Origin of the sequence: Caulobacter sp. Root343 (assembly GCF_001425745.1) — a bacterium.
Classification (GTDB): domain Bacteria; phylum Pseudomonadota; class Alphaproteobacteria; order Caulobacterales; family Caulobacteraceae; genus Caulobacter.
In genome coordinates, this window is sequence record NZ_LMDF01000006.1 from 115344 (window position 1) to 226200 (window position 110857).

The following is a 110857-nucleotide window of genomic DNA, read 5'->3' on the forward strand; positions in this document are numbered from 1 at the left end:
CTGGCCGACTATCCCAACCAGCCGAAGGGCTGGATGAGCTATGGCCACGCGCTGAAGACGGTGGGCCGTCAGGCCGACAGCGTCGCGGCCTATCGCAAGGCCCTCGACCTCGCGCCGACCCTGGGCGAGGTCTGGTGGAGCCTGGCCAACCTCAAGACCGTCAGGTTCACCGACGCGGACCTCGCCGCCATGACCACCGCGCTGGACGCTCCGGACCTGTCCGACGACGACCGCCTGCATCTGCGCTACGCCCTGGGCAAGGCGCATGAGGACGCCGAGCTCTGGGACGCGGCGTTCGAGCACTATGCGGCGGGCGCGGCGATCCGCCGGAAGCAGCTGGACTACGATCCGGAAGAGAACGCCTCCGACACCGCCCGCACCAAGGCGGTGTTCACGCCGGCCCTGCTGGCCGCGCGGGCGGGGCAGGGCTGCCCGGCTCCGGACCCGATTTTCATCGTCGGCCTGCCGCGCTCGGGCTCGACCCTGGTCGAGCAGATCCTGGCCAGCCACTCGATGGTCGAGGGCACCATGGAGCTGCCCGACCTGATCGTCATGGCCCGGCGCCTGGGTGGCAAGACCGCCACCCGCGCCGAGTCGACCTATCCGGAATCGCTGGCCGAGCTGTCCGCTGAGGACGTGAAGGCCCTGGGCGAGGAGTTCCTGGAGCGCACGCGCATCCAGCGGAAATCGGGCAAGCCGTTCTTCATCGACAAGATGCCCAACAACTTCGCCCACGCCGGCCTGATCCACCTGATCCTGCCCAACGCCAAGATCATCGACGCTCGCCGCCATCCGCTGGGCTGCTGCTTTTCGGGCTTCAAGCAGCACTTCGCCCGCGGGCAGGGGTTCAGCTACGACCTGACCGACATCGGCCGCTACTATGCCGACTACGTCGCGCTGATGGCCCATTTCGACACGGTGCTGCCGGGCCGGGTGCACCGGGTGATCTACGAGGCGATGATCGCCGATCCGGAACGCGAGATCCGGGCCCTGCTGGACCACTGCGGCCTGCCGTTCGAGCCGGCCTGCCTGTCGCCGCACGAGAACGACCGCGCCGTGCGCACCGCCAGTTCCGAACAAGTCCGCCGCCCGATCTTCAAGGACGCGGTCGAGCACTGGCAGAAATTCGAATCACATCTAGACCCGCTCAAGCAGGCATTGGGTCCTGTGTTGGACGCTTATCCGGACGCGCCCGTTATTTGACCAACTGCTCCGGACCTTGCCATTTCTGCAACACTCACAGGAATTGGCGGCAAACCGAAAATTCAACCTTGCCGGGACGTTAGGCGCAGGCCGAACATCGTTCCATCAGAACGGTAAGGGGAGCGACTGTATGTCGTCGGGATCAGTTCGACTGAAGAAGGCCGGCGTCTGCTCCGCCGCCCTGTTGGCTTCCACCATGTTCACCAGCGTCGCCTACGCCCAAGCGCAGGCGAACCAGAACACCGCCCTCGAAGAGGTGGTGGTCACGGCCCAGAAGCGCAGTGAAAATCTGCAGGACGTGCCGGTCAGCATCCAGGCGCTGGGCGGCGAGAAGCTGGAACAGCTGCAGGTCAGCGCGTTCGTCGACTATGTGAAATACCTGCCCAGCGTCTCGTTCACGACCTCGGGCCCGGGTTTTGGCCAGGTCTATATGCGCGGCGTGGCCAGCGGCGGCGACGGCAACCACTCCGGTTCGCTGCCCAGCGTCGGCGTCTATCTGGACGAACAGCCGGTCACCACCATCCAGGGCGCGCTGGACATCCACGTCTACGACGTCGCTCGGGTCGAGGCTCTGGCCGGTCCGCAAGGCACGCTGTACGGCGCCAGCTCCCAGGCCGGCACGTTGCGGATCATCACCAACAAGCCCTCGACCGCCGGCTACGCGGCCGGCGTCGACCTGGAGCTGAACCAGGTCGACCACGGCGGGACCGGCCACACGCTGGAAGGCTTCGTCAACATCCCGCTGTCCGACAAGATCGCCGTCCGCATGGTCGGCTGGGACGTGCGCGATGCCGGCTATATCGACAACGTGGCGGGCTCGCGCACCTATAACCGCGGCGACACCGACCCGACCAACGACTACACGATCTACAACAAGGCCCGGGTCCGCGACGACTACAACACCGTCTACACGCAAGGCGGCCGCGCGGCCCTGCGGATCGAGCTGGACGACAACTGGGTGATCACGCCCACGGTCATGGGTCAGGTGCAGAAGTCCGGCGGCCTGTTCGCCTTCGACCCCAAGGTCGGCGACCTGAAGGTCACCCACTTCTATCCGGAAAGCTCGAAGGACAAGTGGGTCCAGGCGGCGATGACCATCGAGGGCCAGGTGGCCAATCTCGACGTCACCTATTCGGGCTCGTACCTGAAGCGCAACGACGTCACCAACCAGGACTACACCGACTACTCGTACTTCTACGATCAGGTCGGCTACGGCTTCTACTGGACCGACAACGCCGGCAACCTGGTCAATCCCTCGCAGTACATCCAGGGCAAGGACCGCTACCGCAAGGAAAGCCACGAGATCCGCATCGCCTCGCCGCAGGACCAGCGGTTCCGGTTCGTGGTCGGCGGCTTCTACCAGAAGCAGAAGCACGGCATCTTCCAGAACTACAAGATCGACGGCCTGGGCAGCGACCTGTCGGTGCCCGGCTATACGGGCACGGTCTGGCTGACCAAGCAGAACCGCGTCGACCGCGACAAGGCCGTGTTCGGCCAGGCCGAGTTCGACATCACCGACAAGCTGATGCTGACCGCCGGCATCCGCTTCTTCAAGGCCCACAACACCCTGGTCGGCTTCTACGGCTATGGCGCGGGCTACGGCTCGACCGGCGAGAAGGCCTGTTTCAAGGGACCGGTGGTGGCGGGCTCGCCCTGCACCAACCTCGACAAGGGCGTGACCGACAAGGGCAACTCGCCGAAGGTGACGCTGACCTACAAGATCGACGGCGACAAGCTGATCTACGCCACCTACTCCAAGGGCTTCCGGCCCGGCGGCATCAACCGCCGCAGCACCCTGCCGCCCTACCACGCCGACTATCTGAAGAACTACGAGGCCGGCTGGAAGACCACCTGGCTCGACAACAGCTTCCGCTGGAACGGCGCGGTGTTCATGGAGGACTGGTCGGGCTTCCAGTTCTCGATCCTGGGCGCCAACGGCCTGACCGAGATCAAGAACGCCAACGAGGCCCGCATCAAGGGCGTCGAAAGCGACGTCACCTGGGTCCCGATCCACGGCCTGACGTTCAACGCCTCGGCCGCCTATACCGACGCCAAGCTGACCGCCAACTATTGCGGCTTCACCGACGCGGCGGGCAATCCGGTCACGACCTGCGCGACGCCGCAGGCGCCGGACGGCACCGTCCTGCCCATCACCCCGAAGTTCAAGGCCAACCTGACGGCGCGCTACGACTTCAGCTGGGGCGACTGGGACAGCTACGTGCAGGGTTCGGTCGTCGGCCAGACCAGCAACTGGACCGACCTGCGGATCGTCGAGCGCGGGATCATCGGCAAGCAGAAGGGCTACCAGACCACCGACATCTCGACCGGGATGAGCAAGGATGGCCTGTCGCTGTCGCTCTACATGAAGAACGTGTTCGACAAGCGGGCCAGCCTGAACCGCTACGCCGAATGCGCCGAGAGCGTCTGCGGAACCCAGTACTACATCGTCCCGAACCAGCCCCGCACGCTCGGGATCAGGCTCGGGAAGAACTTCTAGGTTTCGAGTTCGAGAGAGAGGGGCGGTCCGGTCGGGCCGCCCTTTTTCTTTTCCTTTCCCCCGACCTCCCCGGCGAACGCCGGGGTCCAGATTCATCCGGAGCGCCAGACGTTGATGCGCCTTTCCGCCGAGTCCGGACTTGCTCGCCTTCGGGGTTCGATCTGGGCCCCGGCTTTCGCCGGGGAGGTCGGACTTTGATATGAGTTCCAAGCTGAAAACCTCCAGCTCCAGACCCCTCGGCGTATGGATGTGCGCGGCGCTGGTCGTGGGCAACATGATCGGCTCGGGCGTCTTCATGCTGCCCGCCTCGCTGGCGCCCTACGGCTGGAACGCGGTGATCGCCTGGCTGCTGACCATCGGCGGGGCCCTGTGCCTGGCCTATGTGTTCGCCCGCCTGGCCCAGGCCTTTCCGCGCGCCGGCGGGCCGTTCGCCTATACCGAGGAGGCGTTCGGCCGCGTGGCCGGCTTCATGGTCGCCTGGGCCTACTGGATCTCGGTCTGGGTCTCCAACGCCGCCCTGGCCATCGCGGCGGTCAGCTATTTCAGCGTCTTCGCGCCCGCGCTGGCCAAGACCCAGGGCCTGGCCGCCCTGCTGACCGTGGCGGTCGTCTGGATCGCCACCGCCATCAACTGCGCCGGCGCCCGCACCGCCGGCTGGACCCAGGTGGTGACCACCGTCCTGAAGCTGGTCCCGTTGGTCGCCGTCGCCGGCCTGGCCGCCAGCGTGCTGCTGCACAAGGGCCCGGCGGCCGTCATGCCGTTCCACACCTCGGCCCTGTCGGGAAGCGCGATCACCGCCGCCGCGGCCCTGACCTTGTGGGCGCTGCTGGGCGTGGAGACCGCGACCATCCCGGCCGACAAGGTCGTCGACCCGGTTCGCACCATCCCGCGCGCTACCCTGGCCGGCACCGCCTTCGCCGGCCTCATCTACCTGCTGGTCTCGTCGGGCGTGCTGCTGCTGACGCCCGCCTCGGTGCTGACCGGTTCGAACGCGCCGTTCGTCGACTTCGTGGCCTTCCACGCCCGCGGCGACTTCAGCCTGGTCCTGGCCGCCTTCGCCGCGATCAGCGCCCTGGGCGCCCTGAACGGCTGGGTGCTGATCCAGGGCGAGATGCCCGCCGCCATGGCCCGCGAGGGCGTGTTCCCCGCCTGGTTCGGAAAGCTGTCGGCCAACGGCGCGCCGGTCCGCGCCCAGCTGGTCTCCAGCGGACTGGTGACCGTCCTGGTGCTGATGAACTACGCCAAGTCGCTGGCCGACACCTTCACCTTCATGGCCCTGCTGGCCACGGCCGCGACCCTGTTCGCCTATCTGTTCTGCTCGCTGGCGGTGCTGCGCCTGCAGGCCCAGGGCCGCATGGATCGCTCGAAGGCCCTCAGCGTCGTCGCCGCGATCGGCGCGGCCTATTCGATCTGGACCTTCTACGGCGCGGGCTGGTCGGTGACCTTCTGGGGCGTCGTGCTGATGGTCGCCGGCGCGCCTGTCTATCTGCTGGTGAGGAAGATCGCCCGCGCCGACAGGATCTGATCAGGTGAAGAACCGCACATCCAAACTTGGCCCGGCTCATGCATTGTGCATCGCAGCGCAATTTGATTGTGCGATAGCGAAACAACTGTCATGTCAGCGTGGTTAGTCTCACGTTGAGTACGTCCAAGGAGGTCGCCATGACCGAGAATCACTACTACGTCCGCCCGGTCTCCGGCGTGTGGCATGTGACCTGGAACGACTCGGCCGAGCTGATCGGCTGCTATTCCTCGCAGCACGAGGCCGAGGCCCTGGCGCAGTTGCTCGCGCGCCACATGCGCGAGCAAGGTCGCAAGGGCCAGGTCCATGTGTTCGAACCCGAGGTCAGAACGCCTTCTTGGGGCCGCAATCGTGCGGCTCACCAGGCGGCGGCGTAGAGTTTTGCGAATCGAGCGCGGCGGTCGTCGCGCTCTCCCCTAGGGGGCGTCCGGTCTTCTCGGCGAAAGCCGGTTTGAAGCGCTGGGGTGGTGGGATTGGCGCTGCAACGACAGCGCGCCCCCGCGTCATCTTTCCAGGCTACGCTGGGAAGACCGGAGTTTCCTCAATCAGACGTCAGGGCAGCCAGCCCTCCAGCGCGCGGGCGATGATCCGCGTCGCCTCGTCCGGGCCGAAGGTCGCCGGATCCAGGCACAGTTCCAGCCATAGTCCGTCCACGGTCGCTGTCAGGGCGATGGCGGCCAGGCGCGTGTCGCGCGCGCCGGCGGCGGCCAGCAAGGTCTCGAGCCGGGCGCGAAACGCGGCATAGGACGCCGCGTGGATCGCCGCGATGCGTGGTTTGGTCTTGACCAGGCTCCAGAACCCGATCCAGGCGGCCAGCAAGCGCGGGTCCAGCACCGGCGGCGCGAAGCTGGCGGTCAGATAGGCCAGCAGGCGCTCGCGCGGGTCGGCGCCGACGGTCTCGACCGCCGCATCCAGCGCCGTGTCGATCCGCTGGCCAACGGCCTCGTAGGCGGCGGTGATCAGCTCGTCGACCCCCTCGAAATAGTGGCGCAGGAGGCCCGGCGAGACGCCGGCTTCGGCGCAGATGGCCCGCACCGAGGTCCCCGCCACGCCCTCGCGGGCCAGCACGGTCTCGGCGGCGGCCACCAGGGTCTGGCGGCGAACGTCGGGGGCTTCGCGGGTGAAGGCGGCGCGGGTCATCGGGCCGAGTTTCGAGCAAAACAAACCGTGTCATCCCGGAAGCGCGTAGCGCTGTCCGGGACCCAGGGGCCGGCGCAGTGCGGTTGCCCCTGGGTCCCGGCTCTCCGCTTCGCTGCGGCCGGGATGACACCGGGAGTTCGCGGAGGAAAGCCAGTCACCACCCCTCCGGCGCTCGCTCCAGCCGGCTCTCGGGGATCAGCGCCCGCATCTTGCGGCCGAAGCTCCTCAACGAAACCTCGCTGGTCGCCAGCGGGCCGGCCGTGAAGGTTCGCGAGGCCATGCCCTGCTGGACGCGGGCGACCAGCTCGGTGTCCTCGGCGTTGACCTGGCGGTTGATGCGCCAGTTCAGATACCGCGCCGCCTTCATCTCGCGCCGGTCGTCGGGCAGGGCGTAGGCGATCTCGCGGATCATGGTCCTGGTCGCCGAGACCGGGATGAACTGCATGAAGTCCACCTGGTCCGGATAGATGTCGAAGGCGAAGTTCGGCCACAGCTTGAAATAGGTCCACAGCCGCTTGCGATCGTCCGGCAGGTGCGGGACGTCGGGCAGCAGATCCTGGTACAGGCGCTCGGAGGGGCTCATCGACGGCTCGTCGATCAGATGGCCCCACATCTTGTCGACGAAGGTCTTGGCCTCGACGCCATAGCCCTTGCCAAACAGCCGGGTCAGGCCCGGATGGGCGATCGGGATGTGCAGGCCGTCCGAATAGTTGTCGCTGATGTTCTTCCAGTTGACCTCGCGCGGCCGCAGGGCGACGCGGCCGAACGGCTGCAGGTCCTCGAAGCGGTAGTGGGCGACCTCGTCCTCATAGGGGGCCATCATGGTCGCGACTGACGGGCCTTCGCCCTCGATCCGCACGAAGACGAAGCCGCGCCAGAGTTCGGTCTCGACCTTGGCCAGGCCCTGCTCGTGCATCTGAAGGGCCGGGTAGTCGTCGCGCATCGGCACGCCGATCAGCCGGCCGTCCAGGTCGTAGGTCCAGGCATGGTAGGGGCAGACGATCCGGCCGCAGTGGCCCACGGGTCCGTCCAGCAGCCGCGCGCCGCGATGGCGGCAGACATTGGCGAAGGCCCGCGCCCCGCCGTCCTTGCCGCGCACCACCACCAGGCTCTCGCCGACGAAGTCGAAGGTGTGGAAGTCGCCGGGCTTGGGGATGTCGTTCAGATGGCAGACGATCTGCCACGAGGGCCGGAAGATCTTGTCCCGTTCCTCGCGGAAGAAGCGCTCGGAGCCGTAGATCCAGCCGGGCAGGCCCCAGTCGGCTTGGGGGTCTTCGTTGGAGATCATGGTCACTGACTTGCCCCCTCCGCGCCTGCGGCGCTCCTCCCCCGAAGGGGGAAGAAGGGCGCCCTTCCGCCCCCTCTGGGGGCGGACGGCCGCGTAGCGGCCAGGTGGGGGCAAGTGCCGAGCATGATCACCGCCCCACCACCGACAGCTTCACCGCCGTCGCGAAGTCCTTGTCCCGCAGGATCTCGCGCGCGGCGTTGCGGCCCGGATTGCCCGAGACCCCGCCGCCGGGGTGCGTGCCCGCGCCGCACATGTACAGGCCCTTGATCGGCGCGCGGTGACTGGCGTTGCCGAGGAACGGCCGGGCGGCCCACAGCTGATCCAGCGACATGTGGCCATGCATGATGTCGCCGCCGATCAGGCCGAACTTCCGCTCCAGGTCCAGTGGCGACAGGATCATCCGGCCCAGCACCGAGGCCTTGAAATTGGGGGCCCACCGGTCGACCGTGGCGATGATCAGGTCGGCGGCCGCCTCGCGCGCGTCGTCCCAAGAAGCGCCGTTCGGCAGGGTGGGCGCGAACTGCTGGCAGAACAGGCTGGCCACGTGCTGCCCGGGCGGGGCGAGGGAGGTGTCGATGGTCGAGGGGATCAGGATCTCGACGATCGGCGCGGTGCTGATGCCGCCCGCCTTGGCGTCGCGATAGGCCGCGTCCATGTAGTCCAGGCTGGGGGCGATCACGACGCCGCTCTGGTGGTGCTCGGCCAGCGCCTTGCCGGGCAGGCAGGTGAAGTCCGGCAGCTCGGACAGGGCGACGTTCATCCGGAAGGTGCCCGAGCCGTTCTTGTAGCCGTCGACCCGCTTGCGGAAGTCGGCGGTCAGGGCCGAGGGCGGCACCAGTTTGCGATAGAGCAGGGCGGGATTGACGTTGGCGCTGACGATCGGGGCCATGACCTGGCGGCCGTCGACCAGCTGCACGCCCACAGCCTTGGCGCCCCCAGGGGCGTTTTCGACGTGGACGCCCTCGACCGGCGCGTTCAGCAGGATCTCGACCCCCGCCGCCTCGCAGGCCTTGGCCATGGCCTGGGTGATCGAGCCCATGCCGCCCACCGCGTGGCCCCAGGCGCCCTTCTTGCCGTTCACCTCGCCGAAGGTGTGGTGCAGCAGCACGTAGGCCGAGCCGGGCGTGTCGGGGCTGGCGAAGTTGCCGACCACGGCGTCGAAGCCGAACGCGGCCTTGACCGGGTCGCTCTCGAACCAGCCGTCCAGCACGTCGCGGGCGCTCTTGGTGAACAGGTCCAGCAGGTCGCGCTTGCGCTCGCGCGACAGCATGGCCAGCCGCCCGCCCTGGCGCAGGGCCCGCAGCAGGCCGGGCAGGCCGTCGCCCAGGTTGGGCGGCGTCTCCTGCGCCAGGTCGCGCAGCACGTCGCCGATCTCGTCCAGCATGGCGTAATAGGCCGGCAGCACCTCGGCGTCGCGGCGGCTGAACTTGCGGAACGCCTCCTGGGTGCGCTCCAGGCCGCCGCCCAGCTTGATGTACTTGTCGTCCGACAGCGGCAGGAAGTTGGAGATCGGCCGCTCCAGGAAGGTCAGGCCGTAATCGCGCAGCCCCATGTCGGCGATGACCTTGGGATTGAGCAGGCTGACCGTGTAGCTGGCCACGGAGTTGCGGAAGCCGGGATGGAACTCCTCGGTCACCGCCGCTCCGCCGACCACGCCGCGCGCCTCGCAGACCGTGACCTTCAGCCCGGCCTTGGCCAGGTAGAAGGCGCAGACCAGTCCGTTGTGCCCCCCGCCGATGATCACCGCGTCGCGGGTTTGGGTGGTGGCCATGGTCGCTCTCCCCAGCGTGTGGGGAGAGTGTTGCTGTACGATCGTATAATAGGCAAGGGGTGGCCTACTTCGAATAGCCTGTCATCCCGGCCGTAGCGAAGCGGAGAGCCGGGACCGCCACGAACTCGGCGCTTGTTGCGGTCCCGGCTCGGCGCGCTTCGCGCTTGGCCGGGATGACAGATTAGATTTGATCAGGCCGCCTGAACGCTTGGCCGCTGCTCCACGCGCCCACGCCAGGCCGCCAGCGCCGTGCAGTCGCCCGGCACGGGGATCTCGGCGTAGCCAGCGAAGACCAGGCCCTCCAGCACGGTGATGTCGGCCATCGAGAACTGGTCGCCGGCCACATAGGGCTGGTCGCGCAGCACGCCGTCGAAATAGCGCATGCCGGCCTCGGCCTTCACCCGCCGGCGACGGCCGAAGTCCTCGCGGCCGGCCCAGTCGGGCGACTTGTGGGCTTGCAGCTGCGGACCCAGGCCGGGGGTAGCGTGATGGAAGTAGTCGCCGATCGGGTCGATCAGCTCGGACTCGGCCCGCTTCTGCATCATGTGGATCACCGCCTTCTCGCGCGGCGTCTTGCCCGTCAGCACCGGATTTCCGTCGAGGTTGTCGACATATTCGGTGATGGCCGTGCACTCGGAGATGAACAGGCCGTCCTCCAGCTCCAGCACCGGCACCGTGCCGGTCGGGTTCTTGGCCAGGAAGGCCGGGTCCTTGTGCTCGGCGCCGGGCAGGTCGACGTTCACGAACTGGACCTGGTCGGTCAGGCCCTTCTCGGCCAGGGCGATGCGTACGCGCAGCGGGTTCGGAAAGCCGGGGACGTCGTGGATCTTCATGGTCTGCTCCATCAATCTATCTACCAGTAGATAGGTAGTGGGCCGACGTAAGGGCTTTCGCCGGGCGGAGTCAATGTCTATCTACTGGTAGGTAGTCAGGAGCGCCGATGAACACGCACGATACGCGGCAGACGATCATGGACACCGCTCGGGCCATGGTTCAGGCCAAGGGCTACAACGCCCTCAGCTTCCGCGAGGTGGCCAAGGACGTCGGCATCAAGAGCGCCAGCATCCACTACTATTTCCCGACCAAGGGCGATCTGGGCGCGGCCCTGGCCCGGCGCTACACCGAGGACGCGGTCGGCTATTTCGAGCACCTGCTGACGCGCGGCGACGACGTCGAGACCACCTTCCACGCCTATGCCGACGTGTTCCGCGCCGCCCTGCGCGACGACAACCGCATGTGCCTGTACGGGATCATGGCCGCCGAATACGCGGACCTGCCGCCCGAGGTCCGGGTGGCGGTCGACGCGTTCAGCGCCGCCAATGTCGACTGGCTGAGCCGGCTGCTGGCGCCCCGCCATCCCGAGCTGGACGAGACGGCTCTGCGTGCGCGCGCCCTGGCCGTCTTCGCCGCCATCGAGGGCGCCCAGCTGGTGGCGCGGGGACGCGGCGACATCGCGGTGTTCGACCAGATGCTGGCGGCGTACAGCGCCGCGGGGCTGACGCCGTAGAGGCGAAAACCCATACCACCAACAAATTTCCCGCCTTCCTCGCCCTTGTGGCGAGGACCCATGGCGCGGCTAGGCTCGGAGATAGTCAGCGCTCCTCGCGGGCGTGGTCGCGCACGGGTCCGGCGCCGCGCAAGCGGAACCCTGGGCCCTAGGCACAAGGCCTAGGGAGGCAGGTGAAGAAGGCTTGGAAGGGGCTCACCCCGCCTCCGTCTTCCCGCGCGCCGTCAGCCAGTACATCACCGGCGTCGCCACCCGGCTCAACAGGGTGCTGGTCACCAGGCCGCCGATGATGGCGATGGCCAGGGGCGAGTAGAGGCCCGAGTGCTCGATCGCCAGGGGCAGCAGCCCGCCGATCGCGGTCACGCTCGTCAGCAGCACCGGAAGGAAGCGGACTTCGCCGGCCTTCTCGATGGCGTCGTGCAGGTTCATGCCTTCGCGGCGCAGTTGCTCGGTGAAGTCGACCAGCAGGATCGAGTTCTTGATCTCGATGCCGATCAGGGCGACCACGCCGATCGTCGCGGTGAACGACAGCGAGTTGCCGGTCAGGGCCAGGGCCAGCACCGCGCCGAACACCCCGAACGGGATGATGCCGGCCACCACCAGGGCCGTCTTGAACTTCTGGAACTCAAGAACCAGCACCGCCAGGATGCCGAACACCGCCACCAGCACCGCCGCGCCCAGGCCTGCGAAGCTCTCCGACGCCGCCTCGGCCTCGCCGCCCAGCGACAGGCGATAGCCAGGGGGCAGGGGCAGATCCCGGGCCAGCCGCGCCACCACCTCCCGGGTCACGCCCGACGCCAGGAAGCCGGTGCGGACATAGGAACTGATGGTCACCGTCCGCTCGCGGTCGAAGCGGTCGATGCGCGAGGGACTGGACTTCAGCCTCGGCGTGGCGATGGCGTCCAGCGGCGCGGCCAGGCCGTCGGCGGTCGGGACATAGACGCCCTTCAGGGCCGACAGCGGATTGCGCGGCGCCCCATCGACCTGCTCGGTCGGCAGCCGCACCTTGACCGCGTAGTCGTCGCCGTCCGGGTCGCGGAAGCGGGCGGTTTCTTCACCGGACAAGGCCAGGCGGGCGATGCGGCGCGGCGCGCCGGCCGGGACGCCCAGGGCGGCCGCCTTGGCCTCGTCGACGCCGAGGTCCAGGTCGGTGCGGTCCAGACGCACGGGATTGGTGACGTCGCGCGTCCCCGGCGTGGCCTTCAGGATCGCCTCGGTCCGCGCCGAGAGCGCCTTCAGCACGTCGAGGTTCTGGCCCGTCAGGCGCACGGCGATCGGCGCGTCGATCGGCGGGCCGTTCTCGAAGATCAGCACGCTGATCCGCGCGCCCGGAAAACTGGCGAAGTCCTTGCGCAGCCGGTCCAGCACCACCTCGCTCTTGCCCGGCTCCCAGCGTTTCAGGCTGACGAACACCTCGGCGAAGGTCGTCGAACTCTCGCGCTGGGTGCGGTTGTAGAAGATCTGCGGATTGCCGCGCCCCAGATTGGCGGCCTGCCAGGCGACGTCGGGTTCGGCCTTCAGTCGGCGCTCGACATAGCGCAGCACCCGGTCGGTGCGGGCCAGGGACGAGCCGTCCGGGGTCTCGACGCGGATCAGGAACTGCGGCGTCTCGGCGGCCGGGAACAGGCTGGAGCCGATCAGCTTCACCAGCGGCAGGGTGGTCAGGCACAGGGCCAGCAGGATCGCCAGGGTGAGCCACGGCCGCGCCAGGGCCCGGTGCAGGACGGGTCGGTAGAAGCGGTGGATGCCGTCATTGACCGCCCGCAGCAGGATGTTGCCCTCGGGGTCGGAATGCTTGTCCAGCACCCGGCTGGCCAGGAACGGGATGATGGTCATCGAGACCAGCAGCGAGGCGGCGATGGTGCACAGCACCGTCACCGGCAGCGACTTGATATAGGCCCCCGAGCCGGCCGGCAGGGCCATCAGCGGCAGGAAGGCCAGCATCAGGGTCGCGGTGCAGCCCAGCACCGCCAGGCTGATCTGGCGCGTGCCGTTGATGGCCGCCTCGACCCGGTCCTCACCTTCGCGCACCCGGCGGGCGATGTTCTCGGTGATGACGATGCTGTCGTCGACCAGCAGGCCCAGGGCCAGCACGAAGCCGGCGATCGACAGCTGGTTCAGGGTGAAGCCGAACGCCTGCAGCAGGGTCAGGCCGATCAGCAGGCTGAGCGGGATCGAGACCATAACCACCAGGCCCGCGCGAGGGCCCAGCGGCAGCAAGGTGATCAGCACCAGCGCCAGAGCGATGCCGAAGTCGCGGAACAGATTGTTCAGCCGGTGCTTGACGTTCTCGGCCTGGACGAAGCCGCGCTGCAGCTTCACGCCGGCCGGCAGGGTCCTCTCGTAGTCGTCCAGCACCGCCTGCGCGGCCTTGGTGATCCTGGCCACGTCCTGGCCGTCCTTCTGGGTCACGGTGACGAACACCGCCCGCTGGCCGTTGAAGCGGGTCAGGTGCGGGGGCTCGGCCTGGGCCCAGGCCACCGTGGCGACGTCGCGCACGCGGGTGACCTGGCCGCCGACCGCGCGCACCGGCGTGTCGGCCACGGTCGCCAGGTCGTGGAAGGCCCCGCCGGACTTGACGTTGAAGCGCCGCTCTCCGGCTTGGACCGCGCCGATCGGCGCTTCGGCGCCGGCCGACTTCAGCGCGTCGGCGACGGCGGTGGCGGGCAGTTTCAGGGCCGACAGGCGGGCCAGATCGAGGGTGACCTGAACCTGCGACGGCGGCGCGCCCCAGTACTTGGCCTCGCGCACGCCGGGCACGCGGTCCAGCCGCTCGCGCAACCGGTCGGCGGTCTTTTCCAGCCGGCGCATCGGCAAGATGTCGGAGGTCAGGGCGACCTGGACGATGGCGACTTCCGAGGTCCGCACCCGTTGGATGTCGAGCAAGGTGAGCCCGGCCGGCAGGTTGCCGCGGATGGCGTTCACCTCGCGGACCACCTGGTCGTACTTGCGCTCGGCGTCGACGTCCCAGGTGAAGTGGACACGGATCGTGGCCGCGCCGTCCGAGCTGGTCGACTCGACCTTGTCGATGTTGTCGAGGCCGTCGACCGCGTCCTCGATCGGATCGACGACCAGTTGCTCGATCTCCGACGGTTCGGCGCCCGGCAGGACGGCGCGGATGATCACGATCGGCGTCGGGAAGTGCGGGTCCTCGGACCGCGGCACGGTGTTCAGCGCGTTGATCCCCAGCATCACCAGCAGCCCGAAGGCCACGAGGGTGAACTGCCAGCGGCGAACGGCGAAGGTCGCGAGGTCGAACGTCACGGCCTAGCGATCCAGACGGGTGGGATCGATGACCCGCACGGCCTCGCCGTCGGCGACGAAGCCGGCGCCGGCGGTGATCACCTGGGTCCCGTCGGCCAAGCCGGCGACCAGGGCGTCGTCGCCGTCGAAGCCGCCGAAGATCACCGGCGTGCGCCGGGCCTTGCCGCGCTCGAACCGGAAGACGAAGGCGCGCTGGCCATTGGCCTCCAGCACCGCCTCGGCGGGGATGCGCGTGTAGGCCGTGGCCGCGCCGGGCGCGGCGCGGACCGCCAGGCTGGCATGGGCGATCTGGCCGCTGCGCAGGGCGGGCGGCGGCGCGGACAGCTCGATCTCGACCGCGATCGCGCCGGTGCGGGTGTCGGCCGCCTCGCCGACGCGAGTGACGCGGCCAGGGAGGGCCTGATCGCCGAAGTCCTCGACCCTGACCTGGGCCGTGTCGCCCACGCGAACGCGAGCGGCGTCGCGGGCCGCGAGCGGCAGGCGCAGGACCAGCGGGCTCCCGAGGTCGGCGACCCGCGCCACCACCTGGCCCGCGGCCACCACCTCGCCCGCCTGGGCGCGGCGTTCCAGCACCACGCCCGACACCGGCGAGACCAGGCTGGCCCAGCGACGGTCGAAGCGAGCCGAGTCATAGGCGGCCTGGGCGGCCTTCAGCGCGCTCGCCCGGTCGTCGAGGCGCTGGCGGCTGACATAGCCCTTGTCGAACAGGGTCCTGTCGCGCTCGACGTCGCGGCGCGCGCGCTCCAGGTCGGCGGCGGTCTGTTGCTGGCGCGCGTCGACGCCGGCCGGATCGATGGCGGCGATGGCCTGGCCGGCCCGAATGCTGTCGCCGGCCTCGACCCGCATGGCGGTCAGGACACCGGGGATACGGAACGACAGCGCCATCTCGCGCCGGCGCTCCAGCGTCCCCGCCCCGCCGACCGAACCGGCCGCGTCGGGCGCGGCGACGCGGGCGGCCTCGACCGGCGTCGGGGCGACCGGATCGTCCGCCTTGGGCTTGGCGTTACAGGCGCTGAGCGCCGCCGCGACCAGCAGCACCACTGAGGGGAGGGTCGGCGTCCGCCACATAGGCTGTTCCAAATCGATCAGTGATAAGTTATCAGTGATTGGCGACGCTGGCTTGTCAAGCTCCGACGGTGATGCTCAAGGACGTTCGATGAAGTCTCCCGCCCTCCGAGTCCCGAAAAGCCGTTCCCCGCGTAAACCCAAGGGCCAGGGCGCCGAGCGCCGCGAGGAGATCCTCGACGCGGCCCAGGGCCTGTTCGCCCAGAAGGGCGTCCATGCGGTCTCGACCCGCCAGATCGCCGAGATCGCCGGCATCTCGCAGCCGGCCCTCTACGCCTATTTCGCCACCAAGGACGACATCGCCGCCGAGCTGTGCGTGCGGGCCTTCGCGATCCTGGCCGAACGGATGGCCGCCGCGCGGGTCGGCTACACCCCGACGCCGGAGAATTTCGAGCGCTGCCTGCGGGTCTATATCGACTTCGGCCTGGACCATCCGGACGCCTATCGCGTGGCCTTCATGCTGGAGAAGAGCGTCGACGGCAGCTTCCTGGAGAAGACTGGCGGCCGGCCGATGATCGCCGGCAAGGAGGTGTTCGCGGTGTTTGTCGAGATGGTCGGCGAGCTGCACGCGCGCGGCCTGATGGCCGGCGACGACGTGATGGCAGCCACCCAGTCGCTGTGGGCCGGCCTGCACGGCCTGGTCTCGCTGCTGATCGCCCGGCCGGAGTTCCCCTGGATCGATCGCGAGCCGCTGATCGCCACCCACGTGGCCATGCTGCGCAGAGGGGCGTTGAAGTAGAGCGCCCATTGAAGTCGGGGGAGGGCGCCTCTAGATGACGCCCTCGTTTCTTCGGGAAGGATCCCCCATGGCCAAGCTCCTGCCGCTCCAATCGTTCAGCCTGCAGGAGACCGACGACGGCTACCGCCTGCTGGTCTCGGCCATCGGCGGCGAGTCGCTGTATGTCTCGATCACCGCCGACCAGATGGACGACATCATCGACAGCCTCGAGAACGCCATGGGCGGCGAAGGTGAGGGCGAAGAGGGCGAGGACGACGTCGAGTACTAGGGGCGCTTGGCCATCCCTTTCCATCCGACCTTCCCGGCGAAAGCCGGGATCCAGATCCCATGGCGTTTGGGCTGACGGGAAGGGCGCCGAGCTCGTGGAGCCCACTTCAGCACTCTTCCAGCTGGGCCCCGGCTTTCGCCGGGGAAGTCGGCGTTGGATCAGGACGCTTGTAGCTCCCCCAACGCCCGCAGCCCCCTGACCAGCGTCCCCCGCTTCCCCGCCGCGCCCAGCGAGATCCGCAGGCCTTCGCCAACAGTCCCCGGCGCCCGGAACGCCTCGGCCGCGACCAGGGCCAAACCTCGCTCCCGCGCCGCCGCGCCGGCCACCGCGTCCGGCAGCCAGACGTGCAGGGTCTCGGCCCCGCCGACCGCGGTGGGCAACCATTCGGCGGCCAGCGCGCGGCGCGCGACGGCTTCCTCCCGCACCCCCGCCAGCACCCGCCCCGCCAGGCCCTCGCGGATCCAACTGGTGACCACGGCCGCCATCAAGGGCGCGGGCATCTGGGCGATGGCGTGCAGGGTCGCCGCCAGCCCCTCGGCCTGTCCGGGCGGCGCGACGACATAGGCCAGGCGCAGGCCCGGCGAGAGCGCCTTGGCGGTGGTGGCGACGTGGAACACGCCCTCCGGCCACAGGCTGGCCAGGGCGGGCAGGGGCGCGGCCGGCAGCAGGCCATAGGCGTCGTCCTCGACAATCGTCACACCGGCCGCGCGGGCGATGTCGACGACCGCCCGGCGCCGCGCCAGGTCCATGGTCGCGGCCGTCGGGTTCTGGAAGGTCGGGGTGCAGCAGATCAGGCGCGGCCGGTGCTCGGCGACCCGTTGCGCCAGGGCTTCCAACTCCAGCCCCTGGTCGTCCAGCGGGCAGGCCACGACCCTCAGTCCACGCCGGGCGGCGGTGGCCAGCAGGCCCGGATAGGCGAAGGCCTCGGCCAGGATCGTATCGCCCGGCCGTGTCAAATGATCGAGCAGGGCCGACAGCGCCGTCTGGGCGCCGCTGGCGACGATCACCCGCTCGGGATCGACCTCGCCCAGCACCGGCGCCAGCCAGGCCGCGCCCGCCGTCCGCTGGGCCAGCGAGCCGGCGCCGGGGTGGTAGGCCAGCAGGATCGCCGGGTCGGTGCGGGCCAGGATCGCCCCCGTCGTCTCGCGCAGCAAGGCCGCCAGGTTCAGGCCCGCCGGCGGCGGGGGCAGGTTCATCGACAGGTCGACCAGTCCCGCCTCATCCTCGTTCGTCCGTGAACGGACGAAGGTGCCGCGCCCGGTGGTTCCTTCGATCAGCCCCCGCTCGCGGGCCAGGGCGTAGGCGCGGGTGACGGTGGTCAGGTCGACGCCGAGCCGCCGCGCGACCTCGCGCTGGGCCGGGATCTGGTCGCCGGCTTGCAGCTCTCCCTCGGCCGCCGCGTTCTCAAGAGCCTGGGCGATCCGGCGATAGGCGGGGCCGTCCAGAGCCTCGAAACGGCGCAGCCAGGCGGCGGCGGGATTCGGCGATCCCTTAGTTGTCGTCACGATACGAGATCCATACATTATCGACAGAATGTATGGATCTATTTGGCGATTGTAGGAAGGGGGCTTCGATGCCCGACCATGAACCGATTTATGACTCCCCGACGCCGATCGAGGCCGGCCTGAAGTGCCGCTGCCCCCGCTGTGGCGAGGGCAAGCTGTTCCAGGGCTTCCTGAGGCTGGCGCCGAAGTGCGACCGCTGCGGCCTGGACTTCTCGTTCGCCGACCCGGCCGACGGCCCGGCCTTTTTCGTGATGAGCGGCGTCGGCATCGTCATCATCGCCATTTTCGCCTGGGTGGAGGTCGCTTTTCACCCGCCGCTCTGGGTGCATTTCGCGACGGTATTTCCGGCCCTGATCCTCGGCTGCCTGGGAACCCTGAGACCGGTCAAGGCGTGGCTGGTCGCCGCCCAGTACATCAACAAGGCCGAGGAAGGCCGCTTCGAAAGCCTGGGGCGGCATGATTATGATCCGAGGAGGATGTAGGCCGTAAAAACTGTCATCCCGGCCAAGCGCGCAGCGCGCCGAGCCGGGACCGCCGGAAGCTCCGAGCCTGTTGCGGTCCCGGCTCTCCGCTACGCTACGGCCGGGATGACAGTTTAAGCTGCCTAAACCCCCAGGCTACCCGCCACCTGCCGCGTCGCCGCGTTCAGCCGGTTCCAGACATTGATCGCCGAGATGCTGATCAGCAGGCCGGCCAGGGCCTTGTCGTCATAGTGCTTGGCGGCCTCGTTCCAGACGTCGTCCGGCACCGGGTCGGACTTGTCGGCGACGCGGGTCACGGCCTCGGCCAGGGCCAGGGCGGCGCGCTCGGCCTCGGTGAAGTAGGGGGTGTCGCGCCAGCCGGCGACGGTGGCCAGGCGCTCGGGGCTCTCGCCCGACTTGGCCGCGGCGCGGGCGTGCATTTCCAGGCAGACGCCGCAGCCGTTGATCTGGCTGACGCGCAGGTGCAGCAGCTCGTGCAGGGTCTCGGGCACGCCCTCGACGTGGGCGGCCTTGCTCAGGGCGATCAGGGCCTTCATGGCGTCGGGCAGCACGAAGGCGGGCTGGGTCATACGGGCTTGCATGGGAGAATCTCCGTAGGTTTGTTGCGTCTCGACGCCCGTCGCCGGTCACATCCGGCGGTTTGCGTTCGTCGAAGGTGTGACGAAGCCCGACGGAGCGATGTGACCGATGCCGCCAAAAAATCCTGAGAAAAATTATCTGGCCGACAAGTTCGAGGCCGATCGGAGCCGCCTGCGGGGCGTGGCCTATCGCATGCTGGGCTCTCTGCCCGAGGCCGAGGACGCCGTGCAGGAGGCCTGGCTGCGGCTTAGCCGCGCCGACACCAGCGGCGTCGACAACCTGTCGGCCTGGCTGACCACCGTGACCTCGCGCGTGTGCCTGGACATGCTGCGCTCCAAGAAGTCGCGCCGTGAGGACGCCCTGCTGGAGGGCGGACCCGAACCGTCGGTCAGCGGCGAGGAGGCCATCGAGCGCGAGACGATCCTGGCCGACTCGGTGGGCCTGGCCCTGCTGGTGGTACTGCAGGCCCTGAGCCCCGCCGAGCGCATCGCCTTCGTGCTGCACGACCTGTTCGACATGCCGTTCGACGAGATCGCCCCGATCGTCGAGCGCACGCCCGACGCCGCCCGCCAGCTGGCCAGCCGGGCCCGTCGCCGAGTGCGCGGCGGCGAAGCGCCGCTGGACGCCGCCCAGACCGCCAAGAAGAGCGTGGTCGACGCCTTCCTGACCGCCTCGCGGACCGGCGACATGCAGGGACTGCTGGCGGTGCTGGATCCGAACGTGGTGGTCCGCGCCGACGTGTTCGCCGGCGGCGGCCAGACCCGCGAACTGCGCGGGCGCGAGAAGGTGGCGGCCTACTACGACGGTCTCGCCCAGACCGCCCGCACGGCGCTGGTCGATGGCGAGATCGGCGCGGTCGTGGCCCCGCGCGGCAAGCTCTACCTGGTGCTGGACATCAAGGTCGAGAACGGCAAGGTCGTCGAGATCACCGCCGTGGGCGATCCCGAACGGCTGGCGACGCTGGAGCTGGGCGTCACCGACCTCTGACGCGGACCTTTGGCGCGAAACTTCCGAGATGCTCGCTTCGCGCGTATACTGCGCGGAGCGAGGCGCTCAGGAGACGGGCGATGCCGGACGCGCGATCGATCACGACTCCGCCGCCGGACTGGGTCGACCGGTTCGGCGGCAAGCTCGTGCTGGTGCTGCTGGACAACAAGTACACGCCGTCGATCAAGCAGGGGCGTAGCCTCTGGGGGCTGCACGACACGCTGACCTACACGCCCAGCGACGCGGCCCACACGATCACCGCGCCCAAGGGCTTCGTCACCGACCTGGCCTCCATCCCCCGCTGGGGCTGGATCGTGCTGCCGCCGGACGGTCCCTGGGTGAAGGGCGCGGTGATTCACGACTTCCTCTACGCCACCCGCGGCACGGGGGTCTGGAAGACCCACCCGTCCGGCAATTCGCGCCCCCAGCCCTACAGCCGCGCCGAAGCCGACTGGATCCTGCGCGACGCCTTGAAGAACCGGGGCGTCGACGTCGTGCGCCGCAACATCATCTGGCTGGCGGTGCGGATCGGCGGGTCCGGCGGCTGGGGCAAGGACGACTCGCGCCAGAAGCGGGCGACGCCGGCCGACGAGGCCTATGTCACGGAATAGGGGGGCACGGCGTCAACGTGCGGCGTGACGAAGCCTCCATTCGTCGCCTTCCTGGGCCTTGTGCCCAGGACCCATGCCAGCGGCGGACGCGGACCTTCACAGCTCTCCAACAGCGGAACGACCGTGAACTCTGTCCAACTCGGCTGAAGCTGAACGCTGGGTCCTGGGCACAAGGCCCAGGAAGGCAGGGAATTTAGGTCTATTTTGAAGCCCGATCTGGCTAGCCGCTACTTCAGCAGCAACTGCCCCCGCCGGTGCAGCTCGTCCTTGATCTTGCCGGCCGCCATGCCCAGCAGGCCGGGCAGCGAGAGGTCGAGGCGGGCGTGGTCGTCCAGCACCTGGACGACGCCGGTGATCGTCTGGCCCATGGCCACGGCCGAGAAGTTCAGCACGTCGCCGGCCCAGCTTTGCGAGAAGCGGCTGGCGTCGCCGCCGGGGATCTGGCCGGCCAGCTGCGCCAGGCCGCCTTCCAGCCGGCGCTTGGCTTCGGCCGCGCCCAGCTGGTGGGGGATGTTGATGCTGACGGTCTTGGCCATGGCGATCCTCGATAAGCGTACCGGCGAAACGCGGCCGGTGTTCGTCCGGTTCTATACGTCCGAATCTGGCGCATGGCACGGCCAAGGTCATCTTCATCAGATGAGCCTCCTTCACACACAGGGCCCGCCATGACCGATCTCGCCATGCCCCAACCGTTCACCGCCGCGCGCCGCTCTTCTCGCTTCGTGCGTCCGGGCCGTCCCGGCGGCGTGCTCGGCGCGATCCACTATGCCGGCGTGCTGCTGGTCTGGCTGGCCCTGTTCGTCGTCGATCGTCCGCTGGCCCTGAAGGTGATGGCCGAACGCCGCGCCGATTCGCCGATCCCCCGGCATTGGGGTTGGTAGTCTTGGGGGGCTGGTGATCTAGTCCGAACGGCGCCATCCCTTCGCGGATGTCGATCGCCGTTTCCGTCCGCCCGGTCTCGCATCCGCTGAAGGCCCCGTTCCGCATCTCGCGCGGAGTCAAGACGACCGCCGACGTGGTCGAGGTGATCGCCACCGCCGACGGCCATGTCGGGCGCGGCGAGAGCGTGCCCTACGGCCGCTACGGCGAGACGGTCGACAGCGTGCTGGCCCAGCTTGTGCCGTTGCTGGCCTCCGGTGACGTGGACGCCGCGTACGGGGCCCTGCCGCCGGGCGCGGCCCGCAACGCGCTCGACCTCGCCCTCTGGGATCTGCGCGCCAAGCGCACGGGGGTCAGCGTCGCCGACGCCGCGGGCCTGCCGGTTCCGCCCGCCCTGGTCACCGCCGTGACGGTCAGCCTCGACACGCCCGAGGCCATGGGCCTAGCCGCCCGCGCGGTCGCCGACGCGCCGCTGATCAAGGTCAAGCTGTCGGCCGACGACCCCGCCGCCCGCCTGCGCGCCGTGGCCGCCGCCGCCCCGAACTCCCGCTTCATCGTCGATCCGAACGAGGGCTGGACCTTCGCGATCCTCAAGGACCTGAAGCCGCTGTTGGCCGACCTGCCGATCGCCCTGGTCGAACAGCCGCTGCCGGCCGACGCCGATCATGGCCTCGACGGCTGGGATCCGCCGTTCACGGTCTGCGCCGACGAGTCCGTCCATGTCGGCGGCGACCTGGCGGCCCTGCGCGGCCGCTACCAGGCGGTGAACCTGAAGCTGGACAAGACCGGCGGCCTGACCGAGGCGGTGTCGATGCTGCGGGCGGCGCGGAGCCTGGGCTTCCAGCTGATGACCGGTTGCATGGTCGCCTCGTCCCTGGGCGTCGCCCCGGCCCTGCACCTGGCGGGGGCCTGCGACTATGCCGACCTCGACGGGCCCTGGTGGCTGGCCGTGGATCATCCCGGCGGCCTGCGGGTCGAGCGCGGCCGGATCACGCCGCCGAAGCCGGGATTCTGGGGTGACGGGGTGGAGACGCAGGGGCTGTGGCTGGGCTGAGCCTTCCTCCCCCTCTGGGGGAGGGGGACCGCCGAATGGCGGTGGAGGGGCCCTGGGCGAGGGCCAACGTACGACCGCTTCGCGGACCCCCTCCGTCTCGACGCGTATTCGCATCGATCCACCTCCCCCTAATGGGGAGGAGGGGGCTTTCTCTAAGCCCCCAGCTTCTCGATCAGCGCCATCGCCGCCGAGGGATTCCTCACCTTGGCTCCGGCGATGAAGTAAGCGAACACGTCGCCGCGTTCGGCCCATTTCCGCGCCTGCTTGACCACCCCGTCCAGCTCGTCCGAGGTCATGCCGGTCGGTTCGTCCGGCTTGCTGGACATCAGGCGGGCATAGGTGAAGTCGGCGGTCGGCTGGTCGATGCAGGGCCAGGTCGGCTCCTCGTCGTCGACGGCGTAGACGATGGCCGCGCCGTATTTGGCGGCCAGGTCGTAGAATTCCTGGCAGGCGAAGGTCGGGCTGCGGACTTCCAGCGCGTGGCGCAGCGGCAGGCCCTTCAGCTCCTTTGGCAGTAACTTTAGGAAACCCTCGAAATCAGCCGGATCGAACTTCTTGGTCGCCATGAACTGCCAGTTGATGGGCCCGAGCTTCGGACCCAGCTCTTCCATGCCCTGGGACAGGAATTTCTCGAGCGAGTCGTTGTTCTCGGACAGCACCCGGCGGTTGGTGCAGAAGCGGCTGGCCTTGACCGCGAACACGAAGTCGTCCGGCGTCTCGTCGCGCCACTTCTGCCAGCTGTTGGGCTTGAAGGTCGAATAGTAGGTGCCGTTGATCTCGATGCTGGTCAGCTTGGACGAGGCGTATTTCAGCTCGTCCTTCTGCTTCAGGTCATCGGGATAGAAGGCCCCGCGCCAAGGCTCGAAGGTCCAGCCGCCGATACCCGTCCGGATCACGCCCTTGGCCATGTTTGTTCCCTTCCTGTTCACGGCGCGCACCCTAGCATTTGGCGCGCGATCGGCAAGGCCGCATCAGGCCGCGAGCGGCTGGCCGAAGGTGATCCAGAAGCGGTTCAGGTCGCGGATGATGAACTCGCGCATGCCGTACTCGGTGTCGTGCGGGGGCTCGAACACCTCGACCCGGTCCTTCAAGGTTTCGAACAGGGCGTCCAGGCCGTCGTCGACGGTCAGATAGAGGTCGACCTCGCGCCGATGGGCGTCCGAGGCCTTGCCGCCGGCGTTGAACATCACCGCCCCGTCGCCCAGCGTCAGCCGCGCCCAGCGCCAGGCGCCGTCCAGATTGTGGAAGCCGGTCAGCACGAAGCCGAGGTCGCGATACCAGTCCGACGCGGCCCGCACGTCAGGCACGTGGATCATCGGGGTGATGGAGCCGGGCATGGGCGAGTCCTCCGGAGGGGAGCGTAGCGCGCCCGGCTGGACTTAGGCTAGCGCCCCCCACCTGACCCGCTGCGCGGGTCGTCCGCCCCCAAAGGCGGGCGGAAGGAGATCACCTTCTTCCCCCTCCGGGGGAGGAGCGCCGCAGGCGCGGAGGGGGCAAGTCCTCAGCACTCCACCCTGTTCACCGACAGCCCCACCGCCAGACCGCCCATCGAAGTCTCCTTGTAGATCTCGTTCATGTCCTCGCCGGTGCGCTTCATGGTGGCGATGACCTTGTCCAGCGACACCGAGTGCTGGCCGTCGCCTAGCAGGGCCAGCCGCGCGGCGTCGATGGCCTTGATGGCGCCCATGGCGTTGCGCTCGATGCAGGGGATCTGGACCAGGCCGCCGATCGGGTCGCAGGTGAGGCCGAGGTTGTGCTCCATGCCGATCTCGGCGGCGTTCTCGATCTGGGCGTTTGTGCCGCCCAGCGCCGCCGCCAGGCCGGCCGCCGCCATCGAGCAGGCTACGCCCACCTCGCCCTGGCAGCCGACCTCGGCTCCGCTGATCGAGGCGTTCCTCTTGTAGAGCGCGCCGATCGCCGCGGCGGTCAGCAGGAAGACGCGGACCTGCTCGGGCGTCCCCTTGTGGAAGCGCACGAAGAACCGCAGCACGGCCGGCACCAGGCCCGCGGCGCCATTGGTCGGGGCGGTGACGACGCGGCCGCCGGCGGCGTTCTCCTCGTTGACCGCCATGGCCCACAGGTTGACGAAGTCCATGGCCGCCAGCGGGTCGCTCATCTGGCGCTCCATCCGGCCCAGGATGGTCTGGTGGATCTGGCGAGCGCGGCGCTTGACGGTCAGGCCGCCGGGCAGCACGCCCTCCTGGCGCATGCCGCGATCAATGCAGGCCTCCATGGCCCCGAAGATGCGGTCGAGGCCGGCGTTCATCTCGCCCTCGCTCATCCGGGCCAGCTCGTTGGCGGCCATCACCTCGGCGATGGTCAGGCCCGCCTCGGCGGCGCGTTGCAGCAGGTCGTCGCCGCTCTCGAACGGGAACGGGATGGCCGGACCCTCTTCCGGCGGCGCATTGCTGACCATCTCGCGCTCGTCGCGGACGAAGCCGCCGCCGATCGAGAAATAGGTGCGTTCGGCCAGGATGACGCCAGCGGCGTCAAAGGCCGAAAAGGTGAGCCCGTTCGGGTGCTGCGGCAGCCGCTCGTGGCCCAGCCAGACGATGTCGGTGGCCGCGTCGAAGGCGATGGCGTGGTCGCCGCCCAGGTTCAAGGACTGGGTGGCCTGGACCTCCAGCAGGGCGGCCTCGCCGGCGTCTGGATCCAGGTCGGCCGGCACGAAGCCCATCAGGCCCAGGACCACCGCCCGGTCGGTGGCGTGGCCGCGTCCGGTCAGGGCCAGGGAGGCGTAGAGCTTGATCTCGACCCGGGCGACAGCGGGCAGCTTGCAGGCCTCGCGCAGCCGGCCGACGAACAGCCCGGCGGCCGTCATCGGCCCCATGGTGTGGCTGCTCGACGGGCCGACGCCGAGTTTGAACAGGTCGAAGACGGAGGCGGTCATGGGGTGTTTCGCAAACTCAACGTGTCATCCCGGGCGGAGCGCAGCGGAGACCCGGGACCGCTGGAAGCGCCGGCGCTTGCGGCGGTCCCGGCTCGGCGCGCTGCGCGCTTGGCCGGGATGACAGTTTCAAAGGATTACTTCCGCTGCGCCGACGTCTTGTCGCGCAGGGCCTTGAACTCGGACCCCGCCTGCCATTTCGGCCAGACGCGGGAGTTGGCCAGGTCGGCGCCGATCTCATAGACCAGGCCTAGGTCCATGGCCTGGCCGCTGAGGTCCCAGTCGGCCCGCCATTCGTCGGCCGGCTGGTGGTAGCGGTTGTCGGTATAGTCGGCCTCGGCCTTCTCGCCGGCTTCCTTGCCGCCCTTGTAGAGGTCGTTGCCCGAGCCGATCGAGATGGCCGGCACGCCGCGCTTGGCGAACGGGAAGTGGTCCGAGCGGTAGAAGTGGCCGGCCTGGGGCGCGGGGTCGGGCGTGAAGTAGCGGCCGTGCAGCTTGGCCTTGGCGACCAGCATGTCCTGCAGGTCGACCTTGCCGTCGCCCGAGGTGCCGACGTCCTTGGCCGGACCGGCCGCCGACAAGGCGTCGATATTGATGTCGCCGACCGTGGTCGCCAGCGGGAACAGCGGGTTGGCGCCGTAATATTCCGAACCCAGCAGGCCCTTTTCCTCGGCGGTCACCGCCAGGAACAGGATCGAGCGCTGCGGCGCGGGGCGGCTCTTGAAGGCGCGGGCCAGCTCAAGAATCCCGGCGATGCCGTCGGCGTTGTCGACGGCGCCGTTGTAGATCTTGTCGCCGCGCGCGTCGGGCGCCCCGACCCCCAGGTGGTCCCAGTGGCCGCTGTAGATGACGGTCTCGTTCGGATACTTGGTCCCGACGATGCGGCCGGCGATGTTCTTGGAGACGATCGTCTCGTGCTTGACCTTGTAGTCGGCCGAGAAGGTCGCGCCAGGCAGCGCCACCGGCTTGAAGTCGCGGCTCTGGGCCTGCGTCTTCAGGGCGTCGAAGTCGAGGCCGGCCTTCTTGAACAGCGCGACAGCGGTGTCGCGCTGGATCCACGCCTCCAGCGACGGATGCTGCTTGGCCGGCGCCTTGCGGACGATGTCGAACATCACGTTGGTGTTGGAGTTCTTGACCGTGTTCCAGCCGTACGAGGCCGGGGCCGTCTCGTGGACGATCAGCACGCCGGCGGCGCCCAGGCGGGCGGCCTCCTCGTACTTGTAGGTCCAGCGGCCGTAATAGGTCATGGCCTTGCCGCCGAAGTCACCGGAGCCCGTCTCGAAGTCCGGGTCGTTGATCAGCACGACCAGGATCTTGCCCTTCACGTCCAGGCTCTTGAAGTCGTCCCAGTTCCGCTCGGGCGCCTTGACGCCGTAGCCGACGAACACGATCGGCGCGTCCTTGATCGAGACGGCGTCGACATTGGTCATGGCGGCGCGAACGGCGATCTGCTCGCCTTGGGTCCAGGTCTGCCTGTCGCCGCCGACCGTGACGCCGGCGCTGACCGGGCCGGTGATCTCGAACTTGCCCAGCGGCACGTTCTGGGTCCAGGCGCGCTTGCCGTCCTTCTGGAGGTCGCCGGCGGGGGTCAGGCCGATGGCCTTCATCTGGTCGACGATGTAGCCGACGGCCTTCTTCTCGCCCGCGGTGGCGGGGCCGCGACCCTCGAATTCGTCGGACGACAGCACCTTGATGTGGGCCGACAGCTTGGCGGGGTCGATCTTGGGCGCATCCGCTGCCTGCGCCAGCATGGGCGCGGCGAGAAGGGCGGTGGCGAGCAGCAGGCGTTTCATCGAGAGCCCTCTAGAAGGGGAAATCTTGTCGTTGGCGCGGAACGTAGCGGGGGTTTTGGAGGGCCGCCAGCGCTACTTGCCCCCACCTGACCCGCTTCGCGGGTCGTCCGCCCCCGGAGGGGGCGGAAGGCGCGCGCTCCTTCTTCCCCCTCCGGGGGAGGAGCGCGCCAGCGCGGAGGGGGCAAGTCAGCCGCTCACCCGCCGTCCATCCACCGCCCACCGCTCCAGCCGCTCGCCGTCCCAGACGTGCAGGGCGTCGTAGAGGTTGATGGTCGGGTCGCAGTGGCCCGGCTGCAGCCAGACGAGGTCGCCGACGCGGGGCGCGTCGGCTGGGGTTTCTCGAGCAAAATCGGCGTCGGCGGCGGCCACGGCCTTGTCGAAGCCAAGCGGATCGCGACCGGCGGCCTTCAGCACGTCCAAGGTGGCGGGGTGGGCGATCATGCCGTGCTCGTCGCCCATCGGCCGCCAGAGCGAGCCCGGCGCGGCGCCGCCGACCACCCGGGCCGGCGGGCCGTCCATCGACATCGCCTTGAAACCGGCGTCGACGACGACGTGGCTCTTGTGGCGGGCCGAGACGACGGTCGCGGCCACGAACAGCGCCGGCTCGAACGGCCAGTCGCCGCCGCCGGGCGCGCCGCAGGCGTCGTACTCGACGTCCATCACCGCGTAGGAGCCGGCTTGCAGTTCGGTGAACACCCCCGAGGCCAGGTCGAAGGCGTGGGTGCCGGTGCCGCCGCCGGTGACGACGGGCGGGGCCAGGCCGGCGGCGGTCAGTTCGGCGACCAGGGCCTTCAGCGTGGCGAAGGCGGCCTCGTCGGCGCTCCGGCGCAGCGCGCCATCGTTCAGGTGTTGCAGGTGGCCGAGATAGGCTTGGATCCCGGCGAAGCGCAGGCTCGGCGAGGCGTCGGCGGCGCGGGCCAGCTTCAGCGCCTCATGCGGATAGACGCCCGTGCGGTGGGTGCCGAGGTCGAGGTCGACCACCAGGTCCAGCACGACCCCGGCCGCCACGGCTGCGTCCGACAGCCGGTCGATCTGGCCCTCGTCGTCGGCGACCGCGCCGACCTTGGCGCCGGTTCGGGCGAGCGCGGCGAGGCGGGCCGCGCCCCAGGGCGGGGCGGGGGCGGTGACCAGCACGTCCTGGATCCCGCCGGCGACATAGGCCTCGGCCTCGCCGACCGTCTGGCAGCACAGCCCGACCGCGCCGCGCTCGACGATCAGCCGGCCCAGGGTGGAGCACTTGTGGGTCTTGCCGTGGGCGCGGAGACGGACGGCGGCGGCGTCGCACAGGGCCTGCATGTGGTCGATGTTGCGCTCAAGCGCGGCGCGGTCGACGACGAGGATCGGGGTCTGGGGGAGGGCGGCGGCGGGCGGCAGGTTCATCGGATATCCCCCTCGTGAGAAACTGTCATCCCGGACAAGCGCGAAGCGCGCCGATCCGGGACCGCCGGAAGCTCGGCGTTTCCTGCGGTCCCGGGTCTTCGCTTCGCTACGCCCGGGATGACAGGATTTTTCGAACGCTAGATCTCACCCGCCAGCACCCGGGCGAACAACCCCGGATCCACATTGCCTCCCGACAGCACGATCGCCGCCGTCCTGCCCTTCAGGTCGATCTTCCCTGTCAAAGCCGCCGTCAGCGCCACGCAGCCGCCCGGCTCGACGACCAGCTTGAGCACCGAGAACGCGTAGCGCATCGCCTCGGCCACCTCGGCGTCGGTCACCGCCACGACGCCCGACAGGTTCCGCTGATTGATCGGCCAGGTCAGCTCGCCGGGGATCGGGGTCAGCAGGGCGTCGCAGATCGAGCGGGCGTCCTGGTCGATCGTCTCGCGCTGGCCGCTCTCCAGCGAGCGGCGGGTCTCGTCGAAGCCGGCGGGCTCGGCGCCCCAGACCTCCGTGGACGGAGAAAGGCCTTTCACGGCCGTCGAGGTCCCGGCGATCAGGCCGCCGCCGCCGACCGGCGACAGCACGCGGTCAAGGGTCACGCCCAGCGCCTTGGCCTGCTCGACGATCTCGATCCCCAGCGTGCCCTGGCCAGCGATGATGTGCGGATCGTCGTACGAGGGCACGACCACGCAGCCGCGCTCGGCGGCGATCTGGTCGGCGATGGCGACACGGTCCTCGGTGAAGCGGTCGTAGAAGCGGATCTCGGCTCCGAAACCCTTGGTCCCCTCGACCTTCACGGCCGGCGAGTCCGACGGCATGACGATCAGGGCCGGCAGGCCCAGCAGCTTGGCGGCCAGGGCCACGCCCTGGGCGTGGTTGCCGGACGAGAAGGCCACGACGCCGCGGGTCTTTTCTTCGTCGCTCAGTTGGCTGAGGCGGTTATAGGCGCCGCGGAACTTGAAGGCCCCCGCCCGCTGCAGGGTCTCGGGCTTGAGGAAGACCCGTCCGCCCAGCCGTTCGTTCAGCGCCGGGCTCTCGATCAGCGGCGTCTCGACGGCCAGGCCCTTCAGGCGTCCGGCGGCGGCTTGGATGTCGGCGAGGGCGATGGTCATGGGGGAGATCTAGGGGCTGCGGCAGCGCTTTTGAAGCATTCCGCGGCGATCAGGGCGAAACCGTTCAAAGGGCGGTGTCCGAAACCCTTTCCGACCCTCGCTGTTCGAGCCATATAGACCTTGGGCTCATGCTGTTCAGGACGACTCGATGAAGACCGCCATGCTCGCCGCCGCGGCCGCGACCCTGATTGGGGGCGCCGCGCTGGGGTTCGCCGCGCCCGCCTTGGCCGGAGAGGCCTTTGTCGGGGTCTACAAGCACGACGTGACCTTCATCGGCGACGCGGTCGGCCTGGGCGCCGCCGGGCGCGAGGACGGGGCCGACATCCATCTCGGCTATCGCACCAGCCGGATCGAGAGCCTGCGCTGGCTGGGCAAGCCGCAGGTCCACACCATGGTGTCGATCAACACCAAGAACACCTCGAACTTCGTGGCCGCCGGTTTCGACTGGAAGATCGAGCTGGGTCAGCCGGGCGGCTTCTATTTCCGGCCTGGGATCGGCCTGGCCTATACCGACGGCAAGGCCGGCCTGCCGCCCGCCAACGCCCCGGGCCTGACCCAGGCCGAGCGCGACCGCCGCACCTATCTCTACTACCACCGCATCGATTTCGGCTCGAAGGTGCTGTTCGAGCCGGAGCTGGCCCTGGGCTACCAAGTCAGCGACAAGGTATCGGTGGAACTCAGCTACACCCACCTCTCGAACGGCCAGATCTTCCACCAAGGGAAGAACCAGGGGCTTGACGACGCGGGGGTCCGGCTGGTTTACGCCTTCTGACTTCGCGATGAGCCGATTTGACGGTTCTCGCGGCGCCGCCCACAACTGACTAAACGTCCGCTGCCGAGTCCTGTCGAAGGGCCGCGTGACGTCACCGGGCAGGTGACAAGGCATATCTCTACCATGGCCAATGTGACCGTCGTCGGCGCCCAGTGGGGCGATGAAGGCAAGGGCAAGATCGTCGACTGGCTCAGCAACCGGGCCGATGTCGTCGTGCGCTTCCAGGGCGGCCACAACGCCGGCCATACGCTGGTGGTGGACGGCAAGGTCTACAAGCTGGCCCTGCTGCCGTCTGGGGTAGTTCAAGGTAAGTTGTCGGTGATCGGCAACGGCGTCGTCGTCGACCCCTGGCACCTGCTGGGCGAGATCGACAAGATCGCCGAGCAGGGCGTGGCCATCACCCCGGACCTGCTGATCCTGGCCGACAACGCCTGCCTGATCCTGCCGCTGCACAAGGACCTGGACCAGGCCCGCGAGGCCGCCTCGACCCAGAAGATCGGCACCACCGGCCGCGGCATCGGCCCGGCCTACGAGGACAAGGTCGGCCGCCGCGCCATCCGCGTCGCCGACCTGGCCGACCCGGAAGCCCTGGGCCCCAAGATCGAACGTCTGCTCAGCCACCACGGCGCCCTGCGTCGCGGCTTGAACCTGCCGGAAGCGAACGCCCAGGAACTGTTCGACGCCCTGATGGACCTGGCGCCGCGCATCCTGCCCTACGCCCAGCCGGCGTGGCGGGTGCTGGACCAGGCCCACAAGGCCGGCCGCAAGATCCTGTTCGAGGGCGCGCAAGGCGCGCTGCTGGACGTCGACCACGGCACCTATCCGTTCGTGACTTCGTCCAACACGGTGGCGGGCCAAGCCTCTGCCGGCTCGGGCATGGGCCCGTCGGCGACCGGCTTCGTGCTGGGCATCGTCAAGGCCTACACCACCCGCGTGGGCGAGGGCCCGTTCCCGGCCGAGCTGTTCGACGATGTGGGCAAGCACCTCTCGACCGTCGGCCGCGAGGTCGGGGTCAACACCGGCCGGGCCCGCCGCTGCGGCTGGTTCGACTCGGTGCTGGTGCGCCAGTCGGTGGCCATCAACGGCATCCACGGCGTGGCCCTGACCAAGCTGGACGTGCTGGACGGGCTGAAGACCCTGAAGATCTGCGTCGGCTACAAGATCGGCGACAAGGTGGTCGATTACCTGCCGGCCGGCCTGCGCGACCAGGCCGCCGCCACGCCGGTCTACGAAGAGATCGAAGGCTGGACCGAAAGCACGGCCGGCGCCCGCTCGTTCAAGGACCTCAATGCCAACGCCATCAAGTACGTGCGCCGCGTCGAGGAGCTGATCGGCGCCCCGGTGGCCCTGCTGTCCACCAGCCCCGAGCGCGACGACACCATCCTCATGCGCGACCCCTTCCAGGGATAAGCGCTGCAATAAGTGCGACCGACCGTCGCACGGTAAACGCTTGGTGAACTATGTCAGGCCTAGCCTCCCGCGACTTTCGTGTTGCGGGAGGAGCGCTTTTGGCACTCCGGGACTTCCTCGAAGACGGGCTGGAAGGCGCGACACTCATCATGAGCCGTCGCAGCCGGGTAGCGCGCGTTCTCATCACCGTGCTGGTGGGCGGACTGGTGGCCTTCCACTTCGGGGCCAAGCCGGCGCTGGCGTGGGGCGGGGTGAACCTCGTCCTGGAAGGGTGGCTGGTCTATCTGCAGATGACCTTCAAGCCGCGGGCCGAAGGGCGGACCAATCCGTTCGTTCGCCTGGGCCCGCCGGCGGCCTTCACCCTCGCCTGGTCGGTGATGGCGGGCCTGTCCGCCGTGCACGGCCCGATGGCGATGAAGTTCGCGGCCCTGGTCATCCTGTTCGGCCTGATCGTCGAGGGCCTGAAATACGCCACCGTCAGCCGGTCGGCGATGCTGTCGATCCTGCCCGGTCCGTTCCTGGCCCTGATCCTGGTGCCGATGCTGGGGCCGAAGTTCACCGTCCTGGACAAGGCCGTGGCCCTGGTCGTGCTGGCCGGGCTGGCCGGCTACGCCATCGACGCCGTGCGCCTGATGCGCGGCGCGGCCAGGGCGCTGGAGCGAGCCCAGGCCGAGGCCCTGGAGGCCAGCCGCGCCAAGTCGGCCTTCCTGGCGATGATGAGCCACGAGCTGCGCACGCCGATGAACGGGGTGCTGGGCCTGGCCCACGCCATGCGCGGCACGGCGCTGGACCCGCGCCAGGCCGAGTATCTCGAGATGATCGAGCAGTCGAGCCACGGCCTGATGACCATCCTCAACGACATCCTGGACCTGTCCAAGATCGAGGCCGGCAAGCTGGAGCTGGAGGTCGCGCCGTTCGACATCCGCAAGCTGGCCGCCCAGATCCGCCTGGTGTGGAGCGAGACGGCCAGGCTGAAGGGCTTGGAACTGGTGCTCGACATCGATCCGGACACGCCCGCCTGGCTGTCCGGCGACGCGGCGCGGGTGCGGCAGATCCTGATGAACCTGGTCTCCAACGCCCTGAAGTTCACCGAAGCCGGCCGCGTCACCGTGCGGATCGCCTCGGCGGCGGGCGACGCCGGCGACGGGATCGTCGTGGCCGTCTCCGACACCGGAATCGGCCTGAGCGACGAGCAGCGCGCGCGGCTCTTCACCCCCTTCGCCCAGGGCGACCGCACCATCGCGCGCCGGTTCGGCGGCACCGGCCTGGGCCTGGCGATCTGCCGGCAACTGGTCGAGATGATGGACGGCGAGATCGGCGTCGAGAGCGTCGCGGGCCAAGGCTCGACCTTCGCCGCCCACCTCCCCCTGCCGGCGGCGCGGGCTCTGAGCGACTTCTCGGGGCCGGTCGCGGCGCTGGACCTGGCGGGCGCGCGGGTGCTGGTGGTCGACGACAACGTGGTCAACCAGACCGTGGCGCGCGCCATACTGGAGGCCGTCGGCGTCTCGGTGGCCACGGTCGGCGACGGCTACGCGGCCCTGGCCCGCCTGCGAGTCGAGGACTTCGACGTCGTGCTGATGGACGTCCACATGCCCGAGATGGACGGGGTCGAGGCGGTGCGCCGGATCCGCGCGGGCGAGGGCGGGCGGGTCGACCTCCCGGTCGTGGCCCTGACCGCCGACGCCATGGTCGGCGACGCCGAACGCCTGCTGGCCCAAGGCTTCGACGACGCCCATCCCAAGCCGATCCAGCCGGCGGGCCTGCTGGCCACGGTGGCGGGGCTGCGGACCCCCGTGACCCGCGCGCGGGCGGCGGCTTAGCGGCCTCTTCATCTTTCCTCCCCCTCTGGGGGAGGGGGCGAACGCCGGTGGAGGGGCCCTGTGAGATGGGCCAATGCACCACCGCTTCGCGGACCCCCTCCGTCTCGCCGCGTATTCGCGCCGATCCACCTCCCCCTAATGGGGAGGAGAGCCGAAAACCCGGCTCCGCGCGCCCGGGCCGCGCCACCCAGTCAGCGTTTGTTAGCAGGCGGCGGCGTATGACGGTGCGTCTCAAGTCCGGGGGTTCCGTGTCCGCACTCGCGCGTCGTCGCAGGCTCAAGCCTGTCAACAAGGCCGACCGCGTGATGCGCAGCCTGCGCGCCCTGGAGCGCACGGCCTCGACCAGCCGCGTGCTGAACCTGATCGCCATCGAGGCCGAGAGCGCCCATCGGCCCGAATACGCCGAAGCCCCGCTGTTCAGGAACAAGATCCTGAACACGGCTCTGATCATCAAGCACCGCCTGCGCAACGACGACATCTACCTGTTCGACGAGGCGCGGCCGACCGCGACCAAGATCATCATCCCGTTCGACCGCCAGGACCTCGGCCTCGGCGGCCAGTCGGTGTTCGTGGGTCAGCGCGGCTGGACCGACGTGCTGGTCGAGGCCTGCAACGCCTCGGGCGACATGCACCGCGACCTGTCGGTCCTGCGGATGATCGACACCCTGCCGTCGCTGGACCCGTTCTTGCTGCGCGAGCACCTGCGCCGCCACGGCCTGTCCGTGGCCAGCTGCTACTTCGCCCTGTCGCCGGCGGACTACGAGGCCATGCAGGGTTTCGTGACCATGGAGATCACCAAGCTGATCGAGCTGGCCTATCGCGACATCGGCGGCATCGGCCGGGCCCATGCCGCGCGGCTGGTCGAGGCCCTGCTGGCCACCGACGTCGACGAGCGCCTGGAGCCGTTGCGCGAGACCCTGGTCATGGAGGGCGACAGCTTCAAGGAGGGCGTCTTCAGCTGGAAGGGCTTCCTCTACTACAAATGGGTGCTGACCACGCTGTGGCCCAAGCTGACCGACGTCGCCAACGAGATCGGCCGCATCGCCGTCACCGGCCAGCGCGACGCCGAGACCGGCCGCTATCTGGAGGAGGCTCGCCGGCGCCTGCAGGGCGGGGTGATGGTCGAGCGCACCGCGATCCTGCGCACCCTGAGGATCTATGACGACGCGTTCGACAACCTGGTCGACAACGGTCGGCCCCAGGCCTTCCGCGACTTCCTGCTGCGCGCGCCCGAACTGTTCCTGAGCCTGGGCGAGCGGGTCGGGGTGATCTCGCACATCTCCAGCTTCTGGCGCTATCGCTTCCCCGAGGGCGAGACCCTGACGGCCCACATCGACGAGGCCGTCGACATCTTCATGGACTTCGAGACCGGGCTGTCCGTGCCGCTGATCGGCTAGGGGCAAAACACGCTGTCATCCCGGAAGCCTCGAAGAGGCTATCCGGGACCGCCGGAAGCGCTGAGCTTGTGGCGGTCCCGGCTCTCCGCTGCGCTGCGGCCGGGATGACAATCGAGGGGATTGGCGGGAGGAGCTTGAACCCAACCGCCCCCTGACAAACTGACGCGGTTAACGCTCAAAGATTATCAAGCGGATTTTTACATTCTAAGGTTAGTCATCGGGATCTAGTTTCGAGGAGCCTCGCTTCCGTGTTCGACGGGAACGCCCGCACAATCCAGCGTATCGCCGCTAAGATGCAGCGAGTCATGGTCGTGGACCCGAACCCCGCGACCGGGCGACTGCTGGCTGAACACATGCGTCCGCTGGGCGGCGTGCAGATCTTCGCCGCGCCGTCGGCCGAGAAGGGCTACGCCATGGCCCGGGCCACCGATCCGCAGCTGATCTTCGTCGAGCACGCCCAGAACGGCGTCGACGGCCTGGCCTTCACCCGCAAGATCCGCCGCAGCGACCTGGTCTGCCGCGAGGCGCCGATCATCATGTGCACCGCCGAGGCCACGGCCGAGGCGATCTTCGGCGCGCGCGACGCCGGGGTGCACGAGTTCATGCGCAAGCCCTTCACGATCAAGGACCTGGAGCGCCGTCTCGAGGCCGTGACCCTGAAGCCGCGCGACTGGATCGAGGCCGTGGCCTATGTCGGCCCCGACCGCCGCCGGTTCAACTCGGCCGACTACAAGGGCCCGCGCAAGCGTAAGGCCGACGCCGCCGGCTCGCCCGCCGCGCGCCTTTCGCAGGCCTTGCGCATCGTCAAGTCGGCCGCCCAGGCGCTGGACATCGATCCGGCCCAGGCCCGCCGCGCGCTGGTGGCCCAGGCCGTGGAGCTGAAGAAGGTGGGGGAAGCCGTCAAGGATCCGCGCCTGCTCGAGGCGGCCGCGGCGCTGGAGACCTGCATGGGCGCCGACCTGGCCGGCTCCGGCGGCCGCGCCGAACTGGTCAAGCGCATCGACGCCCTGATGGGCTTCATGACCGAGGACACGGGCCGCGCGGCCTAGGGCTGATCGGCATTCATTCGAGGCAGGTACAAAATCCACCGCCTTCCTGGGCCCTGTGCCCAGGACCCATGTTCGAGGCAGGTATGGACTCTTTGGGTTCGCACCGCTGAAAGACCGTGAACTCAGCCTCAAGTCTGTTGAATCTGAACCCTGGGTCCTGGGCACAAGGCCCAGGAAGGCGGGTGAATTAAACTCGCGGTGAATGTCGATCGGCTCCAGATCCTCCAGCCTCCGTCATCGAACCGACGTAAAAGCTACACCCTAGCGTCGCCCGATCGTCGCGGACCGGCAACACGCCGAGGCTACCAGCCCCTTCGAACCAGATCGCGCATGGGCGCGGCGAAGCGTTCGGGGGTTTCTCATGCAAGGCATCAACAAGGCGGCGCTGCTGCGTCGCGTGAGCGCCGTGGCGCTGGTCTCGATGGCAATGGCCGGTCCGGCTCTGGCCGCCGACCTGCGCGGCCGCGTGGTCGACGCGGGCGGCGCGCCGCTGCCGGGCGCCTCGGTCGCGGTGGGCGGTCGCAGCGCGGTGGCCGGTCCCGACGGCCGCTTCGACCTGAGCGGCTTGCCCGCCGGCGCCGCCGAGGTCCAGGTGCGCTATGTCGGCTACGGCGCCACGACCACGCCGGTCGCCTTGTCCGACAGCGAGACGGCCGAGGTGGTCGTCACCCTGACGCCGCCGGACGCGATCGCCGAGATCGTCGTCACCGGCCAGCGCGCCGCCGAGCGCCGCGCTCTGCAGACCAAGAAGGTGGCCAACAACTTCGTCGAGGCCCTCTACGCCAACGACGTGGGCAAGCTGCCCGACCAGAACGTGGCCGAGGCCGTGCGCCGCCTGCCGGGCGTCACCGTCGCCAACGACCAGGGCGAAGGCCGCTATGTGATCATCCGCGGCGTCGATCCGCGCTACGCCAACGTCACCGTCAACGGCCAGACGGCCGCCGCGCCCGAGCCCGACAACCGCCAGGTCAAGCTGGACGACATCCCCTCGTCGCTGATCGGCCAGGTGTCGGTGATCAAGAGCCTGACGCCGGACCTGGACGCCGCCGCCATCGCCGGCCAGGTGGACATCATCACCCTGTCGGCCTTCGATCGCCACGGGACCTTCGGCAGCGCCCGCGCCGCCTACGGCCAGTTCGACCTCAACGACAAACATCCCTACGAGGGCGACCTGACCCTGGGCGGCACGTTCGGCGCCGACAAGACGTTCGGCGCGGTGCTGTCGGCCAACTATTCCAAGCGTCCGGTCGAGTCGCAGAACGTCGCCGGGGCCTCGTGGACCACGGCCGGCGGCAATCCGATCCCGGCCGACTTCGACCAGCGCGACTACAACCTGACCCGCGAGCGCACGGGCTTCGTCGGCAATTTCGACTGGCGTCCGTCGGACGCGGTGCAGCTGTACCTGCGCACCCAATACTCGAAGTTCACCGACCACGAGACGCGCGACCGCTTCCGCCTGCCGATCTCGGGCACGATCACGCCGACGGACGCCACGTCGGGCGCCTTCGCCAAGGCCACGGGCACGCGCTACGTCCGCCGCCGCGACGAGAACGACAACACCAAGACCGTCTCGACCGGCGGCAAGTTCGACGTCGGCCCGGGCAAGCTCTCGATCGACGCCGCCTGGAGCCGGGCCGAGAAGACCGACCCGCTGCGCAGCGAGTTCCAGTTCGCCAGCGGCAAGACCCTGACCGGGACCTACGACACCTCCGATGTCCTGTTCCGCGTCACGCCCGGCGCCAGCGCGCTGGATCCGGCCCAGTATGTCTTCAAGAGCGTCAACTACGACCACCGCGAAGCGGTCGAGACCCTCAAGCAGGCTCGCGCCGACTACACCCTGCCGCTGGACGCCGTGGGCGAGGGCTCGTCGCTGAAGTTCGGGGTCAAGCTGCAGGACCGCGACAAGACCAACGACCGCCAGTACGTGACCTACGATCCGGGCGCGCTGGCCTTCACCCTGGCCGCCCTGAACCCGCCCAGCCTGGCCTCGACCTATGACGGCCGCTACGTGTTCGGCCCCAAGGTCGACTACACGGCCGCCCAGGCCTATGTCACCGCCAACCCGACGACCTTGAAGCTGAACGCCGCCAAGTCGCTCAGCACCGACCTGCTCAGCGACTACAGCGTCTCGGAAAAGATCTGGGCCGGCTACGCCATGGCCACCCTGAAGCTGGGCCGCGTCACCCTGGTCCCCGGCGTCCGCGTCGAGAGCACCGACGGCGACTACAGCGCCAAGACCTTCAACAACGCCACGTCCACGCGCGGCGCCGATGTGACGGGCTCGAACAAGTACACCCACTGGTTCCCCAGCCTGAACGCCAAGATGGACGTCAACGACCGCCTGGTGCTGCGGGCGGCGGCGACCACGGCGATCGGCCGTCCGGACTATGTGCAGCTGGCCCCGGCCATCACCGTCGACGCCACGGCCAACACCGTGACGACGGGCAATCCGGACCTGAAGCCGCTGACCTCGACCAATTTGGACGCCGGCGTCGAATACTACCTGCCGGGCCAGGGCCTGCTGTCGGCCTCGCTGTTCTTCAAGGACATCCGCGACCCGATCTTCAGCCGCAGCCTGCTGAACCAGACCGGGACCTATGGCGGCGTCGCCCTGACCGGCGCGGCGGTCACCACCCCGCTGAACGCCAGCAAGGCCTATGTGGCCGGCCTCGAGCTGAACGTGCAGTCGCAGCTGACCTTCCTGCCCGGCGCGCTGGACGGCTTCGGCGTCGGGGTGAACCTGGCGCTGATCGACTCGTCCATCAAAGGCGTGCCCGGACGGCCGGAAAACCTGCCGCTGGTCCAGCAGTCCAAGACCGTCGGCACCGCCCAGCTGTTCTACGAGAAGCACGGCCTGACGGCCCGGGTGGCCTATTCGTACCGGTCGAAGTTCCTCTACACCCTGGGCGCGGACGCCAATTCGGACGTCTATTGGGACAAGCACGGCCAGGTCGACGCCCGCGTCGCCTACGCCTTTGGCGACAAGGCCCACAGCGCCACGATCTTCGTCGAGGGCTCGAACCTCAACGACGAACCCTGGCGCACCTTCGTCGGCCAGGCCAACCACCTGGGCGAGAACGAGCGCTATGGGCGGACGTTCAGGACCGGGGTTCAGCTGAGCTTCTAGGATTGGAGTTCTCCTCCCCCTCTGGGGGAGGGGGACCGGCGAACGCCGGTGGAGGGGCCCTGTGACTTGGCCAACGCAATACCGCTTCGCGGACCCCCTCCGTCTCGATGCGTATTCGCATCGATCCACCTCCCCCTAATGGGGAGGAGAGATCATCGCGTCTCTTTCCTCCCCCTCTGGGGGAGGGGGACCGGCGAACGCCGGTGGAGGGGCCCTGTGAATTGGCCAACGCAACACCGCTTCGCGGACCCCCTCCGTCTCGCTGCGTATTCGCATCGATCCACCTCCCCTAATGGGGAGGAGAGACTACCGCTGCCCCGCCGGCCGCTGCAGCCAATGGCGCAGCGCGCCGTTGACCGGACCGGGCGCCTCCATCGGCGTCATGTGGCCGGCGTTGGGGATGACCACCAGGTGCGAGCAGCCGATCGCCCAGGCCATCTCGCGATGACCGGGGGCGGGGGTGATCTGGTCGTTCTCGCCGCAGATGATGACCAGCGGCACGCGCAGGGCTTTCAGCGCGGCTTCGCCGTCCTCGCGCTCCAGGCTGTTCTGGCGCAGGAACACCTCGCGGCCCAGGCGCTGGGTCATGTCGACGATGCGGCCGGTCAGGTCGGCGTCGTCCAGGCGCGAGGCGTCGACATAGGACTTCATGATCGCCTGACCGATCCCCAGGAACGTCCCGCCCTTGGCGGCGGCCTTGTTCAGCGCCTTGCGCTGGGCGGCGCGCTCGGGCGTGTCGACGCGGATCGAGGTGTCCAGCAGGGCCAGGCGCTCGATCCGCTCCGGTGCGATCCGGGCGATCTCCTGGGCCACGTAGCCGCCCATCGAGAACCCGGCCACGGCGAAGGTCGGCTCGGCCTGGGCCAGGACGCTCTGCGCCATCTCGTGGAGGGTGGCATAGGGCGTGAGGTCGGGAACCCAGCAGCGGGCGACGTCGGCCAGGCCGCTGATCTGGTCGCGCCACAGCTCGGCGTCGTTCAGCAGGCCAGGGAGCAGGATCAGCTGGGGGAGGGGGGCGGTCATCTGGGCCTTATAGCCTAGATCCTCCCCCGCGCCGCGGGGGAGGTGGCCCAGAGGGCCGGAGGGGGCCAGCTCGGCCTAAGCCGCATTAGCCCCCTCAGTCGCTTCGCGACAGCTCCCCCGCTCGCGGGGGAGCATCTGGCAGTCCTAAGCCTCGACCATGTTCTTGGCGATCGCCGCCTCGCGCATGGTCTTTTGCAGCTTCTCGAACGCCCGGACCTCGATCTGGCGCACGCGTTCGCGGCTGACGCCGTACTGGGCGGCCAGTTCTTCCAGGGTGGTCGGGTCGTCCTTCAGGCGGCGCTCGGTCAGGATGTGACGCTCGCGGTCGGTCAGTTCGACCATCGCTTCTTCCAGAAGCGACATCCGCAGCGACTTTTCCTCGTTCTCGGCGACCACGGTCTCTTGCGACACCTGCTCTTCGTCGGCCAGCCAGTCCTGCCACTCGCTCTCGCTGTCCGAACGCAGCGGCGCGTTCAGCGAGGCGTCGGGGCCCGACAGGCGGCGGTTCATCGAGATGACCTCGCTGTCCAGCACGCCCAGCTTGGTGGCGATGGCGCTGACCTGTTCAGGGCGCAGATCGCCGTCCTGGAAGGCCTCGATCTGGCTCTTGGCCTTGCGCAGGTTGAAGAACAGCTTCTTCTGCGCGGCGGTCGTGCCCATCTTCACCAGCGACCACGAGCGCAGGATGTATTCCTGGATCGAGGCGCGGATCCACCACATGGCGTAGGTCGCCAGGCGGAAGCCCTTGTCGGGCTCGAACTTCTTGACGGCCTGCATCAGGCCGACATTGCCTTCCGAGATCACTTCGCCGATCGGCAGGCCATAGCCGCGATAGCCCATGGCGATCTTGGCCACGAGGCGCAGGTGGCTGGTGACCATCTTGTGGGCGGCTTCGCTGTCCTGATGCTCTTTCCACCGCTGGGCGAGCATGAACTCCTCGTCCTTGGGCAGCATCGGGAACTTGCGGATTTCGGTCAGGTATCGCGACAAGCCGCCGTCCGGCGACATTACCGATAGAGAATTCACGGCCATCTTACTCATATCCCCTTGCGTGCGGATCCGCTCGCCGTTCGCGCGCGATCATCCCCCACACGGAGGACTAGATAGTTCGCGGAGCGGCTGTTGGAAGGGTGGTAACGCATTTGTAATGTCCGAGTTCACGGCTTGGGTATTGCACGAATGCGGCGTCACTTTGCTCCGGCCCGCGACTGGGCCAATCTGCGCTGGACATAGAGGGGAGTCGCTGATGATCCGTTTCGTGCTTCGCGTCCTGATCGCCGCCGCCGGCCTGTGGCTGGCCGCCCGCATCGTGCCCGGCGTCACCGCCGACGGCTGGACCACCCTGCTCATCGCCGGCTTCCTGCTGGGGATCGTCAACGCCATCGTCCGGCCGGTGGTGACCATCCTGACCTTCCCGCTGACCCTCCTCACCCTGGGCCTGTTCCTGCTGGTGGTGAACGCGGCGATGATCGGCCTGGTGGCCTGGTTCCTCGACGGCCTGGCGGTCAGCGGTCTGTGGGCCGGGGTGCAGGCGGCGATCGTGACGGGGATCGTCAGCTGGCTCGGCCACCTGTTGCTGGGCGACGCGCGGAAGGTCGAGCGGGAATAGGAGGGTGGCGTTCGAGGCGGAACGCCAACCACGGTAAACGCCTCCGCAAACACTGTGACGCCGCCGTGAAGTTTTCGCGAAATGAACCGTCGCAAGCGGCGCCATTAGCGGGTCGTTAGGCGCGAAATGGTCCCTGCCTCCCGCGAGTGGAGGCGTTGTTATGTTCACCCTGCGGGATACCGTTTCTTCCCTGACCCCGGCGCGTCAGGACGATCTCGGCAAGGCCCTTTACGAGCGGTTCCGCGAGGAGCCCGACACCCTGATCATCCCGGTGCTGGACGGCGAGGATCGCCCGATCGGCATCGTCGAGCGCAACGCCTTCTTCCTGCGGATGGCGGCCGAGTACGGTCGAGCCCTCTACGCCAACCGCCCGATCTCGACCCTGATGGACCGCGAGCCGCTGGTCGTCGACGCCGACGCCGAGCTGGCCGAGTTCACCACCGACAGCCTGTCGTACCGCGCCTCTGACCTGCTGCGCGGCTTCATCGTCACCGAGAACGAGCGCTATCTGGGCGTCGGCACGGTGCTGGGCCTGCTGCAGGCGACGAACGAGACCAACCGTCGGGGCGTGGCCCAGATCGCCCGCCTGGCCCACTACGACCCGCTGACCGACCTGCCTAACCGTGTGTTGTTCCAGAAGCACCTGGCCGAGGCCCTGGCCCGGCGGGCGCGCAAGGGCGATCAGCTGGCCGTCCACTTCATCGACCTGGACCGCTTCAAGACCGTCAACGACACCTTGGGCCACCCGTTGGGGGACGCCTTGCTGCGCGAAGCCGCCGAGCGCCTGCGGAGCTGCGTGCGCGAGGGCGACACCGTGGCTCGGCTGGGCGGCGACGAGTTCGCGGTGGTGCAAACCGGCCTGTCGGACATGGGCGGCGCCACGCGCTTGGCAGGCCGCGTCGTCGAGGCCATGGCCGCGCCGTTCGACCTGCAGGGCCACCAGGTGGTGATCGGCGCCAGCGTCGGCGTCGCCGCCGCGCCCTCGGACGGCGAGGACGCCGACGAGCTGCTGAAAAAGGCCGACATGGCCCTCTACCGCGCCAAGGCCGACGGACGCGGGGCCTTTCACTTCTTCGAACGGGCCATGGACGAACAGCTGCAGGCCCGCCGCGCCTTGGAGCTGGACCTGCGCCGCGCCCTGCAGGCCGGCGAGTTCGAGCTGTTCTACCAGCCGCTCTACAATCTGGGCGACGAGCGGGTGACGGGCTGCGAGGCCCTGCTGCGCTGGCGCCATCCGGACCGGGGCATGGTCTCGCCGGCCGACTTCATCCCCCTGGCCGAGGAGATTGGCCTGATCGTGCCGCTGGGCGAGTGGGTGTTGCGCGCCGCCTGCGCCGAGGCGGCCAAGTGGCCCGACTACGTGCGTCTGGCGGTGAACCTGTCGCCGGCCCAGTTCCGCGACCGGGGCCTGGTGCGCACCGTGGTCTCGGCCCTGGCCACGTCGGGCCTCCCGGCTCAGCGCCTGGAGCTGGAGATCACCGAGTCGGTGTTGCTGCAGGACAGCGCGGCCAACATGACCATGCTGCACGACCTGAAAGCCCTGGGCGTGCGGATCTCGATGGACGACTTCGGCACGGGCTACAGCTCGCTGAGCTATCTGCGCAGCTTCCCGTTCGACAAGATCAAGATCGACCAGACCTTCGTCCGCGACATCCTCGACGACAGCGACGCCATGGCGATCATCAAGGCCGTGCTGGACCTGGGGGCCAGCATGGGCATCGTCACCACGGCCGAGGGCGTCGAGACCTTGGAGCAGCTCAACGCCCTGCGCGGCCAGGGCTGCGCCGAGATCCAGGGCTACTTCATCAGCCGGCCCGCGCCGGCGAGCGAGATCGCCCGGCTGCTCGGGATCACGGAGAGTTCGGCGGCGGAGGCGGCGGCGCCCATAGTCACCTTCTCCCAGAGGGAGAAGGGGGGACCCGCGCCGCAGGCGTGGGCGGATGAGGGGTTACAACGGTTGGGGTCCTAACCCCTCACCCTCCCATCGCTCACGATGGGCCCCGCCCTCTCCCTCTGGGAGAGGGGCTACGAAATGCGCCCCAGCGCCGCGCCCAGGTCCTCGACCATCTCCGGTGTCGTCGCCCATGAGCACATGAAGCGCACCGCGCCGTCCAGGAACCGGTAGACGAACCAGCCCTCGCCGCGCAGGCGCTCCAGGGTGGGTTCGTCCATCTCGACGAAGACGCCGTTGGCCTCGACGGGATGCTTGATCGGGAAAGGCATCAGGTCCGCCAGCTTGCGGGCCATGGCGTTGGCGTGGGCGGCGCGAGACGCCCACGGTCCGGTCCCGCCGTCCTCGCCCAGCAGGCCCAGCCAAGGAGCTGCCAGGAAGCGGCCCTTGGAGATCAGCTGGCCGGCGTGCTTGAGGCGGGCGTCCAGGCGGCGGGCATGGTCTGGGTTCAGGAACACCACCGCCTCGGTCGGGGTCGAGCCGGCCTTGGTCCCGCCCATGACGAGGATGTCGACGCCCAGTCCGGCCACGCTCTTCAGGTCGAAGCCGGCGGCCACGGCGTTGGCCAGGCGGGCGCCGTCCAGATGGACGCCGCAGCCCCTGGCCTTCACCGGCCCGATCAGGGCGCGCAGCTGGTCTTCCGAATAGACGGTGCCGTACTCGGTGGCGGTGGTCAGCGACAGGGCGGCGGCGGGCTGGTTGTACGAGACCTCCGGCCGGGCCAGGGCCGCCTCGAGGTTCGGAAGCGCGATCTTGCCCGAGGCGCCGCCTAGGCCGATCAGGCCTACGCCCTGGCCGAAAAAGCCGGGCGCGCCGGTCTCGTCGGTGCAGATGTGGGCGTGCTCGTGGGCCAGCACAGCCTCGTGCGGCTGGGCCAGCAGGGTCAGGGCGAAGGCGTTGGCGGCGGTGCCCGAGGCGGTGAACCGCACCTGCGCGTCGGCGTCCAGCAGGGCGCGGATGCGGTCGGCGGCCGCGCGGCTGACGTGGTCGGTCCCATAGCCCGAGGCCGCGCCGGCGTTGGCGGCGACCAGGGCCTCCATCACCTCGGGCATGGCGCCCGCCACGTTGTCGGAAGCAAAGTCGTATCGAGCCACGGGGCGGGCGCTCTGGGTCATCTAGCTCGGCGGCGGTTGAGGCGGATTTTGCGGGAAGGCTGGCAGGCCCGGATCGATCCGATGCCACGGCTGGGCCTCGCTGGTCCAGATGTGGATGTTCGGCGACAGGGCCGAGGGATCGTCCATGCTGCCCAGCTTGACCGGATAGAGCGGCCCTGCGGGGTCCGAGATCAGTGGCGTGCCGCAGTCAGCGCAGAAGATGCGGTCGAGATCCTGGCCGCTGCCGCCGGGGCTGGTGTAGCGCTTGGGCTCGCCCTTGGTGAAGACCAAGCCGGCCTTGGGCGTCAGGGCCACATAGTTGGGACCGCCGCCGGTGCCGTACTGGCATTGGCGGCAATGGCAGACGCCGACGGCGACCAGCGGCGCGGTGATTTCATAGCGCACGGCGCCGCACGCGCAGCCGCCCTCGATCTTGCTCATGGTTTCGCTCCCTGGGGTTGATCGCGCCATCCTGCACGAACGGCGCGGCGAGGGAAGTCAGGCCGCAACCGCGAACCGCGCCCGCAACTTGGGCCACAGCATGTTGACGGCCAGACCGGTCAGCACCAGGGCCGCGGCGATCAGCTTCCAGGCCGGCAGGCCCTCGCCCAGCAGCAGGGCCGAGGCGCCCATGCCGAACACCGGCACCAGCAGGGCCATCGGCGTCACCGTGGCGGCCGGGTGGCGGGCCAGCAGCCAGCCCCAGGCGGCGTAGCCGAACATCGTGTTGCCCACCGCCTGCCAGGCGACGGCGGCCCAGGTCAGGGCGTCGGCGCCGGTCACGCCCTTGACGATGGCCGGCCAGCCTTCCAGCCACAGCGACATCAGGAACAGCGGCGGGATCGAGAACATACTGGCCCAGACCACGTAGCCCAGCATGTTCACCGCCCCGGCCTGGCGCGCCACGATGTTGCCGCCCGACCAGCTGAGCGCCGCCAGCAGGATCAGCAGCACGCCCAGGGGCGTGGCCGAGCCGCCGCCGTGCGCGGCGATCAGCACGATGCCCGAGGCGGCCAGCAGCAGGGCGGCGATCTGGAAGCCCTGGACCCGCTCCTTGCTGATCCACATGGCCATGCCGATGGTGAAGAACACCTGGGTCTGCACGACCAGCGAGGCCAGGCCCGGCGAGATGTGGCCCTTCATGGCCACGAACAGCAGGCCGAACTGCCCCGCCCCGATCAGCACGCCATAGGCCGCGAGGTTCGACCAGGGGACCGCCGGCCGCTTCACGAAGAAGGCCGTCGGAATCAGCACCAGGCAAAAGCGCAGGGTGGCGAACAGCAGCGGCGGCAGGTGGTCGAGACCGATGCGGATGACCACGAAATTGGTGCCCCACACCGCCACCACGGCCAGGGCCAGCAGGAAGTGGCGCAAGGGCAGGGGGGCGTGGGTCATGGCCGTTCCAATCGCAAGCTGGACTGGTTGTGGGAATTGGACCCATGCCCCCGGCGTCGCAATGGAAACATTGTCTCGGTGACAATGCGGTCACGCTAGCGCGGCGGCCCGATCCCCAGGCCCTTCACCAGCGTCGAGAGCGCCAGCGCCCTCAGCTTGGCGGGATCGATGGTCGGGCCCAGCTTGTCGCTCAGCTGCAGCATCAGCATGCCGTGCAGCACCGACCAGAACAGGTGGCCGATCAGCTCGGCGTCGCCCTGCATTCCGCCGGCCTGGATCATCGCCTCGACGTGGACGGTCATGGTGCGCCGGGCGCGCGCCGCGGCGGCGGTCAGCTCGGGATAGTCCTTCTCGGTCGGCTGGCTGAGATCGAACATCAGCTTGTAGGCGTGCGGCTCGCTCAGGGCGAAGGCGATATAGGCCTCGCCGGCGGCGCGGGACTTGTCCAAGGGGCCGCCGGGGCGCGCCATGGCCGCCTCGATGGTGTCGGCGAAGCGGGCGAAGGCGGCGGCGCGGACGGCGGCCAGGATGGCGTCCTTGTCCTTGAAGTAGCGGTAGGGGGTCATCGGACTGACGCCCAGAGCCTGGGCCAGCTCGCGCATGGTCACCGCCTCTATGCCCCGCTCGGCGAACAGGCCCTCGGCGGCGACGCACAGCCGGCGGCGGAAGTCTTCGACGTCTTCAGGCGACAGGACGCGGGGCAAGAGGGAATCCGGATTGACTCGACCCTTCGCTTACAACATAAATTTACACTGTAAACAATAACCGATGGGAGGACCGGCCATGGACGGTGAAGCGCGTATCAATCCGTTTCTCAGCGGCAATTTCGCCCCGGTGCGCAGCGAGGACGACTTCGACCTGACGGTCGAGGGGACGCTGCCGGCGGGTCTGAACGGCACGCTCTACCGCAACGGCCCCAACCCGCAGTTCGACCCGCGCGACGGCAACTATCACTGGTTCGTCGGCGACGGCATGCTGCACGCCTTCACGGTGGCGGACGGCAAGGTGAGCTATCGCAACCGCTGGGTCCGCACCAACAAGTGGCGGCTGGAGAACACCGCCGGCCAGGCCCTGTTCGGCAGCTGGGGCAATCCGATGACCACCGACCCCTCGGTGCTGGGCGTGGTCAGCGACGGCGTGGCCAACACCAACATCATCCGGCACGGCGGCCATCTGCTGGCGCTGGAGGAGGCCCACGCCCCGTTCGAGCTGACCGGTCCCGACCTCGGCACGATCGGCGCCTACGACCTGGGCGGCAAGGTCACGGCCCATCCCAAGACCTGCCCGATCACCGGCGAGCTGGTGTTCTTCGCCTATGCCGACGACCCGATGCCGCTGTCGAACAAGATCAGCTGGGGCGTCGCCGACGCGGACGGCCGCTTGCTGAAGCGCGAGACCTTCGAAGCTCCATACTGCTCGATGATCCACGACTTCATCGTCACCGAGCACTACGTTGTCATCCCTGTCCTGCCGCTGACCGGCAGCCTGGAGCGGGCGATGGGCGGCAAGCCGGTGTTCGCCTGGGAGCCTGACAAGGGCGGTCATCTGGCGGTGATCCCGCGCGACGCGGGCGTCGCCGGCCTGCGCTGGATCGAGATCCCGGCCTGCTACGTCTTCCATGTGATGAACGCCTTCGAGCGGCCCAAAGGGGGACATACCGCCGTCGTCGCCGACGTCATGCGCTACGCGGCCGCCCCGCTGTTCCCCAACGCCGACGGGACCCGGGGAGAGAACGCCGCCGCCTATCTGACACGCTGGACCATCGACCTCGCGGCCGGAACGGTGACCGAGGCCGAACTGGACGACACGGCCGGCGAGTTCCCGCGCTTCGACGAGCGCTTCGCCGGCATGCCTTATCGCCACGGCTGGTTCGTGGGCCAGAGCCTGAAGCCCGGCGACTTCCGCTCCAATCTCGTCGCGCATGTCGATCTGGTCGAGGGGACCCGGAAGACCTGGACCGTCCCGGCCGGCGACGCGCTTTCCGAAGCGGTCTTCACCCACGCCGGCGAGGGCGCGGCCGAGGGGCAGGGCTGGCTGACGGCGGTGATCTACCGCGCCGCCGAGGGGGTGTCGGAGTTCGTGGTGTTCGACGCCCAGGATGTCGAGCAGGGACCGATCGCCAGCGCCAAGCTGCCCCGACGCGTGCCGTTCGGGTTTCATGGTCAGTGGGTGGCGGCTTGAATCCGTAAAACTGTCATCCCGGCCAAGCGCGCAGCGCGCCGAGCCGGGACCGCCACAGGCTCCGAGCTTCCGGCGGCCCCGGCTCTACGCTTCGCTACGGCCGGGATGACAGATCAAGCGATTAAAACAACCGTTTGACTTCCCGCACGGCTAACCGCCTACTCCGCGCGATCAAGATGGAGCCGGCCATGCCCTGGGATTTCCTCGTCGCCAAGTCCGACCTGCGCCGCACCGAATTCCGCGAGACCACGCCGCCACCGCTGAACGACGGCCAGGTCCGGCTGGCCATCGAGAGTTTCGCCCTGACCGCCAACAACATCACCTACGCCGTGTTCGGCGAGGCGATGAAGTACTGGGACTTCTTCCCGGCCCCCGACGGTTTCGGCCGCGTGCCGGTCTGGGGCCACGCACGGGTCGAGGCCTCGGCCCATCCCGAGATCGCGGTCGGCCAGCGCTTCTACGGCTATTGGCCGATGTCGACCCACCTGACCGTGCAGGCCAAGGCCGGCAGGACCGGCTTCACCGACGTCTCGGCCCACCGCCAGCATCTGGCGGTGGTCTACAACCAGTATCAGGCGGTCGGCGCCACGGATGCCCTGGAAGCGCACCGGGCGCTGCTGCAGCCGCTGTTCATCACCTCGTTCCTGATCGACGACCAGTTCGACGAGCACGGCTTCTACGGCGCCAGGAGCGTGATCCTGTCCAGCGCCTCGTCCAAGACGGCCATCGCCCTGGCGGCGCTGCTGAAGACGCGCGGCGGGGTGAAGGTGGTCGGCCTGACGTCGCCCCGGAACAGGGCGTTCGTCGAGGGGCTGGGGTTCTACGACCAGGTGGTTCTGTACGACGACCTGGCCTCGGCGCTGATCGAGGGACCGGCGGCGTTCGTCGACTTCGCTGGCGACGCGGCGGTGCTGGGCGCGGTGCATGGCCGGTTCGGCGACGACCTGGCCGCCTCGATCCTGGTCGGCGGCACCCACTGGGAAGCGCCGCGCGAGGGCGGAGCGCTGCCGGGACCGAAGCCCGTGTTCTTCTTCGCGCCGGACCGCCGGGCCAAGCGCCTGAAGGACTGGGCGCCGGGCGAGTTCGAGACCCGCTACGGCGCGGCCTGGTCGGGCTTCGTGGCCGACGCGCCAAGGTGGCTGACGGTCGGGCGCGGCGAGGGGCAAGCGGCGATCCAGGCGGCGTACCTGGCGCAGGTGGACGGCGGGACGTCGCCGGAGGCGGGGGTGGTTCTCTATCCTCCCCATTAGGGGGAGGTGGCTCGATGCGAATACGCATCGAGACGGAGGGGGTCCGCGAAGCGGTGGTGCGTCCGCTACCTCACAGGGCCCCTCCACCGGCGTTCGCCGGTCCCCCTCCCCCCGAGGGGGAGGAGAGAAAAACGGCCTAAGCCGCCACCCGTCCCTCATCCGCCAGGCTCACCCCCAGCCGCTCGCGCAGCGCCGAGGCCCCATCCGCCGTCAGCCGCACGGCGCGGCCCTTGGCCTCCAGGGCCAGCCAGCCGCGCGCGGTCATCGCTTCCAACAGCTTGACGCCCAGCGGCCCGGCCAGGTGGTGGCGGCGTTCGGTCCAGTCCAGGCATTGGCGGGCGACGCCGCGCGGCGAGCGCAGGCTGTCGACCCGCACGCCGAGATCCTCGAACCAGGCCCGGCCGCCTGGCGTCACCTCATAGAGCTTGTCGGCCGCCGGCCGGATCAGGTCGCGATCGACCAGGGCCTCGCAGACCCGCACGCCCAGCCGTCCCGCCAGGTGGCCGTAGCAGCAACGGGCGTCGCGCAGGGCGCGGGCCTTGGGCGAGCGGGGGATCTCCAGCGAACGCACGGGCGTGGCCAGCACCGCCAAGGCCTCGATGGCGTGGGCGACCTCGGCGCTGGCCAGGCGGTAGTAGCGGTGGCGGCCCTCGCGCTCGACCGCCAGCAGGCCGCCGTCGACCAGCTTGGCCAGGTGATTGCTGGCCGCCTGGGCCGTGACCCCGGCGGCCCAGGCCAGGGCGCTGGCGGGTTGGGCGCGGCCGTCCTGCAGGGCCTGCAGCATGGCGGCGCGGGTCGGGTCGCCGATCAGGGCGGCGGGGGTGGCGATATTGGCGTCCATGCTCCACATCCTAGCCCAAGGGCCGGTCGAATGGTTCATCGGCGCGTGTAGCATCCGGGCGGCGGATCGAGGCATCACCCGCGGCATGAGCACCACCACCTCTCCCTCTCGCCTGCCGTGGATCACGGCCGCCGCCAGCTTCGGCTTCTTCGTCACCCAGTTGGACGTGACCATCGTCAACGTGGCGCTGGACGCCATTGGCGGGGCGTTCCACGCTCCGACCGCCCAGCTGCAATGGGTGGTCGACGCCTATATCCTGGCGCTGGCGGCCATGCTGCTGTCGGCGGGCGCGATCGGCGACCGCGTCGGGCCGCGCCGAGCGTTCGTGGCGGGGCTGGTGCTGTTCGGCGTGACCTCGGCGGCCTGCGGCTTCGCGGCGAGCCCGTCGGCCCTGATCCTGGCGCGGGTGGCGCAGGGCGCGGCCGGAGCGCTGCTGATCCCGCCGTCCTTGGCCCTGATCGCCCACGCCGCGGACGGTGACGACAGGAAGCGCGCCTCGGCGGTCGGCTGGTGGACGGCGGCCGGCGGGGTGTCGATCGCACTCGGCCCGGTGTTGGGCGGCCTGCTGGTCGAAAGCCTGGGCTGGCGCTGGGTGTTCTTCGTCAACCTGCCGGTCTGCGCGCTCGGCGCGGCCTTGACCCTGATGGTGGTTCCGCCGACCCCGCCCAAGCCGAAGATCCCGTTCGACATCCCCGGACAGATCGTGGCCGTGGCGGCGGTCTCGCTGCTGGTCGGTGGGCTGATCGAGGGCGGGCATCGGGGTTGGGGCGGGGCGCCGCTGGCGGCCTTGGTGGCGGGCCTCTTCCTGGCCGCCGCGTTCGTGCTGTTCGAGCGGCGAGCCGAGCACCCGGCCATGCCGCTGAGCGTCTTTCGCAAGCGACCGGCCTGGACGGCGGTCGTGGTCGGCTCGGTCCTGAACTTCGCCTATTACGGGCTGATCTTCGTGCTGGGCCTCTACATGCTGCGGGCCCTGCATTGGAGCCCGTCCCGTGCTGGCTTGGCCTTCCTGCCGCTGACGGCGACCTTCATCGTCTCGAACCTGCTCAGCGGCGGTCTGGTCGCCCGGTTCGGCGCGCGAGCCGTGACGGCCGGCGGGGTGCTGGTCGCCGCCGGCGGCTACGCCCTGACGGCGCGCCTGGGGGCGGGGAGCACGCTGGCGGACATGCTGCCCGGCTTCGCGGTGATCCCCCTCGGCATGGGCGTGGCGATCCCCGCCCTGACCAGCGGCCTGCTGGCCAGCGTCGATCGCCACGAGGCCGGCGCGGCCTCCGGAACCCTCAACGCCTGCCGCCAGGTCGGCGGCGCGGCCGGGGTGGCGATCTTCGGCGCGCTGGCGGCGGCCGACGTGGTGACGGGGCTGCGGGTGTCGGCGCTCAGCGCGGCGGCGCTGCTGGCGGGCGCGGCGATCGGCCTCCTGCTCCCCTCGCGCGAGAAGGCCGCGCGTCCGGCGGTCGCCGACGCTCGAAAGCGGAGGTAAGACAGGGCCGGAGCAGAGTGCGGCGAAGGGCGACCCATGGCGATGATCACCGATCCCGATGACTTCTTCACCAAGGGCTGCGGCCGGTGCGCCCGGTTCGCGACGGCGGACTGCTCGACCAGGCCGTGGATCGACGGGTTGAATGATCTGCGCCGGATCTGCCTGGACTTGGGCTTGGAGGAAACGGTGAAATGGGCCCATCCCTGCTACATGCACGCCGGGCGCAATATCGCGCTCTTCGGGGCGTTTCGGAGCGATTTCCGGCTCAGCTTCATGAACCCAGGTCTGCTGGTCGACAGCGAGGGCGTGCTGGAGCCGCAGGGCCCGAATAGTCAAACGCCGGGCATGATCCGCTTCACCGCCACGCGCCAGGTGGGCGAGATGCAAGCGGTGATCCGGGCCTATCTGCGGCAGTTGATGGACCACGCCGAAGCGGGGACCAAGCCCGCGAAGATCGACCGCGAGATCGACATGCCGGACGAACTGATCGAGGCCCTGGACGCGGACCCCGAACTGGCCGAGGCCTTCCATGGGCTGACGCCGGGACGTCAGAAGAGCTACCTGTTCGCTCTGAACCAGGCCAAGCAGTCGGCGACCCGGGTGGCGCGGATCGAGAAGTTCCGCGGCAAGATCATCGCGGGCAAGGGCGCTCTGGAGCGATAGACGGACCCGAACAGCGGACCCTCGAAGCCATCAAGGAGAGAGAAGAGATGACGCTGGAGTACATCAACCCATCCGATCTGCCGACCCCGACGACCTATACCCAGGTCGTTGTCGCCAGGGGGACCAGGCTCATCTTCGTGGCGGGTCAGGAACCGGAAGCTCGTCGGCCCCGGTGATCTGGCGGCTCAGGCGCGCCAGGTGTTCACCAATCTCGGGCGAGCCCTCGCGGCGGCCGGCGCCGGTCCCGAACACGTGGCGAGGATCACGATCTACGTCGTCGGCTACGACCGCGACCGTCACCTGGCGGTCATCGAGGACGCGCGAGTCGCGCTGTTCGGCGATCACAGGCCCGCCGACGTCGTCGTCGGGGTCGCCGGCCTTTCTCCTGGCTATCTGATCGAGGTCGATGCGTTCGCGGTCGTGGACGGGTAGGGCGCGACACCCAGAATCCCGCTCTCATAGAGAGAGGGAGGGGCCCGCCGCGAAGCGGTGGGAGGGTGAGTGGTTTCACCGCTAGCCGGAAAAATCCCGAGCCTTCCATTGGGGCATCTCAAAAAGTGAACCCAGGCTTGAACCGTCGCCGCCGCCGCCGCTTCACCGGAGCTTCGTTCGGAAAGGGTGTAACCACTCACCCTCCCACGCCTGCGGCGTGGGCCCCTCCCTCTCTCTAAGAGAGAGGGATTCTGGAACGTCCGCCCAGGGTCGAAAGCGGCCCCAAGGGCCGGAGCGGAAACGAAAACGCCCGCCCTGGTCTCCCCGGGCGGGCGCTTCCAATTCAGGGCTTAGCCAAGCCTCACACCAGCGAGCCGTGGCACTGCTTGAACTTCTTGCCCGAGCCGCAGGGGCAGGGGCTGTTGCGGTTGGTGCGGTCCCAGCCGTCCGGCAGGGCGGCGACCGGCAGGGCCTCGCGCTGCTGGGGCGACAGGCCGTCGGGAATGGCGCCGGCCACGGCGGCGTTCTCGCCGGTCAGCGGGTCCAGGTGGACCTCGACCAGGCCTTCCGGCGTGTGCGGGACTTCCGGCTCGGCATAGGCGATCTCGACCGTCATCAGCCAGCGGGTGGTGTTGGTGCGCAGGTCGCCCAGCAGCTTCTCGAACAGCGAGAAGGCCTCGGTCTTGTACTCGTTCAGCGGATCGCGCTGGCCGTAGCCGCGCAGGCCGATGACGTTGCGCAGGTGGTCCAGGTGCATCAGGTGCTCGCGCCACTGCAGATCGATCATCTGCAGCAGGAAGTTCTTCTCGACCGAGCGCATCTGCTCGGGCGTGATGATCTCCTCGCGCTGGGCGGCGTAGTCGTCGGCCGCCTTGGTCAGGCGATCGCGGATCTCCTCGTCGGCGATGCCTTCCTCGGCCGCCCACGTCTCGATCGGCAGGTCCAGGCCCAAGATCGACTGGACGCGTTCCTTCAGGCCGTCGATGTCCCACTGCTCGGCATAGGCCTTGGGCGGCAGGTGGCGGGCGATCAGGTCGTCGATCGTGTCGTGACGCATCTCGGCGATAATTTCCGAGAGGTCGTCGCTTTCCATGAACTCCTGGCGCTGCTCGAACACGGCCTTGCGCTGATCGTTGACGACGTCGTCGTACTTCAGGAGGTTCTTGCGGATTTCGTAGTTGCGCTGCTCGACGCGCTTCTGGGCCGTGGCGATGGCGTTGTTCAGCCACTTGTGGGTGATCGCCTCGCCTTCCTGGACGCCGAAGGTGCGCATGATCGCGTCCAGGCGCTCGCCGGCGAAGATGCGGAGGAGATCGTCCTCGCACGACAGGAAGAACTTCGAACGGCCCGGGTCGCCCTGACGGCCGGTGCGGCCGCGCAGCTGGTTGTCGATGCGGCGGCTTTCGTGGCGCTCGGTGCCCAGCACGAACAGGCCGCCGGCCGAGAGGGCCTTTTCCTTGGCGCCGGCGATCTCGGCCTCGATGCGCGTGCGCTCCTCGGCCTCGTCCTCGGGGGTGATCTCGAGGCCCATGCCCTTTTGCTGCTGACGCCAGGTCAGCATGCGCATGTCGATATTGCCGCCCAGCTGGATGTCGGTGCCGCGGCCGGCCATGTTGGTGGCGATGGTCACCGCGCCCGGCACGCCGGCGTCGGCGACGATCAGGGCTTCCTGTTCGTGGAAGCGGGCGTTCAGCACCTGGTGCGGGATGCCCTTCTGCTTCTTGCCTTCGTTCTCGAAGGCGTAGCTGGACAGCAGCTTGGACAGTTCTTCCGACTTCTCGATCGAGACGGTGCCGACCAGGATCGGCTGGCCGCGCACGTGGCATTCGGAGATCTGCTTGAGGATGGCCTCGTTCTTCTCGCGCTCGGTGCGATAGACCTCGTCGTCGTCGTCGATGCGCTGGACCGGCCGGTTGGTCGGGATTTCCGAGACGCTCATCTTGTAGATGTCGTCGAATTCCTGGGCTTCCGTCGAAGCCGTGCCGGTCATGCCCGACAGCTTGTTGTAGAGGCGGAAGTAGTTCTGGATGGTCACCGAGGCCAGGGTCTGGTTCTCGGGCTGGACGTCGGCGCCTTCCTTGGCCTCGATGGCCTGGTGCAGGCCTTCCGACAGGCGGCGACCGGTCATCATGCGGCCGGTGAACTCATCGATCAGGATCACCTCGCTGTCCTTGACGATGTAGTCCTTGTCGCGCGTGTACAGGATGTTGGCCCGCAGGGCCTGGTTGACGTGGTGCACCACCGAGACGTTGGCCGCGTCGTAGAGGCCGGCCGAGTCCTCGGCCAGGTGGCCGCCCGACATCAGGATCTCTTCGATCCGCTCCTGGCCATCCTCGGTCAGGATGACCTGCTTCTGCTTCTCGTCGTGGTCGTACATCGACTTGTCGACGATCAGCTGCTTCACCAGCACGTCGATGGTCTTGTAGAACTCGCTGCGGTCTTCGGTCGGGCCCGAGATGATCAGCGGGGTGCGGGCTTCGTCGATCAGGATCGAGTCGACCTCGTCGACGATCGCGAAGTTGTGGCCGCGCTGGACCATCTCCTCGACGCTGTAGACGAGGTTGTCGCGCAGATAGTCGAAGCCGAACTCGTTGTTGGTGCCGTAGGTGATGTCGCTGCGGTACGCGCGCTGACGCTCGCCTTGGGAGAGGCCGTTGACGATGACGCCGTAGCTCAGGCCCAGGAAGGTGTAGATCTGGCCCATCCAGTCGGCGTCGCGGCGGGCCAGGTAGTCGTTGACGGTGATGACGTGGACGCCCTTGCCTTCCAGGGCGTTCAGATAGGTCGGCAGGGTGGCGACCAGGGTCTTGCCTTCACCCGTGCGCATTTCCGAGATGCCCGAGAAGTGCAACACCATGCCGCCGACCATCTGGACGTCGAAGTGGCGCATGCCCAGCACGCGCTTGCCGGCCTCGCGCACCACGGCGAAGGCTTCGTGCAGAAGGTCGTCGAGGGTTTCGCCCTTTTCCAGTCGCGCCTTGAACTCGGCGGTCTTGCCCTTCAGGGCGTCGTCGGAGAGCGCCGCGTACTCAGCTTCGTAGGCGTTGATCTTGGCCACCCGCGCGGCCAAGGTCTTGACCTTGCGTTCGTTGGAAGAGCCGAAGAGCTTTTTGGCGAAACCAAGCATGAAGAGGGGATCCGGTAGGACGGTTTGACGAGGAGGCCGGCGCTAAGGCTGTGGGGCCTCGACTACGGTAGATGAAGCCGCGACGGATCATCGGAAAATTCCGACGCCCGTGCGGCCGGAGACTTAAGCACCGGTCATCTTGGTGTCAACGCGAAGACCCCTCGCGGAATAAGGCTTAAGTCCCGGTTGCGGACGCGCGGACACAGGTTTCGCAAGCTTCGCCGACGGCGTGGCGCATGGCCTTTTCTTCGAACGGCGTGTACCGAAACTGGGCCGGTCGCGCCCGGCCAGGGTGGTCTCGCTCCGGTCCGGGCGGCGCGGCGGCTCCTTTCGCGGCGTGAAGCCGTTTCCACTCGGCGATAAACCGCGCTAGAGCGCTTCGTAGCAAAGCCGGAGACCTTGGCCTTGAAGACACTCGAGACCTTTCGCGCCCTGGGCGTGATCAGCGCTGTCGCCTTCGCCCTTCTGTTGGCCGCGTGCGGCCAGAACAAGGTCGCCGAGAAACCGCCGGAGCCGGGCGACACCGCCGTGGCCCGCGTCAACGGCCAGGTGATCTGGGCGTCCGACGTCAAGCGCGAGGCCGTGGCCCAGGGTCTGATCAGCGAGGGCGAACCGCTGGACGTCTCCAGCGAGGTCTTCCGCCAGCGCCTCGACGAGGTCATCGACCAGAAGCTGCTGGCCTCCGAGGCCACCAAGCGCAAGCTGGACAAGGAGCCGGTGGCCCAGCGCCGCCTGGCCGCCGCCCGGGAGCGCATCCTGGGAGACATGCTGGTCGAGGGCGTGGTCGAGAAGGCGGTCACCGAGGACGCCATCCGCAAGCTCTACGCCGAGCAGCAGAAGCTTTCGAAGCGCTCGGAGGAGATCCGCGCCCGCCAGATCATCGTCGGGACCCAGGCCGAGGCCGAGAGCGTCAAGAAGCTGCTGGCCTCCGGCGCGTCGTTCGACGCCCTGGCCATGGAGCGCTCGACCGACCAGGCGACCCGCTTCAACGGCGGCGACCTGGGCTATTTCACCCTGGACGTGATGCCCGAGCCCTATGGCGTGGCTCTGAAGGACGCCCAGAAGGGCGCCCTCGTGGGCCCGTTCTCGGCCGAAGGCGGCTGGGTCATCGTCAAGGTCGAGGACAAGCGCACCGAGGAGCCCATCACCCTGGAGGCCGCCCGGCCGCAGATCGTGCGCTTCCTGACCTATGACCAGGTGCGCGACATCCTCGAGAAGCTGCGCGGCTCGGCCAAGGTCGAGATGCTGATCGGCAAGACCCAGGACGCCGCCGGCGCGGCCGCCCAGGAGCCGGCCTCGGCCCCGCCGGAACCGCCGGCCGCCGCGCCCGCCTCGGCGCCGCCTCCCGCCCAACCCGCCAAGAAGTAAGAGCGGCTCATGACCAAGACTCCCAAAGCTTCCGGCAAGAAGGCGGCCGCGAAGGCTCCCGAGACCGCGTCCAATCCGGTCGCGCCCAATCCGGTTGAGCGCGCCGGCGCCGCCATCGAGCGCGCCCTGGTCGACCCGCTGACCTCGGCCCTGAAGCGCGCCGGCCTGCGCCGCGCCCAGAAGTCAGCGGGCGAGGACGTTTCCGCCTCGGCCAAGCCCGCCGCGACCGGCGCGGGCAAGCCGGGCCTGGCCATCTCGCCCCTGGCCGTGCCGTTTCCGCTGATCCCGCCGATCCGTGGCGTCGAGATCGCCACCGGCCGCGCCGGCTTCTACAAGCACGAGCGCGAGGACCTGCTGCTGATGCGCTTCGCCGAGGGCACCTCGGCGGCCGGCGTCTTCACCCGCCACGGCGTGGGCTCGGCCCCGGTCGACTGGTGCAAGCGCCAGCTGGCCGCCAGCGGCGGGGCGGACGTGCGGGCCCTGGTGGTCAACGCCGGCTGCGCCAACAGCTTCACCGGCAAGCCGGGCGCCGATGCGGTCCGCCGCGTGGCCACGGCCGTGGGCAAGCGCCTGGACTGCCGCCAGCGCGACGTGATGATGGCCTCGACCGGCGTCATCGGCGTGATCCTGGACGACAGCAAGATCACCGCCCGCCTGCCCGAGGTGGAAAGCCGCCTGACCGCCGACGCCTGGGCCCAGGCCGGTCGGGCGATCATGACCACCGACACCTTCCCCAAGGGCGCCTACGCCACGGCCGTCATCGACGGCGTGGAAGTGAAGATCGCCGGCATCGCCAAGGGCTCGGGCATGATCGCGCCCGACATGGCGACCATGCTGGCCTTCGTGGCCACCGACGCGGCCATCGCCCCGGCCGCCTTGCAGACCCTGGTCAGCCTCTATACCCGCACGACCTTCAACTGCGTGACCGTGGACGGCGATCGCTCGACCAACGACACCCTGCTGCTGTTCGCCACCGGCCAGTCGGGCGCGCCGCGGATCAGCCGGCCCGGCGACAAGCGCCTGGCCGATTTCCGTGACAAGCTGGAACACGTGCTGCTGGACCTGGCCCTGCAGCTGGTGCGCGACGGCGAGGGCGCGACCAAGTTCGTCAAGATCACCGTCAACGGCGCCGAAAGCCCGGCCAGCGCCCGCAAGATCGCCCGCACCATCGCCGAGAGCCCGCTGGTCAAGACCGCCTTCGCCGGCGAGGACGCCAACTGGGGCCGCATCGTCATGGCCGTGGGCCGCGCCGACGAGCCGGTCGCCCGCGAGCGCATCAGCGTCAAGTTCGGCGACCTCTACGCGGCCCGCGACGGCCTGGTCTCGCCCGAATACGACGAGGCCAAGATGAGCGCCTACGTCAAGAACCAGGAATTCGAGGTCAGCGTCGACGTCGGCGTCGGCAAGGGCTCGGCCACGGTCTGGACCTGCGACCTGACCAAGCAGTACGTGGCGATCAACGGGGATTACCGCTCATAGTCGGAGGAAACCCGATGGCGCCGATGTTCAAACCCTTCACGCGGTACCTGCAGTTTCAGGGGCGAGCGACGCGGGCGGAGTTCTGGCAGTTTTATCTGCTCTACTTCCTGGTCGCGACAGTAGGAGTGGTGGTCGGGCGTATGCTTGATTTCACGACCGGTGATGCCAACAGCAGGATCGGCATCGCGGTCTACGCGCTGATCTGGCTTGTCTTCATGCCTCCGATCATCGCTGTCACCGTTCGTCGGCTACACGATTGCGACCGCAGTGGCTGGTGGCTTTTCTTGGCCTTCGTGCCTTTTGGCATCCTGGTGCTGATCGCGCTGTTCTATGTGCGGGAAGGCACCCGTGGCCCCAACCGGTTTGGTCCCGACGAAAAGGCCCAGCCGGTGGACACCGTCTTCTCCTAACCCTCCTGAAGGACCGATCGCGCCATGGCCGACCCCACCCCCGACCAGGAAGCCGCCGTCCTGGCCGAGCTCGCCGCCGCCTGCCGCGCGGAGGGCTATATCGTCGAGGCGATCGACCGGGGCCTGGAGGTCTCGGGCGAGGACGAGGAGGAGGGCGCCTTCTATCTGCTGCCCGACCACGGCTGGCTGCAGGTGCGCTGCCTGGTGATGGCCCCCGAGGACCTGGCCGAGGCCCGCGACCTGACGGCCCTGTTCGAGACCATCGCCCACGCCCAGTTCCGCCTGATCGGCTGCCGCTTCGGTTATGACGCCGAGTCCGGTCTCTGGCTGGTCGAGGACCTCTATCCGGGCTTCGAAGCCGCGCGCGTGCCGGCGGTGCTGGAGCAGCTGACCTTCGTCTGGGACGCGCTGGAGGATCTGTTCCTGGCGGCCCTGGCGGGGACGGTCCCGGGCGAGGACGCCTTCGACGCCGCGTTCGACCTGGAAGCGGCGACCCCGCCGAACTAAACTCGCGCGACCCCTTGCCGCGCAAGGGGAACCGCTTGTCCGGCCTGTCGTTCCTGAGCGGTGTTCACCTGGGTGGAGGGCGTTGTGATGTCTGTGAAGCGATCCGTGATGATGGGCGCCTTGGCGGCCCTGTTGATGGCCTCCGGCGCGCACGCCCAGATGAAGCCGCCGTCCAAGCCGGACGAGCCCGGCGGCCGCTGGGGCGAGGCCAAGAAGAAGGCCGTGGACATCGGCAGCCAGCCCGCCCGCGACGTCGGCATGTCCAAGCGTGAGATCCCGCCGATCCTGGAGAAGGCCTTCAACGACCCCTACAGCCTCAAGGGGCTGAAATCCTGCAAGGCCCTGGCCGGCGAGATCACCGACCTGAACGGGGTGCTGGGCGCCGACTACGTGGTCGGCAACGAATATACCGAGAACCGCGCCGGCAAGCTGGCCGAGGCCGGCGGCAAGACCATCATCAACAGCATCATCCCGTTCCGGGGCCTGGTTCGCGAAGTGACCGGCGCGGCGCCCGCCGACCGCCACATGAACGCCGTGGTCGACGCCGGCCTGGCGCGGCGGGGCTTCCTGCGCGGCGTGCACCTGCGGCAGGGCTGCAAGACGAAGTTCTGAGGATGGTCGGGAGGCCTACGGGCCTCCCTGACGCGACGTGAGGCTAGCGCTAGCTGACATTCAGCTGGGGTAGGTCCAAAACCACTGCCTTCCTGGGCCTTGTGCCCAGGACCCATGTTCGAGGCCGGTGTGGACTCTTTGGGCTCGCGCGGCCGAAAGACCGTGAACTCAGCTACACTTCCATGAAGCGGAACCCTGGGTCCTGGGCACAAGGCCCAGGAAGGCGGGTAAATTCAGGCTGCGGCGAATATCGGTTGGCGCTAGCGCTTGGTCGCCGTCGCCAGCGCCGAGACCCCACCGGGGTTCAGCCGGCGCACGTCGGCGATCGGACAATGCCGCGCGCCGGCCGCCGTCCGGGCGACCATCTCGGCGCTGTCGCCCGAGCAGATCAGGTCGCTGCCGTCATGGGCCCGCACGCTGATCTTCTGGGCGTCGTTCAGGCCGTCGCAGTCCTTGGTCATCCGCAGGCGATAGATCCCGCCCACGTTCGTCTGGACGTACAGCGTCTTGTCGCCCGAGCGGTTGGCCCCGGTGATGAACCGCCCGTCAAAGCAGCGCATGGCTTTGTCGCCGGGGCGGTCGTTGGAATAGGCCTGATCCTGGGCGGCGAAGTCGAAGCGCTGGCCCTCCTGGGCCATGACCGGGGCCGAGCTCAGCGCCAGGGCCGCGCCGAGAACGATAAGAACAGGCTTCATGGTCTCACCTCGTGGTTGTTCAGAGCAGCGATCCGGGTTGGGCGACAACCTCTACGGTAAAGAAACGCACGAAGCGTCCGGCCTGGCAAGCGGTGGATGGCGGCTTGCCTCATTCAAGGCAATCGCGTTCACATCCCTCGCATAACAGTGTCTGGGGACGCCAACTTGACGGAAGCCTTGATCGTTCGCGGGTTGAGCAAGACGTTCGCCAAGCCCGCGGTGTCCGACCTCGACCTGACGGTCCATGCCGGCGAGCTCTACGCCCTGCTGGGACCCAACGGCGCGGGCAAGACCACTACCCTGCGCATGGTCGCCGGCCTGACCCAGCCCGACAAGGGCGAGGTGGCGATCTTCGGCGTCGACGCCCGCCAGGATCCGGCGGCGGCCAAGGCCCTGGTGGCCTGGGCCCCGGACGAGGCGATGATCTACGACAAGCTGACGCCGCTGGAATATCTGGAGTTCGTCGCCGGCCTCTGGAGCATCGAGCCCAAGGCCGCCAAGGCCAAGGCCGAAGCGCTGCTCTCCACCCTGGGCCTGGCCGACGAGGCGCGGCGGCGGTGCGAGGGCTTCTCGCGCGGCATGAAGCAGAAGGTCGCCTTGGCCGGGGCGCTGATCCACGATCCCAAGCTCTTGATCCTGGACGAGCCGCTGACCGGCCTGGACGCCGCCGCCGCCCGCCTGGTCAAGGACATGCTGCAGGCTAGGGTCGACGCGGGCGGCACGGTGATCCTGACCACCCACATCCTGGAGGTGGCCGAGCGCATGGCCGACCGCATCGGCATCATCGCCGGCGGCCGGCTGCTGGCCGAGGGCACGCTGGATGAGCTGCGAGGCAAGGCGGGGGAGACCAGCGGCCAGACGTTGGAAGACGTCTTCCTGCAGCTGACGACCGAGTCCCATCCCGTGGCGGCGGCCCCAATGGGCGTCACGTCGTGAGCCTGCCGTTCAAGCCGGCCACCACGCCCTGGCTGCTGAGTCACGAGCTGCGCCTGGCCTGGCGCGGCTTCAAGGCCGGCCGCCGGTCCAGCGGGCCGGGCGCGGTGATCGCCTTCGTGCTCGTCGGCTGCATGATCCTGATCGGCGGCGTCTTCATGGCGTTCGGCCTGCGGGGCGTCGCCGTGCCGGTGAACCCGCTGTCGGTGATGATCGCCGACCTGGCGCTGGCGGTGATCGTCACCCTGATGCTGTCGACCACCCTGGCGGCCTCGGCCGACGCCCTCTACGAGCGGGGCGACCTGGACCTGCTGTTCTCCTCGCCGCTGGCGCCGCGCAAGGTGCTGTTCGTGCGCGCCCTGGGCCTGGCGGTCAACGCCGGCCTCTGGTTCCTGATCCCGGCCGTGCTGCTGCTGACCCCGTCGATCGTGCTGGGCCACCCGGCCTGGCTGGGCGTCTATGTGACCCTGGCCGCCCTGGCCCTGGCTGCGTCTGGTGTCGGCCTGCTGTTAGCCATGGCCCTGTTCGCCCTGATCGGTCCCCGCCGCACCCGCACCGTCGCCCAGGTCATGGCGGCCCTGATCGGCGCGGCCTTCTTCCTGGCCAGCCAGTACCGCAACCTGATGGGCGGCCAGGCTAGCGAGAGCCTGTTCGCGCGCATCGCCCTGGACGCCCGCGACGGCCGCATCAAACTCCCGCCGTTCGCCGACCTGCCGCTGCGCGCCGCCCTGGGCGAGCCCTTGCCGCTGCTGGTGCTGGTCGCGGTGGGGACGGGGATCTTCCTGTTCGCCGCCCAGACCCTGGGCCGCCGCTTCGCCGACGCCGCCGCCGCCACCCAAGGGGCCGAGACCCGCAAGGGCGCCAAGGGACCGACCAAGGCCTTCGCGGCCGGCGCCTTCCAGGCCACGGTCCGCAAGGAGCTGCGGCTGATCAGCCGTGACGCGGCCCTGCTGTCGCAGGTGCTGCTGCGGGTGCTGTACATGGTCCCGCTGGCCCTGGTGCTGGCCCGCAGCGCCTCGCACCTGCCGGCCTGGGCCCTGGCCGCGCCGGCGGCTGCCGTGACCTTCCTGGCCGGCCAGGTCGCCGGCAGCCTGGCCTGGATCACCGTCTCGGCCGAGGACACGCCCGACCTGCTGGCGATCTCGCCGACGCCGATGGCGGTGCTGAACCGCGCCAAGCTGACGGCGGCGCTGGTCCCGGTGGCCGTGCTGCTGGCGGTCCCGATCGCGGCGCTGGCCTGGTCGGCGCCACTGGCCGGCCTGTGGACCGCGATTGGCGCCGCCCTGACCGCCCTGAGCGCCGGGCTGATCAATGTCTGGCGGCAGAAGCCGGGCAAGCGCGCCGACTTCCGGCGCCGGCGCGGCGGCTCGTTCTTCGCGGCCCTGGCCGAGATTCTGATCGCCGCCCTGATCGGCGGGGCGACGGCCCTGGCGGTGGCGGGCCAACTGATCTGGGCGGTGATGCCGCTGATCGTCGCCGGCGCGCTGATGATGGCCCTGCGAAGGACGGACGAGCAGATCGCGGCGGCGCTCAGGGCGGCGGCGGTGAGCGCGAATTAGGGGCGGGTAGCGCCCCTCAAGCCTCCAGCAGCGCCCGGATCCGGCACACCACCCCTTCCGGCAGGAACTCGATCGTCGCCGAGCCGGACAGTTCCGCCGCCAGGCCGCGTTCGATCAGGCGCGAGCCGAAACCTCGGGCCGTGGGCGGCTGGACCGGCGGGCCGCCGGTTTCGGTCCAGACCAGGTCCAGCCGCGCCGCGTCGGGTTCGGGGCAGTGGTCCCAGGCAATGCGAATGCGGCCGTCGGGAGTCGACAGGGCCCCGTATTTCACCGCGTTGGTGGCCAGCTCGTGCAGGGCCATCGACAGCGACAGCGCCGTCTTGGGCGACAGGCGGATGGCCGGGCCGGAGAGCTCGAACCGCGCGTGGCCGCCGTGCAGCTCGGCCACCCGGGCGGTGACGTCGTGCAGCTCGGCGCCTTCCCAGTTCTCGCGGGTCAGCAGGTCGTGGGCCTCGGCCAGGGCGACGATGCGGCTGGAGAACGCCTCCTGGGCCTGGTCCAGCGCGCGGGCGCCATTGAAGCTCTGGGCGGCGATGGCCTGGATGGTGGCCAGGCTGTTCTTGACGCGGTGGTTCAGTTCGTTGACCAGCAGCCGCAGGTGCAGCTCGGCCCGTTTGCGGTCGGTGATGTTGACCACAGCCCCGACGAAGCGGTGCGGCTTGTCGTCGGCGCCGAAGAACACCTTGCCCTTCACGTTTACCCAGCGCTCGACGTGGTCGTCGCGGCCGATGCTGCGGAACTCGATGGTGTAGTCGGCGCGCACGGCCGGATCCAAGGCTTGCTGCATGGCGTCGCGGACCTTGGCCTCGTCGCTGGGATGGACCCGGGCGATGAACGATTCGACGGTGAGGGACTCGTCGGGCTTGATGCCGAACATGGCGTAGCAGCGCTCCGACCAGGCCAGCTCGCCGGTGTCGAGATTGAGGTCCCAGGTGCCGACGTCGGCCGCGTCGATGGCCAGGCGCAGGGTCTCTTCCTGGCGCAGCAGCCGTTCGACCGCCTCGCGGCGCTCGGTGACGTCCGAGACCACCCCGACGAAGCGGATCACGCGGTCGCCGTCGAAGAAGGCCCGGCCGAACACCTCGACCCAGCGCAGGGCCCCGTCGCCGCCGCGATGGATGCGGTATTCGAGATTGATCATGCCCGGGCCCGCCGGGTCCATCGCCGCCGCCACCGCGGCTTGGACCTTCGGCAGATCGTCGGGATGCAGCAGCCGCTCGAAGGTCTCCTGCGACGACGCCTCGTCCGCCGTCAGGCCGAAGATGCTGCGCGCTCGCGCGTCCCAGTACCGCTGGTTCAGATAGGGCTTGTGGTCCCAACGGCCCATGCCGGCGGCCTGGGCGGCGAGGTCCAGGTCTATGCGCACCGCCGCCAGTTCGGACTCGACCCGCTTGCGCTCGGTGATGTCGACGATGACGCCGGTGTTGCGGGCCGGCTGGCCGTCGGCGTCCAGATAGGCGCGGCCGCGGGTGAAGACCCAGCGCACCGAGCCGTCGGCCTGGACCAGGCGGTATTCCTCCGAGAAGTCGCCGCCTTCGCTGGCGGCCTTCAAGGCGACGTCGCGGACGCGGTCGCGGTCGTCGGGATGGACGGCGGGGGTGAAGCTGTCGGCGGGCAGGCCGGCCGAGGCGAACTCGGGCGAGACGTTGTGCAGCTCGGCGTAGCGGGCGTCGGCATAGACCTTGTTGGCCTTGATGTCCCACTCCCAGGCCCCGACCCCGGCGACCTCGCGGGCCAGGGCGTAGCGTTCCTGGGCGCTGCGCAAGGTCTTCTCGGCCTGGATGGTGCGAGAGATCTCGACCGCGGTGATCAGCACCCCGCCGATCCCGTTGGCCGCCGTCGTGTCGGGCACCGGGCTGTAGCTGACGGTGAAATAGCCCTTTTCCGGGACCCCGTTCCGGGTCACCCACAGCGGCAGCTTCTCGAACGCGAAGCCGCCGCTGGCGCCGCTGAGGATGTCCTCGTGCAGCGAGCGGATCGAGGCCTCGAAGTCGGGGGCGGTGTCCTTGAGCAGCACGCCCAGCGCTTGGGGATGGTGCACGTCGAGCGCCGGGGCGTAGGCGTCGTTGTAGATCAGGACCAGCTCGGGTCCCCAGCGCAGCGCCATCGGGAAGTTGGTGGCCAGGATCATGTCGGTGGCCAGGCGCAGGGCGGGCGACCAGGACTCGATCGGGCCCAGCGGCGTCGCCGACCAGTCGAACGCCCGCACGCGCTCGGCCATCTCGCCGCCGGCGACGCGAGTCAGTACAGGCGTGGCGCGGTGCTTGCCGTCGCCCATCGCATTGGTCCCCCATCCGATCATCGGACCGGCCCAGGTCATGGTGAACCCATAGACCAAGCGGACACAAGCTGCGCTGTAACGAAAGGACGCACCTAAACGAACGGGGCGACTTTCGCCGCCCCGTTTTTACAACCTATTGTAATCGTGTCTGTTTATTCGATCGGCGACCAGCGCTTCTCGGGCGCCGCGGCGTCGCGCTTCGGGCCTCGGAAATCGTTCCGGGCGCCGCCGGGCTTTTGACCCTGGCCGGCGCCGCGACCTTGACGTTGCGGGCCCTTGCCCTGGGCCGACTGCCCGCCGGCCGAGCGACCACCGCCGCCACCGCCGCCGCCATTGCCGCCGCCGCCATTGCGATTGCGGCCGCGATTGCGGCGCAGCTCGGACGGGACGTTGTTGCGCGGATCGGCCGCGCGCGGATCGACGTACTTCTCGGCCGGGACCAGCTTGTCGGCGACGGCGGCCGCGGCGGCCAGCTGCTTGTCGTTGCGGCGGTCGAAGCTCGGGATCGTCTGGCGGGTGGCCTTCTGGATGTCCTTCAGCAGGTTACGCTCGTCGTCGGCGCAGAAGCTGATGGCGATGCCGTCCTTGCCCTTGCGGGCGGTGCGGCCGATCCGGTGGACATAGGCCTCCGGCACGTTGGGCAGCTCGTAGTTGATCACGTGGCTGACGTCGTTGACGTCGATGCCGCGCGCGGCGATGTCGGTGGCGACCATGGCCCGCATCTCACCGGCCTTGAAGGCGGCGAGGGCGCGCTCGCGCTGGCCCTGGGTCTTGTCGCCGTGGATCGAGGCGGCCTCGATGCCGGCGGCGTTCAGGTACTTGGCCACCCGGTCGGCGCCGCGCTTGGTGCGGGTGAAGACGATGGTGCGCGAGAAGCTGGAGTCGGCGAACAGCTCGGCCAGCAGCGGACGCTTGCGCTGGGCCTCGATGAACAGCACGCGCTGGTCGATGCGCTCGACCGTGGTGGCTTGCGGGGCGACCGAGACCTGGACCGGATCCTTCAGCAGCTCACCGGCCAGCCGACCGATCTCGGTCGGCATGGTGGCCGAGAAGAACAGGTTCTGGCGGTTCTTGGACATCTGGCTGGCGATCTTGCGGATCGGCACCACGAAGCCCAGGTCCAGCATCTGGTCGGCTTCGTCGAGGACGAAGATCTCGACGCCGGAGACGCTGGCGGACTTCTCGGCCATGTGGTCCATCAGGCGGCCGGGGGTGGCGACCAGCACGTCGACGCCGGCGGCCAGGGCCTTCATCTGCGGGCCGTACTTCACGCCGCCGTAGACCGTGGCCACGCTCAGGCCCATGTGGACGGCGTAAGCCTTGAAGTTGTCGGCGATCTGGGTGGCGAGTTCGCGGGTCGGGGAGAGGACCAGGCAGCGGAAGCCGCGACGCGGCGCCGGCATGCGGTTCTCGGCCAGGCGCTGTAGGATCGGCAGGGCGAAGGCGGCGGTCTTGCCGGTGCCCGTCTGGGCGATGCCCAGCAGGTCCTTGCCTTGCAGGACGACCGGGATGGCCTGGGCCTGGATCGGCGTCGGCTCCTTGTAGCCCTTCTCGGCGAGGGCCTTCAGGAGCGGCTTGGCCAGGCCAAGGTCGGAGAATTGAGTCAAGTGAGTCGGTCTTTCATGTGCGCCGAGCTCGGGCCCATGCGTCCTCGCACGGCTTGCCCCTCGGCCGGAGTATTTCGCCATCGCGAAATGCTCCCGGTTTAGACTTTCAGAGCCCTTTGGCTCTTTGGTCGGGGAGCGCCCCGCGTGCACGGGCGATCTGATGAGAATCTCTTCAGGGCGCTCGACAGGCTGGTCCGAAAACGGACCGTCACGCGGCTGGAGCACCGATAGCGCCAATGGGGCGCGAGGCCGATATCGGTTATTGCGGTGCGAAAGTCAAGGATCGCGGCGCAGCATGCCCGGAACGGCCAATCCGCCGCACCCTTGTGAGCTCTGCTCCGACGCCGCCGCTAGCGATCGCCGCCGAGCGGTTCGGCCAGTCCGACGAGAATGCCCTCGGGGCCGCGGACGTAGCAGAGCCGATACGCGTTCTCGTACTGAACCACTTCGCCGACCAGCGTCGCGCCGTGCTTGCCAAGCCTGGCGAGGGTTTCGTCGAGGTCGCTCACCGCGAACATGGCGCGAAGGTAGCCGAGCGCATTCACCGGAGCGTCGCGGTGATCGGCGACGACGGCCGGGGCGAGAAATCGCGAGAGCTCGAGGCGGCTGTGGCCGTCGGGCGTGACCATCATGGCGATCTCGACGCGCTGGTCACCCAGCCCCGTGATCCGCCCGGCCCATTCGCCTTCGACCATGCCCCGCCCCTCGAACGTCAAGCCGAGCTCGGTGAAGAACGCGATGGCGTCGTCGAGGGACTCCACGACGATGCCGACGTTGTCCATGCGGAGCAGTTTGCTTCTGGTCATGACTTCGGTCGTGTCCCTGGCGACGGTGTCAGCGGCCGGACGGCAGCCATTCTTCGGCCGGCGTCAGGGACGGGTCGGCGGCGCGGCGTTCCGTATAGAGCGTGTCCAGCTCGGCGGCGGCGACCTGCATGTCGAACAGGCGCTGGCTCTCCTCGTCGATCTCGTCCTGGTCGGCAAAGGTCTGGATCGCGGCCTTGGTCCGCTCGATCTCGACGGCCAGGGCGTACATGGCCAGGGTCAGCGTATTGGTGGAGATCTCCATGCGCGGCTCCTAGACCTCGGCCTTGCTGAGCTTGGCGTTCAGTTCGTTCAGCCAGACCTGGTACAGCGACAGCGGCATGTCGTCCTTTGGGGCGATCGTATAGTGGATGCCCCGCTCCTCGTTCGTGCCGTCCTGGGTGACGGCCAGGGCGACCGGAATGTCGGTGTCCCTGGGCAAGCGGTACCATGTCATCGACGGCATGGTCACCTTGCTGAAGGTCGACACGCCGCGATAGTCGCCGCGCATCGTGCGGCAGCCCTTGACCCACTTTTCCTCGACGATGCCGCCCTCGGCCTTCTCGATCTGCCGCATGAAGACCTGGACGTCGGGCAGTCGAGGCGGTCCACTTTTCCGGGTGAAGCCAGGATTGGGATAGAGAACCGGTGTTCCCTTGCGTTCCTCGGTCGACGTCTGGCCGCGATAGAGATCTCGGGGCGTCTTGTCGTCGAAATAGAACGCCAGTTTGTTGGCGGCCTTGTAGATGTTCTTGAGATCGTCCGACATCGTCACCTCTGGAACACTGAGAACGTTCAGCGCGGGCCCCCAGGTCGCGTGTATTGATGATATTGCACGCGCAGGACGCATTTTGAAGCCTCGAACCGGAACGCGCGGAAATTTCGTGGCGGTCGGTTGCCAACAGCGGGAAACCTCGCGACACCCGCATCCATGACCAAGCCGACCGTCCTCGTCGCCGCCGCCGCCCTGATCGATGTCGACGGGCGGGTGCTGATCTGCCAACGCCCCGAGGGCAAGCAGCTGGCCGGCCTGTGGGAGTTTCCGGGCGGCAAGGTCGAGCCGGGCGAGACGCCGGAGGAATGCCTGATCCGCGAACTGCAGGAGGAACTGGGGATCACCGTCGCCCAGGCCTGCCTGGCCCCGTTCGTGTTCGCGTCGCACGGTTACGAGTCTTTTCACCTCCTGATGCCACTCTACCTGCTGCGTCGATGGGACGGTCAGGTGACGCGCAAGGAACACGAGGCGCTGGCATGGGTGAAGCCCGACAAACTCGCGGACTATCCGATGCCGCCGGCCGACGTTCCTCTGGTCGCCTGGCTGCGCGACCTGCTCTGAAGACCTTCTGGCGTGACGACAGCGGCGCGACCGCCGTCGAGCTGGGCGTCCTCGTCGCGCTGATCGCTCTCGTCATCGTCGGCGGGATGTCGGCCCTCAGCGGCAATATGAGCAAGATGTTCGACAAGGCCTCGACGGCCATCGCGGGCACCTAAATCCTCTTCCTTCTCCCCTTGCGGGAGAAGGTGTCAGCGAAGCTGACGGATGAGGGGTTGATAGGCCTGTCCGGATAGCGGAGCGCGACCCCTCACCCGACCCGCTTCGCGGGCCACCCTCTCCCGCAAGGGGAGAGGGATCATGGGGTGGGTTTGTCCCCCGCCGGCTGTTCCTTGACGCCCAGGGCGTCGGCCAACCGCATCTTCGCCGAGCCGGGCCGCAGTGGCTTCTGCTGGCTGTCGTGCGGGGCCCAGCCGGTCACCGAGACGATCTCGAACGTCGCCGGCACGCGGCCGTCGGCTTCGGCGAAGCGCTCGACATAGAGCTCCATCGCCCGGAACAGCACCTTGCGGCCCAGCGGCTTGCGCGAGCGGTCCAGCAGCACGCTGGTCTCGCCCATGGCCCGCAGGTCCTGCATCAGCTTGATGGGATGGGCGTAGCGGACCTTGACCCGGTCGACGTCGGCGACGGGCAAGGCGAAGCCGGCCCGCTGCAGCAGGCCCGCCGCGTCGATGGCGTCGGCGAACGGCGAGACTCGCATCGAGGCGCCGCCGACCAGCTCGGCCTCGGCCGCCAGCAGGCACTGGCGCAGCTCGGTCAGGGTGGCCCCGCCGAAGATCGCGCCCAGGAACAGGCCGTCGGGCCGCAGGGCGCGGCGGATCTGGATCAGCGCGCCGACCAGGTCGTTGGTCCAGTGCAGGGACAGGGTCGAGACCACCAGGTCCAGGGTCGCGTCGCCGAACGGCAGGCGCTCCTCGTCGGCGACGACGCGGAGCGTGTCACGGCCGGCCAGCATCCGCCCCGACAGGTCGGTCTCGATCAGCGTATCGATGTTGGCGCGGGCGTCGCTGTCGCTCAACGCTTTGAAAAAATGGCCGTTTCTCGCGCCGAGGTCGACGGCGACCGGAAAGCGTCGCAGGATCGTCTCCAGCCGCATGACCAGGTCCTGGGCCGTCCGCGCCTTGAGAAAGTCGGCGGACGCGAAGGCGGGCGCGGCGCGGTCGAGGCGGGCGCGGTGCAGGGCGCGGTCGAACAGGAGGGGCGAGGCGGTCATGGGCGCGGAACATGGCGATTTCGGACCGACATGGAAAGCCGGCCCGCGTCTTATGCGCGCGCATTTGACGGGGCTGGGCCGCGATCTGCTGGACCTGCTGCTGCCGCCGTCCAGCCTGGACGGGCAGGCGGCGCTGAGCGGCGGGCTGACCGCCTCGGCCTTTTCGAAGCTGACCTTTCTCGACGACCCGGTCTGCGACGGCTGCGGCTTGGCCATGCCCTATGCCGACGCCGCCCAGGAACGCTGCCCCGCCTGCCAGGCCAGGCCGAAGGCTTTCCAACGGGCGCGCGCCGCCTGCGTCTATGACGAACACTCGCGCGAGCTGGTCCTGAAGCTGAAACACGCCGATCGCACGGACCTGGCCGGCCTGTTCGCCCGCTGGCTGTCGCGCGCCTGCGCCGAGCTGCTGGCCGAGGCCGACGCCGTGGTCCCGGTGCCGGTGCACCGCGCCCGGCTGCTGCGCCGGCGCTACAACCAGGCCGCCGAGATCGCCCGGCCGCTGGCCCGGATGGCGGAGCTGGCCTATCTGCCCGACGTCCTGACCCGCCGGCGCGACACCGCCAGCCAGGGCGGCAAGTCGGCCTCGGGCCGGCGGCGCAACGTGGCGGCGGCCTTCGTGGTCCCCGAGGCGCGGCGGGCCCAGGTGGCCGGACGACGGATCGTTCTCGTTGATGACGTGTTGACCACGGGCGCCACGGCCGAGGGATGCGCGCGAGCGCTTTTGGCGGCCGGGGCGGCGCAAGTGACGCTATCCGTCGTCGCGCGCGTTACAGAAATGCAGGCGCGTCCTATATGAGGACGCACACGTCCACGAGTCGGAACATGGCCCACGTCACCATCTACACCCGTCCCTTCTGCGGCTATTGCGCCCGCGCCGTCGCTTTGCTGAGCGACAAGGGCGCCGATTTCACCGAGGTCGAGGCCGGCATGGACCCGAAGCTGCGCCAGGAAATGATGGACCGCTCGGGTCGCACGACCTTCCCGCAGATCTTCGTCGGCGACCGGCATATCGGCGGCTGCGACGACATGATGGCCCTGGAGCGCGAGGGCAAGCTGGACGACCTTCTCGCCGCATGAGCCCCTCCGCGCCCTTGAGGGTTGGTCTGGTCCAGACCCGCACGCCCGCGACCCACGCCGCGGCGCTGGCGCACGTCGCGCCCCTGGTCCGCCAGGCGATCGGGCAGGGCGCCCAGTTCGTCCTGACCCCGGAATGCACCAACGTGGTGCAGAAGGACCGGAGCAAGCTGCTGCCGACCCTGACGGCGCTGGAGGACGATCCGGTCGTCCAGGGCCTGCGCGCCATCGCGGCCGAGACCGGGACCTGGATCGACATCGGCTCGGCCTTGGTGCGGCGCGAGGACGGTAAAGCCGCCAACCGCCAGGCGGTGATCGACCCGACCGGCGCGATCGTGGCGACCTACGACAAGCTGCACATGTTCGATGTCGACCTTCCCACCGGTGAAACGGCGCGGGAGTCGGCGACCTACACGCCGGGCGAACGGGCGGTGGTGGTGGAGACGCCGCTGGCGACCTTCGGCCTGACCATCTGTTACGACATGCGCTTTCCGGCCCTGCACCGGGCCCTGGCCCTGGCCGGGGCGACGGTGCTGACGGTCCCGGCCGCCTTCACCCGGCCGACCGGCGAGGCCCACTGGGACGTGCTGCTGCGCGCCCGGGCCATCGAGACCGGCTCGTTCGTGATCGCCGCGGCCCAGGGCGGCTTCCACGAGGACGGCCGCGGCACCTGGGGGCGCACGATCGCCATCGGGCCGTGGGGCCAGGTGCTCGGAAAACTTGACCACGACGAGCCCGGCGTGTTGATGGCCGATCTAGACCTGCCCGCCGCCCTCGCGGCGCGGGCGGCGATCCCGGTCCTCCAGAACGCCCGGCCTTTTGCTGGGCCCTAAAGCTCACTACGTGAAGCGCACCATTTAGAGACCATGATCAAGTACGCGCTTCAGTGCGATGCGGCCCATGAATTCGAGGGTTGGTTCGGCGCGTCGGCGGACTATGACGACCAGGTCCAGCGCGGCTTGATCCAGTGCCCGGTCTGCGGCTCGACCGGCGTCTCCAAGCAGATCATGGCCCCGGCGGTGGCGGGGACGAAAGCCCGGCGCGCGGAGCCGGCGGTCGACCCGAAGATGCGCGAGATGATGATGACGGCGATGGGCGAGGTGCGCCGGCACGTCGAAGAGAACTTCGACAACGTCGGCGACGCCTTCGCCAAGGAGGCCCGCGCCATCCACGAGGGCAAGTCCGAGGAGCGCGGCATCTACGGCGAGGCCTCGCCCGCCGAGGTCAAGGCCCTGGTCGAGGACGGCGTCCGCGTCGCCCCGCTGCCCCCCGCGGCGCCGAAGAAGACGGATGTGAACTGAGGCTACCGAATCCCTCTCTCTCAGAGAGAGGGAATTCCAAAGTTCCCCAGGCGCAAAAAGGGCGGCGGACCCTTGGATCCGCCGCCCTCTTGAGCTTCCGAGGAAGCGCTACCTCTACCGACTAGCGGTACTCGTAGTGGCACTTCTTCTTGTGCTTGCCGATCTGGTGACCGGCCACGCCGCCGACGCCGGCGCCGAGCAGCGTGCCTTCGGTCTTGTTGCCGTGACCGGCGATGGTGTTGCCCAGCAGGGCGCCGCCGAGGGCGCCGATGACGGCGCCGTTCTTGGCCTTGGACTTGTTGCAGACCAGGACGCGGGTGCGGTGACGCGACTGGGCGTCGGCGGCGGTGACGGCCACGGAGCTGACGGTGAATCCGACAACGGTGGCCAGAACGATGGCTTTCAGGCGGGCGCGCATGGCGGCTCTCCGGTAGTTTCTTGGTTAAGATCCCTCGGGACGTAAACGCCCAAGCTGACGGCCGGTTGCCAGAAAGTCGGCCAGCCGACCATCAAGCTTGGGTACAGCATCAGCCCTCGAGGCGATAGCGTCCGTCGGCGTCGGGGCAGACCCGGACGTAGCGGGTCTCCACCCGGCCGTTGTAGTCGGTCGGGGCGGGGGCCAGGCGGCAGCGTTCGCTGGCCGAGGCGTAGCGGCCGTCGGCATAGCGATAGGGCTCGGTCTGCTCATAGGTCCAGTAGTTGCCGCGCGTGTCGCACTTGGCCGAGGCGTTGCCGACCGCCGCGCCGACGCCGGCCCCGACCAGGGCCCCCAGCACCGTGCCTTCCGGACGGGCGTTGCGGGCCGCGACGTTCGAGCCGAGGGCCGCGCCGGCCAGGGCCCCGATCACCCCGCCGACCGTGGCGTTGCGCTTGGCGTCCTGGCGGCAGTCGTTCGGGTAGTTGACGTTGGCGCTGGTGTCGACGCTGTAGGCGCCGGCATAGGGCGCGGCGAAGCGGGCCCCTTCGCCCGGATGACGCCGGTCGTACGCGCCGACGCCGCGCCGGCGGTCATAGTCGTCGCGAGTCCGCAGATAGCGCTCGCGGTCGCGCTCCCACTGATCGCGGTTGGCGTCGTAGCCGCTGGTGTAGCTGACGCCGCTGACGCGGAAGCGGTCGGCCTCGTCGGGATGGCGGCGGTCATAGGCGCCTTCGCCATAGCGGCGGTCGTAGTCGTAGCGGGCCCGCTCATAGCTGGCCCGGCCGCGCTCGAACTCGGCCTGCTCGGCGTAGTAGGCGGCGCTGTCGCGATACTGGGCCACGCGGTAACGGTCGGCATAGGTGGGATAGCGACGGTCATAGGCGCCGACGCCGTAGCGGCGGTCGTAGTCGTCGCGGGCGCGGATGTAGTTGGCGCGGTCGCGCTCATAGGCCGCCTGGCGGTCCTGATACTCGCTGACCCGCTCATAGTAGTTGCTGCGCTGGGCGTCGTAGTTCTGCAGGCTGCGCTGATACGCCGAATCCTGGGCCAAGGCGGGCGCGATCGCGCCGCACGCCATCGTGGTGGCCAATATCGCGGCCAAGGTCTTGGAAGTCATGGTGTCTCCGTTCCCTCTAGAACGGATCGACGGCCGACCCCCGATACCGGGTCGCCAATCCGGGTTCATGTCCCTGCGGAGGAAAAGCCCGCCGTGGACCGAAGTTCCCGGAACTTGACCGTTTCAACCCCGGGTGGCGGTCATCATGTAATTGATGTCGACATCGCTGGAACGGCTCCAGCGGCCGGTCAGCGGATTGTAGGCGACGCCGAACGGGCCCTGGACCTCGACCGGCTCGCCGGCCAGGAAGGCGCGCAGCTCCTCGGGCTTGAGGAACTGCTTCCAGTCGTGGGTGCCGGGCGGCACCCAGCGCAGCACGTATTCCGCCCCGATCTTGGCCAGGGCCAGGGCCTTCAGGGTGCGGTTCAGGGTGGCGACGATCATCAGGCCGCCGGGCTTTACGAGCCGCGAGCAGGTGCGCAGGAACTCGCCCGGATCGGCGACGTGCTCGATGACCTCCATGGTCAGCACCACGTCGAACGGCCCAGCGCCCTCGGCCAGCAGCTGCTCGGCGGTGGCGGGGCGGTAGCCGATGGCCAGGCCCTGCTCGGCCGCGTGGGCGGCGGCGGTCTTGATGTTGTTCTCCGAGGCGTCGACCGCCGTGACCGCAAAGCCCAGCCGCGCCATCGGCTCGCTCAGCAGCCCGCCGCCGCAGCCGATGTCGAGCAGGGTGAGGCCCTCGAACGGGGCGCGGGCCGCGCCGTCGCGGTCGAACCGCGCCAGGGCCTGCTCGCGGATGAAGGCCAGCCGGCAGGGATTGAACACGTGCAGCGGCGCGAACTTGCCCTTGGGGTCCCACCACTCGGCGGCGATGGCCGAGAACCGCGCCACGTCGGCGGGGTCGATGCTCCACGAGGGGGCGCCGGGGGAGGGGGCGGAAGCGGCTTCACTCATGCGGCTTGTCTACCATGCGGAGTTTTTCGCGCCACGATCCGAGAAAAAAGACACATCCGCGACATTGCCGTTGCGCGATGGCCCCGCTAGAAGGCGCGGGCTTGCGCGAGGGGGAGCGATCCGGCCGCGCGGGCGCAAGAAATAACCAAGCCTCGAGGTACAGAAGACGTGTCACGTCTGGTGATGAAGTTCGGCGGCACGTCGGTGGCCGACCTGGAGCGCATCCGCCGGGTGGCGCGCCTGGTCGCCGCCGAGGTCGCGACCGGCAAGCAGGTGGCGGTGGTCGTGTCGGCCATGTCGGGCAAGACCAACGAGCTGGTCGCCTGGACCGACGGCTCTGGCCGCGCCGCGCAGGGTCTTCCGGAATCGGACGACGAGTACGACGCCGTCGTCGCCTCGGGCGAACAGGTCACGGCCGGCCTGCTGGCCATGACCCTGCGCAACATGGGCCACAAGGCCCGCTCGTTCCTGGGCTGGCAGGTGCCGATCCTGACCAACGAGGCCCACGGCAGCGCCCGCATCGAGGACATCCCGCCGGCCAATCTGGAAGCCTGTTTCGCGGCCGGCGAGATCGCCGTCATCGCCGGTTTCCAGGGCGTGACCCCCAAGCAGCGCATCACCACCCTGGGCCGGGGCGGCTCGGATACCTCCGCCGTGGCCATCGCCGCCGCCGTCAAGGGCGCGTGCGACATCTATACGGACGTGGACGGGGTCTACACCACCGACCCGCGGATCGAGAGCAAGGCCAAGCGCCTGGCCAAGATCAGCTACGAAGAGATGCTTGAAATGGCCTCGCTGGGGGCCAAGGTGCTGCAGACCCGTTCGGTCGAGATGGCCATGGCCCATCGCGTCCCGGTGCGGGTGCTGTCGAGTTTCGTCGAGCCGGGCGAAGCCCCCGGCCAAGGTACGATCGTCTGCGACGAGGAAGAAATCATGGAAAAGCGCATCGTCTCGGGCGTCGCCTACAGCCGCGACGAAGCCAAGATCACCCTGCTGGGCCTGCCCGACCATCCGGGCGTGTCCTCGCAGATCTTCGGCCGTCTGGCCGACGCCAACGTCAATGTCGACATGATCGTGCAGTCGCGCGCCCGCAGCGCCGACACCGCCAACATGGAGTTCACGGTCGGCAAGCGTGACGCCGCCCGCGCCGTCGAAATCGTCCGCGCCGCCCGCGACGAGATCGGATTCGAGGACGTCGCGGTCAACGAGGACGTCGCCAAGGTGTCGGTGATCGGCGTCGGCATGCGCAGCCACGCCGGCGTCGCCCAGTCGATGTTCGCGGCCCTGGCCGAGAAGAACATCAACATCCAGGTCATCTCGACCTCGGAGATCAAGATCTCGGTCCTGATCGACGCGGCCTATACCGAACTGGCCGTGCGGGCCCTGCACGCGGTGTACGGGCTGGACCAGCTTTAGTTCTTAAAGGCTGTCATCCCGGCCAAGCGCGCAGCGCGCCGAGCCGGGACCGCCGGAAGCTCCGAGCTTGTCGCGGTCCCGGCTCTTCGCTTCGCTGCGGCCGGGATGACAGCTCTTTAGATAAAAACGTCGTGTTCTGACGTTAGGAAGACGCCGCACCTCTCGCCGAGAATCGCCATGTCCGACGTCTTCAAGTTCGATCCCTTCGCCAAGACCGTCACCTTTCACGGCGATGCCGGGCTCGAAATGCTCTACGATTTGCTGCTGCGCGCCAAGTTCGGCGACGGCTACGAGAAGCCGCTGCTGATCAGCCCGTGGCTGGCGGCCCTGCTCAACCAGCTGGACAAGGCTCTGCCGGACGAGGGCCAGTGGTTCCCGGAAAAGCCCGGCCAGCCGATCTTCGACACCGACGACCTGCTGGCCATGGGCGACGCGGTCATCGAGGAAGGCCACACCGTCGGCTGGTGGACCATGACCGAGCCGGAAAAGCGCGCCTATCTCCGCAACGTCATCGCCGCGCCGCACCCGCTGACCGACCTGGAGGTCGAGTTCATCGAAAACGATATCGACGCCGCCTTGGCCCAGGCCCGCCGCCTGGTCGCCGACGCCGACGAGCCGCTGTCCCTGCCGGGGCACGGGTAGGGGGCGCTTCCAATAACCTGCCTTCCTAGGCCTTGTGCCTAGGACCCATCGTTCCGTCGACGTGGATCAGGGCCTTAGACGCCCACGCTGGCGGAGAGCGCCCGGAATCTCAAGATCAAGCCGAGCCTTGGATCCTAGGCACAAGGCCTAGGAAGGCGGGATTTTGATGAGTGGTAATAGGCTGCCACGATCTCCGCTACAGTCAGTTCCATGGGCCACCATCTGACCGCCCCCGCCGAGCTCTCGTTCCGCCGCTATGGCCGGGACGCGCCGCCGCACGTCCATGCGTTCGACCAGATCGTGCTGCCGCGCCGGGGCGTGCTGGAGATGGAAATCGACGGCCGGGGCGGCCGGGTCGATCCGGGCCGCGCGGCGGTGGTCCCGCCCGGCGCGCGCCACGCCTTCGCCGCCTCGGGCGAGAACCTGTTCGTGGTCGCCGACATCGGCGAGGCGCTGATGAAGCCGTTCGAACGCCTGCGCGAGCGGCCGTTCGCCCCGGTGACCGGCGCGGTGCGCGGCCTTCTGGAGTACCTCGCCGGCGAAGGTCCGGGCCCGATCGCGGGCGGCGTGGCCAGCCTGTGGACGCCCCTGCTGCTGCGCGGCCTGTCGGCGGCCCCGATCCGGGTCGACCCGCGCCTGGCCCGCGCCGCCGCCCTGATCGAGGCCCGCTACGACCAGCCCCTGACCGTCCGCGACCTCGCCGCCGAGGCCGGCATGAGCCAGAGCCGGTTCTTCGCGCGGTTCTCGGAGGCCTTTGGGACGACCCCGCACGGCGCACTGTCGGACGCGCGGCTGCGGGCGGCGCAACGGCTGCTGTCGGATACGAGCCTCTCCATCGCCGAGATCGCCGTGCGGACGGGCCACGGGGATCAGAGCGGGCTGACCAGGCGGATGAAGGCGATGCTGGGCGTCACGCCAGTAGCGTGGCGGAAGGGGCGGTAGCATCTCCTTATGGTTGCGTCCGGCCAAGCTTGCGCTAGGCTGGCGCCATGTTCCTCAACAGCGAATTCGCGAAGCGGTTCGAGCCGCGCGGCGACGGTTATCTCTTCCGCGAGCGTTTGGGCGCGCCCGGCTATGAGGTCAGCGCCGCCGAACGCGACGAGTTTGTCGAGCAATTCAATCGCCGCATGACCTGGATGAATTGGGGCCTGTTCGGCGGGGGCTTTGTCCTGTTGCTCGGCGCGGCGTGGCTGAGCGTGGAGTTGGCCTTCACGGACCCGGGCCCCCTCATTTTCGCGGCCATGGGCTTGATGTTCGCCGGCTACATGCCCGCCATCCTATGGCTGTGGGGAGATCCGAAGAGGCGGCTGGCCGCGCGCGCCGCCGCCGTCCCGGGCCTGGACAAGGCGAGCGCCCGCAGGGAGGGGCTGCGCAAGCTGGACTGGAGCAGGCTGGGATTGTGCGTGCTGTTCGCCGTCTTCCTGGTTTTCAAGGCCTATGGCGAGGACCCGTCGTTCGGCAGCGGCTGGAGCCGTGCTTGGCTAGCCCTCGCGGCTGCTCTGCTCATCGTCGCGGCGGTCCAGGCGGTGCGAAAATGGCGGATCGAGACGCGATCCTGACACCGGGGAGGATCCGCCGAGGCTCCAGGAGCTTTCGCCAAGCCCGCGTCGTCCTGAACTGCTAACTCCCGACGCCATGAACACCTCCCGCAACCTCCTCCTCGGCCTGTTGTGCGGCCTGATCGCCGGCGCGTTCTGGGGCGGGGTGTTCCTGGCGCCGAAGCTGCTCCAGGCCTTCACGCCACTGCAGATGACGGCCGGGCGCTACATCGCCTACGGCCTGGCGTCGGCGGCGCTGCTGGCGCCGAGCTGGCGGACGGTGATGGCCAGGATGGACCGCCGCGACTGGCGCGATCTGGTGCTGCTGAGCCTGCTGGGCAACCTGATCTACTATGTCGGCCTGTCGATCTCGGTGCAGAGCGCGGGCGTGGCCCTGGCCTCGCTGATCATCGGCCTGCTGCCGGTGACCGTGACCCTGGTCGGGGCCAGGCCGGGGGAGGGGGTTGCGCTCCGCCATCTGGCCGCGCCGCTGGCCCTGGTCTTGGCCGGCGGGGTCTGCATCAACGTCTCGGTGTTCAGGGAAACCCACGGTGTCGGGATCGGCCGGCAGGTGGTCGGCGTGCTGGGCGCGACCCTGGCCCTGGCCATGTGGACCGCCTACGCCGTCTGGAACGCCCGGCGGCTGGCGGCGACGCCGAAGTTCACCAGCCACGAGTGGTCGCTGCTGACCGGCCTGGCCACCGGCCTGCTGGCGCTGCTGCTGGTGATCCCCGCCTTCCTGCCGGGCGGCAAGGTCCACGCGCCGGCGGCCTGGGGCGGGTTCTGGGCGGTCAGTTTCGCGGTGGCGATCGGGGCCTCGGTGATCGGCAACGGCCTGTGGAACGCCGCCAGCCGCCTGCTGCCGCTCAGCCTGTCGGGCCAGCTGATCGTGTTCGAGACCCTGTTCGCCCTGCTGTACGGTTTTCTGCACGAGGGCCGCTGGCCGCGCGGGCTGGAGACGGCCGCGATCGTGCTGATGCTGGCCGGGGTGCTGTGGTCGGTGCGGCTGCATCGGCCGGCCGCCAAGACTGTCATCCCGGCCGCAGCGTAGCGGAGAGCCGGGACCGCGACAGGCTCAGCGCTACCGGCGGCCCCGGATCGGCGCGCTGCGCGCTTGTCCGGGATGACGCGGGTTTTTGGGCCCCGAAATCTTTTTCTCAACATGAAGCGAACCTGAACAACGCGGTTCAGATCAGGTTCAAGCGGCGGGGCTCATAACCAATCCCAACAGCGCCGCCCAATCTCATTTTCGGGAAAGGGGGCGACGCTTTCAGAGATTGGAGCCCTGCCATGAAGACCATCGGCAAGTTCACCAAGACCATCGTCGCCGTCGCCATCACCGGCGCGCTGGTCGCCCCCGCCTCGGCCGCGTTCGCCGGCGAAAAGACCGATCGCGCCATCGTCGGCGCCCTGATCGGCGGCGTCGCCGGCGCGGCCCTGGGCCACGGCAAGGGCGACGCGGTCGCCATCGGCGCGGTCGCCGGCGCGGCGCTGGGCGCCACCACGGCCAAGGACAAGTACGACCGTCGCTACAGCAGCGGCTATCGGACCGCCCCGCGCTACGACAACCGCTACAGCGGCTACAGCAACAGCGGCCGCTACGGCTACGACAACCGCTACAGCGACAACCATCATCGCGACAGCCGCTACGCCTATGACCGTGATGACCGTCGTCACGACCGCTACGACAACCGCTACGCCTACGGCTATCGCCACTAGGCCTCGACTATCGCCGCTGGTGTTTTGATCCCTCCCCAGTGTGCAGACTGCGCCGTCCGGTTCCAACCGGGCGGCGCTTTTTCACGCCTCCCATCTTTTCGAGAAGGAATGCGGCGGCGCTTTTTCGCGCCGCCGCACCTAATCGACGTTCGGTTGTTCGGACCCGCTAGTTCCGATGCGAAATCTGCTATAGCCCCCATCTAGGAACGGGTGGTCTTTAACCCCTGGCGCTTGAAGCTAGGCTAGACCTGTTCAGGGTTAGGGAGCGCACGCGGGCGAGATGGCTGCATCCGGCATCGCCGTTCGAGGTCCACGCAGCCTGCTGCGGCAGATACGCGAGGCCATGGCCGGCGGCGGACCCGCCCAGGCCAAGCTCGACATGGTGGTGCGCACCATCGCCATTTCGATGGTGGCCGAGGTCTGCTCGATCTATCTGCGCCGCGCGTCCGGCGATCTCGAACTGTTCGCCACCGAGGGCCTGGCCCGCGAGGCCGTCCACGTCACGCGGCTGCAGCCCGGCGAGGGCCTGGTCGGCGAGACCATGCGCCTGGGCCGGCCGCTGAACCTGTCCGACGCCGCCAGCCATCCGCAATTCTCGTACCGCCCGGAAACGGGAGAAGATCCCTACCACGCCTTCCTGGCCGTGCCGCTGCTGCGCGGCGGCCGGGCGATCGGCGTGCTGGTCGTCCAGAACCGCACCGAACGCGTCTATGACGAGGAGGAGGTCGAGGACCTCCAGATCATCGCCATGGTGCTGGCCGAGATGGTCAGCTCCAGCGAGCTCCTAGGCGCCGCCGAGCTCAAGGACGTCGAGCTGGCCCCGCACAAGCCGGAGCGGCTGAAGGGTTCGCGCTTCGCCGAGGGGCTGGCCTACGGCGTGGCGGTGCTGCACGAGCAGCCGGTCGCCCCCGAGACCCTGCTGTCCGACGACGCCCTGGCCGAGGAGGCTCGCCTCTCCTATGCGATCGAGGCGTTGCAGACCCAGATCGACGAAATGCTGGAAGGCCAGCACGGCCTGGTCGGCGCCTCGTACGAGGTGCTCGAGACCTACCGGATGTTCGCCCACGACCGGGGCTGGAACCGCGGCCTGCAGGAGGCGGTGCGTTCGGGCCTGACGGCCGAGGCCGCGGTCGAGCGGGTCCGCTCCGAACACCGCGCCCGCCTGGGCCAGGCTCGCGACCCCTATCTGCGCGAGCGGCTGCACGACCTGGAAGACCTGAACGACCGGCTGCTGCGCCACCTGTCGGGCGACGTGCACAAGGTGCGCCAGCTGCCCGACGACGCCATCCTGATCGCCCGGAACCTGGGGCCGGCCGATCTCTTGGAATACGACCGCACCAAGCTGAAGGGCATCCTGCTGGAGGAGGGCTCGGCCGCCAGCCACGCCGGCATCGTGGCCCGCGCCCTCGACATCCCCTGTGTCGGCCGCCTGGCCGGTCTGCGCGATCGGGTCAGCGAGGGCGACCCGGTGGTGGTCGACGCCGAGACCCAGGAAGCCTGGCTGCGGCCGCGCCCGGACGTGGTCAAGGCGCTGCGGGCCCGGATGGAGGTCCGCGCCCAGCGCAAGGCCGAGTTCGCCCGCCTGCGCGACACCCCGCCGATCACCAAGGACGGGGCCAAGATCACCCTGCTGATGAACGCCGGCCTGGCCGTCGACCTCGACATCCTGGCCGAGACCGGGGCCGAGGGCATCGGCCTGTTCCGCACCGAGTTCCAGTTCATGGTCGCCGAGGAGCTGCCGCGCCTCGAGGCCCAGACCGTTCTCTACGAGAAGGTGCTGGAGGCCGCCAACGGCATGCCGGTGACCTTCCGCACGCTCGACCTGGGCGGCGACAAGCTGCTGCCGTACATGGAGCTGGAGCGCGAGGACAATCCGGCCCTGGGCTGGCGCGCCGTGCGCATGGGCCTGGACCGTCCGGCCCTGCTGCGCATGCAGATCCGCGCCCTGATCAAGGCCGCCGCCGGCCGGCCGCTGCGGGTGATGTTCCCGCTGGTGGCCAATGTCGACGAGTTCCGCGCCGCCCGCTCGTTCGTCGACCAGGAAGTGGCCTGGGCCCTGAAGCGCGGCCGGCCCGCGCCCGCCCGCCTCGACGTCGGGGCGATGATCGAGGCCCCGTCGCTGCTGTGGCATTTGGACGCGCTGTTGCCGATGACCGACTTCGTTTCGGTCGGCACCAATGACCTGATGCAGTACCTGTTCGCCGCCGACCGGGGCAATCCGAAGGTCTCGGACCGCTACGACCCGCTGTCGCCGGCCGCCCTGCGGGCCCTGAAAACCATCCAGCAGGCCTGCGCCGACACCGGCACGCCGGTGTCCGTCTGCGGAGAAATGGCCGGTCGCCCGCTGGAAGCGTTCGCGTTGATCGCGCTGGGTTTTGAAGCCCTTTCGATGCCGCCGGCCGGCATCGGACCGGTCAAGCAGATGGTGCTGTCGTGCGACCGCGAGGCCGCCCGGCGCAACGTCGAGGCCCTGCTGAAGGGGACCAGCGGATCCTTGCGCGGCGAGATCGAAACCTTGGCCCGGAAGCTCTATGTGGCGGTTTGATCTAAGCTTGGCTATTAACCAAGCGTGACCTTTTAGTACATTGAATCCCGCTACTTAGTTTGATATCCACAAACACTTGTTAAGACTCCGTGCGCTACGGAGTGGGGGAGCGTACGCCGCGTTCGCGCGCGGCGCGATTTTGGGGGCTACTGACTCGCATGCCGCTGGATATGGGCAACGTGAGGCGTTTGCATTTGGTCGCGGACGCTGAAGCGGACGACACACCGGTGGCTGTGGCGCAACCGTCGCTGGACCAGGGGGCCGACATCGGTCTGGCCCTGAAGGCGGCCCGCGAATTCCGCGGTCTGACCACCCAGGACGTCGCCGACGCCACTCGCATCCGCCAGAGCTATATCGAGGCGCTCGAGGACATGCGCCTCGACGACCTGCCCTCGCGCCCGTTCACCATCGGCTATGTTCGCGCCTATGCCGGCCTGCTGGGCCTGGACGGCGACGCCGCCGTGGCCCGCTTCAAGAATGACGCGCCGGACGAGGGCGGCGAGCTGCGCGCCCCGGTCGGCGTGCGCCGCGAGCGCGATCCGCGCCTGGCCCTGATCTTCGCCGGCGGCCTGCTGGTGGTCGGCGCCATCCTGCTGTGGAACGTCGCCCAGCGCGCCATGGCCAAGGACGAGCCGCCGGCCCAGGTGGCCTCGGCCGCCGCCTCGACCCAGGTCCAGGCCCACGCCAGCAACACCCAGGTGGCGCTCGGCGCGCCGCTGCCGGCCCCGGTCGAATCGACCACGCCCGAGCCCTACAAGACCCCCGGCCTCGACGACGCCGCCGCCAACGGCGGTTCGGTCGACGCGGCCCACGCCGCCGCCAAGGCGCGCGATGCGGCCGACGCCAAGGCCGGTGTCGTCGATCCTAGCGCCCAGTTCGTGCTGGGCGGACCGTTCAAGCCCAAGGGCGCGGTGATGGGCGCTTCGCCCGCCGAGTCCTCGGGCGTCATCCTGCAGGCCCGCAAGGCCGCCACCCTGGTGGTGCGCGGCGCCGACGGCCAGGTCTATTTCGCCCGCGCCCTCGCCGCTGGCGAGGCCTATCGCGCCCCGCGCACGCCCGGCCTGACCGCCGACGTCTCGGATCCGGCGGTGTTCGAGGTCTATGGCAATGGCGTGCTGACCGGCCGTCTGCAATCGAGCCAGACGGCCCTGAGCAAGCTGGTCCCGGCCGCGCCCGCGGCGCCGAAGCCGGCGGTGGCGGTGGCGGCTCCGAAGCCTCAATAATTCCCTTCTCCCCTTGCGGGAGAAGGTGGCCGCGAAGCGGACGGATGAGGGGTTGAAAGCCCCTTTCCGACAGGTCCGCGCGACCCCTCATCCGTCGCCTGGCGGCGACACCTTCTCCCGCAAGGGGAGAAGGAATGGGAAGGGCCCTTCTATCCGCCCCCAACACCCTCTAAATTACCCCCATGGCCGCAGACCACACGCACGTCCGTCCCTGGCGCATGATCACGCGTCGGCAATCGCGCAAGATCCGCGTCGGCAATGTCGAGGTGGGCGGCGACGCGCCGATCACCGTCCAGTCGATGACCAACACCCTGACCAGCGACGCCAAGGCGACGCTGGAGCAGATCCGCCAGCTGGAAGAGGCTGGCGCCGACATCGTGCGGGTCAGCTGCCCCGACGTCGACAGCACCGCCGCGTTCAAGACCATCGCCCGCGAGGCCAAGGTCCCGCTCGTGGCCGACATCCACTTCCACTACAAGCGCGGCATCGAGGCGGCCCAGGCTGGCGCGGCCTGCCTGCGGATCAATCCGGGCAATATCGGCTCGGCCGACCGGGTGCGCGACGTGATCCAGGCGGCCCGCGATCACGGCTGCTCGATGCGGATCGGCGTCAACGCCGGCTCACTGGAACGCGAGCTGCTCGAGAAATACGGCGAGCCGTGCCCCGAGGCGATGGTCGAGAGCGCCCTCAACCACGCCCGCATCCTGCAGGACCACGACTTCCACGAGTTCAAGATCTCGGTGAAGGCGTCCGACCCGTTCATGACCGTGGCCGCCTACTACCAGCTGGCCGAGGCCATCGACTGCCCGCTGCACCTGGGCGTCACCGAGGCCGGGGCGCAGCGCACCGGCACGGTGAAGTCCTCGATCGGCATCGGCTCGATGCTGTGGGCCGGTATCGGCGACACCATCCGGGTGTCGCTGGCCGCCGATCCCGTCGAGGAGATCAAGGTCGGCTTCGACATCCTGAAGTCGCTGGGCCTGCGCCACCGCGGCGTCAACATCATCGCCTGCCCGTCGTGCGCCCGGCAGGGCTTCAACGTCATCAAGACGGTGGAGGCCCTGGAAGAACGGCTGGCCCACATCTCCCAGCCCATGTCGCTGTCGATTATCGGCTGCGTCGTGAACGGTCCGGGCGAGGCCCTGATGACCGACATCGGCTTCACCGGTGGCGGAGCCGGGGCGGGCATGGTCTACATGGCCGGCAAGCCTGACCACAAGCAATCCAACGACGGCATGATCGATCACATCGTCGAGCTCGTCGAAAAGAAGGCCGCCGAGCTGCAAGCGGCCAAGGACGCCGAGGTTCTGGCGGCGGAATAGGGAGTCGAACGATGCGCGCGATGCTTCACGGGTTGGCGGCGGTCCTCGTCCTGGCTTCGGCGTCCGCCGCGTTCGCCGAAAAGCACCGGGAGCCGCCCGAGGCCGAACTGGCCAAGATGCTCGAAGGCCGCACGGCCGGGAAGCCGGTCGACTGTCTCAACCAGCGCCTGATGGGCGCTTCGCGGATCATCGACAAGACGGCCATCGTCTATGAGATGCCGGGCGGCGCCCTCTATGTGAACCGGCCCAGCGGCGCGGCCTTCCTGCACCGTGACGCCACATTGGTGACCAAGACCAACGGCGGGCAGCTGTGCCGGATGGACATCGTCACGCTGATCGATCCCGGCTCGCGCATCTCGCAGGGTTCGGTCAGCCTGAACGCCTTCGTTCCGTACCCCAAACCCGGTCGATGAGGCGCCGGCCGAGCGGGCTCGATCCGCGCACGGCGCATTTCCACTAGCCACGACGCCCCATCACGGCTAACGCCGCGTCATGATCGAACCTCATCCGTCCGGCGGCTACATCCTGGAAGAACTGTCCGTCGGGATGGTGGCCGAAAAGCGCGTGACCGTCACCGAACAGCGCATCGGCCAGTTCGCCGAGGCTTCGGACGACTTCAACCCCGTGCACATGGACGAGGCCTTCGCGGCCAAGACCGCCTATCGCGGCCGGATCGCCCACGGCCTGCTGTCGGCCTCGTTCGGCTCGGCGGTGGTCGGCACCATCCTGCCGGGGGCCGGCTCGATCTACCTGTCCCAGACCCTGGCCTTCCACAAGCCGGTGCGGATCGGCGACGTGGTCGTCGCCCGCATCACCGTCGCGGCCATCGACGAGGTCAGCGCCCGGGTGACCCTGCGCTGCGAGGCCCTGGTCGGCGACGAGCCGATCATGGACGGCGAAGCCGTGGTGCGGGTGCCGCGCCGCCGGCGGCCCCACAAGAGCTAGCCCGTCAGGTCTGCAGCCGCAGGCCGATCACGCCCAGGACCACCAGCGCCATCGCGCCCAGCCGCGGCCCGGTCACCGGCTCCTTCAGCAGAACCGCGCCGACGATCACCGCGCCGACGGCGCCGATCCCGGTCCAGACCACATAGGCCGCGCCGAGGGGCAGGCGCTGCAGGGCCTTGGTCAGCAGGGCGATGAACAGAACGAGCAGGGCGACCGAAGCCGCGCCCCAGCCGAGATGGCTGAACCCGTCCGCGCGCTTGGCGGCATAGGCCCAGGCCACGTCGGTCAGGCCCGAGGCGACCAACAGCATCCACGCGCCGCCGGTCGTCATGCGCCTTGCCCCAGGACCTTGGCCGCGAGAAATCCCGGCGCCAAGGCCTGCAGCTGGGCGCTGGCGTCGGCGAGGCCGTCGGCGATCGCCTCGGCCGGGCCCACCGTCGGTCCGGCCCCGATCACCGTCGCGTCCGAGAGGCCGATGAAGGCCAGGGCCGCCTTCAGATAGGGCGTCGCCAGGTCCTGGCGGCCGTAGCTCAGCCCGGACCGATAGTCGCCGGAGCTGGCCAGCACCGCCACGACGGGCCTGGGGCGGAGCAGGGGCGCATAGCCCTCGCCGGGCGTGAAGCGGAACGTGAGGCCCGGCTGGGTGACCAGGTCGATATAGTGCTTGAGCTTGTAGGGAATGCCGAAGTTCCACAGCGGCGAGGCGATGACCACGGCGTCCGCGCGGGCCAGCCGCTGGACCATGGCCTCGACCCCGCGCCAGGCGTCGATCTCCGCCGCGTCGTGGGCGCGGCCGGCCAGGCAGGCGTACTTGGCCTGCAGCAGGGCGCCGTCCAGTTCGGGCAGGGGCTTGGCCCAGAGATCCAGACGATCCACCGTCACGCCGCCGTGGGACGACAGTTGCTCGACGAACTCCCCCGCCAGCGCCGTCGAGATCGAGGACGGGCCTCGCGGCGAGGCTTCGATGAACAGAAGGCGAGACATGGAAGGCTCCGATCCTGGCCGTGACGGCCGCACCGATCCGATCTAGTTTCGTGTCCCCGCGACGAAAATAGCCAAGAAGGCGAAGATGATTCGCAAGGATGCGAATGGCATCGACTATGCCGACGTCGAGCTGGTCGTGGCCCTGGCGCGCGGCGCCTCGATCAAGGCGGCCGCCCGGGCGCTGGGCGCACACGTCGCCACGGTCTATCGCCGGCTGGGCCGCATCGAACAGCGGCTGGGCGGGCCGCTGTTCGAACGGGATGACGGCCGGCTGTTCCCCAACGCCCGCGCCGCGCCGATCCTCGAGGCCGCCGAGGCGCTTTCGGAGCGACTGCACGCCCTCGACCTGACCCTGGCCGCCGCCGACGCCCGGCTGGTGGGGCCGCTGGCGGTGACGACGCCGGACTCGCTGATCGGGCCGGTCTGCCGCCTGGTCCACGCCTTCCAGCGAGCGCATCCCGGCGTCGAGATCTCCCTGACCGTGTCGAGCGCCTTCGCCGACCTGGGGCGACGCGAGGCCGACGTCGCCATCCGCCCGACCCGCACGCCGCCCGAGACGCTGCTGGGGCGGCTCGTCGGCGGCTTCGACTTCCGGGTCTATGTCGCCCGCGACGCCCCCGCCGAGGGGCTGGGCTGGATCACGTTCGACGACAGCATGCTGGGCGCGCCGTCCGCGCGATGGGTCGCGCACAGGGGGCAGGCGGAGGGCTCCAGCTGCCGGGTCAACAGCATGGCGGTGGCGGCCGAGGCGGCGGCGAGCGGCCTTGGCCGCGCGGTCCTGCCGGAATACCTGGCCGACGCACGGCTGCGCGGCGTCGGCCAACCTATCCCCGAACTGGCGTCAGAGCTGTGGGTGCTGTCGCATCCCGACCTCAGGGCCTCGCCTCGGATCCGCGCCTTCACCGCCTTCGCGACGGAACACCTGCGGGATGGGTTGATCCGGCCAGAGAGCGGCTAGGGCCGCGCCCAATTTCCCTCTCTCATAGAGAGAGGGAGGGGCCCGCCGCGAAGCGGTGGGAGGGTGAGAGGTTTCACCGCTGGCCGGAAATCCGGAGACAATGAGTTCCTCCCAAACGCCGACCTCCCCGGCGAAGGCCGGGGCCCAGATGCGTCCTGAGCGTTTGGGGTGTTCGCGATCCGCTGATCGGGCAGGACCGCGGGCGCTTGGTGGGTTCGATCTGGGCCCCGGCCTTCGCGGGGGAGGTCGGGAGAAGCGGCGCTTCGTTCTGAGAGATTATAACCTCTCACCCTCCCATGCTCCGCATGGACCCCTCCCTCTCTCTATGAGAGAGGGGATAGTTCATCACCCCTCAACCAGCGCCGCGCGTTCTTCGCTGGTCAGCGGACGCCAGCGGCCTTCCGGCATCTCGCCCAGGGTCAGCGGGCCGATGCGGACGCGGAACAGGTCGACGACCTTCAGCTCGACCAGCTCGCACATCCGGCGGATCTGGCGGTTGCGGCCTTCGCGCAGGACGATGCTCAGGCGCTGGTCGGAGATGACCTCGACCTCGGCCGGGCGCAGCTCGCGGCCGTCCAGTTCCAGGCCGAAGCGCAGCAGCTCCAGCTTCTCCTCCGTCAGCTCGCCCATCACCGCGACCCGGTATTCCTTTTCCAGGTCCGACTGCGGGCCGATCACGGCCTTGGCCACGACGCCGTCTTGCGACAGCAGCAGCAGGCCGCGCGAGTCCTTGTCCAGGCGGCCGATCGGCGGCAGCAGGTCGCCCGACTGCGGGATCGGCGCGGGCACGCCGCCCCAGATGTTCTGGCGGGTCAGCAGGCGGGCTGCCGGGATCTGGCCGGGGTCCGGCTGGGACGACACCACGCCGACCGGCTTGTGGATCATGTAGGTGTAGGCCGCGTTCAGCTGGGCCGTGGCGCGGTCGGCCAGCACCAGGGTCTGGCCGGGCAGGATCTTGCGGCCGACGTCCTCGACGACCTCGCCGTCGATCGAGACCAGGCCTTCGGCGATCAGGGCCTCGGCTTCGCGGCGCGAGCAGACGCCGCTCTGGGCCAGCCACTTGTTGACCCGCTGGGGCTCGTCCTCGCCGTAGGTGCGGGTGAAGGCCATGGTCTAGCCGAAGCTCTCTTCGAGGCTGGCCAGGCGCTCGGCCTGATCCTCGGCGATCAGCGGGTTGATCACGTCGTCCAGGGCGTCGCCCTCCATGATCCGCGCCAGGTTGTAGAGGGTCAGGTTGATGCGATGGTCGGTGACCCGGCCCTGCGGATAGTTGTAGGTGCGGATGCGTTCCGAGCGGTCGCCGCTGCCGACCTGGCTCTTGCGGGCGTCGGAGCGGGCGGTGTCCAGGGCCTCGCGCTGCATGTCGTACAGGCGCGCCTTCAGGTTCTTCATGGCCCGGGCGCGGTTCTGGTGCTGCGACTTTTCCGAGCTGGTCACCACCACGCCGGTGGGCAAGTGGGTGATGCGCACGGCCGAGTCGGTCTTGTTGACGTGCTGGCCGCCGGCCCCCGACGAGCGGTAGGTGTCGATCCGCAGGTCGCTGTCCTTGATGTCGATCTCGACGTCCTCGGCCTCGGGCAGGACGGCGACCGTGGCGGCCGAGGTGTGGATGCGGCCTTGCGCCTCGGTGGCCGGCACGCGCTGCACCCGGTGCACGCCGCTCTCGAACTTCAGCCGGCCGAACACGCCGTCGCCGGTGATCGAGGCGACGATTTCCTTGTAGCCGCCCATCTCGCCTTCCGAGATGCTGTCGATCTCGACGCGCCAGCCCTGCAGAGTGGCGTAGCGCTGATACATGCGGAACAGGTCGCCGGCGAACAGGGCCGCTTCGTCGCCCCCTGTGCCAGCCCGCACTTCGAGAATGGCGGAAGCGTTCTCGTCCTTGTCCTTGGGGGCCAGCATCAGGGCCAGTTCGTGCTCCAGGGCGGGGAGCTTGTCGTCCAGGGCCTGGATCTCGTCGCGGACCATGGCGGCCATTTCGGGATCGGCCGCCATCTCGTCCAGCTCGGCGCGCTCGGCGGAGAGCTTGGCCAGGCGCTCGACGGCCTCGGCCACCGGGCGCAGCTCGGCGTGCTCCTTGGAGAGCTTGACGATCTCGGTCCCGTCGGTCGCGGCGCCCATGCGGGCTTCCACTTCGCGGTAACGGTCGAGAACCTGATCGAGGCGGGCCTGGGGCAGTCGCAAGGGGCTTGTCGTGTGGCTGATTGAACGGTCGGTCTGTCTAAAGCCTTTCCCCGCCGAAGGGAATGGATCGGGGAGAAACCCGTTCGGGCTCGTAGGCCAGACGGGCCCGCAGCCGCGGGGCGACGCATAAGTATTTCGCATAGGTAGTTATTGAAAACGCTCAAGCGGGTCGCTACCTGCGCTGTGCGGCTCGGCCGGAGGGTTCGGCGGGCCTAGCGAGGGAATCCCTATGTCCGTCTCCATCCAGCACGTCGCCGTGACCTCGATCACGCGCGGCCTCAAGACGCTCTCGGCCCTGCTCGACAAGGCCAAGGCCCACGCCGAGGCCGCCGGGACCAACCCGGACGCCTATGTCCAGGCGCGCCTGTTCGAGGACATGCTGCCGCTGGCCGGCCAGATCCAGCGCGCCTCCGACACCGCCAAGGGCGCCACCGCCCGCCTGGCCGGCGTCGAGGCCCCCAGCTTCGCCGACGAGGAAACCACCTTCGCCGACCTGCAAGCCCGCGTCGCCAAGACCCTGACCTTCGTCGAGGGCGTGCCGGCCTCGGCGTTCGACGGGGCCGAGAGCCGCGAGATCGAGGTGCCGGCCGGGCCGTTCACCCTGGGCTTCACGGGCCAGGACTACCTGCTGGAGTTCGTGCTGCCGAACTTCCAGTTCCACGTCGTCACCGCCTACGACATCCTGCGCAATCAAGGCGTGCCGCTGAGCAAGCGGGATTATCTGAACCTGGGTCCGGAACGGGTGAAGACGGCGGCTTAAGAGGGGCGGAGGGCGGCTAACTTGCCCCCTCCGCGCCTGCGGCGCTCCTCCCCCGGAGGGGGAAGAAGGAGCGCGTTTCTTCCGCCCCCTCCGGGGGCGGACGACCGCGAAGCGGTCAGGTGGGGGCAAGTAGCCGCTCAGAACGCCGGCTTGACCTCGATCGACACCACCTGGCGCGGGGCCCGCGACGGCCGCAGATCTCCGTCCACCACCAGCCGATACGGCCCCTCGCGGGCGTCCAGCTTGTGGCCGTTGACGGTGTCGGCGACCACCACCGGATTGGCGCGGTAGACGGGATCGGTCTCGGCCAGCGACAGCACGCTGAAGAAGCCGTCGGCCGAACGGGCGATCACCACCTGGTTCAGATAGCGGCCCATCAGCCGCTCGCCGTGCACCACCCCGGCCTGGGCCAGTACGGCGTCGAGCCGCACGCCCTCATAGGTGACGCTGGCCCCCTTGACCGTGATCGTCGCCTTGGCGCGCGGCAGGGCGGCCAGGTCCTTGGGACCCAGCACCACGCTGTCGCGGCCGGCGATGGTGACCGTCAGGTCCTGGGCTTGGACGGCGGTGGCGAGGGCGAAGGTGGCGGCGAGGGCGAGCAGCAGGCGCATGGGGGCTCCAAATCATTGTCATCCCGGCCGCAGCGTAGCGGAGAGCCGGGACCGCCGCGAACGCTGAGTTTGCGGCGGTCCCGGATCGGCGCGCTGCGCCCCCGGGTCAAGCCCGGGGCGGGATGACAACGTGGGACGCTACCCGTGCGACCGCATCACCGGCAGCGCGGGCGCCTCGGACGCCACCTCACGTGGCGCCGGCGCCGGCGCGGCCTTGTGGTCGACGAGCAGCGGGTACAGCGAGACAACCAGCAGCGCGGCCATGGTGACATTGAATGTCCGCAGCACGGCCGGGCGGTCCAGGAACGGCCGCAGGCCTTGGCCGAAGCCGGCCCAGGCGGCGCTGCACGGCGCGCCGACCAGCATGAAGGTCCCGGCCAGCAGCGGCACGATGGTCCAGCCCGAGCCCTCCGGCGTGTAGGTCGTCACCGTGCTCAGGGCCATGGCCCAGGCCTTGGGATTGACCCACTGGAACGCGGCGGCCTGCAGGAAGGTCATCGGCTTGCCCAGGCTCTTGTCGCTCACCGAGCTGGACATGGCGATCTTCCAGGCCAGCCACAGCATGTAGGCCGCCCCGACCCAGCGCAGCACCTCGTGCAGCACCGGATAGGCGCGGAACAGGCCGCCCAGGCCAAAGCCCATGGCCAGCACCATGAAGCCCAGGCCGCAGCTGATCCCCAGGATGTGCAGCACCGTGCGGCGGAAGCCGAAGTTTGCGCCGGATGCGAGCAGCATCATGTTGTTCGGGCCGGGCGTGCCGGCCGTGGCGAAGGCGAACAGGACGAAAGCGAGCAGCAGTTCCGGGGTCATCACGGCCTCCCATCGGGCAAGATGTCACCGTGATGATTTCGATTGTATCGCGAGTCAAACCGCATATTGTTATGGTGACAATATAGGAGACGGTTGTGGTCCAGGCCTGGACGCCAGTGATCCCCGACGGCGAGGCGCCGCTGTACGAGCGGCTGGTGGGCGTGCTGCGCGGCGACATCGCCTCGGGCGTGCTGGCGGCCGGCGCGCGCCTGCCGCCGCAGCGCGAGCTGGCCTATCGGCTGGGCGTGGGCCTGGGCACGGTGACGAGGGCCTATGTCGAGGCCGAGAAGGCCGGGCTGGTCAGCGCCCATGTCGGCCGCGGCAGCTTCGTCAACGCCCTGACCGCCCACCGGCCGTTCGAGCGCGACGGACCGATCAACCTGGCCCAGAACATCGCCCTGTCGGCCCCGGCCACCAACCGGATCGCCGAGGCCCTGGCCCGCCTGCGCAAGCGCTCGGACCTGGCCGAGCACCTGGCCTACGCGCCGCCCACGGGGCACGAGGCCCAGCGGCGGGCCGGGGCGGCCTGGCTGGCGCGGACCAGCAGCTACGAGGCGGTCGATTGGCGGCGGCTGATCTGCTGCGCCGGCGCCCAGCAGGGCCTGTCCCTGGCGCTGGGCGCGGTGCTGCGGCCCGGCGACGTGCTGCTGACCGAGGCTCTGGCCTATCACGGCCTCAAGGCCCTGGCGGCCCACAGCGGTTGGCGGGTCAGGGGCCTGGCTATGGACGCCGAGGGCCTGCGTCCCGACGCCCTGGAGGAAGCGATCCAGGCGACCGGCGCACGGGTGCTGGCGGTGCTGCCGACCCTGCAGAACCCGACGGGTCGGATCATGAGCCGCTCGCGCCGCGACACGATCGTCGCCATCGCCCGCAAGCACGACCTGACCCTGGTCGAGGACGACATCTACGGCGCCTATGCCGACGACGCCCCGCCGCCGTTCGCCATGCTGGCCCCGGAGCGGACCTTCCACATCTCGGGAGTGTCCAAGACCCTGGCCCCGGGCCTGCGCGCCGGCTTCCTGGTCGCTCCGGCCGCCGAGGCCTTCGAGCGGGTGCTGGACGCGGTGCGGGTGGTGACCTTCGCCCCGCCGGCGTTCGGCGGGTTGATCGCCACTCAATGGATCGAGGACGGCGTCGCCGACGCGATTTTGGCCGAGGTGCGCGACGAGGCCGCCGTGCGCCTGGTCATGGCCCGCGAGATCCTCGGTCCCGCGATCGAGGCCCCGCGCTCGGACACCGCCCCGCACGTCTGGCTGCCGATGAGCGAGCTGGAGGCCGAGCGCCTGGCCGGCCGGGCCCTGCGCGGCGGGGCCGAGGTCACGCCGCCGTCGGCCCCGGTGATCGAACCGGGCTTCGGCAGCGGCGTCCGCGTCTGCCTGGGCGCGACCCCCGATCGGGAGACCTTGCGACGGGGACTGGAGATCGTGGCCGGGGCGCTGTCCAGCGAGGTCGGCGAGCGGTCGCGGGCGATGGTTTAGGCCATAAAAACTGTCATCCCGGCCGTAGCGAAGCGAAGAGCCGGGACCGCGACAAGCTCAGAGTTTCCGGCGGTCCCGGATCGGCGCGCTACGCGCTTGTCCGGGATGACAGTTTTTATGGTCACCACATCAACGTCTTCACCCACGTCGAGCCATCCGGCGCCGGCGACACGACCTTGACCACCACCTGGCTGTCCTTGGCCAGCCAGAAGGTCGCCGGCTTGCCGTCGGGGCGGTTGTAGTCGGTGGTCATCACCCAACAGTCGACCTTGCCGCCGGCCGAGCTGGTCAGGACCTGGCTGCTCGTCACCTTGAACACGTAGGGCGCCGGCGGGCCGCCGCCCGGGTGGTGGAAGACGATCCTGGCCTCGTAGCCGGCCGCCAGCGGCAGGGCCTGCAGGAACTCGGTGTCGGTCTCGAAATTGAAGCTGGGCTCCGGCGAGGCCACGTCATAGGCGGCCTGGGCGTTGCCGGGCAGGTCCTTCAGGCCGACGATCCGGTCGGGCTTGAAGTCGAAGCCCTCGATCTTGGTCTGGCCGTCCTTGGTGGTGCGGCGCTCGTGGGTGAACGGCCGGAAGGTGCCCAGCTCGAACCACGAGTCCAGCGTCTTGACGTTGCCCAGCGTCGCCCCGTCCCAGTGCTGGACGATGTGCAGGCGCTTGACCCCGGCCGGGTCGGGCTCGATGCGAATCTCGCGGGTCCAGACGTCCATCGGCTGGATGGTGTCGCCCACCTGCCGGTATCGCAGGTAGCGGTGCACGGCCGGCTTGACCTTGTCGAACCGCGCCAGCGGCTGGCCGACCGGCACGGGCGTCACCGCTGCCCAGGCGGTGGAGGCCGATGCCGCGACGGCGAGCGCGGCGCCGAAGGCCGCGCGGAACATGAAACGCATGGAGAGCCCCTGATCACAGAACGCGGGCATGTGAGGGCAGGGGGCGGCGCGGCGCCACTTAAGGTTCGGTAATGCGCTGAGAGGGAGAGATCAGCAAAATCGTTGCCTCCCTAGGCCTTGTGCCTAGGGCCCATGGATCGGCTGGGTTCGGCAAGGACGGCGCGCTCCGTCCGTGTGGTCGCCTACCCTGTGGCGTCGCGCGAGCGGAAGCATGGGTCCTAGGCACAAGGCCTAGGAAGGCAGGGTTGTTGGCTTGAAGGCGGTTTTCCGGCTCAGCCGCCCCCTACAGCGCCTTTTCCATGATCACGAAGCAAAGGTCGTCGCGCTGCGGCACGCCGAAGCGTTCGTCGCCGTACGGGAAGGGTTCGGTCTCGCCGGTCAGGCGGTAGCCGCGCCGCTCGTACCAGGCGATCAGGGTGTCGCGGACCGAGATGACGGTCATCCGGATGGTCTTGCCGCCGCGCGCCTTGGCGTAGGCCTCGCAGGTCTCCAGCATCGCCCGGCCGATCCCGCCGTCCTGGCGCAGCGGCGAGACCGTGACCATGCCGACATACCAGGCGTCGTCACCAGCGAGCTCCAGCCAGGCGCAGGCATAGGGCTTCTCCCACTCTTCGTCGCGGAAGGTCAGGAGGGTCGAGCCCGGCTTGGCGGCGAGGTCGGCGCGCAGGGTGGCCTCGTCGGTGCGCTGGCCGCCCAGCAGGTAGCTCTCGCTGGTCCAACCCTGCTGGGCCAGCTCGCCGCGATAGGCCGAGTTCACCAGGGCGGCGATGTCGGCCAGCTCGTGGTCCTTGTAGAGGGTCAGCAGCGGCATGGTGGGTTCCTGGCGGAAAAGGCGCGGCAAGCTAGGGCGGGAAGGTTTCAGAGGGAAGACGAGATCTCATCTCTCCTCCCCCTCTGGGGGAGGGGGACCGGCGAACGCCGGTGGAGGGGCCCTGTGCGGTCGCGGACGCACCACCGCTTCGCGACCCCCTCCGTCTCGATGCGTATTCGCATCGATCCACCTCCCCCTAATGGGGAGGAGAGACCAGATCTACCGCCCCCGCACCTTCTTCCACGCCCCGCCGGTCACCCGCCGGACCATGCCCGCCTCGCGCTTGATCATCTCCCAGGGGTGGAAGGCCAGGCCCACCGTGTCGGCCATGGCCGCGCCGCGCGCGCCCATTGGCCGTTCGGGGCCGGTGGTGGAGTCGACGGCGGTCTGGTGCTCGATCTCGGCGTTCAGTTCGGCGCCCACGAGGATGGCCATGATCGAGAACCACACCCAGACCATGAAGGCGATCACCGCCCCCAGCGGGCCGTAGGTGGCGTCGTAATGGGCGATGCGGTTGACATAGAGCGAGAAGCCCAGCGAGCCGGCCAGCCATCCGGCCGAGGCGGCGGCCGCCCCGATCCACACCCACCGCCAGCGCGCCTGGGCCCGGCTGGGGGCGAAGCGGTAGAGCACCCCGAACGCCAAGGCGGTCATGGCCATCACGCTCAGCCAGCGGATCGGCGCCAGGATCCCGTCCAGCGCCGACAGCCGGGCGGCCTTCAGCAGGATCGGCGTGATGATCAGCACGCCCGAGGCCATCGCCGCATAGAGCAGGGCGCAGAAGGTGAAGAGATAGCTGAGCAGGGTGCGCGGCACGAGATGGCGCTTTTCCTCCTCGTCATAGGCGATGTTCAGGCCGTCGAAGAGCGCCCGCATGCTGGCGTTGGCGCTCCAGATCGACAGCAGCAGGCTGAAGGCGAAGGCCACGCCCAGCTTGCCCTCGCCCTGGTTGGCCAGGCGCAGCATCTGCTCGCCGACGATTTGGACCACGCTGGGCGGGAAGACGCCCTGCATGCCGCGCAGCTGCTCCTCGACGGTGCGCACGTCGGCGAACAGGCCGTACAGCGACACGAAGGCGCCGATGGCCGGGATCAGGGCCAGCAGGGTGTAGAAGGTCACGCCCCCGGCCACGGCCGGCAGGCGGTCGACGCTGATCTCGCGCCAGGTGCGCCACAGGATGTCGCGCCAGCCCAGCAGCGGAATATGGCCCGGATGGCGCGCCGCCCGGCCCCGGCGCGGTTCGGCCTCGTCGAACTCGTGCGGCGGCATCGCCCGATCCTCGGAGAGGCCCGGCGGATCGATGATCGGCTCTTCGGTCGGCTTCTTGGCTGGAAGGGCGAACGGCGTCAGCGCCAGCAGCACGATCCACGGCGCCAGATGGTACGGACGCGACTTCAACCAACTCAGGATCGGACGCGGCGATGCGTCGGTCATGGGCGCCCTCCAGGCCAGGGAAACCCCGATGGCCGCGCTCTGTTCCGCATTGCGGCGCTGAAAGCCTTGCCATAGCCCGAGTCGGCCACGATCTTGCGCGCCATGGACGCCCGGATCGCCTCGATTTACCGCCACCCCGTCAAGGGCTTCACGCCCGAGCGGCTGACCTCGGCCGCGCTGGAGGCGGGGGCGTGCTTCCCCTGCGACCGGCTCTACGCGGTCGAGGACGGGCCCAGCGGCTTCGATCCCGCCGCGCCGGACCACATCTCGAAGATGAAGTTCACGGTGCTGGCCAAGATCCCGGCCGTCGCCAAGGCGCGCACAGCCTATGATGCGGCCACTGGAGTATTCAGCGCCACGGCCGAGGGCCATGAGGGCTTCGCCGGTGATCTGCGCACCGACGCGGGGCGGGCGGCCTTCGAGGCCTGGCTGGCTGGCCTGCTGGGCGACGAGGTCTCCGGCCCGTTGAAGGTCATCGAGGGGCCCGGCGCGCACCGGTTCATGGACAGCAAGTCCGGCTACGTCTCGATCGTCAACCTGGCCAGCGTGCGCGACCTCGGGCGGCGCGTGGGCATGGACCTGGATCCGCTGCGCTTCCGCGCCAACCTCTATGTCGAGGGCTGGCCGGCCTGGGTCGAGAACGACTGGACGGGCAAGACCCTGACCGTCGGCGGCGCGACCGCCGAGGTGCTGAAACCCATCGTCCGCTGCGCCGCCACCCACGTCGACCCCACGACCGCCGAGCGCGACGTCGAGCTGGTGAAGGCGCTGTTCGACAATTACGGCCACATGTTCTGCGGGATCTACCTGAACGTCACGCAGGGCGGGACGGTCGGGGAGGGTGATCGGGTGGCGTTGGGCTAGTCAGCTTCGCCATCCCGCCATTCTCCTGTCATCCCGGCCGCAGCGAAGCGGAGAGCCGGGACCGCGGAAAGCTCGGCGCTTCCGGCGGTCCGGGATCGGTCCTGCGGACCGTCCGGGATGACAGCCGAAGTCGGATATTGGAACGCTCTCCCCAAAGCGCTAAACCCCCGCCCATGACCCTGACCCTCGTCAAAGCCTGGACCGCCGCCAAGGATCGCCTGAAGGCGGCGGGCATCGATCAGCCGTCCATCGACGCGCGCCTGATGCTGGAAGTGGCCGCCGACGTCTCGCGCACCGAGATCGTCACCGATCCCTATCGCGAGCTGAGCGCCGAGCAGGAAGCCACTCTCGAGGACTACCTCTCGCGCCGCGCGCGCCGCGAGCCGGTCAGCCACATCATCGGCCGCAAGGGCTTCTGGAAGATCCTGCTGCAGGTCAACAAGAACGTCCTGACCCCCCGTCCCGAGACCGAGGTCATCGTCGACGAGGTGCTGAAGGCCTTCCCCGAAGCGATGCACTTCAACATGCTGGACCTGGGGGTCGGCTCGGGCACGATCCTGCTGGCGGTGCTGGCCGAGCGGCCGGCGGCCAAAGGCCTGGGGGTCGACGCTTCCGCCGAGGCCCTGGCCGTGGCCCGCGACAACGCCGCCAGCCTGGACCTCAACACCCGCGCGGCCTTCCTGGACGGCGACTGGACCGCGGGCCTGGGCGACGCGACCTTCGACCTGGTGGTCTCCAACCCGCCCTACATCCCGACCGCCGACATCGACACCCTGGAGCCGGAGGTTCGCGACCACGAACCGCGCCTGGCCCTGGACGGCGGGGCCGACGGCCTGGACGCCTATCGCCTGCTGGCCCCGGAGATCCTGCGGGTGCTGAAGCCCGGCGGCATGTTCGCCGTCGAGATCGGCTTCGACCAGTCCAAGGCCGTCGAGGCCCTGTTCCGCCAGGCCGGCGGCCAGGAGGTCCGGACGGTCAAGGACCTGTCGACCCACGACCGCGTTGTCACCGGGGTGAAAAATCCCTTGGAAAGCCGGGCGTGAACCGTTAGACGAGTCATGTCTCCTTCCAGATCGCCGGGTGACGGGAAAAGCAGACGTCGTTGACGCTTAGGCGTCGGGCGCATGCGAGGCTCCCCCGGCAGGCGCGCCCGGTCCGCCGGTCGCCGCGCCGCAAGGCAGGGCGGGGGCTCTACGGAAACCAGTGTCTCTGAAACCGACCCAGGGTTCGACCCGCTCAGAGACCAGCAAGGCCGGACGCGCCAGCAAAAGACTGACCTCCGGACAGGTTCAGAAGAGAACATGAGAGATTTCAAAGGCATGAAGCGCCAACGCGGCCGCAACAATCGCGGCGGCAACGGCGGCAAGCCTCAACAGCACAACGCCAACCGCGCGTTCGACTCGAACGGGCCCGAAGGGGTCAAGGTTCGCGGCGCGGCCCAGAGCGTCTACGAAAAGTACCAGCAGCTGGCCCGCGACGCGACGTCGTCCGGCGACCGGGTGCTGGCCGAGAACTATCTGCAGCACGCCGAGCACTATTTCCGTGTCCTGCGGGCCATCCAGCCGAATCGTCCAGTCAGCGACATCGTCGGCAAGGACGTCTACGCGGCGTACGAGATCGACTTCGAGGCCGAGCCCGAAGAGGCCGAGGCCGTCGAGGCTCCGGCCCAGGCCGAGAACCAGGGCGACGGCGGCGAGGGCGGTGAAGGCGAACAGCGCCGCGACCGCTTCGAGAACCGTGATCGCGACCGCAACCGCAACTTCGACAACCGTGACAACCGTGACCGCAACCGCGATGACCGTCCCCGCGACGGCGTCCGCGAAGGCGAAGGTCGCCGCGACCGCTGGCGTGACCGCGACGACCGTCCCCGTGACGATCGGCCTCGTGATGATCGTCCCCGCGACGACCGCCCGCGTGATGATCGACCCCGTGATGATCGTCCCCGTGATGATCGTCCCCGCGACGACCGCCCGAGGGATGACCGTCCTCGTGACGACCGCCCTCGTGACGACCGCCCTCGTGACGACCGCCCCCGTGACGACAGGCCGCGCGAAGACCGTTTCCGTGACGACCGTCCCCGCGATGATCGTCCGCGCGACGACCGTCCGGTCGCCGCCGAGGGCGAGGCCCAGCCGCAAGGCGCCGAGGGCGAGGGCCGCGAAGGCCGCCGCCGTGGCCGTGACCGCAACCGCGATCGCGACTGGCAGCCGCGCGGCGACCGCGATCCGATGGCCGTGATCGAGCCGGAAGCCTCGCCGCTGCCGACCTCCAGCGCCGCCCCGGCCAGCGAGAGCTCGCCGGTGCTGCGCGGCCAGGACGGCGCCGTCAGCGAGGCCCCGGCCTTCCTGGGCCGCAAGACCGCCCGCGCCGCCGCCGCGCCGGCCGCCGTCGAGGCGGTCGCCGCCGAGGCTCCGGCCGCGGCCGCCAACGCCGAGGGCGGCGAAGAGGCCAAGAAGCCCCGCCGCCGCCGCGCCCCGCGCAGCTTCGAGGCGGGCGAGGGCGCTCCGGCCGGTTCGGGCTCCGAAGAGGCCTGAGGCTAGGTCATCGATGTTTCGGAAAGGGAGCCGTGAAAGCGGCTCCCTTTTTCGTTGGGCGGACGCCTAGCTCGACCGACCCCCTCTCCCTGTCATCCCGGAAGCCTCGCAGAGGCTATCCGGGACCGCAGGAAGCGTTGCGTCTGTGGCGGTCCCGGCTCTCCGCTTCGCTGCGGCCGAGATGACACTCTAGTTTGGCCTTGGATCGTGTTTGATACTGAGGACAGTCCCGACAGCAGTGACGCCTCTCGCGAAAGTCCTCCATGCGCCTGACAGCCCTCGTCTTGCTCCTGGCGCTCGCCGCCACCCCGGCAGCCGCCGCGCGAAAGCCCGACGTCTACCTGCTCACCGGCCAGTCCAACATGTCCGGTCGCGGCCTGGTCGAGGAGCTGACGCCGGCAGAGCGCGTCGCCGACCCCGCCATCCAGCTCTACGGCAATGACGGAAAGACCCGCCCTGCCCTGGATCCGCTGGACGACGCGACGGGTCAGGTCGATGCGGTGTCGAGCGACGCGGGGATCGCCGCCGTGGGGCCGGGCCTGTTCTTCGCTCGGGCGACACGCGCCATGCGCCATAGACCGATCCTGCTGGTTCCCTGCGCCAAGGGGGGCTCGTCCATTGAACAATGGAAGCCCGGCGGCGGGCGCGACACCCTCTACGGCTCGTGCCTGGCCCGCGCCGGGGCGGTCGGTGGCCGGGTGAAGGGGATCCTCTGGTATCAGGGCGAGACCGACGCCGGCCGCGCCGACTCGGCCCAGGCCTGGCGCGCGGCGTTCGAGGGGCTGGTCGCGAAGTTCCGCCAGGACCTGGGCGACGAACGCCTGCCGATCGTGATCGTGCAACTGGCCGACCCGCCGTCGCCGCAAGTCAGCGCGCCGAAGACCTATCCGTCGTGGGCGGCGATCCAGGCGATCCAGGCCGGGCCGCTGCCCGCCTGCGTGGCCATGGTCCCGGCCCGGGGCCTGCCGATGAAGCCCGACGAACTGCACCTGACCACCGCCGCCCAGCGCGTCGTTGGGGCTCGCCTGGCGGCGGCGATGGAAGGCTTGCGCCGGAGCGGGTGTCGCTGAGCCACGGTCCTGGTGCGACAATGCGCCCAAGGTTCGGCGAACACTGTTTGCGCGAAGCTCTGGCGAGTTGGCAACTTCGGCGATAGTGTCGGGTTCCGACGGGGCGGAGTCGATCATGACGGGAGCGCGCAAGCTTGCGCCGGGCGGACGATCTCCGGGTAAACGCGGGGCGACCAAGGCGGCCGCCGTCGATGCACGCTACCGCGCCATCGTCGACACCGCCGTCGACGCCATCGTGGTCATCGACGAGGTGGGGCGGGTCGAGGCCTTCAACCCCGCCGCCGAGCGCCTGTTCGACTACGTGGCCGCCGAGATGATCGGCCGCAACGTCAACATCCTGATGCCCGAGCCCTATCACGGCGAGCACGACGGCTATCTGGCGCGCTATCGCCACACGGGCGAGCGGCGGATCATCGGCATCGGCCGCGAGGTCAGCGGCCGCCGCAAGGACGGCACGACCTTTCCGTTGGAGCTGTCGATCGCCGAGTGGCGCGATGATGGGCGGCGCTTCTTCACCGGCGTCATGCGCGACGTCACCGACCGCCGGCGGGCCGAGGAGCTGCAGCGGCTGCTGGTCAACGAGCTGAACCACCGGGTGAAGAACACCCTGGCGACGGTGCAGTCGGTGGCCGGCCAGACCCTGCGCAACGCCATCGACCTGCAGGACGCCCGCGACGCCTTGACCACCCGCCTGCTGGCCCTGTCGCGCGGCCACGACATCCTGACCCGCGAAAGCTGGGACGGGGCCGAGCTGTCCGACATCGCCGCCGCCGTGGTGGCCGCCCACGGCGAGGCCCAGCGCTTCGTGCTGGACGGCCCGTCGGTGCGCCTGGCCCCCAAGGCGACCCTGGCCCTGTCCATGGCGCTGCACGAACTGATGACCAACGCCGCCAAGTACGGCGCGCTGTCCAACGCCGACGGCCAGGTGCGGCTGGCCTGGCGACGGACCAAGACCGACGCGGGCGAGCGGCTGCAACTCACTTGGGAAGAAATCGATGGGCCACCGGTCTCAGCTCCGACCCGCCAGGGCTTCGGCACGCGTCTCATCACCGGCGGCCTGGCCCGCGAGCTCGGGGGCGAGGTCCGCCTCGAATACCCGCCGGGGGGCGTCGTCTGCGAGATCGACGCGGAGCTCGCCCAGACCGGCCAATCCAACCGCTTCATCCGCGGCGCGGCCTGATCCGCTGCGGGTCCTGGTCGTCGAGGACGAGCTGTTCGTGGCCATGCTGGTAGAGGACCTGCTGGGCGACCTGGGCTGCCAGGTGGTCGGCCCGGCCGGCTCGGCGCGCGAGGCGGTGCTGGCCGCCGAACACGAGACGTTCGACTTCGCCCTGCTGGACGTGAACCTGGGCGACGGCGAGACCTCGTTCCGGACCGCCGAGATCCTGCGGGCGCGCGGCGTGCCCTTCGCCTTCATCACCGGCTATGGCGACCAGGGCGTGCGGCCCGACCTGCGCGACGCGCCGATCCTGTCCAAGCCGATCGACCCGCGCCAGCTGGCCCGGGTGATCGAACGGATCGGCGAGGGCTAAGGCTCGTCGACATTCATCTGGGGCGGGTCCAATTCCCACTGCCTTCCTGGGCCTTGTGCCCAGGATCCATGTTGGAGACAGGTGTGGAGTCTTTAGGTCCGCGTGGCCGAAAGGCCGTGAGCTCAGCCTCAATGCCGCTGAAGCTGAACCCTGGGTCCTGGGCACAAGGCCCAGGAAGGCGGGGTAAGTTCAACGCGGAGTGAATGTCACAGGCCCGAGAGCCCGCCTCTCAGACATAGGCCGAGCCGAACTCCGGCGGCGGCGGCTTGAGCATCGACGCCGGCGCGGGCGTGGGGGCGGGCTTGGGCGGCGCCGGCGGGCGCAGCAGGCGCGCGACCCGCTCGACCACGTCGGACCCGCTGAAGGGCTTGAGCATGCAGTCGCGCACGCCCAGGCCGATGCCGCGCTTGACGTCTTCCGGCGCCAGCCGGCGACCGATCAGCAGCACCGGGCAGGGCTTCTCCCCGCGCTTCTTCATCGTGTCGAGGATGTCGAAGGCCGACAGCTCGGCCAGGCCGGCGTCCAGGATCATGACCGCCGGCCGCACCTGCTTGAGCACTTCCAGCACGGCGGGGCCGTTGCGGGCCAGGCAGACGTGATAGCCGGCCGTGTCCAGCCGGATCTGCAGCATCTCCAGGACCGTGCGGTCGCTGTCGCCGACAATGATTTTCTGACCTTGAGCGTAGATCATCGCATGAACCTCCGCACGAGCCTGACCTAAAACAGGTCCAGGTCGCCGGCGTCTTCGCCGTCGTAGATGCCGCGTTCCGTTCCGCCGAAGGCCACCGACATGCGGTCGGCCAGGGCGCCCAGGGTGATGTCGCTGAGCGCGATGTCGACGCTGGCCGACACGTCGTCCGGGGTCAGGGCGCTCATCCGGCGGGCGAAGGCCGACAGGCTGGTCAGATGCTGGGCCAGCAGGTCGACCGTGTGCATGCCCTCGACCAGCAGGTCTTGCTGCCCCTCGGGGACCGTCTTCATCATCTTGCCGATCATGCTGTCCAGATAGATGCAGCGGGCGCCGGCCAGCTCGATCTCCCAAGCCAGCACGTCGAGCATGGTCGCCATGCTGGCGTGCAGCGGGGCTTCGGAAACGGCGGCGGCAGCGCTCATCGGACGAACTCCTCGGGTCTAGCCTCAACCCTTGGCGCGCGCTCGTTTCCAAGAAGTTGAAACCAGTGGTGGTGCGACAATGTCGCGCACGGGCCGCGCGCTTGGCGTTTCCCTTCTCCCGCAAGGGGAGAAGGAAACAAGCTGTACCGGTTGCGCGTCGCAATGCCGCCGTCGATAAGGCTTATGTCGCCTCTGAAATATAGCCGAGTCCCGTTGGCATGCGCCTTAGCCGTCTGACCGTTCCGCTTCTGCTGGCCGCCGCCTGCGCCGTGTCGGGGTGCGCCTACAATGCCGATCTCGGGCGCAACCAGCTGCTGATCGTCGGCGACGACAGCCTGGCCAGCCAGGGCGAGAAGGCTTGGACCGACACGCTGCGCACCAGCTACGTCTCCAAGGAGCCGCGCAAGAACGCCCGGGTCCAGGCGATCGGCCAGCGGGTGATCACCGCGGCCGGGCTGTCGAACCGGCCGTGGGACTACGCGGTGTTCCTGGACGAGTCGCCGAACGCCTTCGTGCTGCCGGGCGGCCATGTCGGGGTGACGGTGGGCCTGCTGAGCCTCGTCGAGAACGACGACCAGCTGGCCGCCGTGATCGGCCACGAGGCCGGCCACGTCGTCGCCCACCACGCCGCCGAACGCGCCTCGCAGGAGACCACCTCGAAGATCCTGCTGGGCATCGCCGGCGCCGCGGCCGGCAAGACCGACCTCGGCCGACTGGTGAAGGACCATGGCGACGAGGCCGCCAAGTTCGGGGTGCTGCTGCCGTTCTCGCGCAAGCAGGAGCTGGAGGCCGACCGCCTGGGCGTCGACTTCATGCAGCGCGCCGGCTACCGGCCGCGCGAGGCCGTGGCCCTGTGGCGGAACATGCAGGCCCAGGCGGGCGGCAAGTCCGGCGGCGGCGAAATGGCCTCCACCCACCCGTCGGACGCGGTGCGGATCCAGGAACTCCAACGTTATCTCGCCAGCAAGGGCTGGTGAGACTTGTGTGGCTGATCCGCCACACCTACATCCCCCATCGGGACCGGCCGTGCTCATCGGAGGCGGCGGGTCCGGATCCGCCTAGGAAGGGGACATCTTAGACCCATGAATATCGACCTCTATTCGGACCGCGCCAAACAGGCCGTCCAGTCGGCCCAGAGCCTGGCCCTCGCGCGAGGCCATCAGCAGTTCGCGCCCGAACACATCCTCAAGGTCCTGCTCGAGGAGAAGGACGGCCTTTCCCGCGCCCTGATCCAGAGCGCCGGCGGCCGCGCCGACACCCTGGACGGCGGCGTCGAGACCCTGCTGGCCAAGACCCCGCGCGTCGACGGGGCCGGCGGCCAGCTCTACATGAAGCCCGACACGGCCCGCGTCTTTGCCGAGGCCGAGAAGTCGGCCAAGGCCGCGGGCGACGCCTTCGTCACCACCGAGCGCCTGCTGATCGCCATCGCCAAGGAAGGCGGCGAGGCCGGCAAGCTGTTCAAGGAGGCCGGGGTCTCGGCCCAGGCCCTGGAGACCGCCGCCAACGCCATCCGCAAGGGCCGCACCGCCGACAGCGCCAACGCCGAGGAAGGCTATGAGGCCCTCAAGCGCTATGCCCGCGACCTGACCCAGGCGGCCCGCGACGGCAAGCTGGACCCGGTGATCGGCCGCGACGAGGAGATCCGCCGCACGATCCAGGTCCTGTCGCGCCGCACCAAGAACAACCCCGTCCTGATCGGCGAGCCCGGCGTCGGCAAGACCGCCATCGTCGAGGGCCTGGCCCTGCGCATCGTCAACGGCGACGTGCCCGAAAGCCTGAAGGACAAGAAGCTCCTGTCCCTCGACATGGGCAGCCTGATCGCCGGCGCGAAGTATCGCGGCGAGTTCGAGGAGCGCCTGAAGGCGGTGCTGGCCGAGACCACGGCGGCCGAGGGCTCGATCATCCTGTTCATCGACGAGATGCACACCCTGGTCGGGGCCGGCAAGGGCGACGGGGCGATGGACGCCTCCAACCTGCTCAAGCCCGCCCTGGCGCGCGGCGAGCTGCACTGCGTCGGCGCCACCACGCTCGATGAATTCCGCAAGCACGTCGAGAAGGACGCGGCCCTGGCCCGTCGCTTCCAGCCGGTGTTCGTCAGCGAGCCGACGGTCGAGGACACCGTCTCGATCCTGCGCGGCCTGAAGGAGAAGTACGAGGTTCACCACGGGGTGCGGATCAGCGACAGCGCCATCGTCGCCGCCGCCACCCTGTCCAACCGCTACATCGCCGACCGCTTCCTGCCCGACAAGGCGATCGACCTGATCGACGAGGCCTCCAGCCGCGTCCGCATGGCGATCGACTCCAAGCCCGAGGAACTGGACGAGATCGACCGCCGCCTGGTGCAGCTGAAGATCGAGCGCGAGGCCCTCTCGAAGGAAACCGACGCGGCCTCGCGGCAGCGCCTCGAAAAGCTCGAGGACGAGATCGACGAGCTGCAGGCGGAATCGGACGAGATGACCGCCCGCTGGAAAGCCGAGAAGGAGAAGGTCGGCGGCGCGGCGCAAGCCCGTGAAGCCCTCGACCGCCTGCGCGCCGACCTGGCCAACGCCCAGCGCGCCGGCGACTTCGCCCGCGCCGGCCAGATCCAGTACGGCGAGATCCCGGCCCTGGAGCGCCGCCTGGCCGAGGCCGAGGCCGGCGAAAACACCGGCAAGGCCCTGACGCCCGAAGTCGTCGACGCCGAGCAGATCGCCGCCGTGGTCAGCCGCTGGACCGGGGTCCCGGTCGAGAAGATGCTGGAAGGCGAACGCGAGAAGCTCTTGAAGATGGAGGACCAGCTGCGCGGTCGCGTGGTCGGCCAGGACGAGGCCCTGGCGGCCGTGTCCGACGCCGTCCGCCGGGCTCGCGCCGGCCTGCAGGATCCGTCCAAGCCGATCGGCTCGTTCCTGTTCCTCGGTCCGACCGGGGTCGGCAAGACCGAGCTGACCAAGAGCCTGGCCGAGTTCCTGTTCGCCGACGAGCACGCCATCACCCGGATGGACATGTCCGAGTACATGGAAAAGCACTCGGTCAGCCGGCTGATCGGCGCGCCTCCCGGCTATGTCGGCTACGACGAGGGCGGGGCGCTGACCGAGGCCATCCGCCGCCGGCCGTACCAGGTGATCCTGTTCGACGAGATCGAGAAGGCTCACCCGGACGTCTTCAACGTGCTGCTGCAGGTGCTGGACGACGGTCGCCTGACCGACGGCCAGGGCCGCACGGTCGACTTCCGCAACACGCTGATCATCATGACCAGCAACCTCGGCGCCGAGTTCCTGGCCAATCAGGAGGACGGTGAAGACGTCGAGGCCGTCCGGCCGATGGTGATGAACACGGTGCGCGGCCACTTCCGCCCCGAGTTCCTGAACCGGATCGACGAGATCATCCTGTTCAAGCGCCTGTCGCGCCACAACATGGGCGACATCGTCCGCATCCAGCTGCAGCGGGTCGACAAGCTGTTGGCCGACCGCCGCATGGCCCTGGCGCTCGACGCCGAGGCCCTGAACTGGCTGGCCGACAAGGGCTACGACCCGGTCTACGGCGCGCGGCCCCTGAAGCGGGTGATCCAGAAGGAACTGGTCGACCCGATCGCCCGCCGGCTGCTGGCCGGCGAGATCGAGGACGGCGGCGTGATCGCCGTCGGCGTCGAGGACGGCCAGCTGTCGTTCGGCAAGGCGACGCTGCAGTAGTCCCTGTCCCTCTCCCCTTGCGGGAGAGGGTGGCCCGGAGGGCCGGGTGAGGGGTTGAAGATACGATCCGCCGCGACGGCCTCACCGCCGTCGTGGCGGTTTTCGTAGGCGCGACCCCTCATCCGTCGCCTTCGGCGACACCTTCTCCCGCAAGGGGAGAAGGAGAAATGTGCAGATCAATTTCGGAAACAATGGTTTTCCGTGATTTCTATTTATGCGACGTTCGGTCGCGACCATTCTCTCCTCATCGGACACCGGGAACGGGCCTGGCGGCCTCCCGAGCAGAGGGACAACGGACATGAGCAGCGGCTTCTTCACCACCCCCGACGGCGTGCAGATCTTCTACAAGGACTGGGGTCCCAAGACCGCCCAGCCGATCGTATTCCACCACGGCTGGCCGCTCAGCGCCGACGACTGGGACGCCCAGATGATGTTCTTCGCGCTGAAGGGCTTCCGGGTCATCGCCCATGATCGCCGCGGCCACGGCCGCTCGACCCAGACCGACACCGGCAACGAGATGGACACCTACGCCGCCGACGTGATCGCCCTGGCCAAGCATCTGGACCTGAAGAACGCCGTCCACGTCGGTCACTCGACCGGCGGTGGCGAGGTCGCCCACTATGTCGCCCGCGCCGAGCCGGGCCGCGTGGCCAAGGCGGTGCTGATCGGGGCCGTGCCGCCGATCATGCTGAAGACGCAGGCCAATCCGGGCGGCCTGCCGATCGAGGTGTTCGACGGCTTCCGCGCCGCCCTGGTCGCCAACCGCGCCCAGTTCTTCCACGACGTGGCGGCGGGTCCCTTCTACGGCTTCAACCGCGAGGGCGCGACGGTGTCGCCGGCGGTGGTCGAGAACTGGTGGCGCCAGGGGATGATGGGCGGCGCCAAGGCCCACTACGACTGCATCGAGGCCTTTTCGGAAACCGACTTCACCGACGACCTGAAGGCCATCGACGTCCCGGTGCTGATCCTGCACGGCGAGGACGACCAGATCGTCCCGATCGCCGACAGCGCCCACCTGGCCATCAAGCTGGTCAAGAACGGAACCCTGAAGACCTATCCGGGCTTCCCGCACGGCATGGCCACCACCCAGGCCGAGACCATCAACGCCGACCTGCTGGCGTTTATCCAAGGGTAGTTTTCTAAACAGTGTCATCCCGGCCGTAGCGCAGCGAAGAGCCGGGACCGCAAGAAGCTCGGCGTTGGAAAGCTCGGCGCTTCCTGCGGTCCCGGATAGCCTCTGCGAGGCTTCCGGGATGACATGGGTAGTGCGGTTTGACGCTCAACCCGCCCGCGCCCGCAGCCCCGTCATCATCACGTCCAGCAGCCGTCGCGCGCCGGCCTCCCAGCCGGGGTGCTCGTAGCCCGACCAGATGCCGCCCGTCATGCGCAGGATGTCCTCGTAGGTGATGTCGGGACGGATGTCGCCGGCCGCGTGGGCCGCCGCGATCAGGCGCTGCATGGTCGCCAGCAGCGTAGCGCCCGAGGTCTCGTAGAGGCGGGCGCCTTCGCCGGGGTCGGCGCGCAGGGCCGGGGCCACGACGCGCTTGGTGGCCACATAGTCGATCAGCAGGTCCAGCCAGGCCTCCAGCGCCGGGCCCGCCGGACGCTCGGCCGTCAGCGTCTCGGCCGAGGCGACCAGCTGGGCGATCTCGCGCGCATAGACCGCCGCCAGCAGCGCCTCGCGGGTGGGGAAGTGGCGATAGAGCGTGCCGATGCCCACGCCGGCGCGGCGCGCGACGTCCTCCAGCGGCGCCTCGGCTCCAATTTCAGCGAACGCCGCCTTGGCCGCCGCGAGCAGCAGGTCGCGGTTGCGCAGGCTGTCGGCGCGGGGCTTGCGGGCTTTCGTTTCAGATTCTTCGGACATCGGCCTTGAAAAACGGAGGGCGCCTCCGAATATGTATCCGGAGCCATCCTCCATTTAATACGGGGGATGGGATCGGACAACAGCCCTCCACAAGGAAACCAGGGTCATGAGCGAACACTTCGGCGCAAAATCCACTACCGACGACGTCCTGGCCGGCGTCGATCTCTCCGGCAAGCGCGTGC

At 69.1% G+C, this 110857-nt stretch carries 106 protein-coding genes and 7 pseudogenes (2 of these 113 only partly in view); 63 read left to right on the forward strand and 50 right to left on the reverse strand.

The genetic code is table 11. From position 1 onward, the window contains the following. From ASC70_RS08260 to ASC70_RS08275, 4 genes are all read left to right on the forward strand, one after another. Window positions 1–1203: the 3' portion of a tetratricopeptide repeat-containing sulfotransferase family protein gene (locus tag ASC70_RS08260; RefSeq protein ID WP_056048764.1), read on the forward strand. It extends 819 nt beyond the left edge of the window; only the last 1203 of its 2022 coding nucleotides appear in the window; its start codon lies beyond the left edge, outside the window; the stop codon is at window positions 1201–1203. Window positions 1204–1333: 130 nt separating this feature from the next. Beyond that, the gene (locus ASC70_RS08265; protein ID WP_056048767.1) at window positions 1334–3700 is read left to right on the forward strand and encodes a TonB-dependent receptor; all 2367 of its coding nucleotides are present in this window, start codon (window positions 1334–1336) and stop codon (window positions 3698–3700) included. A 199-nt stretch (window positions 3701–3899) separates the two neighbouring features. Continuing rightward, window positions 3900–5225, forward strand: coding sequence for an amino acid permease (locus ASC70_RS08270; RefSeq protein ID WP_056048771.1), 1326 nt, complete (start codon window positions 3900–3902; stop codon window positions 5223–5225). Window positions 5226–5362: 137 nt separating this feature from the next. Next, window positions 5363–5599, forward strand: a complete 237-nt coding sequence (locus ASC70_RS08275) for a hypothetical protein (RefSeq protein WP_047410096.1) — start codon at window positions 5363–5365, stop codon at window positions 5597–5599. Window positions 5600–5774: 175 nt separating this feature from the next. Here the strand turns inward: ASC70_RS08275 and ASC70_RS08280 are convergent, their stop codons facing one another. From ASC70_RS08280 to ASC70_RS08295, 5 genes and pseudogenes are all read right to left on the reverse strand, one after another. Continuing rightward, window positions 5775–6362 (reverse strand): TetR/AcrR family transcriptional regulator, encoded by a 588-nt coding sequence (locus ASC70_RS08280; RefSeq protein ID WP_056048774.1) that lies wholly within the window; start codon window positions 6360–6362, stop codon window positions 5775–5777. Next, window positions 6359–6497: pseudogene (locus ASC70_RS24875) on the reverse strand (hypothetical protein); the annotation flags it as partial. The gene ASC70_RS08280 and the pseudogene ASC70_RS24875, both read right to left, overlap by 4 nt. Window positions 6498–6516: 19 nt before the next feature. Then, entirely contained in the window at window positions 6517–7650 is a 1134-nt protein-coding gene (locus ASC70_RS08285) for an aromatic ring-hydroxylating dioxygenase subunit alpha (protein WP_056048776.1), read from the reverse strand. Between the two features lie 127 nt (window positions 7651–7777). Further along, complete coding sequence (locus ASC70_RS08290) at window positions 7778–9421, reverse strand: NAD(P)/FAD-dependent oxidoreductase (RefSeq protein ID WP_056048779.1); 1644 nt, start codon at window positions 9419–9421, stop codon at window positions 7778–7780. 191 nt (window positions 9422–9612) lie between these two features. Then, complete coding sequence (locus ASC70_RS08295) at window positions 9613–10254, reverse strand: glutathione S-transferase (RefSeq protein WP_056048782.1); 642 nt, start codon at window positions 10252–10254, stop codon at window positions 9613–9615. Window positions 10255–10361: 107 nt separating this feature from the next. On the opposite strand from ASC70_RS08295, the gene ASC70_RS08300 reads away from it, so the two are divergent. Next, entirely contained in the window at window positions 10362–10928 is a 567-nt protein-coding gene (locus tag ASC70_RS08300; protein WP_056048785.1) for a TetR/AcrR family transcriptional regulator, read from the forward strand. 195 nt (window positions 10929–11123) lie between these two features. On the opposite strand, the gene ASC70_RS08305 is transcribed toward ASC70_RS08300, so the two are convergent. Further along, the gene (locus ASC70_RS08305) at window positions 11124–14192 is read right to left on the reverse strand and encodes an efflux RND transporter permease subunit (protein ID WP_056048787.1); all 3069 of its coding nucleotides are present in this window, start codon (window positions 14190–14192) and stop codon (window positions 11124–11126) included. Window positions 14193–14195: 3 nt separating this feature from the next. Continuing rightward, window positions 14196–15272: an efflux RND transporter periplasmic adaptor subunit gene (locus ASC70_RS08310; RefSeq protein ID WP_162247194.1), complete on the reverse strand. Its 1077-nt coding sequence runs from the start codon at window positions 15270–15272 to the stop codon at window positions 14196–14198. A gap of 76 nt (window positions 15273–15348) precedes the next feature. Between ASC70_RS08310 and ASC70_RS08315 the strand changes: the two genes are divergently transcribed. Next, a complete protein-coding gene (locus ASC70_RS08315) occupies window positions 15349–15996 on the forward strand; it encodes a TetR/AcrR family transcriptional regulator (protein WP_056048793.1) in 648 nt (215 codons plus the stop codon). A gap of 67 nt (window positions 15997–16063) precedes the next feature. Then, complete coding sequence (locus ASC70_RS08320; protein ID WP_156396161.1) at window positions 16064–16264, forward strand: hypothetical protein; 201 nt, start codon at window positions 16064–16066, stop codon at window positions 16262–16264. 158 nt (window positions 16265–16422) lie between these two features. On the opposite strand, the gene ASC70_RS08325 is transcribed toward ASC70_RS08320, so the two are convergent. After that, window positions 16423–17787 (reverse strand): PLP-dependent aminotransferase family protein, encoded by a 1365-nt coding sequence (locus ASC70_RS08325; protein WP_056048801.1) that lies wholly within the window; start codon window positions 17785–17787, stop codon window positions 16423–16425. 50 nt (window positions 17788–17837) lie between these two features. Here ASC70_RS08325 and ASC70_RS08330 point away from each other — a divergent pair, with 50 nt between their 5' ends. Then, window positions 17838–18251, forward strand: coding sequence for a DUF983 domain-containing protein (locus tag ASC70_RS08330; RefSeq protein ID WP_056048804.1), 414 nt, complete (start codon window positions 17838–17840; stop codon window positions 18249–18251). Window positions 18252–18373: 122 nt separating this feature from the next. Here the strand turns inward: ASC70_RS08330 and ASC70_RS08335 are convergent, their stop codons facing one another. Further along, on the reverse strand, window positions 18374–18832 hold the full coding sequence (locus ASC70_RS08335; protein WP_047410131.1) for a carboxymuconolactone decarboxylase family protein: 459 nt from the start codon (window positions 18830–18832) through the stop codon (window positions 18374–18376). Between the two features lie 106 nt (window positions 18833–18938). Between ASC70_RS08335 and ASC70_RS08340 the strand changes: the two genes are divergently transcribed. Together ASC70_RS08340 and ASC70_RS08345 are read left to right on the forward strand one after the other, a co-directional pair. Beyond that, window positions 18939–19817 (forward strand): sigma-70 family RNA polymerase sigma factor, encoded by an 879-nt coding sequence (locus ASC70_RS08340; protein WP_056048807.1) that lies wholly within the window; start codon window positions 18939–18941, stop codon window positions 19815–19817. Between the two features lie 80 nt (window positions 19818–19897). Beyond that, the gene (locus ASC70_RS08345) at window positions 19898–20428 is read left to right on the forward strand and encodes a DUF1353 domain-containing protein (RefSeq protein ID WP_056048809.1); all 531 of its coding nucleotides are present in this window, start codon (window positions 19898–19900) and stop codon (window positions 20426–20428) included. A gap of 227 nt (window positions 20429–20655) precedes the next feature. Here the strand turns inward: ASC70_RS08345 and ASC70_RS08350 are convergent, their stop codons facing one another. Next, on the reverse strand, window positions 20656–20964 hold the full coding sequence (locus ASC70_RS08350) for a polyhydroxyalkanoic acid system family protein (RefSeq protein ID WP_047410134.1): 309 nt from the start codon (window positions 20962–20964) through the stop codon (window positions 20656–20658). A 129-nt stretch (window positions 20965–21093) separates the two neighbouring features. Here ASC70_RS08350 and didA point away from each other — a divergent pair, with 129 nt between their 5' ends. Both didA and ASC70_RS08360 read left to right on the forward strand, forming a co-directional pair. Beyond that, complete coding sequence (gene didA, locus ASC70_RS08355; protein WP_056048812.1) at window positions 21094–21309, forward strand: DNA damage-induced SOS-independent cell division inhibitor A; 216 nt, start codon at window positions 21094–21096, stop codon at window positions 21307–21309. A 47-nt stretch (window positions 21310–21356) separates the two neighbouring features. Beyond that, window positions 21357–22361, forward strand: a complete 1005-nt coding sequence (locus tag ASC70_RS08360; RefSeq protein WP_056048817.1) for a dipeptide epimerase — start codon at window positions 21357–21359, stop codon at window positions 22359–22361. Window positions 22362–22513: 152 nt separating this feature from the next. Here the strand turns inward: ASC70_RS08360 and ASC70_RS08365 are convergent. The 6 genes and pseudogenes from ASC70_RS08365 to ASC70_RS08390 all read right to left on the reverse strand — a co-directional run bounded on the left by ASC70_RS08365 (window position 22514) and on the right by ASC70_RS08390 (window position 29536). Beyond that, window positions 22514–23307, reverse strand: a pseudogene (locus ASC70_RS08365) (DUF72 domain-containing protein). A 25-nt stretch (window positions 23308–23332) separates the two neighbouring features. Then, a complete protein-coding gene (locus ASC70_RS08370) occupies window positions 23333–23698 on the reverse strand; it encodes a glyoxalase/bleomycin resistance/extradiol dioxygenase family protein (RefSeq protein WP_056048824.1) in 366 nt (121 codons plus the stop codon). Between the two features lie 164 nt (window positions 23699–23862). Continuing rightward, entirely contained in the window at window positions 23863–25251 is a 1389-nt protein-coding gene (locus tag ASC70_RS08375) for an L-serine ammonia-lyase (RefSeq protein ID WP_056048827.1), read from the reverse strand. A gap of 134 nt (window positions 25252–25385) precedes the next feature. Further along, window positions 25386–27041 carry a M28 family metallopeptidase gene (locus ASC70_RS08380; RefSeq protein ID WP_056048832.1) on the reverse strand — a complete coding sequence of 552 codons (1656 nt, stop codon included), beginning with the start codon at window positions 27039–27041 and terminating at the stop codon, window positions 25386–25388. A 186-nt stretch (window positions 27042–27227) separates the two neighbouring features. Further along, window positions 27228–28421, reverse strand: a complete 1194-nt coding sequence (locus tag ASC70_RS08385; RefSeq protein ID WP_056048834.1) for an alanine racemase — start codon at window positions 28419–28421, stop codon at window positions 27228–27230. Between the two features lie 137 nt (window positions 28422–28558). Then, on the reverse strand, window positions 28559–29536 hold the full coding sequence (locus tag ASC70_RS08390) for a threonine/serine dehydratase (protein WP_056048836.1): 978 nt from the start codon (window positions 29534–29536) through the stop codon (window positions 28559–28561). Window positions 29537–29684: 148 nt separating this feature from the next. On the opposite strand from ASC70_RS08390, the gene ASC70_RS08395 reads away from it, so the two are divergent. The 6 genes from ASC70_RS08395 (at window position 29685) to ASC70_RS08420 (ending at window position 39111) form a co-directional block, all read left to right on the forward strand. Then, window positions 29685–30308 carry an acyloxyacyl hydrolase gene (locus ASC70_RS08395; protein ID WP_056048839.1) on the forward strand — a complete coding sequence of 208 codons (624 nt, stop codon included), beginning with the start codon at window positions 29685–29687 and terminating at the stop codon, window positions 30306–30308. Window positions 30309–30431: 123 nt separating this feature from the next. Then, on the forward strand, window positions 30432–31718 hold the full coding sequence (locus ASC70_RS08400; RefSeq protein ID WP_056048842.1) for an adenylosuccinate synthase: 1287 nt from the start codon (window positions 30432–30434) through the stop codon (window positions 31716–31718). Window positions 31719–31867: 149 nt separating this feature from the next. Then, a complete protein-coding gene (locus tag ASC70_RS08405; protein WP_235519304.1) occupies window positions 31868–33538 on the forward strand; it encodes an ATP-binding protein in 1671 nt (556 codons plus the stop codon). Window positions 33539–33843: 305 nt separating this feature from the next. Further along, window positions 33844–34935 carry a hypothetical protein gene (locus ASC70_RS08410; RefSeq protein WP_156396192.1) on the forward strand — a complete coding sequence of 364 codons (1092 nt, stop codon included), beginning with the start codon at window positions 33844–33846 and terminating at the stop codon, window positions 34933–34935. Window positions 34936–35228: 293 nt separating this feature from the next. After that, complete coding sequence (locus ASC70_RS08415) at window positions 35229–35984, forward strand: response regulator (protein ID WP_056050529.1); 756 nt, start codon at window positions 35229–35231, stop codon at window positions 35982–35984. Window positions 35985–36345: 361 nt separating this feature from the next. Beyond that, window positions 36346–39111 carry a TonB-dependent receptor gene (locus ASC70_RS08420; RefSeq protein ID WP_056048852.1) on the forward strand — a complete coding sequence of 922 codons (2766 nt, stop codon included), beginning with the start codon at window positions 36346–36348 and terminating at the stop codon, window positions 39109–39111. A 306-nt stretch (window positions 39112–39417) separates the two neighbouring features. Here ASC70_RS08420 and ASC70_RS08425 read toward each other — a convergent pair whose 3' ends face one another. The 3 genes from ASC70_RS08425 to ASC70_RS24880 form a co-directional block, all read right to left on the reverse strand. Next, complete coding sequence (locus ASC70_RS08425; RefSeq protein WP_056048855.1) at window positions 39418–40134, reverse strand: alpha/beta fold hydrolase; 717 nt, start codon at window positions 40132–40134, stop codon at window positions 39418–39420. 144 nt (window positions 40135–40278) lie between these two features. Then, the gene (rpoH, locus tag ASC70_RS08430) at window positions 40279–41175 is read right to left on the reverse strand and encodes an RNA polymerase sigma factor RpoH (protein WP_082009312.1); all 897 of its coding nucleotides are present in this window, start codon (window positions 41173–41175) and stop codon (window positions 40279–40281) included. Further along, a complete protein-coding gene (locus ASC70_RS24880) occupies window positions 41172–41276 on the reverse strand; it encodes a hypothetical protein (protein WP_156136830.1) in 105 nt (34 codons plus the stop codon). The genes rpoH and ASC70_RS24880 overlap by 4 nt, the downstream gene beginning before the upstream one ends. Window positions 41277–41380: 104 nt before the next feature. On the opposite strand from ASC70_RS24880, the gene ASC70_RS08435 reads away from it, so the two are divergent. Together ASC70_RS08435 and ASC70_RS08440 are read left to right on the forward strand one after the other, a co-directional pair. Beyond that, window positions 41381–41743, forward strand: coding sequence for a phage holin family protein (locus ASC70_RS08435; RefSeq protein WP_047410176.1), 363 nt, complete (start codon window positions 41381–41383; stop codon window positions 41741–41743). A 160-nt stretch (window positions 41744–41903) separates the two neighbouring features. Continuing rightward, a complete protein-coding gene (locus ASC70_RS08440; protein WP_056048858.1) occupies window positions 41904–43712 on the forward strand; it encodes a bifunctional diguanylate cyclase/phosphodiesterase in 1809 nt (602 codons plus the stop codon). A 56-nt stretch (window positions 43713–43768) separates the two neighbouring features. On the opposite strand, the gene ASC70_RS08445 is transcribed toward ASC70_RS08440, so the two are convergent. The 4 genes from ASC70_RS08445 to ASC70_RS08460 all read right to left on the reverse strand — a co-directional run bounded on the left by ASC70_RS08445 (window position 43769) and on the right by ASC70_RS08460 (window position 46887). Further along, window positions 43769–44809, reverse strand: coding sequence for a low specificity L-threonine aldolase (locus tag ASC70_RS08445; protein WP_056048861.1), 1041 nt, complete (start codon window positions 44807–44809; stop codon window positions 43769–43771). Beyond that, on the reverse strand, window positions 44810–45229 hold the full coding sequence (locus tag ASC70_RS08450; protein ID WP_056048864.1) for a GFA family protein: 420 nt from the start codon (window positions 45227–45229) through the stop codon (window positions 44810–44812). Between the two features lie 57 nt (window positions 45230–45286). Further along, window positions 45287–46183, reverse strand: a complete 897-nt coding sequence (locus tag ASC70_RS08455) for an EamA family transporter (RefSeq protein WP_056048868.1) — start codon at window positions 46181–46183, stop codon at window positions 45287–45289. Window positions 46184–46278: 95 nt separating this feature from the next. Then, window positions 46279–46887 carry a TetR/AcrR family transcriptional regulator gene (locus ASC70_RS08460; RefSeq protein ID WP_056048870.1) on the reverse strand — a complete coding sequence of 203 codons (609 nt, stop codon included), beginning with the start codon at window positions 46885–46887 and terminating at the stop codon, window positions 46279–46281. Between the two features lie 79 nt (window positions 46888–46966). Between ASC70_RS08460 and ASC70_RS08465 the strand changes: the two genes are divergently transcribed. After that, window positions 46967–48364: a carotenoid oxygenase family protein gene (locus ASC70_RS08465; protein WP_056048873.1), complete on the forward strand. Its 1398-nt coding sequence runs from the start codon at window positions 46967–46969 to the stop codon at window positions 48362–48364. Between the two features lie 188 nt (window positions 48365–48552). Continuing rightward, window positions 48553–49614, forward strand: coding sequence for a DUF2855 family protein (locus ASC70_RS08470; RefSeq protein WP_056050531.1), 1062 nt, complete (start codon window positions 48553–48555; stop codon window positions 49612–49614). Between the two features lie 136 nt (window positions 49615–49750). On the opposite strand, the gene ASC70_RS08475 is transcribed toward ASC70_RS08470, so the two are convergent. Beyond that, complete coding sequence (locus tag ASC70_RS08475) at window positions 49751–50455, reverse strand: helix-turn-helix transcriptional regulator (RefSeq protein WP_056048875.1); 705 nt, start codon at window positions 50453–50455, stop codon at window positions 49751–49753. Between the two features lie 85 nt (window positions 50456–50540). Here ASC70_RS08475 and ASC70_RS08480 point away from each other — a divergent pair, with 85 nt between their 5' ends. The 3 genes from ASC70_RS08480 (at window position 50541) to ASC70_RS08490 (ending at window position 53027) form a co-directional block, all read left to right on the forward strand. Continuing rightward, window positions 50541–51932 carry an MFS transporter gene (locus ASC70_RS08480; protein ID WP_369815085.1) on the forward strand — a complete coding sequence of 464 codons (1392 nt, stop codon included), beginning with the start codon at window positions 50541–50543 and terminating at the stop codon, window positions 51930–51932. Between the two features lie 36 nt (window positions 51933–51968). Further along, window positions 51969–52595, forward strand: a complete 627-nt coding sequence (locus ASC70_RS08485) for a YdeI family protein (protein WP_082539634.1) — start codon at window positions 51969–51971, stop codon at window positions 52593–52595. A gap of 108 nt (window positions 52596–52703) precedes the next feature. Next, on the forward strand, window positions 52704–53027 hold the full coding sequence (locus ASC70_RS08490) for a RidA family protein (protein WP_200940384.1): 324 nt from the start codon (window positions 52704–52706) through the stop codon (window positions 53025–53027). A 361-nt stretch (window positions 53028–53388) separates the two neighbouring features. Here the strand turns inward: ASC70_RS08490 and secA are convergent, their stop codons facing one another. Next, on the reverse strand, window positions 53389–56154 hold the full coding sequence (secA, locus tag ASC70_RS08495; protein WP_056048877.1) for a preprotein translocase subunit SecA: 2766 nt from the start codon (window positions 56152–56154) through the stop codon (window positions 53389–53391). A 399-nt stretch (window positions 56155–56553) separates the two neighbouring features. On the opposite strand from secA, the gene ASC70_RS08500 reads away from it, so the two are divergent. The 5 genes from ASC70_RS08500 (at window position 56554) to ASC70_RS08520 (ending at window position 60530) form a co-directional block, all read left to right on the forward strand. Then, window positions 56554–57522, forward strand: a complete 969-nt coding sequence (locus tag ASC70_RS08500; RefSeq protein WP_056048881.1) for a peptidylprolyl isomerase — start codon at window positions 56554–56556, stop codon at window positions 57520–57522. A gap of 9 nt (window positions 57523–57531) precedes the next feature. Next, window positions 57532–59001, forward strand: coding sequence for a bifunctional glutamate N-acetyltransferase/amino-acid acetyltransferase ArgJ (gene argJ, locus ASC70_RS08505; RefSeq protein ID WP_056048884.1), 1470 nt, complete (start codon window positions 57532–57534; stop codon window positions 58999–59001). Between the two features lie 14 nt (window positions 59002–59015). After that, window positions 59016–59411, forward strand: coding sequence for a DUF805 domain-containing protein (locus ASC70_RS08510; protein ID WP_056048886.1), 396 nt, complete (start codon window positions 59016–59018; stop codon window positions 59409–59411). A 24-nt stretch (window positions 59412–59435) separates the two neighbouring features. Then, a complete protein-coding gene (locus ASC70_RS08515; protein ID WP_056048889.1) occupies window positions 59436–59918 on the forward strand; it encodes a hypothetical protein in 483 nt (160 codons plus the stop codon). Between the two features lie 87 nt (window positions 59919–60005). Then, entirely contained in the window at window positions 60006–60530 is a 525-nt protein-coding gene (locus ASC70_RS08520; protein ID WP_056048891.1) for a hypothetical protein, read from the forward strand. Window positions 60531–60790: 260 nt separating this feature from the next. Here ASC70_RS08520 and ASC70_RS08525 read toward each other — a convergent pair whose 3' ends face one another. Then, the gene (locus ASC70_RS08525) at window positions 60791–61225 is read right to left on the reverse strand and encodes a DUF6491 family protein (protein WP_056048894.1); all 435 of its coding nucleotides are present in this window, start codon (window positions 61223–61225) and stop codon (window positions 60791–60793) included. A gap of 147 nt (window positions 61226–61372) precedes the next feature. Between ASC70_RS08525 and ASC70_RS08530 the strand changes: the two genes are divergently transcribed. Continuing rightward, on the forward strand, window positions 61373–62161 hold the full coding sequence (locus ASC70_RS08530) for an ABC transporter ATP-binding protein (RefSeq protein WP_082539633.1): 789 nt from the start codon (window positions 61373–61375) through the stop codon (window positions 62159–62161). Then, a complete protein-coding gene (locus ASC70_RS08535; protein WP_056048899.1) occupies window positions 62158–63717 on the forward strand; it encodes a hypothetical protein in 1560 nt (519 codons plus the stop codon). The genes ASC70_RS08530 and ASC70_RS08535 overlap by 4 nt, the downstream gene beginning before the upstream one ends. A 16-nt stretch (window positions 63718–63733) precedes the next feature. Here ASC70_RS08535 and ASC70_RS08540 read toward each other — a convergent pair whose 3' ends face one another. The 5 genes from ASC70_RS08540 to ASC70_RS08560 form a co-directional block, all read right to left on the reverse strand. Continuing rightward, window positions 63734–66037: a PAS domain-containing protein gene (locus ASC70_RS08540; protein WP_235519305.1), complete on the reverse strand. Its 2304-nt coding sequence runs from the start codon at window positions 66035–66037 to the stop codon at window positions 63734–63736. A 113-nt stretch (window positions 66038–66150) separates the two neighbouring features. Beyond that, window positions 66151–67605, reverse strand: a complete 1455-nt coding sequence (locus ASC70_RS08545) for a DEAD/DEAH box helicase (RefSeq protein WP_056048902.1) — start codon at window positions 67603–67605, stop codon at window positions 66151–66153. Window positions 67606–67955: 350 nt separating this feature from the next. Next, window positions 67956–68411 carry a VOC family protein gene (locus ASC70_RS08550; RefSeq protein WP_056048905.1) on the reverse strand — a complete coding sequence of 152 codons (456 nt, stop codon included), beginning with the start codon at window positions 68409–68411 and terminating at the stop codon, window positions 67956–67958. Window positions 68412–68439: 28 nt separating this feature from the next. Next, window positions 68440–68673: a hypothetical protein gene (locus ASC70_RS08555; RefSeq protein WP_047410247.1), complete on the reverse strand. Its 234-nt coding sequence runs from the start codon at window positions 68671–68673 to the stop codon at window positions 68440–68442. A gap of 9 nt (window positions 68674–68682) precedes the next feature. Beyond that, entirely contained in the window at window positions 68683–69177 is a 495-nt protein-coding gene (locus ASC70_RS08560; RefSeq protein ID WP_052196870.1) for a hypothetical protein, read from the reverse strand. A gap of 162 nt (window positions 69178–69339) precedes the next feature. Here ASC70_RS08560 and mutT point away from each other — a divergent pair, with 162 nt between their 5' ends. Then, window positions 69340–69744: an 8-oxo-dGTP diphosphatase MutT gene (mutT, locus tag ASC70_RS08565; RefSeq protein WP_047410250.1), complete on the forward strand. Its 405-nt coding sequence runs from the start codon at window positions 69340–69342 to the stop codon at window positions 69742–69744. Continuing rightward, a complete protein-coding gene (locus tag ASC70_RS24450; protein ID WP_082009315.1) occupies window positions 69660–69899 on the forward strand; it encodes a Flp family type IVb pilin in 240 nt (79 codons plus the stop codon). The genes mutT and ASC70_RS24450 overlap by 85 nt, the downstream gene beginning before the upstream one ends. Window positions 69900–70039: 140 nt before the next feature. Here the strand turns inward: ASC70_RS24450 and ASC70_RS08570 are convergent, their stop codons facing one another. Beyond that, window positions 70040–70954 (reverse strand): methyltransferase domain-containing protein, encoded by a 915-nt coding sequence (locus ASC70_RS08570; RefSeq protein WP_056048909.1) that lies wholly within the window; start codon window positions 70952–70954, stop codon window positions 70040–70042. Between ASC70_RS08570 and ASC70_RS08575 the strand changes: the two genes are divergently transcribed. From ASC70_RS08575 to ASC70_RS08590, 4 genes are read left to right on the forward strand one after another with little or no spacing between them, the layout of a single operon-like run. Beyond that, on the forward strand, window positions 70953–71750 hold the full coding sequence (locus tag ASC70_RS08575; protein ID WP_056048912.1) for a ComF family protein: 798 nt from the start codon (window positions 70953–70955) through the stop codon (window positions 71748–71750). The genes ASC70_RS08570 and ASC70_RS08575 overlap by 2 nt on opposite strands. Before the next feature lie 26 nt (window positions 71751–71776). After that, window positions 71777–72031: a glutaredoxin 3 gene (gene grxC, locus ASC70_RS08580; protein ID WP_047410260.1), complete on the forward strand. Its 255-nt coding sequence runs from the start codon at window positions 71777–71779 to the stop codon at window positions 72029–72031. Then, a complete protein-coding gene (locus tag ASC70_RS08585) occupies window positions 72028–72861 on the forward strand; it encodes a carbon-nitrogen hydrolase family protein (protein WP_056048915.1) in 834 nt (277 codons plus the stop codon). The genes grxC and ASC70_RS08585 overlap by 4 nt, the downstream gene beginning before the upstream one ends. A 33-nt stretch (window positions 72862–72894) precedes the next feature. Further along, window positions 72895–73329, forward strand: coding sequence for a DUF1178 family protein (locus ASC70_RS08590; protein WP_056048918.1), 435 nt, complete (start codon window positions 72895–72897; stop codon window positions 73327–73329). Window positions 73330–73450: 121 nt separating this feature from the next. Here ASC70_RS08590 and ASC70_RS08595 read toward each other — a convergent pair whose 3' ends face one another. The 3 genes from ASC70_RS08595 to ubiG all read right to left on the reverse strand — a co-directional run bounded on the left by ASC70_RS08595 (window position 73451) and on the right by ubiG (window position 75758). Next, the gene (locus tag ASC70_RS08595) at window positions 73451–73747 is read right to left on the reverse strand and encodes a glycine zipper 2TM domain-containing protein (RefSeq protein ID WP_047410270.1); all 297 of its coding nucleotides are present in this window, start codon (window positions 73745–73747) and stop codon (window positions 73451–73453) included. A gap of 109 nt (window positions 73748–73856) precedes the next feature. Next, window positions 73857–74864 (reverse strand): glycine zipper domain-containing protein, encoded by a 1008-nt coding sequence (locus ASC70_RS08600; protein ID WP_056048921.1) that lies wholly within the window; start codon window positions 74862–74864, stop codon window positions 73857–73859. Window positions 74865–74987: 123 nt separating this feature from the next. Then, entirely contained in the window at window positions 74988–75758 is a 771-nt protein-coding gene (gene ubiG / locus ASC70_RS08605) for a bifunctional 2-polyprenyl-6-hydroxyphenol methylase/3-demethylubiquinol 3-O-methyltransferase UbiG (protein ID WP_056048926.1), read from the reverse strand. 168 nt (window positions 75759–75926) lie between these two features. Between ubiG and ASC70_RS08610 the strand changes: the two genes are divergently transcribed. The 11 genes from ASC70_RS08610 (at window position 75927) to ASC70_RS08660 (ending at window position 87108) form a co-directional block, all read left to right on the forward strand. Beyond that, the gene (locus ASC70_RS08610; protein ID WP_056048929.1) at window positions 75927–77174 is read left to right on the forward strand and encodes an aspartate kinase; all 1248 of its coding nucleotides are present in this window, start codon (window positions 75927–75929) and stop codon (window positions 77172–77174) included. Window positions 77175–77351: 177 nt separating this feature from the next. After that, window positions 77352–77816: a hypothetical protein gene (locus ASC70_RS08615; protein ID WP_056048932.1), complete on the forward strand. Its 465-nt coding sequence runs from the start codon at window positions 77352–77354 to the stop codon at window positions 77814–77816. 210 nt (window positions 77817–78026) lie between these two features. After that, window positions 78027–78758, forward strand: a complete 732-nt coding sequence (locus ASC70_RS08620) for an AraC family transcriptional regulator (RefSeq protein ID WP_056048935.1) — start codon at window positions 78027–78029, stop codon at window positions 78756–78758. 47 nt (window positions 78759–78805) lie between these two features. Then, entirely contained in the window at window positions 78806–79375 is a 570-nt protein-coding gene (locus ASC70_RS08625) for a hypothetical protein (protein WP_056048938.1), read from the forward strand. A 76-nt stretch (window positions 79376–79451) separates the two neighbouring features. Further along, the gene (locus ASC70_RS08630) at window positions 79452–80405 is read left to right on the forward strand and encodes a DMT family transporter (RefSeq protein WP_056048941.1); all 954 of its coding nucleotides are present in this window, start codon (window positions 79452–79454) and stop codon (window positions 80403–80405) included. Between the two features lie 239 nt (window positions 80406–80644). Continuing rightward, complete coding sequence (locus ASC70_RS08635) at window positions 80645–81073, forward strand: hypothetical protein (RefSeq protein WP_056048944.1); 429 nt, start codon at window positions 80645–80647, stop codon at window positions 81071–81073. Between the two features lie 280 nt (window positions 81074–81353). Then, a complete protein-coding gene (gene ptsP, locus ASC70_RS08640) occupies window positions 81354–83618 on the forward strand; it encodes a phosphoenolpyruvate--protein phosphotransferase (protein ID WP_047410293.1) in 2265 nt (754 codons plus the stop codon). Between the two features lie 158 nt (window positions 83619–83776). Next, entirely contained in the window at window positions 83777–84841 is a 1065-nt protein-coding gene (locus ASC70_RS08645; RefSeq protein ID WP_056048947.1) for a RodZ family helix-turn-helix domain-containing protein, read from the forward strand. A gap of 182 nt (window positions 84842–85023) precedes the next feature. Further along, entirely contained in the window at window positions 85024–86163 is a 1140-nt protein-coding gene (ispG, locus tag ASC70_RS08650; protein ID WP_056048950.1) for a flavodoxin-dependent (E)-4-hydroxy-3-methylbut-2-enyl-diphosphate synthase, read from the forward strand. A gap of 11 nt (window positions 86164–86174) precedes the next feature. Continuing rightward, window positions 86175–86576: a hypothetical protein gene (locus ASC70_RS08655; protein WP_056048953.1), complete on the forward strand. Its 402-nt coding sequence runs from the start codon at window positions 86175–86177 to the stop codon at window positions 86574–86576. Between the two features lie 79 nt (window positions 86577–86655). Continuing rightward, on the forward strand, window positions 86656–87108 hold the full coding sequence (locus tag ASC70_RS08660) for a MaoC family dehydratase (protein WP_047410303.1): 453 nt from the start codon (window positions 86656–86658) through the stop codon (window positions 87106–87108). 4 nt (window positions 87109–87112) lie between these two features. Here ASC70_RS08660 and ASC70_RS08665 read toward each other — a convergent pair whose 3' ends face one another. Both ASC70_RS08665 and ASC70_RS08670 read right to left on the reverse strand, forming a co-directional pair. Then, entirely contained in the window at window positions 87113–87439 is a 327-nt protein-coding gene (locus ASC70_RS08665) for a multidrug efflux SMR transporter (RefSeq protein ID WP_056048955.1), read from the reverse strand. Then, entirely contained in the window at window positions 87436–88092 is a 657-nt protein-coding gene (locus tag ASC70_RS08670) for an FMN-dependent NADH-azoreductase (RefSeq protein ID WP_082539632.1), read from the reverse strand. The genes ASC70_RS08665 and ASC70_RS08670 overlap by 4 nt, the downstream gene beginning before the upstream one ends. Before the next feature lie 85 nt (window positions 88093–88177). On the opposite strand from ASC70_RS08670, the gene ASC70_RS08675 reads away from it, so the two are divergent. Next, window positions 88178–89050, forward strand: a complete 873-nt coding sequence (locus tag ASC70_RS08675) for a LysR family transcriptional regulator (protein WP_056048958.1) — start codon at window positions 88178–88180, stop codon at window positions 89048–89050. Between the two features lie 345 nt (window positions 89051–89395). Here the strand turns inward: ASC70_RS08675 and ASC70_RS08680 are convergent, their stop codons facing one another. Together ASC70_RS08680 and prfA are read right to left on the reverse strand one after the other, a co-directional pair. Next, window positions 89396–90160 carry a pseudouridine synthase gene (locus ASC70_RS08680; RefSeq protein WP_056048962.1) on the reverse strand — a complete coding sequence of 255 codons (765 nt, stop codon included), beginning with the start codon at window positions 90158–90160 and terminating at the stop codon, window positions 89396–89398. A 3-nt stretch (window positions 90161–90163) separates the two neighbouring features. Then, entirely contained in the window at window positions 90164–91234 is a 1071-nt protein-coding gene (gene prfA / locus ASC70_RS08685) for a peptide chain release factor 1 (protein ID WP_056048965.1), read from the reverse strand. A gap of 229 nt (window positions 91235–91463) precedes the next feature. On the opposite strand from prfA, the gene ASC70_RS08690 reads away from it, so the two are divergent. Further along, on the forward strand, window positions 91464–91994 hold the full coding sequence (locus tag ASC70_RS08690; RefSeq protein ID WP_056048969.1) for a DUF1993 family protein: 531 nt from the start codon (window positions 91464–91466) through the stop codon (window positions 91992–91994). A 26-nt stretch (window positions 91995–92020) separates the two neighbouring features. On the opposite strand, the pseudogene ASC70_RS25950 reads toward ASC70_RS08690, so the two are convergent. The 3 genes and pseudogenes from ASC70_RS25950 to ASC70_RS08700 form a co-directional block, all read right to left on the reverse strand. Further along, window positions 92021–92096, reverse strand: a pseudogene (locus ASC70_RS25950) (hypothetical protein); the annotation flags it as partial. 35 nt (window positions 92097–92131) lie between these two features. Then, complete coding sequence (locus tag ASC70_RS08695) at window positions 92132–92605, reverse strand: molybdopterin-dependent oxidoreductase (RefSeq protein WP_056048971.1); 474 nt, start codon at window positions 92603–92605, stop codon at window positions 92132–92134. 138 nt (window positions 92606–92743) lie between these two features. Continuing rightward, on the reverse strand, window positions 92744–93415 hold the full coding sequence (locus tag ASC70_RS08700; RefSeq protein WP_056048974.1) for a LysE family translocator: 672 nt from the start codon (window positions 93413–93415) through the stop codon (window positions 92744–92746). Between the two features lie 95 nt (window positions 93416–93510). Between ASC70_RS08700 and ASC70_RS08705 the strand changes: the two genes are divergently transcribed. Next, entirely contained in the window at window positions 93511–94893 is a 1383-nt protein-coding gene (locus ASC70_RS08705; RefSeq protein ID WP_056048977.1) for a PLP-dependent aminotransferase family protein, read from the forward strand. Between the two features lie 760 nt (window positions 94894–95653). Here the strand turns inward: ASC70_RS08705 and ASC70_RS25560 are convergent. From ASC70_RS25560 to ASC70_RS08720, 4 genes and pseudogenes are all read right to left on the reverse strand, one after another. Then, a pseudogene (locus ASC70_RS25560) lies at window positions 95654–95785 on the reverse strand (hypothetical protein); the annotation flags it as partial. Window positions 95786–96068: 283 nt separating this feature from the next. Further along, window positions 96069–96596 (reverse strand): GNAT family N-acetyltransferase, encoded by a 528-nt coding sequence (locus ASC70_RS08715; RefSeq protein WP_056048982.1) that lies wholly within the window; start codon window positions 96594–96596, stop codon window positions 96069–96071. A 47-nt stretch (window positions 96597–96643) separates the two neighbouring features. Further along, window positions 96644–96715 (reverse strand): annotated as a pseudogene (locus tag ASC70_RS25955) (hypothetical protein); the annotation flags it as partial. A 100-nt stretch (window positions 96716–96815) separates the two neighbouring features. Beyond that, window positions 96816–98030 carry a YihY/virulence factor BrkB family protein gene (locus tag ASC70_RS08720; RefSeq protein ID WP_056048985.1) on the reverse strand — a complete coding sequence of 405 codons (1215 nt, stop codon included), beginning with the start codon at window positions 98028–98030 and terminating at the stop codon, window positions 96816–96818. 102 nt (window positions 98031–98132) lie between these two features. Here ASC70_RS08720 and ASC70_RS08725 point away from each other — a divergent pair, with 102 nt between their 5' ends. The 7 genes and pseudogenes from ASC70_RS08725 (at window position 98133) to ASC70_RS08750 (ending at window position 104030) form a co-directional block, all read left to right on the forward strand. Continuing rightward, a complete protein-coding gene (locus ASC70_RS08725) occupies window positions 98133–98894 on the forward strand; it encodes an MOSC domain-containing protein (RefSeq protein WP_056048988.1) in 762 nt (253 codons plus the stop codon). 173 nt (window positions 98895–99067) lie between these two features. Beyond that, entirely contained in the window at window positions 99068–99937 is an 870-nt protein-coding gene (prmC, locus tag ASC70_RS08730; RefSeq protein ID WP_056048991.1) for a peptide chain release factor N(5)-glutamine methyltransferase, read from the forward strand. Window positions 99938–99974: 37 nt separating this feature from the next. Further along, window positions 99975–100199 (forward strand): annotated as a pseudogene (locus ASC70_RS24885) (hypothetical protein). Then, window positions 100196–101428: a DUF4167 domain-containing protein gene (locus ASC70_RS08735; protein WP_056048993.1), complete on the forward strand. Its 1233-nt coding sequence runs from the start codon at window positions 100196–100198 to the stop codon at window positions 101426–101428. The pseudogene ASC70_RS24885 and the gene ASC70_RS08735 overlap by 4 nt, the downstream one beginning before the upstream one ends. Before the next feature lie 263 nt (window positions 101429–101691). Further along, window positions 101692–102498, forward strand: coding sequence for a sialate O-acetylesterase (locus tag ASC70_RS08740; protein ID WP_056048997.1), 807 nt, complete (start codon window positions 101692–101694; stop codon window positions 102496–102498). Between the two features lie 115 nt (window positions 102499–102613). Next, on the forward strand, window positions 102614–103678 hold the full coding sequence (locus ASC70_RS08745) for a sensor histidine kinase (protein ID WP_056049000.1): 1065 nt from the start codon (window positions 102614–102616) through the stop codon (window positions 103676–103678). A 4-nt stretch (window positions 103679–103682) separates the two neighbouring features. Further along, window positions 103683–104030 carry a response regulator gene (locus tag ASC70_RS08750; protein WP_047410776.1) on the forward strand — a complete coding sequence of 116 codons (348 nt, stop codon included), beginning with the start codon at window positions 103683–103685 and terminating at the stop codon, window positions 104028–104030. A 229-nt stretch (window positions 104031–104259) separates the two neighbouring features. On the opposite strand, the gene ASC70_RS08755 is transcribed toward ASC70_RS08750, so the two are convergent. Further along, entirely contained in the window at window positions 104260–104721 is a 462-nt protein-coding gene (locus tag ASC70_RS08755; RefSeq protein WP_056049004.1) for a response regulator transcription factor, read from the reverse strand. A 26-nt stretch (window positions 104722–104747) separates the two neighbouring features. Further along, complete coding sequence (locus ASC70_RS08760) at window positions 104748–105143, reverse strand: hypothetical protein (protein WP_047410353.1); 396 nt, start codon at window positions 105141–105143, stop codon at window positions 104748–104750. A gap of 218 nt (window positions 105144–105361) precedes the next feature. On the opposite strand from ASC70_RS08760, the gene ASC70_RS08765 reads away from it, so the two are divergent. Further along, on the forward strand, window positions 105362–106120 hold the full coding sequence (locus ASC70_RS08765; RefSeq protein WP_056049007.1) for a M48 family metallopeptidase: 759 nt from the start codon (window positions 105362–105364) through the stop codon (window positions 106118–106120). 105 nt (window positions 106121–106225) lie between these two features. Further along, on the forward strand, window positions 106226–108811 hold the full coding sequence (gene clpB, locus ASC70_RS08770; RefSeq protein WP_047410358.1) for an ATP-dependent chaperone ClpB: 2586 nt from the start codon (window positions 106226–106228) through the stop codon (window positions 108809–108811). 6 nt (window positions 108812–108817) lie between these two features. On the opposite strand, the pseudogene ASC70_RS25960 reads toward clpB, so the two are convergent. Beyond that, a pseudogene (locus tag ASC70_RS25960) lies at window positions 108818–108991 on the reverse strand (hypothetical protein); the annotation flags it as partial. A 118-nt stretch (window positions 108992–109109) separates the two neighbouring features. Here ASC70_RS25960 and ASC70_RS08775 point away from each other — a divergent pair. Further along, a complete protein-coding gene (locus tag ASC70_RS08775; RefSeq protein WP_056049011.1) occupies window positions 109110–109946 on the forward strand; it encodes an alpha/beta fold hydrolase in 837 nt (278 codons plus the stop codon). Between the two features lie 144 nt (window positions 109947–110090). Here the strand turns inward: ASC70_RS08775 and ASC70_RS08780 are convergent, their stop codons facing one another. Next, on the reverse strand, window positions 110091–110675 hold the full coding sequence (locus ASC70_RS08780) for a TetR/AcrR family transcriptional regulator (RefSeq protein ID WP_056049013.1): 585 nt from the start codon (window positions 110673–110675) through the stop codon (window positions 110091–110093). Between the two features lie 106 nt (window positions 110676–110781). On the opposite strand from ASC70_RS08780, the gene ASC70_RS08785 reads away from it, so the two are divergent. After that, on the forward strand, window positions 110782–110857 hold the 5' portion of the coding sequence (locus tag ASC70_RS08785; protein WP_056049017.1) for an SDR family NAD(P)-dependent oxidoreductase. The gene runs 890 nt beyond the window's last position; the window shows 76 of its 966 coding nt (coding positions 1–76); the start codon lies at window positions 110782–110784; the stop codon falls past the right edge of the window.

Bases quoted from the DNA above. Each gene is read 5' to 3' on its own strand.
- ASC70_RS08645 (WP_056048947.1), top strand. From the start codon at position 83,777: ATGCCGCTGGATATGGGCAACGTGAGGCGTTTGCATTTGGTCGCGGAC.
- ASC70_RS08510 (WP_056048886.1), top strand. From the start codon at position 59,016: ATGGCGCCGATGTTCAAACCCTTCACGCGGTACCTGCAGTTTCAGGGG.
- ptsP (WP_047410293.1), top strand. From the start codon at position 81,354: ATGGCTGCATCCGGCATCGCCGTTCGAGGTCCACGCAGCCTGCTGCGG.
- ASC70_RS08635 (WP_056048944.1), top strand. From the start codon at position 80,645: ATGAAGACCATCGGCAAGTTCACCAAGACCATCGTCGCCGTCGCCATC.
- mutT (WP_047410250.1), top strand. From the start codon at position 69,340: ATGACCAAGCCGACCGTCCTCGTCGCCGCCGCCGCCCTGATCGATGTC.
- ASC70_RS08615 (WP_056048932.1), top strand. From the start codon at position 77,352: ATGTCCGACGTCTTCAAGTTCGATCCCTTCGCCAAGACCGTCACCTTT.
- ASC70_RS08695 (WP_056048971.1), bottom strand. From the start codon at position 92,605: ATGCGCCTGCTGCTCGCCCTCGCCGCCACCTTCGCCCTCGCCACCGCC.
- ASC70_RS08345 (WP_056048809.1), top strand. From the start codon at position 19,898: ATGCCGGACGCGCGATCGATCACGACTCCGCCGCCGGACTGGGTCGAC.
- ASC70_RS08585 (WP_056048915.1), top strand. From the start codon at position 72,028: ATGAGCCCCTCCGCGCCCTTGAGGGTTGGTCTGGTCCAGACCCGCACG.
- ASC70_RS08550 (WP_056048905.1), bottom strand. From the start codon at position 68,411: ATGACCAGAAGCAAACTGCTCCGCATGGACAACGTCGGCATCGTCGTG.
- ASC70_RS24450 (WP_082009315.1), top strand. From the start codon at position 69,660: ATGGGTGAAGCCCGACAAACTCGCGGACTATCCGATGCCGCCGGCCGA.
- ASC70_RS08375 (WP_056048827.1), bottom strand. From the start codon at position 25,251: ATGACCGCCTCCGTCTTCGACCTGTTCAAACTCGGCGTCGGCCCGTCG.
- ASC70_RS08760 (WP_047410353.1), bottom strand. From the start codon at position 105,143: ATGAGCGCTGCCGCCGCCGTTTCCGAAGCCCCGCTGCACGCCAGCATG.
- ASC70_RS08320 (WP_156396161.1), top strand. From the start codon at position 16,064: ATGGCCAAGCTCCTGCCGCTCCAATCGTTCAGCCTGCAGGAGACCGAC.
- ASC70_RS08520 (WP_056048891.1), top strand. From the start codon at position 60,006: ATGTCTGTGAAGCGATCCGTGATGATGGGCGCCTTGGCGGCCCTGTTG.
- ASC70_RS08370 (WP_056048824.1), bottom strand. From the start codon at position 23,698: ATGCCCGGCTCCATCACCCCGATGATCCACGTGCCTGACGTGCGGGCC.
- ASC70_RS08335 (WP_047410131.1), bottom strand. From the start codon at position 18,832: ATGCAAGCCCGTATGACCCAGCCCGCCTTCGTGCTGCCCGACGCCATG.
- ASC70_RS08270 (WP_056048771.1), top strand. From the start codon at position 3,900: ATGAGTTCCAAGCTGAAAACCTCCAGCTCCAGACCCCTCGGCGTATGG.
- ASC70_RS08780 (WP_056049013.1), bottom strand. From the start codon at position 110,675: ATGTCCGAAGAATCTGAAACGAAAGCCCGCAAGCCCCGCGCCGACAGC.
- ASC70_RS08285 (WP_056048776.1), bottom strand. From the start codon at position 7,650: ATGATCTCCAACGAAGACCCCCAAGCCGACTGGGGCCTGCCCGGCTGG.
- ispG (WP_056048950.1), top strand. From the start codon at position 85,024: ATGGCCGCAGACCACACGCACGTCCGTCCCTGGCGCATGATCACGCGT.
- ASC70_RS08480 (WP_369815085.1), top strand. From the start codon at position 50,541: ATGAGCACCACCACCTCTCCCTCTCGCCTGCCGTGGATCACGGCCGCC.
- ASC70_RS08560 (WP_052196870.1), bottom strand. From the start codon at position 69,177: ATGTCGGACGATCTCAAGAACATCTACAAGGCCGCCAACAAACTGGCG.
- ASC70_RS08590 (WP_056048918.1), top strand. From the start codon at position 72,895: ATGATCAAGTACGCGCTTCAGTGCGATGCGGCCCATGAATTCGAGGGT.
- ASC70_RS08655 (WP_056048953.1), top strand. From the start codon at position 86,175: ATGCGCGCGATGCTTCACGGGTTGGCGGCGGTCCTCGTCCTGGCTTCG.
- ASC70_RS08330 (WP_056048804.1), top strand. From the start codon at position 17,838: ATGCCCGACCATGAACCGATTTATGACTCCCCGACGCCGATCGAGGCC.
- ASC70_RS08540 (WP_235519305.1), bottom strand. From the start codon at position 66,037: ATGACCTGGGCCGGTCCGATGATCGGATGGGGGACCAATGCGATGGGC.
- ASC70_RS08300 (WP_056048785.1), top strand. From the start codon at position 10,362: ATGAACACGCACGATACGCGGCAGACGATCATGGACACCGCTCGGGCC.
- didA (WP_056048812.1), top strand. From the start codon at position 21,094: ATGACCGATCTCGCCATGCCCCAACCGTTCACCGCCGCGCGCCGCTCT.
- ASC70_RS08675 (WP_056048958.1), top strand. From the start codon at position 88,178: ATGATTCGCAAGGATGCGAATGGCATCGACTATGCCGACGTCGAGCTG.
- ASC70_RS08745 (WP_056049000.1), top strand. From the start codon at position 102,614: ATGACGGGAGCGCGCAAGCTTGCGCCGGGCGGACGATCTCCGGGTAAA.
- ASC70_RS08265 (WP_056048767.1), top strand. From the start codon at position 1,334: ATGTCGTCGGGATCAGTTCGACTGAAGAAGGCCGGCGTCTGCTCCGCC.
- ASC70_RS08740 (WP_056048997.1), top strand. From the start codon at position 101,692: ATGCGCCTGACAGCCCTCGTCTTGCTCCTGGCGCTCGCCGCCACCCCG.
- ASC70_RS08440 (WP_056048858.1), top strand. From the start codon at position 41,904: ATGTTCACCCTGCGGGATACCGTTTCTTCCCTGACCCCGGCGCGTCAG.
- ASC70_RS08625 (WP_056048938.1), top strand. From the start codon at position 78,806: ATGTTCCTCAACAGCGAATTCGCGAAGCGGTTCGAGCCGCGCGGCGAC.
- ASC70_RS08735 (WP_056048993.1), top strand. From the start codon at position 100,196: ATGAGAGATTTCAAAGGCATGAAGCGCCAACGCGGCCGCAACAATCGC.
- ASC70_RS08775 (WP_056049011.1), top strand. From the start codon at position 109,110: ATGAGCAGCGGCTTCTTCACCACCCCCGACGGCGTGCAGATCTTCTAC.
- ASC70_RS08400 (WP_056048842.1), top strand. From the start codon at position 30,432: ATGGCCAATGTGACCGTCGTCGGCGCCCAGTGGGGCGATGAAGGCAAG.
- ASC70_RS08340 (WP_056048807.1), top strand. From the start codon at position 18,939: ATGCCGCCAAAAAATCCTGAGAAAAATTATCTGGCCGACAAGTTCGAG.
- rpoH (WP_082009312.1), bottom strand. From the start codon at position 41,175: ATGAGTAAGATGGCCGTGAATTCTCTATCGGTAATGTCGCCGGACGGC.
- ASC70_RS08325 (WP_056048801.1), bottom strand. From the start codon at position 17,787: ATGTATGGATCTCGTATCGTGACGACAACTAAGGGATCGCCGAATCCC.
- ASC70_RS08390 (WP_056048836.1), bottom strand. From the start codon at position 29,536: ATGACCATCGCCCTCGCCGACATCCAAGCCGCCGCCGGACGCCTGAAG.
- ASC70_RS08425 (WP_056048855.1), bottom strand. From the start codon at position 40,134: ATGACCGCCCCCCTCCCCCAGCTGATCCTGCTCCCTGGCCTGCTGAAC.
- ASC70_RS08515 (WP_056048889.1), top strand. From the start codon at position 59,436: ATGGCCGACCCCACCCCCGACCAGGAAGCCGCCGTCCTGGCCGAGCTC.
- ASC70_RS08555 (WP_047410247.1), bottom strand. From the start codon at position 68,673: ATGGAGATCTCCACCAATACGCTGACCCTGGCCATGTACGCCCTGGCC.
- ASC70_RS08525 (WP_056048894.1), bottom strand. From the start codon at position 61,225: ATGAAGCCTGTTCTTATCGTTCTCGGCGCGGCCCTGGCGCTGAGCTCG.
- ASC70_RS08315 (WP_056048793.1), top strand. From the start codon at position 15,349: ATGAAGTCTCCCGCCCTCCGAGTCCCGAAAAGCCGTTCCCCGCGTAAA.
- secA (WP_056048877.1), bottom strand. From the start codon at position 56,154: ATGCTTGGTTTCGCCAAAAAGCTCTTCGGCTCTTCCAACGAACGCAAG.
- ASC70_RS08680 (WP_056048962.1), bottom strand. From the start codon at position 90,160: ATGGCCTTCACCCGCACCTACGGCGAGGACGAGCCCCAGCGGGTCAAC.
- ASC70_RS08755 (WP_056049004.1), bottom strand. From the start codon at position 104,721: ATGATCTACGCTCAAGGTCAGAAAATCATTGTCGGCGACAGCGACCGC.
- argJ (WP_056048884.1), top strand. From the start codon at position 57,532: ATGACCAAGACTCCCAAAGCTTCCGGCAAGAAGGCGGCCGCGAAGGCT.
- ASC70_RS08435 (WP_047410176.1), top strand. From the start codon at position 41,381: ATGATCCGTTTCGTGCTTCGCGTCCTGATCGCCGCCGCCGGCCTGTGG.
- ASC70_RS08450 (WP_056048864.1), bottom strand. From the start codon at position 45,229: ATGAGCAAGATCGAGGGCGGCTGCGCGTGCGGCGCCGTGCGCTATGAA.
- ASC70_RS08465 (WP_056048873.1), top strand. From the start codon at position 46,967: ATGGACGGTGAAGCGCGTATCAATCCGTTTCTCAGCGGCAATTTCGCC.
- ASC70_RS08660 (WP_047410303.1), top strand. From the start codon at position 86,656: ATGATCGAACCTCATCCGTCCGGCGGCTACATCCTGGAAGAACTGTCC.
- ASC70_RS08700 (WP_056048974.1), bottom strand. From the start codon at position 93,415: ATGACCCCGGAACTGCTGCTCGCTTTCGTCCTGTTCGCCTTCGCCACG.
- ASC70_RS08595 (WP_047410270.1), bottom strand. From the start codon at position 73,747: ATGCGCGCCCGCCTGAAAGCCATCGTTCTGGCCACCGTTGTCGGATTC.
- ASC70_RS08725 (WP_056048988.1), top strand. From the start codon at position 98,133: ATGGACGCCCGGATCGCCTCGATTTACCGCCACCCCGTCAAGGGCTTC.
- ASC70_RS08290 (WP_056048779.1), bottom strand. From the start codon at position 9,421: ATGGCCACCACCCAAACCCGCGACGCGGTGATCATCGGCGGGGGGCAC.
- ASC70_RS08385 (WP_056048834.1), bottom strand. From the start codon at position 28,421: ATGAACCTGCCGCCCGCCGCCGCCCTCCCCCAGACCCCGATCCTCGTC.
- ASC70_RS08630 (WP_056048941.1), top strand. From the start codon at position 79,452: ATGAACACCTCCCGCAACCTCCTCCTCGGCCTGTTGTGCGGCCTGATC.
- ASC70_RS08470 (WP_056050531.1), top strand. From the start codon at position 48,553: ATGCCCTGGGATTTCCTCGTCGCCAAGTCCGACCTGCGCCGCACCGAA.
- ASC70_RS08485 (WP_082539634.1), top strand. From the start codon at position 51,969: ATGGCGATGATCACCGATCCCGATGACTTCTTCACCAAGGGCTGCGGC.
- ASC70_RS08380 (WP_056048832.1), bottom strand. From the start codon at position 27,041: ATGAAACGCCTGCTGCTCGCCACCGCCCTTCTCGCCGCGCCCATGCTG.
- clpB (WP_047410358.1), top strand. From the start codon at position 106,226: ATGAATATCGACCTCTATTCGGACCGCGCCAAACAGGCCGTCCAGTCG.
- prmC (WP_056048991.1), top strand. From the start codon at position 99,068: ATGACCCTGACCCTCGTCAAAGCCTGGACCGCCGCCAAGGATCGCCTG.
- ASC70_RS08275 (WP_047410096.1), top strand. From the start codon at position 5,363: ATGACCGAGAATCACTACTACGTCCGCCCGGTCTCCGGCGTGTGGCAT.
- ASC70_RS08405 (WP_235519304.1), top strand. From the start codon at position 31,868: ATGAGCCGTCGCAGCCGGGTAGCGCGCGTTCTCATCACCGTGCTGGTG.
- ASC70_RS08575 (WP_056048912.1), top strand. From the start codon at position 70,953: ATGGGCGCGGAACATGGCGATTTCGGACCGACATGGAAAGCCGGCCCG.
- ASC70_RS08295 (WP_056048782.1), bottom strand. From the start codon at position 10,254: ATGAAGATCCACGACGTCCCCGGCTTTCCGAACCCGCTGCGCGTACGC.
- ASC70_RS08765 (WP_056049007.1), top strand. From the start codon at position 105,362: ATGCGCCTTAGCCGTCTGACCGTTCCGCTTCTGCTGGCCGCCGCCTGC.
- ASC70_RS08445 (WP_056048861.1), bottom strand. From the start codon at position 44,809: ATGACCCAGAGCGCCCGCCCCGTGGCTCGATACGACTTTGCTTCCGAC.
- ubiG (WP_056048926.1), bottom strand. From the start codon at position 75,758: ATGAGTGAAGCCGCTTCCGCCCCCTCCCCCGGCGCCCCCTCGTGGAGC.
- ASC70_RS08665 (WP_056048955.1), bottom strand. From the start codon at position 87,439: ATGACGACCGGCGGCGCGTGGATGCTGTTGGTCGCCTCGGGCCTGACC.
- ASC70_RS08395 (WP_056048839.1), top strand. From the start codon at position 29,685: ATGAAGACCGCCATGCTCGCCGCCGCGGCCGCGACCCTGATTGGGGGC.
- ASC70_RS08670 (WP_082539632.1), bottom strand. From the start codon at position 88,092: ATGTCTCGCCTTCTGTTCATCGAAGCCTCGCCGCGAGGCCCGTCCTCG.
- ASC70_RS08455 (WP_056048868.1), bottom strand. From the start codon at position 46,183: ATGACCCACGCCCCCCTGCCCTTGCGCCACTTCCTGCTGGCCCTGGCC.
- ASC70_RS08280 (WP_056048774.1), bottom strand. From the start codon at position 6,362: ATGACCCGCGCCGCCTTCACCCGCGAAGCCCCCGACGTTCGCCGCCAG.
- ASC70_RS08350 (WP_047410134.1), bottom strand. From the start codon at position 20,964: ATGGCCAAGACCGTCAGCATCAACATCCCCCACCAGCTGGGCGCGGCC.
- ASC70_RS08420 (WP_056048852.1), top strand. From the start codon at position 36,346: ATGCAAGGCATCAACAAGGCGGCGCTGCTGCGTCGCGTGAGCGCCGTG.
- ASC70_RS08620 (WP_056048935.1), top strand. From the start codon at position 78,027: ATGGGCCACCATCTGACCGCCCCCGCCGAGCTCTCGTTCCGCCGCTAT.
- ASC70_RS08360 (WP_056048817.1), top strand. From the start codon at position 21,357: ATGTCGATCGCCGTTTCCGTCCGCCCGGTCTCGCATCCGCTGAAGGCC.
- ASC70_RS08720 (WP_056048985.1), bottom strand. From the start codon at position 98,030: ATGACCGACGCATCGCCGCGTCCGATCCTGAGTTGGTTGAAGTCGCGT.
- ASC70_RS08415 (WP_056050529.1), top strand. From the start codon at position 35,229: ATGCAGCGAGTCATGGTCGTGGACCCGAACCCCGCGACCGGGCGACTG.
- ASC70_RS24880 (WP_156136830.1), bottom strand. From the start codon at position 41,276: ATGCGTTACCACCCTTCCAACAGCCGCTCCGCGAACTATCTAGTCCTC.
- ASC70_RS08570 (WP_056048909.1), bottom strand. From the start codon at position 70,954: ATGACCGCCTCGCCCCTCCTGTTCGACCGCGCCCTGCACCGCGCCCGC.
- ASC70_RS08475 (WP_056048875.1), bottom strand. From the start codon at position 50,455: ATGGACGCCAATATCGCCACCCCCGCCGCCCTGATCGGCGACCCGACC.
- ASC70_RS08600 (WP_056048921.1), bottom strand. From the start codon at position 74,864: ATGACTTCCAAGACCTTGGCCGCGATATTGGCCACCACGATGGCGTGC.
- ASC70_RS08715 (WP_056048982.1), bottom strand. From the start codon at position 96,596: ATGCCGCTGCTGACCCTCTACAAGGACCACGAGCTGGCCGACATCGCC.
- ASC70_RS08690 (WP_056048969.1), top strand. From the start codon at position 91,464: ATGTCCGTCTCCATCCAGCACGTCGCCGTGACCTCGATCACGCGCGGC.
- ASC70_RS08410 (WP_156396192.1), top strand. From the start codon at position 33,844: ATGCGCAGCCTGCGCGCCCTGGAGCGCACGGCCTCGACCAGCCGCGTG.
- grxC (WP_047410260.1), top strand. From the start codon at position 71,777: ATGGCCCACGTCACCATCTACACCCGTCCCTTCTGCGGCTATTGCGCC.